At 67.4% G+C, this 108,916-nt stretch carries 129 protein-coding genes and 2 tRNA genes; 30 read left to right on the top strand and 101 right to left on the bottom strand.

Annotated elements, in window-relative coordinates; genetic code table 11:
* Positions 1–307 precede the first annotated feature (307 nt).
* Both AAEX60_RS03465 and AAEX60_RS03470 read left to right on the top strand, forming a co-directional pair.
* On the top strand, positions 308–1,384 hold the full coding sequence (locus tag AAEX60_RS03465) for a hypothetical protein (protein ID WP_342101264.1): 1,077 nt from the start codon (positions 308–310) through the stop codon (positions 1,382–1,384).
* 294 nt (positions 1,385–1,678) lie between these two features.
* A complete protein-coding gene (locus AAEX60_RS03470) occupies positions 1,679–3,082 on the top strand; it encodes a dicarboxylate/amino acid:cation symporter (protein ID WP_342101265.1) in 1,404 nt (467 codons plus the stop codon).
* A 79-nt stretch (positions 3,083–3,161) separates the two neighbouring features.
* Here the strand turns inward: AAEX60_RS03470 and AAEX60_RS03475 are convergent, their stop codons facing one another.
* On the bottom strand, positions 3,162–3,542 hold the full coding sequence (locus AAEX60_RS03475) for a WGxxGxxG family protein (protein WP_342101266.1): 381 nt from the start codon (positions 3,540–3,542) through the stop codon (positions 3,162–3,164).
* A gap of 227 nt (positions 3,543–3,769) precedes the next feature.
* Positions 3,770–4,858: a PfkB family carbohydrate kinase gene (locus AAEX60_RS03480; protein ID WP_342101268.1), complete on the bottom strand. Its 1,089-nt coding sequence runs from the start codon at positions 4,856–4,858 to the stop codon at positions 3,770–3,772.
* Between the two features lie 155 nt (positions 4,859–5,013).
* On the opposite strand from AAEX60_RS03480, the gene larE reads away from it, so the two are divergent.
* From larE to AAEX60_RS03495, 3 genes are all read left to right on the top strand, one after another.
* Complete coding sequence (gene larE, locus AAEX60_RS03485; RefSeq protein ID WP_342101270.1) at positions 5,014–5,982, top strand: ATP-dependent sacrificial sulfur transferase LarE; 969 nt, start codon at positions 5,014–5,016, stop codon at positions 5,980–5,982.
* The gene (gene larB / locus AAEX60_RS03490) at positions 5,975–6,715 is read left to right on the top strand and encodes a nickel pincer cofactor biosynthesis protein LarB (RefSeq protein WP_342101271.1); all 741 of its coding nucleotides are present in this window, start codon (positions 5,975–5,977) and stop codon (positions 6,713–6,715) included. The genes larE and larB overlap by 8 nt, the downstream gene beginning before the upstream one ends.
* Positions 6,716–6,814: 99 nt before the next feature.
* On the top strand, positions 6,815–7,927 hold the full coding sequence (locus tag AAEX60_RS03495; protein WP_342101272.1) for an alkene reductase: 1,113 nt from the start codon (positions 6,815–6,817) through the stop codon (positions 7,925–7,927).
* Positions 7,928–8,237: 310 nt separating this feature from the next.
* On the opposite strand, the gene AAEX60_RS03500 is transcribed toward AAEX60_RS03495, so the two are convergent.
* The 7 genes from AAEX60_RS03500 to uxaC all read right to left on the bottom strand — a co-directional run bounded on the left by AAEX60_RS03500 (position 8,238) and on the right by uxaC (position 16,096).
* On the bottom strand, positions 8,238–8,504 hold the full coding sequence (locus AAEX60_RS03500; protein ID WP_342101273.1) for a Txe/YoeB family addiction module toxin: 267 nt from the start codon (positions 8,502–8,504) through the stop codon (positions 8,238–8,240).
* Positions 8,501–8,743, bottom strand: a complete 243-nt coding sequence (locus tag AAEX60_RS03505) for a type II toxin-antitoxin system Phd/YefM family antitoxin (protein ID WP_342101275.1) — start codon at positions 8,741–8,743, stop codon at positions 8,501–8,503. Before AAEX60_RS03505 ends, AAEX60_RS03500 begins: the two co-directional genes overlap by 4 nt.
* A 113-nt stretch (positions 8,744–8,856) precedes the next feature.
* A complete protein-coding gene (larC, locus tag AAEX60_RS03510) occupies positions 8,857–10,194 on the bottom strand; it encodes a nickel pincer cofactor biosynthesis protein LarC (protein WP_342101277.1) in 1,338 nt (445 codons plus the stop codon).
* Positions 10,195–10,393: 199 nt separating this feature from the next.
* Positions 10,394–12,115: a glycoside hydrolase family 3 protein gene (locus tag AAEX60_RS03515; protein ID WP_342101279.1), complete on the bottom strand. Its 1,722-nt coding sequence runs from the start codon at positions 12,113–12,115 to the stop codon at positions 10,394–10,396.
* A gap of 58 nt (positions 12,116–12,173) precedes the next feature.
* Positions 12,174–13,115, bottom strand: a complete 942-nt coding sequence (locus tag AAEX60_RS03520) for an HAD family hydrolase (protein WP_342101280.1) — start codon at positions 13,113–13,115, stop codon at positions 12,174–12,176.
* A gap of 198 nt (positions 13,116–13,313) precedes the next feature.
* Positions 13,314–14,684: a mannitol dehydrogenase family protein gene (locus AAEX60_RS03525; RefSeq protein WP_342101282.1), complete on the bottom strand. Its 1,371-nt coding sequence runs from the start codon at positions 14,682–14,684 to the stop codon at positions 13,314–13,316.
* Positions 14,681–16,096 carry a glucuronate isomerase gene (gene uxaC / locus AAEX60_RS03530; RefSeq protein ID WP_446721248.1) on the bottom strand — a complete coding sequence of 472 codons (1,416 nt, stop codon included), beginning with the start codon at positions 16,094–16,096 and terminating at the stop codon, positions 14,681–14,683. The genes AAEX60_RS03525 and uxaC overlap by 4 nt, the downstream gene beginning before the upstream one ends.
* A 308-nt stretch (positions 16,097–16,404) precedes the next feature.
* On the opposite strand from uxaC, the gene AAEX60_RS03535 reads away from it, so the two are divergent.
* On the top strand, positions 16,405–17,697 hold the full coding sequence (locus AAEX60_RS03535) for a lactate racemase domain-containing protein (protein WP_342101285.1): 1,293 nt from the start codon (positions 16,405–16,407) through the stop codon (positions 17,695–17,697).
* A gap of 35 nt (positions 17,698–17,732) precedes the next feature.
* On the opposite strand, the gene AAEX60_RS03540 is transcribed toward AAEX60_RS03535, so the two are convergent.
* From AAEX60_RS03540 to AAEX60_RS03560, 5 genes are all read right to left on the bottom strand, one after another.
* Complete coding sequence (locus AAEX60_RS03540; protein ID WP_342101286.1) at positions 17,733–18,731, bottom strand: LacI family DNA-binding transcriptional regulator; 999 nt, start codon at positions 18,729–18,731, stop codon at positions 17,733–17,735.
* A 136-nt stretch (positions 18,732–18,867) separates the two neighbouring features.
* On the bottom strand, positions 18,868–19,716 hold the full coding sequence (locus AAEX60_RS03545; RefSeq protein WP_342101287.1) for a sugar phosphate isomerase/epimerase family protein: 849 nt from the start codon (positions 19,714–19,716) through the stop codon (positions 18,868–18,870).
* A 75-nt stretch (positions 19,717–19,791) separates the two neighbouring features.
* Positions 19,792–20,958 (bottom strand): Gfo/Idh/MocA family protein, encoded by a 1,167-nt coding sequence (locus AAEX60_RS03550; RefSeq protein ID WP_342101288.1) that lies wholly within the window; start codon positions 20,956–20,958, stop codon positions 19,792–19,794.
* A gap of 18 nt (positions 20,959–20,976) precedes the next feature.
* A complete protein-coding gene (locus AAEX60_RS03555) occupies positions 20,977–22,026 on the bottom strand; it encodes a Gfo/Idh/MocA family protein (protein ID WP_342101289.1) in 1,050 nt (349 codons plus the stop codon).
* A complete protein-coding gene (locus AAEX60_RS03560; protein ID WP_342101290.1) occupies positions 22,023–22,850 on the bottom strand; it encodes a sugar phosphate isomerase/epimerase family protein in 828 nt (275 codons plus the stop codon). The genes AAEX60_RS03555 and AAEX60_RS03560 overlap by 4 nt, the downstream gene beginning before the upstream one ends.
* Positions 22,851–23,102: 252 nt before the next feature.
* Between AAEX60_RS03560 and AAEX60_RS03565 the strand changes: the two genes are divergently transcribed.
* Both AAEX60_RS03565 and gndA read left to right on the top strand, forming a co-directional pair.
* A complete protein-coding gene (locus AAEX60_RS03565) occupies positions 23,103–24,440 on the top strand; it encodes an MFS transporter (protein WP_342101291.1) in 1,338 nt (445 codons plus the stop codon).
* Positions 24,441–24,489: 49 nt separating this feature from the next.
* Entirely contained in the window at positions 24,490–25,941 is a 1,452-nt protein-coding gene (gene gndA, locus AAEX60_RS03570; RefSeq protein ID WP_342101292.1) for an NADP-dependent phosphogluconate dehydrogenase, read from the top strand.
* Positions 25,942–26,208: 267 nt separating this feature from the next.
* Here gndA and AAEX60_RS03575 read toward each other — a convergent pair whose 3' ends face one another.
* A complete protein-coding gene (locus AAEX60_RS03575; RefSeq protein WP_342101293.1) occupies positions 26,209–28,191 on the bottom strand; it encodes an OPT family oligopeptide transporter in 1,983 nt (660 codons plus the stop codon).
* Between the two features lie 135 nt (positions 28,192–28,326).
* Between AAEX60_RS03575 and AAEX60_RS03580 the strand changes: the two genes are divergently transcribed.
* Together AAEX60_RS03580 and AAEX60_RS03585 are read left to right on the top strand one after the other, a co-directional pair.
* Positions 28,327–29,076, top strand: a complete 750-nt coding sequence (locus AAEX60_RS03580) for a trimeric intracellular cation channel family protein (protein WP_342101294.1) — start codon at positions 28,327–28,329, stop codon at positions 29,074–29,076.
* A gap of 15 nt (positions 29,077–29,091) precedes the next feature.
* A complete protein-coding gene (locus tag AAEX60_RS03585) occupies positions 29,092–30,813 on the top strand; it encodes a glycoside hydrolase family 13 protein (RefSeq protein ID WP_342101295.1) in 1,722 nt (573 codons plus the stop codon).
* 532 nt (positions 30,814–31,345) lie between these two features.
* Here AAEX60_RS03585 and AAEX60_RS03590 read toward each other — a convergent pair.
* The 5 genes from AAEX60_RS03590 to AAEX60_RS03610 all read right to left on the bottom strand — a co-directional run bounded on the left by AAEX60_RS03590 (position 31,346) and on the right by AAEX60_RS03610 (position 36,148).
* Positions 31,346–32,200, bottom strand: a complete 855-nt coding sequence (locus AAEX60_RS03590) for an acyl-CoA thioesterase (RefSeq protein WP_342101296.1) — start codon at positions 32,198–32,200, stop codon at positions 31,346–31,348.
* Positions 32,201–32,204: 4 nt separating this feature from the next.
* Entirely contained in the window at positions 32,205–34,097 is a 1,893-nt protein-coding gene (locus AAEX60_RS03595; RefSeq protein WP_342101297.1) for an AMP-dependent synthetase/ligase, read from the bottom strand.
* A 104-nt stretch (positions 34,098–34,201) separates the two neighbouring features.
* Positions 34,202–34,810 carry an energy-coupling factor transporter transmembrane component T family protein gene (locus AAEX60_RS03600; RefSeq protein ID WP_342101298.1) on the bottom strand — a complete coding sequence of 203 codons (609 nt, stop codon included), beginning with the start codon at positions 34,808–34,810 and terminating at the stop codon, positions 34,202–34,204.
* Entirely contained in the window at positions 34,810–35,502 is a 693-nt protein-coding gene (locus AAEX60_RS03605; protein ID WP_342101299.1) for an energy-coupling factor ABC transporter ATP-binding protein, read from the bottom strand. The genes AAEX60_RS03600 and AAEX60_RS03605 overlap by 1 nt, the downstream gene beginning before the upstream one ends.
* A gap of 79 nt (positions 35,503–35,581) precedes the next feature.
* On the bottom strand, positions 35,582–36,148 hold the full coding sequence (locus AAEX60_RS03610) for a biotin transporter BioY (protein WP_342101300.1): 567 nt from the start codon (positions 36,146–36,148) through the stop codon (positions 35,582–35,584).
* Positions 36,149–36,304: 156 nt separating this feature from the next.
* On the opposite strand from AAEX60_RS03610, the gene AAEX60_RS03615 reads away from it, so the two are divergent.
* From AAEX60_RS03615 to AAEX60_RS03625, 3 genes are read left to right on the top strand one after another with little or no spacing between them, the layout of a single operon-like run.
* On the top strand, positions 36,305–36,763 hold the full coding sequence (locus AAEX60_RS03615; protein ID WP_342101301.1) for a MarR family winged helix-turn-helix transcriptional regulator: 459 nt from the start codon (positions 36,305–36,307) through the stop codon (positions 36,761–36,763).
* A 37-nt stretch (positions 36,764–36,800) separates the two neighbouring features.
* Complete coding sequence (locus AAEX60_RS03620; protein ID WP_342101418.1) at positions 36,801–39,728, top strand: FAD-binding and (Fe-S)-binding domain-containing protein; 2,928 nt, start codon at positions 36,801–36,803, stop codon at positions 39,726–39,728.
* A gap of 41 nt (positions 39,729–39,769) precedes the next feature.
* On the top strand, positions 39,770–40,513 hold the full coding sequence (locus AAEX60_RS03625; RefSeq protein WP_342101302.1) for a DsbA family oxidoreductase: 744 nt from the start codon (positions 39,770–39,772) through the stop codon (positions 40,511–40,513).
* A gap of 116 nt (positions 40,514–40,629) precedes the next feature.
* On the opposite strand, the gene AAEX60_RS03630 is transcribed toward AAEX60_RS03625, so the two are convergent.
* Positions 40,630–41,796 carry an MFS transporter gene (locus tag AAEX60_RS03630; RefSeq protein ID WP_342101303.1) on the bottom strand — a complete coding sequence of 389 codons (1,167 nt, stop codon included), beginning with the start codon at positions 41,794–41,796 and terminating at the stop codon, positions 40,630–40,632.
* 153 nt (positions 41,797–41,949) lie between these two features.
* On the opposite strand from AAEX60_RS03630, the gene AAEX60_RS03635 reads away from it, so the two are divergent.
* A complete protein-coding gene (locus AAEX60_RS03635) occupies positions 41,950–42,282 on the top strand; it encodes a putative quinol monooxygenase (RefSeq protein WP_342101304.1) in 333 nt (110 codons plus the stop codon).
* Positions 42,283–42,450: 168 nt separating this feature from the next.
* Here the strand turns inward: AAEX60_RS03635 and AAEX60_RS03640 are convergent, their stop codons facing one another.
* Together AAEX60_RS03640 and AAEX60_RS03645 are read right to left on the bottom strand one after the other, a co-directional pair.
* Entirely contained in the window at positions 42,451–43,122 is a 672-nt protein-coding gene (locus tag AAEX60_RS03640; RefSeq protein WP_342101305.1) for a DUF3800 domain-containing protein, read from the bottom strand.
* Between the two features lie 310 nt (positions 43,123–43,432).
* Positions 43,433–44,725 (bottom strand): MFS transporter, encoded by a 1,293-nt coding sequence (locus AAEX60_RS03645; protein ID WP_342101306.1) that lies wholly within the window; start codon positions 44,723–44,725, stop codon positions 43,433–43,435.
* A gap of 26 nt (positions 44,726–44,751) precedes the next feature.
* Here AAEX60_RS03645 and AAEX60_RS03650 point away from each other — a divergent pair, with 26 nt between their 5' ends.
* From AAEX60_RS03650 to AAEX60_RS03685, 8 genes are all read left to right on the top strand, one after another.
* On the top strand, positions 44,752–45,123 hold the full coding sequence (locus AAEX60_RS03650) for a thiol-disulfide oxidoreductase DCC family protein (RefSeq protein ID WP_342101307.1): 372 nt from the start codon (positions 44,752–44,754) through the stop codon (positions 45,121–45,123).
* Positions 45,124–45,247: 124 nt separating this feature from the next.
* A complete protein-coding gene (locus AAEX60_RS03655; protein ID WP_342101308.1) occupies positions 45,248–45,964 on the top strand; it encodes a phosphotransferase enzyme family protein in 717 nt (238 codons plus the stop codon).
* Between the two features lie 46 nt (positions 45,965–46,010).
* Positions 46,011–46,463 carry a GNAT family N-acetyltransferase gene (locus AAEX60_RS03660; protein WP_342101309.1) on the top strand — a complete coding sequence of 151 codons (453 nt, stop codon included), beginning with the start codon at positions 46,011–46,013 and terminating at the stop codon, positions 46,461–46,463.
* A 62-nt stretch (positions 46,464–46,525) separates the two neighbouring features.
* Entirely contained in the window at positions 46,526–46,924 is a 399-nt protein-coding gene (locus AAEX60_RS03665) for a DUF6176 family protein (protein WP_342101310.1), read from the top strand.
* Between the two features lie 183 nt (positions 46,925–47,107).
* A complete protein-coding gene (locus tag AAEX60_RS03670) occupies positions 47,108–47,263 on the top strand; it encodes a hypothetical protein (protein WP_342101311.1) in 156 nt (51 codons plus the stop codon).
* Between the two features lie 234 nt (positions 47,264–47,497).
* Positions 47,498–47,734, top strand: coding sequence for a hypothetical protein (locus AAEX60_RS03675; RefSeq protein WP_342101312.1), 237 nt, complete (start codon positions 47,498–47,500; stop codon positions 47,732–47,734).
* A 508-nt stretch (positions 47,735–48,242) separates the two neighbouring features.
* Positions 48,243–48,488 carry an RNA polymerase subunit sigma-70 gene (locus tag AAEX60_RS03680; RefSeq protein ID WP_446721141.1) on the top strand — a complete coding sequence of 82 codons (246 nt, stop codon included), beginning with the start codon at positions 48,243–48,245 and terminating at the stop codon, positions 48,486–48,488.
* The gene (locus AAEX60_RS03685; RefSeq protein ID WP_342092278.1) at positions 48,485–49,495 is read left to right on the top strand and encodes an SRPBCC family protein; all 1,011 of its coding nucleotides are present in this window, start codon (positions 48,485–48,487) and stop codon (positions 49,493–49,495) included. The genes AAEX60_RS03680 and AAEX60_RS03685 overlap by 4 nt, the downstream gene beginning before the upstream one ends.
* Before the next feature lie 182 nt (positions 49,496–49,677).
* On the opposite strand, the gene AAEX60_RS03690 is transcribed toward AAEX60_RS03685, so the two are convergent.
* Positions 49,678–50,316: a TetR/AcrR family transcriptional regulator gene (locus AAEX60_RS03690; RefSeq protein ID WP_342101313.1), complete on the bottom strand. Its 639-nt coding sequence runs from the start codon at positions 50,314–50,316 to the stop codon at positions 49,678–49,680.
* A 61-nt stretch (positions 50,317–50,377) separates the two neighbouring features.
* Here AAEX60_RS03690 and AAEX60_RS03695 point away from each other — a divergent pair, with 61 nt between their 5' ends.
* On the top strand, positions 50,378–51,646 hold the full coding sequence (locus AAEX60_RS03695; protein WP_342101314.1) for an MFS transporter: 1,269 nt from the start codon (positions 50,378–50,380) through the stop codon (positions 51,644–51,646).
* Here the strand turns inward: AAEX60_RS03695 and AAEX60_RS03700 are convergent.
* From AAEX60_RS03700 to AAEX60_RS03710, 3 genes are all read right to left on the bottom strand, one after another.
* Positions 51,618–51,944 (bottom strand): hypothetical protein, encoded by a 327-nt coding sequence (locus tag AAEX60_RS03700; RefSeq protein WP_342101315.1) that lies wholly within the window; start codon positions 51,942–51,944, stop codon positions 51,618–51,620. The two genes, AAEX60_RS03695 and AAEX60_RS03700, sit on opposite strands and share 29 nt — an antisense overlap.
* Before the next feature lie 60 nt (positions 51,945–52,004).
* Complete coding sequence (locus AAEX60_RS03705; protein ID WP_342101316.1) at positions 52,005–52,256, bottom strand: hypothetical protein; 252 nt, start codon at positions 52,254–52,256, stop codon at positions 52,005–52,007.
* Positions 52,257–52,317: 61 nt separating this feature from the next.
* Positions 52,318–52,821: a GNAT family N-acetyltransferase gene (locus AAEX60_RS03710; RefSeq protein ID WP_342101317.1), complete on the bottom strand. Its 504-nt coding sequence runs from the start codon at positions 52,819–52,821 to the stop codon at positions 52,318–52,320.
* Positions 52,822–53,043: 222 nt separating this feature from the next.
* On the opposite strand from AAEX60_RS03710, the gene AAEX60_RS03715 reads away from it, so the two are divergent.
* A complete protein-coding gene (locus tag AAEX60_RS03715; protein ID WP_342101318.1) occupies positions 53,044–53,373 on the top strand; it encodes a VOC family protein in 330 nt (109 codons plus the stop codon).
* Positions 53,374–53,547: 174 nt separating this feature from the next.
* Here AAEX60_RS03715 and ettA read toward each other — a convergent pair whose 3' ends face one another.
* The 3 genes from ettA to AAEX60_RS03730 form a co-directional block, all read right to left on the bottom strand.
* A complete protein-coding gene (gene ettA / locus AAEX60_RS03720) occupies positions 53,548–55,230 on the bottom strand; it encodes an energy-dependent translational throttle protein EttA (RefSeq protein ID WP_342101319.1) in 1,683 nt (560 codons plus the stop codon).
* A gap of 131 nt (positions 55,231–55,361) precedes the next feature.
* Positions 55,362–55,898 carry a single-stranded DNA-binding protein gene (locus tag AAEX60_RS03725; RefSeq protein ID WP_342101320.1) on the bottom strand — a complete coding sequence of 179 codons (537 nt, stop codon included), beginning with the start codon at positions 55,896–55,898 and terminating at the stop codon, positions 55,362–55,364.
* Positions 55,899–56,141: 243 nt separating this feature from the next.
* On the bottom strand, positions 56,142–56,540 hold the full coding sequence (locus AAEX60_RS03730) for a hypothetical protein (RefSeq protein WP_342101321.1): 399 nt from the start codon (positions 56,538–56,540) through the stop codon (positions 56,142–56,144).
* Between the two features lie 76 nt (positions 56,541–56,616).
* Here AAEX60_RS03730 and AAEX60_RS03735 point away from each other — a divergent pair, with 76 nt between their 5' ends.
* Both AAEX60_RS03735 and AAEX60_RS03740 read left to right on the top strand, forming a co-directional pair.
* A complete protein-coding gene (locus AAEX60_RS03735) occupies positions 56,617–57,003 on the top strand; it encodes a M23 family metallopeptidase (RefSeq protein ID WP_342101322.1) in 387 nt (128 codons plus the stop codon).
* A gap of 25 nt (positions 57,004–57,028) precedes the next feature.
* Positions 57,029–57,892 carry a putative RNA methyltransferase gene (locus tag AAEX60_RS03740; protein ID WP_342101323.1) on the top strand — a complete coding sequence of 288 codons (864 nt, stop codon included), beginning with the start codon at positions 57,029–57,031 and terminating at the stop codon, positions 57,890–57,892.
* Positions 57,893–57,928: 36 nt separating this feature from the next.
* Here AAEX60_RS03740 and AAEX60_RS03745 read toward each other — a convergent pair whose 3' ends face one another.
* The 3 genes from AAEX60_RS03745 to AAEX60_RS03755 all read right to left on the bottom strand — a co-directional run bounded on the left by AAEX60_RS03745 (position 57,929) and on the right by AAEX60_RS03755 (position 63,013).
* Positions 57,929–59,569 (bottom strand): YfjP family GTPase, encoded by a 1,641-nt coding sequence (locus tag AAEX60_RS03745; protein ID WP_342101324.1) that lies wholly within the window; start codon positions 59,567–59,569, stop codon positions 57,929–57,931.
* The gene (locus AAEX60_RS03750) at positions 59,569–61,458 is read right to left on the bottom strand and encodes a dynamin family protein (RefSeq protein WP_342101325.1); all 1,890 of its coding nucleotides are present in this window, start codon (positions 61,456–61,458) and stop codon (positions 59,569–59,571) included. The genes AAEX60_RS03745 and AAEX60_RS03750 overlap by 1 nt, the downstream gene beginning before the upstream one ends.
* Before the next feature lie 121 nt (positions 61,459–61,579).
* Positions 61,580–63,013, bottom strand: coding sequence for a PrsW family intramembrane metalloprotease (locus AAEX60_RS03755; protein WP_342101326.1), 1,434 nt, complete (start codon positions 63,011–63,013; stop codon positions 61,580–61,582).
* A 170-nt stretch (positions 63,014–63,183) separates the two neighbouring features.
* On the opposite strand from AAEX60_RS03755, the gene AAEX60_RS03760 reads away from it, so the two are divergent.
* Positions 63,184–64,302 (top strand): tyrosine-type recombinase/integrase, encoded by a 1,119-nt coding sequence (locus AAEX60_RS03760; protein WP_342101327.1) that lies wholly within the window; start codon positions 63,184–63,186, stop codon positions 64,300–64,302.
* Between the two features lie 207 nt (positions 64,303–64,509).
* Here AAEX60_RS03760 and AAEX60_RS03765 read toward each other — a convergent pair whose 3' ends face one another.
* The 67 genes from AAEX60_RS03765 to AAEX60_RS04095 all read right to left on the bottom strand — a co-directional run bounded on the left by AAEX60_RS03765 (position 64,510) and on the right by AAEX60_RS04095 (position 105,870).
* Positions 64,510–64,770, bottom strand: coding sequence for a hypothetical protein (locus AAEX60_RS03765; protein ID WP_342101328.1), 261 nt, complete (start codon positions 64,768–64,770; stop codon positions 64,510–64,512).
* The gene (locus AAEX60_RS03770; RefSeq protein WP_342101329.1) at positions 64,770–65,846 is read right to left on the bottom strand and encodes a peptidoglycan-binding domain-containing protein; all 1,077 of its coding nucleotides are present in this window, start codon (positions 65,844–65,846) and stop codon (positions 64,770–64,772) included. Before AAEX60_RS03770 ends, AAEX60_RS03765 begins: the two co-directional genes overlap by 1 nt.
* Before the next feature lie 67 nt (positions 65,847–65,913).
* Positions 65,914–66,393, bottom strand: a complete 480-nt coding sequence (locus tag AAEX60_RS03775; RefSeq protein WP_342101330.1) for a hypothetical protein — start codon at positions 66,391–66,393, stop codon at positions 65,914–65,916.
* 17 nt (positions 66,394–66,410) lie between these two features.
* The gene (locus AAEX60_RS03780) at positions 66,411–66,782 is read right to left on the bottom strand and encodes a hypothetical protein (protein WP_342101331.1); all 372 of its coding nucleotides are present in this window, start codon (positions 66,780–66,782) and stop codon (positions 66,411–66,413) included.
* A complete protein-coding gene (locus AAEX60_RS03785) occupies positions 66,775–67,233 on the bottom strand; it encodes a hypothetical protein (RefSeq protein ID WP_342101332.1) in 459 nt (152 codons plus the stop codon). Before AAEX60_RS03785 ends, AAEX60_RS03780 begins: the two co-directional genes overlap by 8 nt.
* A gap of 32 nt (positions 67,234–67,265) precedes the next feature.
* On the bottom strand, positions 67,266–69,668 hold the full coding sequence (locus tag AAEX60_RS03790) for a glycosyl hydrolase family 28-related protein (protein WP_342101333.1): 2,403 nt from the start codon (positions 69,666–69,668) through the stop codon (positions 67,266–67,268).
* A gap of 38 nt (positions 69,669–69,706) precedes the next feature.
* Complete coding sequence (locus tag AAEX60_RS03795; RefSeq protein ID WP_342101334.1) at positions 69,707–70,801, bottom strand: hypothetical protein; 1,095 nt, start codon at positions 70,799–70,801, stop codon at positions 69,707–69,709.
* Complete coding sequence (locus AAEX60_RS03800; protein WP_342101335.1) at positions 70,801–71,949, bottom strand: hypothetical protein; 1,149 nt, start codon at positions 71,947–71,949, stop codon at positions 70,801–70,803. Before AAEX60_RS03800 ends, AAEX60_RS03795 begins: the two co-directional genes overlap by 1 nt.
* A complete protein-coding gene (locus AAEX60_RS03805; protein ID WP_342101336.1) occupies positions 71,925–72,749 on the bottom strand; it encodes a hypothetical protein in 825 nt (274 codons plus the stop codon). The genes AAEX60_RS03800 and AAEX60_RS03805 overlap by 25 nt, the downstream gene beginning before the upstream one ends.
* An 8-nt stretch (positions 72,750–72,757) precedes the next feature.
* On the bottom strand, positions 72,758–77,422 hold the full coding sequence (locus AAEX60_RS03810) for a phage tail tape measure protein (protein ID WP_342101337.1): 4,665 nt from the start codon (positions 77,420–77,422) through the stop codon (positions 72,758–72,760).
* Between the two features lie 24 nt (positions 77,423–77,446).
* A complete protein-coding gene (locus AAEX60_RS03815; protein ID WP_342101338.1) occupies positions 77,447–77,716 on the bottom strand; it encodes a hypothetical protein in 270 nt (89 codons plus the stop codon).
* A gap of 125 nt (positions 77,717–77,841) precedes the next feature.
* Positions 77,842–78,552, bottom strand: coding sequence for a hypothetical protein (locus AAEX60_RS03820; RefSeq protein ID WP_342101339.1), 711 nt, complete (start codon positions 78,550–78,552; stop codon positions 77,842–77,844).
* A gap of 32 nt (positions 78,553–78,584) precedes the next feature.
* A complete protein-coding gene (locus AAEX60_RS03825) occupies positions 78,585–78,827 on the bottom strand; it encodes a hypothetical protein (protein WP_342101340.1) in 243 nt (80 codons plus the stop codon).
* Positions 78,828–78,902: 75 nt separating this feature from the next.
* A tRNA-Trp gene (locus AAEX60_RS03830) sits at positions 78,903–78,970 on the bottom strand.
* A 69-nt stretch (positions 78,971–79,039) separates the two neighbouring features.
* Positions 79,040–79,564, bottom strand: coding sequence for a phage tail tube protein (locus tag AAEX60_RS03835; protein ID WP_342101341.1), 525 nt, complete (start codon positions 79,562–79,564; stop codon positions 79,040–79,042).
* A gap of 1 nt (position 79,565) precedes the next feature.
* Complete coding sequence (locus AAEX60_RS03840) at positions 79,566–79,778, bottom strand: hypothetical protein (protein WP_342101342.1); 213 nt, start codon at positions 79,776–79,778, stop codon at positions 79,566–79,568.
* A gap of 8 nt (positions 79,779–79,786) precedes the next feature.
* The gene (locus AAEX60_RS03845) at positions 79,787–80,149 is read right to left on the bottom strand and encodes a hypothetical protein (RefSeq protein ID WP_342101343.1); all 363 of its coding nucleotides are present in this window, start codon (positions 80,147–80,149) and stop codon (positions 79,787–79,789) included.
* Positions 80,146–80,502, bottom strand: coding sequence for an HK97-gp10 family putative phage morphogenesis protein (locus tag AAEX60_RS03850; protein ID WP_342101344.1), 357 nt, complete (start codon positions 80,500–80,502; stop codon positions 80,146–80,148). Before AAEX60_RS03850 ends, AAEX60_RS03845 begins: the two co-directional genes overlap by 4 nt.
* Entirely contained in the window at positions 80,502–80,909 is a 408-nt protein-coding gene (locus AAEX60_RS03855) for a DUF6093 family protein (protein WP_342101345.1), read from the bottom strand. Before AAEX60_RS03855 ends, AAEX60_RS03850 begins: the two co-directional genes overlap by 1 nt.
* A gap of 11 nt (positions 80,910–80,920) precedes the next feature.
* Entirely contained in the window at positions 80,921–81,316 is a 396-nt protein-coding gene (locus AAEX60_RS03860; RefSeq protein WP_342101346.1) for a hypothetical protein, read from the bottom strand.
* Positions 81,317–81,331: 15 nt separating this feature from the next.
* Positions 81,332–81,607 (bottom strand): hypothetical protein, encoded by a 276-nt coding sequence (locus AAEX60_RS03865; RefSeq protein ID WP_342101347.1) that lies wholly within the window; start codon positions 81,605–81,607, stop codon positions 81,332–81,334.
* Positions 81,607–82,632 carry a major capsid protein gene (locus AAEX60_RS03870; protein ID WP_342101348.1) on the bottom strand — a complete coding sequence of 342 codons (1,026 nt, stop codon included), beginning with the start codon at positions 82,630–82,632 and terminating at the stop codon, positions 81,607–81,609. The genes AAEX60_RS03865 and AAEX60_RS03870 overlap by 1 nt, the downstream gene beginning before the upstream one ends.
* 14 nt (positions 82,633–82,646) lie before the next feature.
* On the bottom strand, positions 82,647–83,015 hold the full coding sequence (locus tag AAEX60_RS03875) for a head decoration protein (protein ID WP_342101349.1): 369 nt from the start codon (positions 83,013–83,015) through the stop codon (positions 82,647–82,649).
* A 75-nt stretch (positions 83,016–83,090) separates the two neighbouring features.
* Positions 83,091–83,819, bottom strand: coding sequence for a hypothetical protein (locus AAEX60_RS03880; protein WP_342101350.1), 729 nt, complete (start codon positions 83,817–83,819; stop codon positions 83,091–83,093).
* Positions 83,820–83,829: 10 nt separating this feature from the next.
* Positions 83,830–84,876, bottom strand: coding sequence for a hypothetical protein (locus tag AAEX60_RS03885; RefSeq protein WP_342101351.1), 1,047 nt, complete (start codon positions 84,874–84,876; stop codon positions 83,830–83,832).
* On the bottom strand, positions 84,851–86,293 hold the full coding sequence (locus AAEX60_RS03890) for a hypothetical protein (protein WP_342101352.1): 1,443 nt from the start codon (positions 86,291–86,293) through the stop codon (positions 84,851–84,853). The genes AAEX60_RS03885 and AAEX60_RS03890 overlap by 26 nt, the downstream gene beginning before the upstream one ends.
* Positions 86,294–86,310: 17 nt before the next feature.
* Entirely contained in the window at positions 86,311–86,925 is a 615-nt protein-coding gene (locus AAEX60_RS03895; RefSeq protein ID WP_342101353.1) for a terminase, read from the bottom strand.
* On the bottom strand, positions 86,891–87,955 hold the full coding sequence (locus AAEX60_RS03900; protein WP_342101354.1) for a terminase: 1,065 nt from the start codon (positions 87,953–87,955) through the stop codon (positions 86,891–86,893). The genes AAEX60_RS03895 and AAEX60_RS03900 overlap by 35 nt, the downstream gene beginning before the upstream one ends.
* Before the next feature lie 34 nt (positions 87,956–87,989).
* Positions 87,990–88,412: a hypothetical protein gene (locus AAEX60_RS03905; protein ID WP_342101355.1), complete on the bottom strand. Its 423-nt coding sequence runs from the start codon at positions 88,410–88,412 to the stop codon at positions 87,990–87,992.
* A 576-nt stretch (positions 88,413–88,988) separates the two neighbouring features.
* Positions 88,989–89,147, bottom strand: coding sequence for a hypothetical protein (locus AAEX60_RS03910; RefSeq protein ID WP_342101356.1), 159 nt, complete (start codon positions 89,145–89,147; stop codon positions 88,989–88,991).
* Positions 89,144–89,362: a hypothetical protein gene (locus AAEX60_RS03915; RefSeq protein ID WP_342101357.1), complete on the bottom strand. Its 219-nt coding sequence runs from the start codon at positions 89,360–89,362 to the stop codon at positions 89,144–89,146. The genes AAEX60_RS03910 and AAEX60_RS03915 overlap by 4 nt, the downstream gene beginning before the upstream one ends.
* Positions 89,352–89,555, bottom strand: coding sequence for a hypothetical protein (locus AAEX60_RS03920; RefSeq protein WP_342101358.1), 204 nt, complete (start codon positions 89,553–89,555; stop codon positions 89,352–89,354). The genes AAEX60_RS03915 and AAEX60_RS03920 overlap by 11 nt, the downstream gene beginning before the upstream one ends.
* Before the next feature lie 13 nt (positions 89,556–89,568).
* Complete coding sequence (locus AAEX60_RS03925; RefSeq protein ID WP_342101359.1) at positions 89,569–89,706, bottom strand: hypothetical protein; 138 nt, start codon at positions 89,704–89,706, stop codon at positions 89,569–89,571.
* The gene (locus AAEX60_RS03930; RefSeq protein WP_342101360.1) at positions 89,706–90,002 is read right to left on the bottom strand and encodes a helix-turn-helix domain-containing protein; all 297 of its coding nucleotides are present in this window, start codon (positions 90,000–90,002) and stop codon (positions 89,706–89,708) included. The genes AAEX60_RS03925 and AAEX60_RS03930 overlap by 1 nt, the downstream gene beginning before the upstream one ends.
* Positions 90,003–90,075: 73 nt before the next feature.
* Positions 90,076–90,417 carry a hypothetical protein gene (locus AAEX60_RS03935; RefSeq protein WP_342101362.1) on the bottom strand — a complete coding sequence of 114 codons (342 nt, stop codon included), beginning with the start codon at positions 90,415–90,417 and terminating at the stop codon, positions 90,076–90,078.
* A 360-nt stretch (positions 90,418–90,777) separates the two neighbouring features.
* The gene (locus tag AAEX60_RS03940; protein ID WP_342101363.1) at positions 90,778–91,131 is read right to left on the bottom strand and encodes a hypothetical protein; all 354 of its coding nucleotides are present in this window, start codon (positions 91,129–91,131) and stop codon (positions 90,778–90,780) included.
* Positions 91,128–92,084: a hypothetical protein gene (locus tag AAEX60_RS03945; protein WP_342101364.1), complete on the bottom strand. Its 957-nt coding sequence runs from the start codon at positions 92,082–92,084 to the stop codon at positions 91,128–91,130. The genes AAEX60_RS03940 and AAEX60_RS03945 overlap by 4 nt, the downstream gene beginning before the upstream one ends.
* Complete coding sequence (locus AAEX60_RS03950) at positions 92,077–92,358, bottom strand: hypothetical protein (RefSeq protein ID WP_342101365.1); 282 nt, start codon at positions 92,356–92,358, stop codon at positions 92,077–92,079. Before AAEX60_RS03950 ends, AAEX60_RS03945 begins: the two co-directional genes overlap by 8 nt.
* A gap of 100 nt (positions 92,359–92,458) precedes the next feature.
* On the bottom strand, positions 92,459–92,680 hold the full coding sequence (locus tag AAEX60_RS03955; protein WP_342101366.1) for a hypothetical protein: 222 nt from the start codon (positions 92,678–92,680) through the stop codon (positions 92,459–92,461).
* Positions 92,677–92,883: a hypothetical protein gene (locus tag AAEX60_RS03960; protein WP_342101367.1), complete on the bottom strand. Its 207-nt coding sequence runs from the start codon at positions 92,881–92,883 to the stop codon at positions 92,677–92,679. The genes AAEX60_RS03955 and AAEX60_RS03960 overlap by 4 nt, the downstream gene beginning before the upstream one ends.
* A 205-nt stretch (positions 92,884–93,088) precedes the next feature.
* The gene (locus tag AAEX60_RS03965) at positions 93,089–93,295 is read right to left on the bottom strand and encodes a hypothetical protein (protein WP_342101368.1); all 207 of its coding nucleotides are present in this window, start codon (positions 93,293–93,295) and stop codon (positions 93,089–93,091) included.
* Complete coding sequence (locus tag AAEX60_RS03970; protein ID WP_342101369.1) at positions 93,292–93,672, bottom strand: hypothetical protein; 381 nt, start codon at positions 93,670–93,672, stop codon at positions 93,292–93,294. The genes AAEX60_RS03965 and AAEX60_RS03970 overlap by 4 nt, the downstream gene beginning before the upstream one ends.
* Positions 93,665–93,886 carry a hypothetical protein gene (locus AAEX60_RS03975; protein WP_342101370.1) on the bottom strand — a complete coding sequence of 74 codons (222 nt, stop codon included), beginning with the start codon at positions 93,884–93,886 and terminating at the stop codon, positions 93,665–93,667. Before AAEX60_RS03975 ends, AAEX60_RS03970 begins: the two co-directional genes overlap by 8 nt.
* Complete coding sequence (locus tag AAEX60_RS03980; protein ID WP_342101371.1) at positions 93,883–94,218, bottom strand: hypothetical protein; 336 nt, start codon at positions 94,216–94,218, stop codon at positions 93,883–93,885. Before AAEX60_RS03980 ends, AAEX60_RS03975 begins: the two co-directional genes overlap by 4 nt.
* On the bottom strand, positions 94,215–94,388 hold the full coding sequence (locus tag AAEX60_RS03985; protein WP_342101372.1) for a hypothetical protein: 174 nt from the start codon (positions 94,386–94,388) through the stop codon (positions 94,215–94,217). Before AAEX60_RS03985 ends, AAEX60_RS03980 begins: the two co-directional genes overlap by 4 nt.
* On the bottom strand, positions 94,385–94,945 hold the full coding sequence (locus tag AAEX60_RS03990; RefSeq protein ID WP_342101373.1) for a hypothetical protein: 561 nt from the start codon (positions 94,943–94,945) through the stop codon (positions 94,385–94,387). Before AAEX60_RS03990 ends, AAEX60_RS03985 begins: the two co-directional genes overlap by 4 nt.
* 2 nt (positions 94,946–94,947) lie before the next feature.
* Entirely contained in the window at positions 94,948–95,295 is a 348-nt protein-coding gene (locus AAEX60_RS03995; protein WP_342101375.1) for a hypothetical protein, read from the bottom strand.
* Positions 95,296–95,309: 14 nt separating this feature from the next.
* Positions 95,310–95,594 (bottom strand): hypothetical protein, encoded by a 285-nt coding sequence (locus AAEX60_RS04000; protein ID WP_342101376.1) that lies wholly within the window; start codon positions 95,592–95,594, stop codon positions 95,310–95,312.
* Positions 95,595–95,671: 77 nt separating this feature from the next.
* The gene (locus AAEX60_RS04005; RefSeq protein WP_342101378.1) at positions 95,672–96,079 is read right to left on the bottom strand and encodes a hypothetical protein; all 408 of its coding nucleotides are present in this window, start codon (positions 96,077–96,079) and stop codon (positions 95,672–95,674) included.
* Between the two features lie 201 nt (positions 96,080–96,280).
* Positions 96,281–96,733, bottom strand: coding sequence for a hypothetical protein (locus AAEX60_RS04010; RefSeq protein WP_342101380.1), 453 nt, complete (start codon positions 96,731–96,733; stop codon positions 96,281–96,283).
* Positions 96,730–97,605, bottom strand: coding sequence for a hypothetical protein (locus AAEX60_RS04015; protein WP_342101382.1), 876 nt, complete (start codon positions 97,603–97,605; stop codon positions 96,730–96,732). The genes AAEX60_RS04010 and AAEX60_RS04015 overlap by 4 nt, the downstream gene beginning before the upstream one ends.
* Entirely contained in the window at positions 97,586–97,789 is a 204-nt protein-coding gene (locus tag AAEX60_RS04020) for a hypothetical protein (protein WP_342101384.1), read from the bottom strand. Before AAEX60_RS04020 ends, AAEX60_RS04015 begins: the two co-directional genes overlap by 20 nt.
* A complete protein-coding gene (locus tag AAEX60_RS04025) occupies positions 97,786–98,214 on the bottom strand; it encodes a hypothetical protein (RefSeq protein WP_342101385.1) in 429 nt (142 codons plus the stop codon). The genes AAEX60_RS04020 and AAEX60_RS04025 overlap by 4 nt, the downstream gene beginning before the upstream one ends.
* Positions 98,211–98,540 (bottom strand): WhiB family transcriptional regulator, encoded by a 330-nt coding sequence (locus tag AAEX60_RS04030; protein ID WP_342101387.1) that lies wholly within the window; start codon positions 98,538–98,540, stop codon positions 98,211–98,213. Before AAEX60_RS04030 ends, AAEX60_RS04025 begins: the two co-directional genes overlap by 4 nt.
* On the bottom strand, positions 98,540–98,800 hold the full coding sequence (locus tag AAEX60_RS04035; RefSeq protein WP_342101389.1) for a hypothetical protein: 261 nt from the start codon (positions 98,798–98,800) through the stop codon (positions 98,540–98,542). The genes AAEX60_RS04030 and AAEX60_RS04035 overlap by 1 nt, the downstream gene beginning before the upstream one ends.
* A 34-nt stretch (positions 98,801–98,834) precedes the next feature.
* Entirely contained in the window at positions 98,835–99,110 is a 276-nt protein-coding gene (locus AAEX60_RS04040) for a hypothetical protein (protein ID WP_342101390.1), read from the bottom strand.
* A gap of 104 nt (positions 99,111–99,214) precedes the next feature.
* Positions 99,215–100,795 (bottom strand): DNA cytosine methyltransferase, encoded by a 1,581-nt coding sequence (locus tag AAEX60_RS04045; RefSeq protein WP_342101391.1) that lies wholly within the window; start codon positions 100,793–100,795, stop codon positions 99,215–99,217.
* Complete coding sequence (locus tag AAEX60_RS04050) at positions 100,792–101,133, bottom strand: hypothetical protein (RefSeq protein ID WP_342101392.1); 342 nt, start codon at positions 101,131–101,133, stop codon at positions 100,792–100,794. The genes AAEX60_RS04045 and AAEX60_RS04050 overlap by 4 nt, the downstream gene beginning before the upstream one ends.
* Before the next feature lie 216 nt (positions 101,134–101,349).
* Positions 101,350–102,162, bottom strand: coding sequence for a hypothetical protein (locus AAEX60_RS04055; protein ID WP_342101393.1), 813 nt, complete (start codon positions 102,160–102,162; stop codon positions 101,350–101,352).
* Positions 102,159–103,019: a PD-(D/E)XK nuclease-like domain-containing protein gene (locus AAEX60_RS04060; RefSeq protein WP_342101394.1), complete on the bottom strand. Its 861-nt coding sequence runs from the start codon at positions 103,017–103,019 to the stop codon at positions 102,159–102,161. The genes AAEX60_RS04055 and AAEX60_RS04060 overlap by 4 nt, the downstream gene beginning before the upstream one ends.
* 10 nt (positions 103,020–103,029) lie before the next feature.
* Positions 103,030–103,296, bottom strand: a complete 267-nt coding sequence (locus AAEX60_RS04065) for a hypothetical protein (RefSeq protein WP_342101395.1) — start codon at positions 103,294–103,296, stop codon at positions 103,030–103,032.
* A gap of 422 nt (positions 103,297–103,718) precedes the next feature.
* Positions 103,719–103,898 carry a hypothetical protein gene (locus tag AAEX60_RS04070; RefSeq protein WP_342101397.1) on the bottom strand — a complete coding sequence of 60 codons (180 nt, stop codon included), beginning with the start codon at positions 103,896–103,898 and terminating at the stop codon, positions 103,719–103,721.
* A gap of 1 nt (position 103,899) precedes the next feature.
* Positions 103,900–104,073, bottom strand: a complete 174-nt coding sequence (locus tag AAEX60_RS04075) for a hypothetical protein (protein ID WP_342101398.1) — start codon at positions 104,071–104,073, stop codon at positions 103,900–103,902.
* On the bottom strand, positions 104,070–104,270 hold the full coding sequence (locus AAEX60_RS04080; protein ID WP_342101399.1) for a hypothetical protein: 201 nt from the start codon (positions 104,268–104,270) through the stop codon (positions 104,070–104,072). The genes AAEX60_RS04075 and AAEX60_RS04080 overlap by 4 nt, the downstream gene beginning before the upstream one ends.
* Positions 104,264–104,533: a hypothetical protein gene (locus tag AAEX60_RS04085; protein ID WP_342101400.1), complete on the bottom strand. Its 270-nt coding sequence runs from the start codon at positions 104,531–104,533 to the stop codon at positions 104,264–104,266. The genes AAEX60_RS04080 and AAEX60_RS04085 overlap by 7 nt, the downstream gene beginning before the upstream one ends.
* Positions 104,530–105,390 carry a phage antirepressor KilAC domain-containing protein gene (locus AAEX60_RS04090; protein ID WP_342101401.1) on the bottom strand — a complete coding sequence of 287 codons (861 nt, stop codon included), beginning with the start codon at positions 105,388–105,390 and terminating at the stop codon, positions 104,530–104,532. The genes AAEX60_RS04085 and AAEX60_RS04090 overlap by 4 nt, the downstream gene beginning before the upstream one ends.
* Before the next feature lie 234 nt (positions 105,391–105,624).
* Complete coding sequence (locus tag AAEX60_RS04095) at positions 105,625–105,870, bottom strand: hypothetical protein (RefSeq protein ID WP_342101402.1); 246 nt, start codon at positions 105,868–105,870, stop codon at positions 105,625–105,627.
* A gap of 501 nt (positions 105,871–106,371) precedes the next feature.
* On the opposite strand from AAEX60_RS04095, the gene AAEX60_RS04100 reads away from it, so the two are divergent.
* The 3 genes from AAEX60_RS04100 (at position 106,372) to AAEX60_RS04110 (ending at position 107,577) form a co-directional block, all read left to right on the top strand.
* Positions 106,372–106,674: a helix-turn-helix domain-containing protein gene (locus tag AAEX60_RS04100; RefSeq protein WP_342101403.1), complete on the top strand. Its 303-nt coding sequence runs from the start codon at positions 106,372–106,374 to the stop codon at positions 106,672–106,674.
* 33 nt (positions 106,675–106,707) lie between these two features.
* A complete protein-coding gene (locus tag AAEX60_RS04105) occupies positions 106,708–106,974 on the top strand; it encodes a hypothetical protein (RefSeq protein ID WP_342101404.1) in 267 nt (88 codons plus the stop codon).
* Positions 106,975–107,103: 129 nt separating this feature from the next.
* Positions 107,104–107,577: a hypothetical protein gene (locus AAEX60_RS04110; protein ID WP_342101406.1), complete on the top strand. Its 474-nt coding sequence runs from the start codon at positions 107,104–107,106 to the stop codon at positions 107,575–107,577.
* A 264-nt stretch (positions 107,578–107,841) separates the two neighbouring features.
* On the opposite strand, the gene AAEX60_RS04115 is transcribed toward AAEX60_RS04110, so the two are convergent.
* Positions 107,842–107,914, bottom strand: a tRNA-Arg gene (locus AAEX60_RS04115).
* Between the last annotated feature and the right edge of the window lie 1,002 nt (positions 107,915–108,916).

Raw genomic sequence — 108,916 nt, forward strand, 5'->3', positions numbered from 1 at the left:
TCCTCTGTACGTTTCCCCCTCTCCCCCCTCTTCCCTCTCCCTCCCCCCCCCCCCCGCTGCCATAGCGTCGAGAGTGCTGACCATCCACCCGAACCAGGAAGCCTTGCTTGGCACGGGGGCAGCGCAGCTGGACTTGTTTCCGCGCTGAAGATTCCGAGGAGCTCCCACGCCGCAGAATTCGGATTTTGGCCGGAAGCGCCCTGACCGGGGAGTTCTCCCCATGGACGCCTGACCCGTTAGTCCACCATGATGAATTCGCAAGCCAGCTTCCTCGCGAGCTGACCACCACTGTCTGAAAGGACTCATCATGAGCCGCTCCCTCGCCCTGCGCACCAGCATCGCCGCCCTCGCCATCCTGCCGGCCTTCACCGCCTGCTCGATGCTGCCCGGCGGCGAGAAGACCGAGGCCACTCCGAACCAGGCCAGCGTCGCTCCTCAGGAGAGCAGCAACAACTCGAACGACAACGAGTCCAACAACCAGGGCAGTGACAACGAGTCCAGCGACTCCAACGACTCGAACAGCAACGACTCGAACGACAACTCGGACAACGAGTCCAACGACAACTCCGGCAACGACGACGACTCGAACAACAACTCGGACAACGCGCCCAGCGATGACTCGAACAATGGCTCGGGCAACAATGACGACTCGAACAGCAACGACGACTCGAACAACAGCTCGGGCGACGACTCCAACGACTCGAACTCCAACTCCGGCAGCTCGGATGACGACAGCTCCAGCAACAGCGGCTCCAACTCCGGCAGCTCCAATTCGGGCGGCTCGGGCTCCGGGCAGCAGATCTCCGTCCCTTCCGGCTCCGGCATCTCCAACCTTGAGCTGGTCAAGCTGCAGGGTGCCACCGCCCCCGGTGGGCAGCACGGCAAGATCGTCGGCGTCTTCAAGGCCACCACGGATCGTCCGATGATGCTCAACCTGCGGGTCAAGCTCTACGACGCCTCCGGCAAGATGATCGCCTCCAAGACCGGGCTCAACTCGGTCTACACCACGGGCGACCATGACCTGGTCACCAGCAATCTGGTCACCCTGCCGGCCGGCGCCAAGCCCAAGAGCTTCAAGGTCTCCCTGGAGGGCAAGACCGACATGAAGAATGGCTTCGAGATCACCGAGATGGGCAAGCCCAAGGTGGGTGACTACAAGCAGAACCGCGGCGTCCAGTCGCTGACGGGCCATGCCGTCTCCACCACCCCGGTGAAGGGCAGTGTGACCATCAAGGCCGCCTGCATCAAGGATGGAAAGGTCTACCAGGGCACCGACAGCCTGAGCAACAACACCCGCCAGGGCAACCAGATTGCCTACGACATCCCGATGTACGACGCCAAGGGCGATGATCTGTCCAATGCGAAGTGCTACGTGTCGGCCTGATCGGGTCGCTTTCCCCAGCAATTGACCAGCCAGATCGTCCCCGGCCCCAGACGGGTCCGGGGACGATCCCATTGCACGGGCAGGTGCCCGGGAACTGCCCACCGGGTCCGGAATGAAATCGGCCCGGCGCCCGTTGTAGCCTGCCGGAGGAAATCGGCGACGGCGGACAGGAGGGCGGCATGGGCATCAAGGCCATGTTCTGGGCACGCCTGACCATCGACCACGGCCGACGCCAGACCACCGGGTGTTGCGACGAGTCCACCTCGTCCCCATCAAATCCCGGAAGGTCCCACCATGCCCACCCCCACTCCCACTCCCGCCGCCGAGGCTGAGGCCGTCGCTGCCCGGCCCGCACCCACCCGACGCTCCATTCCCTTCTGGGCCAAGGTCTTCCTCGGTCTGGCCGTCGGCATCGTGCTCGGCTATCTGGCCCGCCGTTACCAGCTGGACTGGCTCACCGAGCTGTTGACCACGGTCGGCAGCGTCTTCGTCAGCCTGCTGAAGGCCGTCGTGGTGCCGCTGGTGCTGTTCGCGCTGGTGGTCAGCATCAGCAACCTGCGTCAGGTCAACAATGCCGCCAAACTGGCCGTCAACACCTTGGCCTGGTTCGGCATCACCGCCGCCGTCAGCGTGCTGATCGGCATCACCATCGGCCTGCTCACCGATCCCGGCGCCCACGCCAGCATCGGCACCGAGGGCGCGCAGGCCGTCGCCACCCAGGGCAGCTGGCTGGACTTCCTGAAGTCCCTGGTGCCCAGCAACATCCTCGGCCTGCAGGTGAACTCCTCCGTCGAGGGCGAGGGTGCCCAGATCGCCGTCAACTCGGCCCTGAGCTTCAACGTGCTGCAGGTGGTGGTAATCGGCATCGCGCTCGGCGCCGCGGCGCTGGCCGTCGGTGAACAGGTGGCCGCACCGTTCGTGGACTTCGCCAAGGCCGGGCTGGAGATCTTCCAGAAGCTCACCTGGTGGATCATCCTGCTGGCGCCGGTCGGCTCGGCCGGCCTGATCGGCAAGGCGGTCGCCAGCTATGGCTGGGACCTGGTGGCTCCGCTGGGCATCTTCACCCTCGACGTCTACCTGGGCTGCGCGCTGGTGATGTTCGTGATGTACCCCGTGCTGCTGGCCGTGCACGGCCTGAGCCCGGTCCGCTTCTTCAAGGGCGCCGGCCAAGCGATCCAGCTGGCCTTCGTGTCCCGCTCGTCGGTGGGCACCCTGCCGGTGACCCAGGCCAATGTGATCGACCGGCTGGGCGTCCCGCGGGAGTACGCCTCCTTCGCGGTGCCGATCGGGGCCACCACCAAGATGGACGGCTGCGCCTCGGTCTACCCGGCGCTGGCGGCGATCACCGTCGCGCAGCTGTTCAATGTGCCGCTGCACTTCGGTGACTACCTGCTGATCGCCTTCGTCTCGGTGGTCGGTTCCGCCGCGACGGCCGGACTCACCGGCGCCATCGTGATGCTCACCCTCACTCTGTCCACCCTGGGCCTCCCGCTGGAGGGCGTGGGCCTGCTGCTGGCGATCGACCCCATCCTGGACATGATGCGCACTGCCACCAATGTGGCCGGCCAGGCGGCCATCCCGGCGATCGTCGCCAAGCGGGCCGGGATCCTGGACGAGGCGGTCTACAACGGGCGACGTCCCGTGGCCGCTCCCCTCGGAGCGACCGCGCAGCATGAGGGGGCCGTCGCAGACGCCTGACCTTCACGCGCCATGAGAAGCCAACAGGGGCGCCCGGAGGATTCCTCCCCCGGGCGCCCCGTCGTTCGTGCTGTGGCGATCAGACGTCGCGACGACCGTCCCGGTTCAGGTCGCCGTCACGCACGTCACTGCGCAGGTTGCCGGTGCGCACGTCGGTGTCCTGACGCAGGGTGCTGGTGCGCTGCGGCTCACGGGTCTCGACGTGGGCCGGACGCACGGTGGTGTGCTGCTCGGGCTTCTTCTTCAGCCCGGCCAGCCCCGCCAGGCCGGCGAGGCCCAGCAGGCCCCACAGGCCGGTGCGATCCTTCTTCTCCACGGTCTTGGTGGTGTGCTCCACCGGGGCGGCGCTGGAGGTGCCGACCGGGGCCGGGGTGGGCGAGGTGGTCTCGGCCTGGGCGACGGCGGGGCCGCCGAGCAGGATGACGGTGCCGAGGGCCGAAGCGGCGAGGGTCTTGCGCATGGGAGTGCTCCTAGTGCTTGGGGGTGGATGACCTTGGGGAAGAGCGACCCGTACCGTCATCCGTGATGTCGGGCCACTCTTCGACGGTAAGTGCCACGGCCCCACAGCAACGACCCGATCCACCCTCAGCGAACGGAACACACCCCTAGGGGTGCGCCAGGACAAGCGAACCCACCCCAACGGCCATACCCCATGGGGTGGTTCCTACCCTGCCCTCACGGGCAGCGTCACCGCTGCACGCGAGCATTTCCCTCGACGATGGCCCAGACCTGGGCCTCGTCGGCCGGGGCCGCGTTGTCGGTGAGCGAGGTGGCCGCCATCGCACCCGTCGCCCACCCGAACTGGGCGCACTTCTCCACGTCCCAGCCCTGCAGCACGCCGTAGAGCACACCACCCACCGAACCGTCGCCGCCGCCGATGCGGTCCAGCACGTCGATGTCGCGCAGCGGCTGCACACAGAACTCGCCCTCCGGCTTGTCCGCGCAGCTCCACAGCACCATCCCCCACTTGTGGTGGTTGGCGCTGACCACCTCACGCAGGGAGGTGCCGATCATGCTGGCCTGCGGGTAGGCCTGCTTGATCCGGCCGATCATGTCCTTGAAGCCGTCGATCTTGGCGTCGATCCCCTCACCTCCGGCCTCGGGGCCCTGGATGCCCAGGCAGAGCTGGAAGTCCTCCTCATTGCCGTAGAGGATGTCGCAGTGCTCGGCGATGGCATGGAAGGCGGCGGACAGCTCATCCTCCCGGCCCTTCCAGAAGGAGGCGCGGTAGTTCATGTCCATGCTGACCAGGGTGCCGTGCTCCTTGGCCTTCTTGGCCAGCTGCACGCAGAACTCACTGGTCTTGGGCGACAGGGAGGCCACCAACCCGGACATGTGCAGGATCTTGACGCCCTCGCTGCTGAACAACCGGTCCAGGTCGAAGTCCTCGACGGTGAGCTCCCGGCCGACCTCTCCGGCGCGGTCATTCCACACCCGGGGCGCGCGGCCGCCGAAGCCGGAATCGGCGATGTTGAACTGGTGGCGGTAGCCCCAGGCGTCGCCCTGCGGAACCTCCGGCCCCTCGTAGGACATGCCGCGGGCGCGCAGCTGGGCCTTGATCAGGGCACTGATCGGGGATCCCTCGACGAAGGCGGTCAGCACCTTGGCGGGCTGGCCCAGGTAGGAGGAGACGGCCGCCACATTGGCCTCGGCCGACGTCGCCTGCATCAGGAAACGGTCCGCGACGTGCACACTCTGCCGATTCTCCGGGGTGATCCGGATTCCCATGCTGGTGGGCACGACGATGGCCCAGTCGGCGTCCTTGCGAAGCTCCATGGCTGCTCTCTCCCTTGTCGATAGCCTTGCGGACCAGCCTGCCCGCGAGGCCGCCTGGCGACAACAGGTTGGCCTCTGTTGCCTCGGTGAGCGCCACGGGCTTGGGTCGGGGCCAGCTTTCGGCCATGCTGACAGACGACGACAGGAGACAGTGCATGGTTGAGCAATCCCCGCCCGATGACCAGCAGACCGTCGAGGCCCTCGACTGGGCCGCCCTCGATCGGTTGCCCGAGCCGCTCATGGCCCGGGTGAGCGCCGCCCGAGCCGCCCTGCGTTGCGAACGGCTGGCGGTCGCCTTCTCCGGCGGGGTCGACTCCGCGGTGCTGCTTGCCCTGGCCGTGGCCACCCTGGGACCCGAGCGGGTGGTCGCGGTGCTGGGGGTCTCCGACTCCCTTGCCCCCGACGAGCGCACCGCCGCCCACGGGGTGGCCGTCCAGATCGGCGTGGTGCCGCAGGAGCTGGTCACCCGGGAGATGGACAATCCGGCCTACCGGAGCAACGGCCCGGACCGGTGCTACTTCTGCAAGGACGAGTTGTTCACCCGGATGCGGGATGAGGCCACCCGGTTGGGCGTCGACGCGCTGGCCTACGGCGAGAATGCTGACGACGCGCTGCGGCCCGACCGTCCCGGTTCCCGCGCAGCCACCGAACACCGGGTGCTCCGGCCGCTGGCCGAGGCGGGCATGACCAAGGCCGACGTACGCGAGGTTGCCCGGGCGCTGGGCCTGCGCTGTGCCGAGAAGCCCGCGGCGCCCTGCCTGGCGTCGCGGATCCCGCACTTCAGCGAGGTGCTCCCCGAGAAGTTGGCCGCCGTCGCCCGGGCCGAAGAGGCGGTCAGAGACCTTGGCTTCAGTGACTGCCGGGTCCGCCACCACGACGAGCTGGCCCGGATCGAATTGCCCGCCGACGAGCTGCAGCGCGCCCTGGAGGGCCCCGTCCGGGAGGAGCTGGTGGCCAGGATCAAGGCCTGCGGCTTCCACCACGTGAGCCTGGATCTGGAGGGCATCAAGTCCGGGACGTTCACGCTGACGGTCCTGGGTAACCCGGCTGTGCCGTCGGCGAGCTCCGCCACGGCCGCGGCCACTACGGCATCCAGCCTGGTTGACGGTGAATCCCATGACTGAGCGACACGACATCGACCCAGCACAACCGGTGGGCCCGGAGCCCGTGAACCTGGACGCCGTGAACCTGGAGGCCGTGAACCTGGACCTGGGCCGCACTGCCCGACGCGGCTACCCCGAGGCGATCTTCGGTGAGGGCAAGACACCGGACCAGTTAGCCGAGATCGCCCGTCGGATCCGGCTGGCGGTCCAGGATGGGAAGACCACCGGCGCCATGCTGTTCACCCGCGTCGACGAGGCCCGCGCCGCGGCCGTCCTGGCGGAATTGCCCGACGCCCGGCACGAGCCCGAGGCGCGGCTGGTGGTCTGGCCCCCGGAATCGCCGCGACCCGAAGGGGGCCTGGTGGTGGTCTGTGCCGCCGGCACCTCGGACCTGCCGGTGGCACGGGAGGCCCAACTGACCGCCCAGTACCTGGGCCGGCGAACCGAGCTGGTGATGGACGTCGGGGTCGCGGGCCTGCACCGGATCCTCGCCCGGCTGGGCCTGCTGGAACAGGCCGCCGCGATCGTCGTGGTGGCCGGGATGGACGGCGCCCTGCCCAGCGTCGTGGCCGGCCTGGTCAGCTGCCCAGTGGTGGCCTGCCCGACGTCGGTGGGCTACGGCGCCGCCTTCGACGGCCTCGCTCCCCTGCTGGCGATGCTCAATTCCTGCTCCCCTGGCGTCGGCGTCGTGAACATCGACAATGGCTACGGGGCCGGTCACCTCGCCGCCCAGATCGCCGTCCCGCGGGCCTGACCGGGCCCCGGTTCAACGCCACGGCCGGGAGTGCGGGAATGGATCGACCAAGCGGAAGGTTGTGCTCCCGGACGACAACCCCGATGGAAAGACGAGCCAGTGACCGACCTCTTCGCCCCCGCAACCGCTGGCGCCCTGCAGTTGAAGAACCGCGTGACGATGGCGGCGCTGACCCGCTCGCGTGCCGGTGAGGACGGCGTTCCCACCGACCTGCACGTCGAGTACTACGCCCAGCGCGCCACCGCCGGCCTGGTGGTGACCGAGGGCACTCGCACCAGCGAGGTGGGGCAGGCCTTCATCGGGCAGGCGGGCATCCACACCGACGAGCAGGTTGCCGGCTGGCGACGGGTCGCCGATGCGGTCCACGCCGCGGGCGGCACCATCGTCATGCAGATCATGCACGGCGGCCGCCTCACCCTGCCCAGCATCAACAATGGCGAGCCGGCGGAGGCGCCCAGCGCCATCGCCCCGGTCATGCGCGACGCCCAGGGCGGCGCGGTGCCCGTCACCCTGCACGGCCCCGACGGCAGGCAGGACGTCCCCGCGCCCCGCGCACTGGAGACCAGCGAGTTGCCCCGCATCGTGGACGAGTTCGTCACCGCGGCCCGCAATGCCGTCGCGGCGGGCCTGGACGGCGTCGAGCTCCACAGCGCCAACGGCTACCTGCTGCACGAGTTCCTCGCGTCCTCGGGCAACCAGCGCACCGACGAGTACGGCGGTTCGTCGGAGAACCGTGCCCGCCTGGGCATCGAGGTGGTCCGCGCCGTCGCCGCCGAGATCGGAACCGACCGGGTCGGTCTGCGCATCTCGCCCGAACACAATGTCCAGGGCCTGGTGGAGGACGACCGTGCCGACGTGCTGGCCACCTACGGTGCCCTGCTGGACGGCATCGCCGACCTGGACATCGCCTACCTGTCCATCCTGCACGCTGACATCGACGGCGACCTGGTGGCGGCCCTGCGCTCCCGGTTCGGCGGGTTCACCTTGCTGAACAGCGGTTTCGGCTCGGTCACCACCCGGGAGGAGGCCGCTCACATCGTCGAGGACGGCCTGGCGGATGCTGCCGTGGTGGGGCGCCAGCTGATCGCCAATCCCGACCTGGTGCGCCGTTGGCAGGAGGGCCTGGAGCTCAACACCCCAGACTTCTCGACCTTCTACACCCCCGGCGCGCACGGGTACACGGACTACCCCTTCGCGAGCCAGAACGCGTAGCCGACCGGCGCCTCGCCCACCGCTCCTGTTCGATCCCGCCAGCGGTGGGGCGCGGAAACCTCAGGCAATCCAGCAATCCGTATCAGCATGAGTGAGGAGAGAACCATGCGTGACCCACGCGAAGGGCTCGACTTGGCTGGGTTCATTGAGACGGGTGTTGCTCCGCAAAGGGTGTCAGCTCCCTTCCAACCCATCCTTGCCGCGATCAGCGAGGACACCACTTTGGTCCTTGAGGTCTCTGCACTCGATCGCACCCGTGAGAACGAGAGCGACGGAAGCCTCGGCAACGTCAAAGCGGCAGTTCAACGCGTCACTCGTAGTGGGTCCACATGCGCAGCACGTGCACGACATGCTCGTCCGGCAGTACCTCGTAGACGAGGCGGTGCTGGATGTTGATCCGGCGCGAATAGCATCCGGCCAGGTCGCCGACGAGCTTCTCGTAGCGCGGTGGTGTCGCGAAGGGGTCTTCGGCGATCACGTCGAGCAGCGCCTTCGCCTTCGGCTTCAGTCCGGACGTGGCGAGCTTCTTCGCGTCCTTCTGTGCCTGTCGTGAGTAGACGATCCGCCAGGTGCTCACCAGTCGAGCTCTTCCAAGCCGGCCTCGATACCCTCGTCGCGGGCCTCGCGAATGGAGGCCGCCAGACCGGGCACGGATGCAAGGTAGATCGTCTCCTGGATCGCCCGCCAGTCATCCTCGCCGATGAGCACGGCGTTGCCCCGCTGGCCGGTGATGGTCAGCGGTTCAGACTCCTCGTTGACCTGGTCGATGAGGCGGTAGAGGTTCGCTCGAGCGGTGGTGGCAGGAACAGCAGTCATGACTCAAGCGTACGCCAACACGTACGGATCCCAACCATCCCTGCGAACGACCGACTCTCGGCATGATGGTGCGCTCACACAGCCTTTCGCGGGCGCTGGGTCTCGAGTTCTTCCTAGGTTGCGTCCGCGAGTCCCTGGGCAGCGAGAAGGTTCACGCGTCGCAGCGCCTCGGCTTCGGGAATGTCCAGGGCGGCGGCCAGCGCCTGCACGTCGCGGAACTCAGGTTGTGAGGTCACCACCTCGCCATCCAGCAGCCCCTGCTTCACCTGCACCACGTGACCTTCGACGTCCACCGGCACCCAGCGACGCTCCAGGGCGGTGCGGTCGACGAGCACCTCCCGGATGCCGAGCGTCGTGGTGTGGCGGAAGACCAGCGGGCGCAGCCGCTCCGGATCATCGGTCAGCACATGCAGGGCATGCCCCGGGCGACCCTTCTTCATCAGGATCGGGGTCAGCCAGGCGTCCTTGGCTCCGGCGGCGAGCAGGGCATCAAGGATGCCAGGCCACAACCGCGGATCCAGGTCGTCCACATTGCACTCCAGCACCGACAGCCGCCCGGCACCGCCGCTCGACCGCTCCTGGCCGATGACGACGCGCACCACATTCGCATGACCGTCGAAGTCCTTGGTGCCGGCGCCGGCCCCCGTCGCGCGCACAGTCATCGCGGGCATCGCGCCCTGGTCCCGCCCCGCGACGAAGGCGACTCCGGTCGGCGTCGCGAGTTCGGTTCGGGCCGGGCCGGGCTGCACCACCAGGCCGACCGAGAGCTCGGCGACGGCCGGACCGGGCACCGCCAGCTCACCGTGCGCCATCCGAATCGTGCCGCTGCCCACCGAGAGGTCACCGACGACGATGCGCTCGACGCCCAGGCTGTGCAAGGCCGCGCAGCCTCCGACGATGTCGGCGATCGAGTCCCAGGCGCCCACCTCGTGGAAGTGCACCTCCGAGACCGGCACCCCGTGCGCCCGGGACTCCGCGACGGCGATCCGCTCGAAGACGGCCAGTGAGTGGTCGCGCACGGCCTGGGGCAGGCCCGCGGTGCGGATCATCCGTTCGATGTCGACCCAGGCTCGGTGTTCGTGCGCGTGGTCATGGTGGTGCCCCTCGACAAGCTCGGGGATCGGGTCATGGTGGTGCTCGGGGACCGAGTGGTGGTGCTCGGGGACCGAGTGGTGGTGCTCGGGGACCGAGTGGTGGTGCTCGGGGACGGGGTGGTGGTGACCCTCGACAGGCTCGGGGACCGCGTGCTGGGTTGGCCTGACGTACGCCTTTGTGGCGCGCATCCCGTGGCGTACCACCTGCTCAGTGCTGATGGTCACCTCGCCGGGGGCCACCGCCTCCACGGCCTCGCGCACGGCATCCAGACTGGCACCGGCGTCCAGCAGGGCGCCCAGCAGCATGTCGCCGGCAATCCCAGCACTCGCGTCGATCCAACAGGTCAGCCCAGCCATGCCTCCACCTTTCGTCTCCCCCACCATTCCATGCCCAGCCCTTGGACGTGGAAGGGGGGGGGGGGGGGGGGGGGAGGACACCCGAACCCCCCCCCCCCCCCCCCACCCACCCCCCCCCCCCCCCCCATCCCCCCCCCTCTTTGGGAGGGGGGGGGTTTTGGGGCCCCCCCCCCCCCCCCCCCCGTCCCTCACCTGCTCGTCAGAGCTTGGCCTGCCACTTGCCCGCCCAGACCAGGTCATTGGGCGTGCCCTTGAACTCGCTCTTGCCCTCCAGCTTGTCCAGGACGCCGGTGATGATGTCCGGATTGGAGTGGTAGGCGTTGACGAAGCACTTGACCATGGTCAGGTCGTGCAGGTGGGTGGTGAAGTTCAGGCTGACCGCGAAGGTGGGAACCTCGTGGACATACCACGGGATCTCATTGCTCATGGCCGCACTCCACTGGATGCGGTAGTTGTTCTGCGCACCGTAACCGATCACCTCGGCGATGAACAGCGCCGCGTCGGTCTCCGCCTTGTACTGCTCGATGGAACCCTTCACCCGACTGCCGCCGTCCATCACGGTCACCTCGTAGCCGCGCTCGGTGAGCTGCGCGACGAACATCTCCACCGTCTTGTCGTTGCCGGAGTAGATGCCGCCCTTCTCACCCGCGACGTAGTACAGCTTGATCCGGCGATGCTTCTCCGGGGTGAGCGGCAGCTCGTCGAGGGTGTTCTTCACCAGCGTGATGCCCTTGTCCGCGGCCTCCTTGCGCATGGCCAGGTGCTCCTCGCAGCCGACGACCTCGAGCTCCTTGGGGTCCTTCACCAGGGTGCCGTCGGCCTGCTTCTCGTGCAGGCGACGCTTGGCCTTCAGGCCCAGCACGCGACGCAGGGCGTCGGTCATCCGCTCCTCGGTGATGACGCCGGACTTGTAGCCGTCGAGCATGTAGCCGAAGTCCTCGTCGATCTGGTTGAAGAACAGGAACATGTCGCAACCCGCAGCAATCGCCTTCGGGACGTAGTCCTTGCGCTGCATGGCGGCGGTCATGCCGAGCATGTGGCTGGCGTCGGTGATCAGCATGCCGTTGAAGCCCAGCTCCTCCTTGAGCAGGCCGGTGGCCAGCTCGGTGGCGAGAGTGGCCGGCAGGATGTCCTTGTCCTCCAGCGACGGGTCCAGCTTCTTCTGCCAGGCCGGCTGGGCGATGTGGCCGGCCATGAACATCTCCACGCCGTTGTCGATGTGGTGGCGATAGACCTTGCCGAAGCTCGCGTCCCACTCGTCGGTGGACAGCTCGTTGACGCCCAGCACCAGGTGCTGGTCCCGCTCCTCGGTGCCGTCGCCCGGGAAGTGCTTGATGCAGACGTTGACGTCGCTCTCACGCATCCCGTCGATGTAGGCCTGCGTGTAGGTGATCACGTCGTCGGCATTGGTGCCGTAGGCGCGGGTGTTGACGATGGTGTTGCGCCAGTTGAACAGGATGTCGACGCACGGGTCGAAGTTGGTGTTGACGCCCAAGGCGCTCTCCTCGACGCCCGAGACGTAGCCGGCGTTGTAGGCCACCTGGGGGTCCCCCGAGGCCTCGCACTGGGCACCGGAGGCGATGTAGGTGCCGTCCTTGCAGGCGCCGTTGCCGCCCGCGTCGCAGTTGGCGGCCACCATCAGGGGGATCTTCGAATCGGTCTGCAGCTCGTTGATCAGCTGCTGCACCTGCTCCGCAGTGCCACCCTCGTAGCGCGCACCACCGATGTGGTAGCGCTCCAGGATCTGCTTGTTGGTGAGTTCATTGCCGCTGTAGGCGTCCTTGCCGAAGAAGAACAGGGTGGTGAACAGCTGGCCCACCTTCTCCTCGTCGGTCATGTCCTTGATGGTGTCCTCGACCCACTCGATCTGGGCTTCGTCGAGGTTGTAGGGGCTGGCGGTGAGGTCTACGAGCTTGGGCATCGATGCTCCTTCTGGGTGGTGGTGTGGCCCCTCGACAAGCTCAGGGACCGGGGTCTGGTCAGGCCCTAACCACGGGCTTGCTGACCGTGCGGTTGCCGGAGATGGTCGGCCACGGCAGCTCGCCGGGCAGGTAGCTCTCGAACTCGGAGATCAGGGCGGCCTGGTAGTCCCCCGCGTAACTGCCGTCGAGGAACTTCGGCAGGGCCTCGGCGACGAAGCGCGCCCAGCTCTCCTTCTCTCGGCCGGGATTGATCGGGTAGTACAGGCAGCCGGCCTTGGCGGCGGCGTCCCGGTCACCGGGGGCGTCGCCGATCAGCATGATCTTGTCGGCGTCGTACTTGCCCTTGGCCGCGTATTCGACGTGCTGCGCCTTGCCGCCCATCTCCTGCCCGGCGATCACCTTCATGTACTGGGCCAGACCGTGCTCGCCCCACTCCTTCTGCAGCGCGTGCAGCGGCGTGGCGGAGACGGTCATCTGGTCGACGCCGGCCTGGTCCATGGCCTGCATCGCCTCGCGGACACCCGGGAAGGGGCCGCACCCGTGCACCATGTCCGCGATGGCGACATTGACGCCATCGCCCCAGGCGATGCAGCGCTCGATCGTCGCCGACGGGTGCTCGGCAGCGTAGGCCGCGATCCCCTTGTCACTGAGCGGATGACCGGAATTGATGAAGTCGGTGAGCTCCGGGTACTCGGGGATCTCGACGCCGCGCTCGGCCACCTCGGTGCGGTCCCGCAGCAGGTCCAGCAGCTGACGCAGGGCCAGCCAGCGGTTCAGCCCGCGGGTCACTGAACCCAGGTTGACGAACAGGGCGGTCTGGCGGGCCAGGGTGGAGACCGGCTGCAGGTCGAAGTACTTGATGTAGCAGGGGGTGAAGCACTCCTGGTGCTTGATGTCCATGGCGTCCATCGCGCAACCGTCGGAGTCGATCCCGACGAAGAAATCCTTGGTCGGGGTGAAGTCCACCAGCACCTGTGCTGCCGCGGGCATCTCGGACATCTTGCTCCTCTTCTTCGTCGTCTTGACCACCAGCATTCCGGTAGGGCATCGGTTGAGGTCAGGGGTTGCCAGCAGTTGCCAGCCTGCGGTTGCAGGTCCGGGCCACCTGCGCACGAACCGGAGCACCCACCACAACCGGCCGTGGCCGCCGCCCGGAGGGACGACGGCCACGTGGCATGGCTTCGGCAGGGCGAGGGGTCAGGCGGCCCGCCCGCGCAGCTCGTCCATCTGGGACAGCACGGTCTCCAGCACCCGCGGCTCGTTGATCCCCAACCGGTCCAGCACCGCCACGGCGGAGCTGGTCTCGTCGCCGGTGACCAGCAGGGCCAGCTCGTCGGCTTGTGAGTCGGTGACCGGTGCGCCCATCCCCAGCAGGTGCAGAATCCAGGCCGCGACCGCGCGGGTGGCGCCGGTGGCCACCTCACCCCGCGCCAGGGCCGCCTTGATGGTGGGCACGTGCCGGATGGCCACCTTCTGTGACCCGTCGGCGGCGATCTGGGCCAGCAGGTGCCGGATCCGCGGGTTGCGGTACCGGGTGAGCAGGGCCTCGCGGTACTCGTCCAGCTCCGCCTGCGGCAGGGTGAGGTAGTACTTGGCGGCGTCGTCCCAGAACTCGTTCACCCAGCCCAGCAACACCTCATCGTTGATCGCGTCACAGACCGTCTCCCGGCCCAGGATGGGCCCGGCATAGGCCATCAGGGAGTGCGAGCCGTTCAACATGGTCAGCTTGCGCGCCTCGTGCGGCACCACGTCGTCGACGAAGCGGGCCCCCGCGTCCTCCCAGGCTGGGCGGCCGGCGACGAAGTCCCCACTGAGCACCCATTCGCTGAAGGGTTCGGTGACCACCAGGGCCGGGTCGTCGACGCCGGTCTGGGCCGCCACCCGCTCCCGGTCCTCGTCGGTTGTGCGCGGGGTGATCCGGTCCACCATGGTGGTGACCACGCCCACATTGGCCTCGATCCACTCCACCAGCGCCGGGTCCACCCGCTGTGCGGCCTGGCTGACCAGCCGCTTGATCATCGGGCCGTTCTCCGGGATGTTGTCGCATGGGCAGAAGGTCAGCTTGCCGCCCCCTGCCTGACGACGGGCCAACAGCCCCGCCACGAACTTCGCCGGTGCGGTGGCCACCTGGGCCTGTGGGTCCGCCTGCAGCGCGGCCAGGTCGGCGGCCAGCTGCTGGTGGGTCAGGTCCAGGTTTCCGTCCTTGTCCCGCAGATAGCCGGCCTCGGTGATGGTGGAAGTGACGATGGCCAGGTGCGGGTCGGCGAAGTAGCCGCGCCAGGCGGCCAGGTCGTCGGCGGCATGCACGGCGGACAGCGAGCCGATCACCTCCACCTCGTCACCGTCGGGGTCGGCGACGCACAGCTGGTAGAGACCCTCGGAGGGAGCCAGCGTCTCGGCGATGGCGGGCGAACGGCCGGTGAAGGCGGCGATCCCCCAGTCCGCGGCGTCGTGCGCGTGCTCGGTGTACCAGGCCTGATGGGCGCGGGTGAAGTTGCCGATCCCCAGGTGCAGGATCCGCACGGGGGCGGCCGGACGGCCGTGGTCGGTTCGGTTGAGCGTGGTCACAGCTTGAACACCTTCTTCGGGTTGTCGACGACGAGCTTGACCGCCGTCTCGGCCGCCTCGTCCTCGTCCAGCCGGTGCTGGGCGACGAGTCCGGCCAGGTGGGCGCAGTCCAGCCGGCGCGACATGTCGTGCCGGGCGGGGATGGAACAGAAGGCGCGGGTGTCGTCGATCATCCCGGACAGGCGGCTGAACCCGGCCATCTCGGTGGTGGCCTGCTTGAACCGCATGATCGACTCCGGGGCGTCGATGAACCACCACGGGACGCCGATGTACAGGCTGCGGTACCAGCCGGCCAGCGGAGCGATCTCCCGGCTGAAACTGTCCTCGTCCAGGGTGAACAGCACCAGGTTCAGGTTGGGGTGGTTTCCGAAGGCGTTGAGCACGGGTTGCAGCGCCCGGGTCACCTCCAGCCGCATCGGGATGTCATTGCCGACGTCGGCGCCGTAGGTGGCGGTGGCCTCCGCGTCGTGCCCGCGCACGACGGCCGGGTGCAGGGTCATGGTCAGGCCGTCCTCGGTGGCCATCCGGACCTGGTCGGTGAGCAGGTGGCGGCGCAGCTGGTCGCACTGCTCGGGGCTGGCCTCATTGCGTCGCGCCAGCTCGAACAGTTTGGTGGCCTCGACGGCGTCCGGGGTGACGGTGCCCAGATCGGCGTGCGAGTGGTCGGTGGACACCGCGCCGTGCTGTTTGAAGAAGGCGCGCCGGTTCTCCATCGCGGCGGTGTAGTCCGCCAGGTTGGAGATCTCCATCCCGGCCGCCTCACCAAGGGCATTGACCAGGTCATTCCAGTCCCGACGGCCGGGCTCCAGGTACTTGTCCGGGCGGAAGGTGGGCACCACGCGACGGGTGAAGGAGGAGTCCTGGGCGATCTGCTCGTGCTTGTCCAGGGAGTCACACGGGTCGTCGGTGGTGGCGATGAAGGTGATGTCGAACGAGTCCATCAGGGCCCGGGGGCGCATCTCCGGGGTGGCCAGCTTGGCATTGATGGCGTCGTAGATCTGGTCGGCGGTCTCGGCGCTGGGACGCACGTCGATGCCGAAGATGCCGACCAGCTGGTCCTGCATCCAGTAGCGCATCGCGGTGCCGTTGTAATCACTCCAGTGCTCGCAGAAGGTCCGCCACGCGGTGCGGGACTGCTCGTCGGTCAACTCGGTGCCCACCGGGACACCCAGGGTGGACAACTCCACCCCATTGGCGTGCATGATCCGGTTCACATAGTGGTCCGGAGTGATCAGCAACTCGGTCGCGTTCTTGAAGGGAATGTCGTCGGCGATCCAGGCCGGCGGCACGTGCCCGTGCGGCGAGAGGATCGGGAGGTCCTTGACCTCGTCATAGAGCCGGCGCGCGATGTCGCGGACGCCGGGCTCGGCGGGGAGCAGTCGGTCTGGGTGGAGCGTCATTGCCTGTGCCATGCCCCCCATGCAACTGCATGCCTCCGACACTTTCCACGGGTTGCCACCTGTTGCCGGTTCCCGTGCCGCGGTGCATGAGCCCACTCGCGGGCTCCACTGAGAACAGATGCAGGATGGGGGTCCAACGCAACTATTGCGTTGGGCCCCCATCCTGCATCTGTTCTCAGCAGACCGTCCCGGACCAGCCAGCGTGGACCGTGCCGTGGACTGATGTGAAACCGTCGCCCGAACGCGATCCTCCGCGGGCCTGACGCCGCAAACGGCGGCAACCGCTTGCTCACCCGCCCGGTGGCGGGTTGACTGACCCCATGAGCACCATGACCAGCCAGACCCTTCCCGTGCAGAGCATCGGCGGCGCCCACCAGCACGTCGACCAGACCGACTTCGAGGCCTTCGTCGAGGCCAACCTCGCCCGGGCAGACCTGGATGGCAAGAAGGTTGTCCTTGTGGTGCCGGACGGGACCCGTTCCATGCCGCTGCCGATGGTGCTCGGCATCGTGCACCGCTGCCTGGCACCCCGCGTCGCCGAACTGACCGCCGTCATCGCCCTGGGCACCCACTCCTACATGGAGCCCGACGAGATCGACCGCTGGTTCGGCGTCGGCGGCGAGGGCCAGCCCGCCACCCTGGCCGAGGCCTACCCCGGCATGCGGGTGGTCAACCACGAATGGCAGGACCCGGAGATGATCGTCAAGGTGGGCACGCTCAGCGCCGAGACCATCAAGGAGCTCAGTCAGGGCGCGCAGGACGTCGCCGTCGACGTGGAGATCAACCGGTACGTCGTCGAGGCCGACGTCAACATCGTGATCGGCCCGGTCTTCCCGCACGAGGTGGTGGGCATCTCCGGCGGCAACAAGTACTTCATCCCCGGCTGCGCCACCCACGACGCCATCGACCTGTCCCACTGGGTCGGCGCCCTGCTGGGCGTCGAGAAGGTGATCGGCACCACCGGCATCACCCCGATGCGCGCCATCATCAACGCCGGCACGGACCTGATCCCGGCCGAGAAGCTGGCGCTGTGCCTGGTGGTGGAGTCCGGCAGCGGTGAGCTGGAGGCCGCCGCCTTCGGCACCAGCGAGGACGCTTGGGCGGCGATGGCCGACGTGGCCGCCCAGAGCCACATCACCTGGGTGGACGAGCCCTTCCAGCGGGTGATCGCGTGCATGCCCACCCGCTACGACGACATCTGGACCGCCGCGAAGGGCTGCTACAAGGCGCAGCCGGCCATGGCCGACGGCGGTGAGGTGGTGATCTACGCCCCGCACGTCACCGAGGTCTCCGAGGTGCACCGCGAGATCTACGAGATCGGCTACCACTGCATCGAGTACTTCACCAAGCAGTGGGACCGCTTCAAGAATGTGCCGAAGGGCGTGCTGGCGCACTCGACGCATGTGCGCGGCGCGGGCAGCTATGACGCCGAGACTGGCGTCGAGACAAACCGGATCAAGGTGACCCTGGCCACCCAGATCCCGCGCGAAGTGTGTGAGCAGGTGAACCTGGGCTACCTGGACCCGGACAGTCTGGACCTGGCGGCGGAGGCGAAGGTGCCTGGAACCCTGGTGGTGCCCAATGCCGGCGAGATCCTGTTCAAGCTGACATAGGCCGCGGCTGCTGCCCGCGCGCCGACTCAGGCAACTCAGGCGCGGCGGGGCGGCGCCGTCGATTCGCGTTCCCGAAGCGCGACGGGCACCACGATCGGCTCCGTGCCGCGCCATTGCTTGCCGTCCACCATGGCGATCACGTTGGTGGTGGCCAACTCCCCCAGCCGGACCAGGGGCGCCGCGACGGTGGTCAGCCGCGGGGTGACCAGGTCGCTGCCGAAGGAGTCGTCAAAGCCGACGACGCTGATGTCCTCAGGCACCCTGACCCCGCGTGCCCGCAGGCGGCGCATCATGCCCAACGCCATCAGGTCATTGAAGGCCACCACCGCCGTGGCCTGACGCTCGACCAGTTCGTCGGCGGCCCGCACGCCACCGGCCAGGGTGGGCGGGAAGGGGCCGATCCGGTGTTCGGTGAAGACCAGCTCGTGCGACGCCTCCCGGAAGGCCCGGTAGCGGGCGCCATTGGCCCACGAGGCCTCCGGCCCGGCCGCGTACCAGATGTGCCGGTGCCCCAGGCTGGTCAGGTGTTCCACCGAGCGCCGCATCCCGCGGGCGCTGTCCGGGATGATCGACGGCAGCCCCTGCACCACCCGGTTCAGCATCATCACCGGCACCTCCTTGGCCAGTTGGCGCAGTCGGGTGTCGTCCAACCGGGAACTTGCCATCACCAGGGCGTCGATCAGCGGCAGGGTGCGGTCCAGCAGGGTGCGCTCCAGCGCCTCGGACTCCTGCGCGTCGATCAGCATCACGCTGTGGTCCAGCGCCGCCGCGCCCTTCTCCGCGCCCCGGATGATGCCGAAGTAGAAGGGATTGGTGATGTCCGAGACGGCCACCCCGATGGTCCGGGTGCGCTGGCGGCTCAGCGCCGGGGTGGAGACCAACGGTTCGGCCCGATAACCCAGCAGCTCCGCCACCTCACGGATGTGCTGCGCGGTGGCATTCTTCACCCGTCCCGGACGGGAGAAGGCGCGGGAGACGGTCGAGGCGGAGACACCGGCCTCACGGGCCACGTCATAGATGGTCACCTTCGACATGCACGAATCCTAGCGACCCGGACGTGCCGCCAGCAGGCAAGCCCACGACTTGCACCTCGCGACGCCGCCTAACGGTGCCCACCCAGCCGGTCAGCACCGTGGGACAGCCCTCGCGCCGTGTGCCAGGGCGGGTGGGTCAGTAGCCGATGCCCTTGAGGTACTCCCGGGAATCGGCCAGGCAGTCGAAGGGGTCACGCCCGTAGGTGTCGTCCTGCTCGATGAAGAACCACTCGGCACCGGCGTCCAGCGCGGCCGGCAGCAGTTCGGGCCAGTTCATGTTGCCCTGCCCCACCTCGGCAAACTGCGCGATGTTGGTGAAGGCCGCCATGAACTCGTCGCGCTTGCCCTGCTCCAGCAGCTCCATCGCGGATTCGGGCAGCGGCACCACCCGGAAGTCCTTGACGTGGATCAGCTTGCACACCCCGGCGTACTGCCGCAGCATCTCCAACGGGTTCATGCCGCCGCGCTGCACCCAGTGCAGGTCCACCTCGAAGTGCACGCTGGGCGCCACCCGCCGCACGATGTCGAAGATCCGTTCCCCGTCGAACTGCGCCAGGTCCACGTGGTGATTGTGGTAGCACAGCGTGATGCCCTCGGCGGCCAGCTGCTGGGCCGCCTGCTCGCACTCCGCGGCCCACTCCTCGCAGGCCTGCTTGGAGGCCATCGCGGTGAACGGCATCATCCCGATCCGGACATAGCGGCAGCCCAAGCGACGGCAGTCGTCGACGATCTTGCTGAAGTGCTCCGCCAGGTTGTCGCCGGTGGCCACCGGCCCCGGCTTCAGCGCCACCGAGAGGGCGCCGACCTGCAGGCCCAGCTCCCGGATGCCGCGCTCCAACGCGGCCACATTCTGTTCATCCATGGGGATCTGGCTGACCTCCAGGCCCACCAGATCCAGCTGGTTGATCCGCTCCAGCACCGGCCACATGCCCTGCTGGGCCACCTGGTCCTTGAGCATCATCATCTGTACACCGAGTGTTGCCATGTCTTCTCCTTGGTCCTTGTGGGTTCGACGGGCTCAGCCACCGTGAATGGGGCGGCCCCAGCCACCATTGGTCGGTCAGGCGCGCTGCTCGAACTGCCCCTCCTCGGCAATGCGCTTGTTCAGCTCGGCCAGGTAGCGCGGCTCGTCGAAGTCGCGGATGCTGACCTCCTCGCCGGTCCACGCCGACAGGTGGATGGCATTGGCCAGCCGGACCCCGTGGATGCCGTCGCCACCGGGGGCCAGCAGTTGCTCGCCGTCCAGCACGGCCGCGGCAAAGTTGCGCAGCACCTCCTGGTGCTGGGCCCCCCAGACCGATTCGTAGTCCCGGGTGTGGGAGCTCATCACGTCGGACAGGTCCAGCTCGCCCTTGAACAGCTTGCCGACCTCCTCCATGGACATGCCCTTGCTGAACTCCTGCTCGGGTTCGGTCAGCTTGGTGACGGTCAGAGTCCTGGAATTGTCGACGACGATCTTGCCCTTGTCACACAGGATCTCCAGCCGGTCGGTGCCGGCGATGTCATGGGTGGCGGTCATGAAGTGGCCGGTGGCGCCGTTGCCGAAGTCCACCAGGGCATTCACCTCGTCCTCCACCACGATGTCCCGCTTGAAACCGAAGGCGCACTTGGCGAAGACACTCTGCGGCACCCCGCACAGCCACTGCCACAGGTCCAGCTGGTGCGGAGCCTGGTTGACCAGCACGCCGCCACCCTCGCCGCCCCAGGTGGCCCGCCAGGCGGACTGCTCGTAGTAGCCCTGCGGGCGCCACCAGGTGGTGATGATCCACGACGTGTGCCGCAGCGCCCCCAGCTCCCCGGAGTCCAGGATCGCCTTGATGTCCTTGTACAGCGGGTTGGTGCGCTGGTTGAAGAAGACCCCGAAGACCAGCTCCGGCTTGCTGGCCGCGTAGTCGATCAGTTCCCGGGCCTGCTTGGTGTAGACGCCGACGGGCTTCTCCACCAGGGCGTGGATCCCGGCCTCCAGGGCGGCGATGCCCATCTCCGGGTGCAGGTAGTGCGGCACGGTGGTGACCGCGGCGTCCACCTGGCCGCTGGTCAACAGCTCGCGGTAGTCGGTGTGGAAGGGCACGCCCATCGCCTCGGCCGCGGCGCGCTTGGACTCGTCGATGTCACAGATGGCGCCGACGGTCATGCGGGGCACCGCGCCCTCATTGATGAACTTGGCGTACATGCCGCCCTCGGCGCCCAGGCCGATGATGCCCAGACGAAGCTGCTTGTCAGTCATGGTTTCTCCTTGGTGAGGTCACTGATGGTGGCCGGCTTGCGGCCAGGTGTCGGCGTAGACCGCCTTGAGCATCCGCAGCGAGGCCATGGCCTCTTGCGGGCCGATCCAGAAGGGCCGCGGGGAGCCCAGCTGGCGGTGGAAGTCGTCGATCAACAGCTGGTGGCTCATCCCCCAGTAGCTGCGGCCGGTGGTGGGCACCACCCGCTCGGCCACGTCCAGGGTGCGGCCGTCGGCGTAGCGCACGTGCAACCCATCGGCCATGGTGGCCGTGCCCAAGCTGCCGTAGATCTCCACCTCCACATTGCGATGCACGGCATTGGTGAGGCTGCCGACGAAGGTGCTGGTGACCTCCGGCTGGTCGCCGTGCGCCGGGTGGGTGAACAGGGCCTGGGCACTGTCCTCCACCTCGATCACCCCGCGGTACTTGAGGGTGCTGGCCGATCCCCGGACCTCGGTGGGATCGCCGAGGAACCACTGGAGCAGGTCCAGGGTGTGCAACGCCTGGTTGATCAGCAGGCCGCCACCGGCCTGGTCCCACCGGCCACGCCACGGCTTGGCCTGGTAGTAGTCCGGTGTTCGGGTCCACACCACGGAGGCGTAACCGCCCAGGATCTCCCCCAGCTCCCCGTCCTCCAGGATCTTCTTCAACGCCTGGTTGCCCGCGTTGTACCTGTTCTGGAAGCAGACCCCGAGCCGCCCCTCGGCGCTGGCTGCGGCCTCCACGAGCTGTTGGCCGGCAACCAGGGTGTTGGCCAACGGCTTCTCCTGGATCACGTTGAGCCCGGCGCCCAGCAGCGGCACGGTCACGGGGGCGTGCTGGTGGTGCGGGGTGGTGACGTGCACCACGTCCGGCCATGCGATACTGCCCGCGTCGATGGCGGCCAGCAGATCGTCGACGCTGCCCAGACCCGGGACCTGGAGCCCCAGCGTCTGGAGCCGTCCGGTGGTGCGGGCGAGCACCGCCGGATCGGTGTCGACGACGGCGAGCAGGCCGATGCCCAGTGCCTGGAGGGCCTCGAAGTGCACGCCCGCCACATCACCGCAGCCGACGATGACGGCCGTGGTCATCGGTGGTCGACCCCTTCGGCGTCCATCAGGGTGACCAGCGCGGTGTGCGCCTTGGTCCACAGCTCCGGGCCGCTCATCGCACCCCAGGCGGTGTAGTCACCCAGGTGCGGCTCGATCGAGAAGAAGCCGTCGAAGCCTGACTCGTGCAGTGCGTGCAGGATCTCGGGCACCTGCCCGTCGCCCTCCCCCACCGGGACCACCTGCGGGGTGCCCATCACGGCGTCCTTCATGTGCATGTAGACGGTGTGCTCGCGCATCAGCGGGTAGGCCTCGTCGAAGGGCCTGACGTCGCACTGCACATAGTTGGCGGGGTCGATGATCGCCTTGAAGTGCGGCGAATCGATGCTGGTCACCAGGTCCAGGCAGCGACGCGGGATGTCGCCGTAGATGTCCTTCTCGTTCTCGTGCAACAGCACCACGTCACCCGCCTCGGCAATCTCGACGAACAGCCGCATCCGGCGCAGCACCTCGTCGCGGTACTGGTCCGGATCCTCGCCCTCGGGCATGAAGAAGCTGAAGCCGCGGATGTAGCGGGCGCCGAAGTAGTGCGCCAGGTCAACCGCGTGCTTCATGCCGGCGACGTGCTCGTCCACCGGATCGGTGATCAGCTGCTTGCCGACGGGTGAACCGATGGAGCTGACCCCGATTCCGGCGTCGTCCAGCATCTGCTTGGCGGTGGCCAGCTGCTCCTGGTTGAGCAGCAGGATGTTCTGCCCCCAGGCCGACCGGAATTCCAGGTACTTCACGCCCAGCGTGTTCAGCAGGGCCAGCTGCTCGGCGAAGTCATCGCTGATCTCGTCGGCGAAACCGGTGAGGGTCCACATGGTGCGCTCCCATCGTCGTCGTTGGGCAGGAGGTCGGTTGCCCTTGCCTCGCTCCCCACCCTAACCAGCGGGCCGCGACGGGCCCGGTCGTTGCAGCCTGTTGCACCGGCCGCCCGGATCGGGCCGCGCGGCCCGCTGGACGGCCGGATGTCGGGAGACAACTTCCGGCAACATGCCCACCCCACCGGGCCTGTCCGGCAATGATCGAGCAATCACCAGTCCTCGCACCGTCGCGAGCCGAAAGGCAACAACATGACTTCCAGCCACGACCCAGCCGCCACGCCGGCCACCGGCGCCACCGCACCGTCCGGCCAGACCTTCGTGCCGCCCAAGGGGCGCGGCGGTGCAGCCGTCGCCCTGGCCACCGCCCAGTCCATCGACAACACCGAGGGCGGCGTCTCCAAGGTCTTCTTCCCGCAGATCATGAACGCCTTCGGCCTGGGCAACAGCGAACTGGGCTTCTTGAACTCGTTGTCCATGCTGGCCCGGATGGCCTTCGGCCCGGCCTGGGCGATCGCCGCCGACCGCTTCGGCCGCAAGAAGATCCTGTTCATCGTCACCGGCGTGTGGGGCCTGTGGACCCTGGCTACCGGCTTCGCGCAGACCTGGACCCAGCTGTGGATCCTCTACTTCATCGCCCTGGTGGGCACCGTGGCCAGCGAGCCGACCATGAATGGCCTGCTGGGTTCCCTCTACGCCAAGCACGAGCGGGGCAAGGCCTTCGGCACCGTGCGCGGCATCAGCGCCTTCATCGGGATGGCGCTCACCCCGGCCCTGGGCCAGTTCGGTGACAACCCGAATGGTTGGCGCTGGGCAATGTTCGTGATGGGCGCGCTGTCCATCATCTCCGGCATCCTGATCCTGATCTTCGTGAAGGAACCCGAGCGCACCGAGGCGCGGATCTCCGACGACCCGGACTCCGGCGTCTTCCGCTGGTCCGACGTGCCCAAGCTGTTCAAGATCCCCACCATCGTCGGCATGGCCCTGATGCTGCCCATGGTCACCTCCCTGATCATGTTCGGCTTCCAGGGCAAATTCTGGGCCAATGATCTGGGCTGGGGCGTGAAGTACGCCTCCTACCTGTACACGATCATGCAGCTGGGCATGCTGGCCTCCGCCTTCCTGGGCGGCTTCCTGGGCGACCTCTTCCAGAAGAAGTTCGGGGACCGCGGCCGGATCATGCTCTTCCAGATCTACTGCCTGCTGTTCGCCGCCGCCACCTACGCCGCCTTCCAGATCCGGTTCGACAAGGGCACCTACCTGGTGGTCGCCTTCCTGCTGGGGCTGGTCTTTTCGATCGGCTTCTCCGGCTGCGTGCTGCCGATGGTCTCCTCAGTCGCTCCGGTCCAGCTCTCCGCCACCGCCTTCGCGGTGCTCTTCAGCCTGATCCAGGGAGCGCTGACCGCCTTCATGAGTCTGATGACGGGTAGGCTGGCCGACCAGTTCGGCCTGCAGGACACCCTGCTCTACTTCGTCACCCTGCCCTACATTGCCAATGCCATCTTCTGGACCATCTTCTACAAGATCTACCCGAAGGACGTCGCGCTGCAGGCGGAGCGCACCGAGCTGATCGCCTCGGGCGCCTTCTGAGCGCCGACCCCCTGATCCCACGAACCACATCCCCAACCCGAGGAGAGAGATGACAACCACCCAGTTGGCCGACGCCGGAGTGATCGGAATGGCCGTGATGGGCTCGTCGCTGGCCCGCAACATGGCGCACAAGGGTTACACCGTCGCCCTCTACAACCGCACCTACGCCAAGACCCAGGACGTGATCGCCCAGCACGGCACCGAGGGCAATTTCATTGCATCGGAGAAGATCGAGGACTTCGTCGCCTCCCTGGAGCGGCCGCGCCGGATCATCATCATGGTGCAGGCCGGCAAGGGCACCGACGCGGTGATCGACCAGCTGATCCCGTTGCTGGAGGACGGAGACATCATCGTCGACGGCGGCAATGCCTTCTACGAGGACACCATCCGTCGCGAGGCCAAGGTGCGCGAGGCCGGGCTGCACTTCGTCGGCTGCGGCATCTCCGGTGGTGAGGTCGGGGCGCTCGAGGGCCCGTCGATGATGCCCGGCGGCCCCAAGGAGTCCTACGAGGCCCTGGGCCCCATCCTGGAGAAGATCGCCGCGCAGTACGAGGGCGAGCCCTGCTGCACCTACATCGGCACCGACGGCGCCGGCCACTTCGTGAAGATGGTGCACAACGGCATCGAATACGCGGACATGCAGTTCATCGGCGAGGCCTACACCCTGCTGAAGGCCGCCGGGCTGGACAACGCGCAGATGGCCGACATCTTCGCCGAGTGGAATACCGGTGACCTGGACTCCTACCTGATCGAGATCACCTCCGAGGTGCTGCGCCAGACCGATGCCAAGACCGGCAAGGCCCTGGTGGACGTGATCGTCGACGCCGCCGGGATGAAGGGCACCGGCACCTGGACCGTGCAGTCCGCCCTGAAGCTGGGCGTGCCGGTCAATGCCATCTCCGAGGCGGTTTTCGCCCGCGCCATCTCCTCGTCGCCCGAGCTGCGTGAGCACGCCCAGGCCGCACTGGAGGGCCCGGACGGTTCCCTGTCCGTGGCGGACGTGAAGGCCTTCACCGACGACATCCGGCAGGCGCTGTGGTCCGCGAAGGTGGTGGCCTACGCCCAGGGCCTGGACGAGATCCGCAATGCCGCCGCCGAGTACGGCTGGGAGATCGACGTGGCCGCGGTGGCCAAGATCTGGCGCGACGGCTGCATCATCCGCGCCAAGCTGCTGGACCGGATCAGCAATGAGTACGCCGCCAACAACCTGGTGACGCTGCTGGAGGCCCCGTCCATCAAGGCTGAGCTGGCCAAGGGACAGGAGGCCTGGCGTCGGGTGATCGCCACCGCGGTGACGGCCGGCGTGCCGGTGCCCGGCTTCAGCTCCGCCCTGGCCTACTACGACCAGGTGCGCGCTCCCCGGCTGAACGCGGCCCTGACCCAGGGCCTGCGGGACTACTTCGGGGCGCACACCTACAAGCGGACCGATACCGAGGGCTCCTTCCACACTCTGTGGTCGGGCGACAAGTCCGAGGTGGCGGGCGACGCCGGCAACCACTGACCCAGTCAGATCCGCGTAGGGCCCCGGCATCGAGTGGTGCCGGGGCCCTTCCCTGTCTGAGCGCCCCCACATTCGCTTGGACGGCTGTCCAGTTATCCCGATAGAGCGCTGACGGGGGTCCATTGCCTCTGTGGCGCTGGGGAACGGCATTCGCTCTATCGGGATAACTGGACAACTGACCACGATCTACCCGCCCCTCCCGACCACGCGAAACGGGGTGGGCACCGGCTGCTGCCGGCACCCACCCCGTTTCGGGTGAACCGTCGATCAGGCCTTGGCGGTGGCCTGCTTCCGGGTCCACACGTACAGCACCGCGACGACACCAGCGAAGACCGCGATGCCCACCAGCTGCGCGGGATTGGCCCAGGACTCGGCGGTGATCACGGCCATCGGCTCCTCCTCGCCGGTGGCGGCGACGATGCCGGCGTAGATCACGCCGAACAGGCTCTCACCGACGATCAGGCCGGTGGCCAGCAGGGTGCCCAGGCGCTTGGAGCGCTCGGGATTTGCGGTGCGGTTGGCCCACTTGTCGTAGAGCAGCCCCAGCAGGGCGCCGATCGGGATCATCAGGGTGAGGCTGATCGGCAGGTACATGCCCATGCCCACGGCCAGCGGCGGCAGGGCCAGCTTGCCCTTGCTGGTCTTGCCCAGGATCTCGTTGATCGCCACCACGACGCAGCCGATCAGGGCACCGAGGCCCAGCAGCTGCCAGTTCAGGCCCCCGCCGAGCACGCCCTTGGCCAGGGTGGAGATCAGCGACGCCTGCGGGGCGGCCAGCGCATTGGGGCCGGCGCCGGGGGCCCCGGCGAAGCCGAAGGAGGTGTTCATCACGGCGAGCACCGGCGGGATGATCGCGGAACCGAAGGCCACGCCGATGATCAGCGCCACCTGCTGCTTCCATGGGGTGGCGCCCACCAACTGGCCCGTCTTCAGGTCCTGCAGGTTGTCATTGCTGATGGTGGCGACACCGAAGACCACAGCGGTGGTGAACAGCGTGTAGGCCACCAGCGCCTCGGTCATGTCACCGCTCCCGGCCCCGTGCACGCCCTTGATCAGCAGCGCCGCGGCGATCGCGACGATGATGCCGACGCCGGAGATCGGCGAATTGGACGCGCCGATCAGACCGGCCATGTAGCCACAGACCGAGGCGACGAAGAGCCCGACCAGCAGCACGAAGAGCACCGAGGTGATGACCAGGCCGGTGGAATTGCCCTCCAGCGGGGTGCCGCGGGTGAACAACCACAGCAGCGCACCGATCGGCAGCATGGAGGCCAGGGTGGTGCCGATCACGACGGTCATCGACAGGTCGCGCTCCTCGATCGCCAGTTCGCTGCTGGCCTTCTGGTGCGCGGTCAGCGACTCGCTGATCCCCTTGATGATGGGGCCGATGATCTTGACCAGCGTCCACACGGCGGCAACCGCCATGGTTCCGGCGCCGATCAGGCGCACGTCGCTGGCGAAGACCGTCTGCACGGCCTTGGCCAGGGGCAGCGACTGGTCGAGCTTGCCCTGGGTCATGATCGGCAGGATCACGCCATAGCTGATCAACAGGCCAATCACCATGGCGATCCCGACGGTGATGCCCACCAGATGACCGACACCGATCAGGGCCAGGGACAGGCTGGTACCGACGATGGTGCCGCCGCTGCCAATCCGCAGCGCCTGCTGGACGCCCTCGGCGACCAGCTTCATCTTGGCGACCACGGTGAAGGCCGCAGCTGCCAGACCCGCGGTGATGATCACCCTCAGGCCGCGGGCATTCTCCTCGGATCCGCCCGCGGAATCACCGACGCGCAGCACCTCGGCCGCGGCGACGCCCTCCGGGTAGGGCAGGTCGGAGCCGGTGACCAGGGCGCGTCGCAGCGGGATGGAGTACATCACGCCCAGCACGCCGCCGAAGAAGCAGACGGCGGCAGTGGTCCAGTAGGGGAAGCCGGACCAGTAGCCCAGCATCACCAGGCCGGGCAGCACGAAGATGATCGCGCTCAGGGTGCCGGCGGCCGAGGCGATGGTCTGGACGATGTTGTTCTCGACGATGGTGTGGTCCTTGAAGAACCGCAGGATGGCCATCGAGATCACGGCGGCGGGGATCGACGTCGCGAAGGTCAGGCCCACCTTGAGGCCCAGGTAGACATTGGCGGCCGTGAAGACCAGCGTGATGATGCCGCCGATGATCACACCCCGCAGGGTGAGCTCACGCAGGCCCGTGCTGGCCGGACGGACCGGCGTCGGGGAAGTTGAAGTGGACAAGGGAAATCTCCTGTGGAAGGCGCACAATGTCGTGCGCGGCGCGCAAAACTTTAGTTGCTGGGCCATCCGGGCGCACCAGTGGGGGCGGGACGGACGACGTCGTCGCCCCTGCCGGGTCGGTGCCAGAATGGCCGCGTGTATCCCCTGGATGTGCCGCTGGACACCGACACCCTCAACCACGCCGTCCGCTTCATCGACCTCACCGGAGTGCTGTTCAACGCCATCCTGGGCGGGGTGATGGCCCGGGCCGAGAACATGGACCCGATCGGCTTCGGCACGCTGGCCATCTGCTCCGCGCTGGGCGGCGGCCTGATCCGCGACACCCTGATGCAGCGCGGCACCCCGGTGGCGCTGGTGGACGGGACCTATTTCACCGCCGCGCTGATCGGCGCCGCGATCGCGTTCATGATCCCGATCACCCACCAGTTCTGGGACCGGCTCTTCCCGGTGATCGACGCGTTGGCGTTGGGCGCGTGGGCCGCCGCCGGTTCCCAACGGGCCCTCGCCCATGGCTTCAGCCCGATGTCGGCCATCCTGCTGGGCACCGTGACCGCCGTCGGCGGTGGGATGCTGCGCGACATCCTGCTGCGTCGGATCCCGACGGTCTTCGGGGGCAACACGCTGTATGCCACCAGCGCCATGGCCGGCAGCCTGGTCACGGTGCTGTTGTGGCCGACGGGCAACCATGTGGCGGCCACCCTGACCAGCTTCGCCGTGGGCAGCGGCCTGACCCTGGGCGGGATCTGGCGCGGCTGGACCCTGCCGATGGCCTTCAACCTGCGCCCCCGCAGCACCTTCAGCAACATTCCCCGGCCGTCGTGGTGGCGTGGGGTGCAGCCGCCCGGCCGGCTCCCCCGGCCCCGGCAGAAGCGCCGTCGCGACTGACGGCATCCGCCACCAATGCGCGGAACTCACCACACGGTCAGTAGGGTTGGTGGGGTGACCTTCGATGACCCGAACTGGTGGCGTTCCGCCGTCACCTACCAGATCTATCCGCGCAGCTTCGCCGACGCGAACACTGACGGCACCGGCGACGTCCGGGGCATGATCGACAAGCTACCCCACCTGAAGAACCTGGGTGTCGACGCCATCTGGGTGTCGCCCTGGTACCCGTCGCCGCTGTGGGACGGCGGCTACGACGTGGCCGACTACTGCGACATCAACCCGGACTTCGGCAGCCTGGCCGATGCCGACGAGTTCGTCGCCAAGGCCCACGAGCTGGGCCTGCGCGTGCTGATCGACCTGGTGCCCAACCACTGCTCCATCGACCACCCACTCTTCCAGAAGGCGCTGGCCGCCGAGCCGGGCTCCCCGGAGCGGGACATGTTCATCTTCCGCGACGGGATTGGCCCCGACGGGGACCAGCCGCCCACCAACTGGGGAGCCCTGTTCGGTGGCTCGATGTGGGAACAGGTCTCCCCCGCCGTCGACGGCAGGCCGGCGCAGTTCTACCTGCACATGTTCGCCCCGGAGCAACCCGACTGGAACTGGGAGAACGAGGCGGTGCGCGCCGAGATCGACCGCGTGCTGCGCTTCTGGTTCGACCGCGGGGTGGACGGCTTCCGGGTGGACGTCGCCGATTCCCTGGTGAAGGCACCCGACTTCCAGGACACCCCCATCGACCCACTGACCGGGATGGGTTCCTGGCAGAAGGTTCCCGGCTCGCCGCTGTGGGACCAGCCCGGGTTGGCGGAGATCCAGCGTCGCTGGCGCGCGCTGGCCGAGACCTACGCCGGCACCGAGCTCGGCGCCCGGATCTTCGTCAGTGAGGCCTACCTGCCCCTGGATCGCCTCGTGGAATACGTGCGGAGCGACCGGCTGAACACCAGCTTCAACTTCGAGTTCCTGCAGTCCGAGTGGGCCGCGGACAGCATGCGGATCGTGATCGACGAGTCCATCCGCGCGCATGATTCCGTCGGCGCCCCGACGACGTGGGTGCTGGAGAACCACGACGTGCTGCGGGCGGTCACCCGCTACGGCAAGAGCCTGTCCGGCCGGCACTTCGGCACCATGGATACCGATGAGGATGGCCACTGGCAGGAGCACATGCAGGATCTGCCCACCGACGTGGAGCTGGGCCGTCGTCGCGCCCGCGCCGGGGCCGCGTTGATGCTGGCGCTGCCCGGCGGCGCCTACGTCTACCAAGGTCAGGAGCTGGGTCTGGAAGAGGTGGAGGACCTGCCCGACGAACTGCGTCAGGACCCGACGTGGATCCGCTCCAACCACACCGTCAAGGGTCGCGACGGCTGTCGGGTGCCGATCCCGTGGTCCGGCGCGGAGGCTCCGTTCGGTTTCGGTACCGACGCCGAGCCGTGGCTCCCCCAGCCCGCGGGCTGGGCGGAGTTGACCGCCATGGCCCAGGAATCCGACCCCAAGTCCACGCTGAACCTGTTCCGCATCCTGCTCGGGCTGCGGCACGAACTGGAGGCGCTGGGCGACGGGGCGATGAGCTGGGACGAGTCCGGCGATCAGGTACTGAGTTTCACCCGCGAGCCCGGCTTCCGGTGCGTGGTGAACTATGGCCCCGAGCCGGTGGCGCTCGACGGCGAGCTGCTGGTCTCCACCGTCGAGCTGGTGGACGGCAAGCTGCCCACCGACGCGACGGCCTGGCTCAAGGTCTGAACCGGAGGGGTGGCAGGCTCGCTTGGTCTACAAGATCGTGGGCGACGAGGTGCGAATTGCCGCCTGCCGCTACCACTACGGCTGAGCACCTGCGGCGAGGCTCACCACTCGACGTAACGCGCTGCGGAGGCGGCGTCGTGGACATCACCTTGGCGGCTCATGTCGGAAGACGACTGAAAGGCGGGGCCTCCCCCGAACTCACACTGGTGAACCACCAGCGCAAGCCCTCCGATCGTGTGGGTCGAGAGGTCCCGTCGACACCACCACAACAAATGCGGCAGGTCAGTTGTCCAAGTGCCCTTCAAGGGGCCTGGACAACTGACCTGCCGCATTTGTTGTGGCCAGTCCGGATTGCCCCCCCCGGCTGGCGGGTGCTCGAGTAGGGTCCAGACCCGGCAGTCACGCTGGTGCGACACGATCCCAGCAGGGCCGATCGCGACACATTGGTCCCCCTACTGGCGGGCAATCACTGGCCTTCAACCCCACACCCATTCGGTGGGATGACTTCCCTGACGAATCCCGCCACGACGAGTCAGCTGACCAGCAGTGAGCCCAGACCTTCACGGGTGGAATCCGGGAGCTCACGCTTGGCGCCCGCGGCGTCGGTGCAGACCTGGACGGTACGAGCCCGGGCCAGCACCTGGCCGTCGGCCTGGGGGTCGACGATCTCCGCAGCGAGCGTGTACGAGGTCCGGCCGATCGCCGTCACCGCGGTGTGCACCGCATAGGGTTCCATCCGGTGGCTGATCTGGTGCAGGTAGTCGACGTCCTGCCGGGCCACCACCCAGCGCACCTCACCCCCGTCCCGGGACATCCCGGGGTCGGCCGCGGTGGTGGCCGCAATCCGGGCCTCCTGCACATAGTCGAAGTGGCGCACATTGTTCACGTGGCCGTAGCGGTCAACGTCGCCCCAACGGACCAGGAACTCGTGCACATGCCCGCGTCCCTCCAGGGCGGGCGCGGTCAAGGGCCGCATCTCGGGCGCCTCGTCGGCCACTTCCCGGAACCAGCCACGTTCCTGGTCGGTCAGCCGTCGGGGCGCCTGCCGCTCGAAGTCGAAGGGGCACAGCCGGGTGCTGGCGCGCGCACAGATCTGGCCCTCCTGCAGCAACTCGTAGCGGGCATGGAAGAGCGAAGCACCAACCCCGTAGACCCCCACCTCGGCCAGCAGCGGCCCGGCGCCGAAGTGGATCGAGCGCCGGTACTCCACCGAGTGGCCGGCCACCAGGATCCCGCCGCCCAGCATGTGGGCATTGGGGCCACCGGCCAACAGCGCGGTGCGGGCCTCCTGGAGGTATTCGGCCACCAGGGTGTTGTTCACGTGCCCCTGCAGGTCCAGATCCGTCCAGCGGATCGGCACCTCCAGCGTCGCCACGGGATGCTGCACGCGCTCAGTCCTCCTTGTCGTACAGGGAGTCGACGATGTGCGCGTACTTGCGGGCAATCACGTCGCGACGCACCTTCTGGGTGGGAGTGACACCCCCGTCGTCCACCTTGAACTCGTGGTCCAGGATGGCGAAGCGCTTGATGGTCTCCCAGCGTTCCAGCTTGGCATTGGCCTTGGCCATGAACCGCTCGATGGAGGCCTTGACCTCCGGCAGTTGGGTGAGCTCCTCGTAACTGGCGTGGGCGTGGCCATGGTTGCGGCCCCACCTCAGCAGCGCCTCCCGCTCCATGGTGACCAGGGCCACCATGTACTTGCGGTTCTCCCCCAGCGCGACGGCCTGGCTGACATAGGGGATGTTCGCGGTGATGGCATTCTCCACCTTCTGCGGGGCGACGTACTTGCCGCCGGAGCTCTTGATCAGGTCCCGCTTGCGATCGGTGATGAAGATGTAGCCGTCCTCATCCAGCTCGGCGACGTCACCGGTGTGGAACCAGCCGTCGGCATCCAACACTTCGGCGGTCTTCTCCGGCCGGTTGTGGTAGCCGCGGAAAACCAGGGGCCCGCGCAGCAGCATCTCCCCGTCGTCGGCAAAGCTGACCTCCATGCCGGGCACCACCGGCCCGATGCTGCCGAACTTGGCCGCCTCCGGCGGGTTGAGGATGCTGACGGTGGTCTCGGTGGAGCCGTAGCCCTCGATGATGTGAATGCCCGCGGAGTAGAACCACTCGGTGACCTGGCTGGAAAGCTTCGCCGAGCCGGAGATCAGGAAGCGCATCTCGCCGCCCATGGTCTTCTTGAGCTTGTCGAAGACCAGCTTGTCGGCCACTCCGTAACGCATCTTCAGTCCGACGGGCATCGGCTGGCCCTCGTAGCGGTAGGCACGCGACTCGCGCCCCACGGCGAAGGCCCACCGGGCGATCCGGCCCTTGGCGCCGCCCTTGGGGCTGGCGGTCAGCACGGCGGCGCGGATCTTCTCGTAGATCCGCGGCACGCCGCACATCACCGTCGGATGGGTCTCGGCCAGGCCCTGCACGATCCGGTCGGGTCGCCCGTCGATGGCGGTGGCGAAGCCATAGGCCCACTGGGCGGACAGCAAACAGTTGCCGAAGACATGAGACAGGGGCAGCCACAGATAGTGCCGGTCCTCCTCCGAGAGGAAGCCCATCCGCTTGAAGGCCTGCCCGACGTAGACCATGGAGAGGTGGGTCAGCTCGACGCCCTTGGGGCGGCCGGTGGTCCCGGAGGTGTAGATCAGGGTGGCGAGGCTCTCGGGGCCGATCCGCTCGATACTGCGGCGCACCAGCTCCGCGTCGCCGGCCAGCGCCTCCCGGCCGCGGGCCCGCAGCTCGTCGAGGGTGATGACCCGCTGGTCCACCCGGTCGACCGCCTCCCGATCGTCGTCGATGATGATGATGTGACGCAGCTGGTCGTACAGCTCGTCGTCATGCGCCTGCACCTTGGACACCTGCTGCTGGTTCTCCGCAAACATCATCGTGGTGCCGGAGTCCTTGAGGATGTAGAGCTCGTCGTGGTCGGTGCAGTTCGGGTAGATGGCGGTCAGGGCGGCGCCGGAGCAGGCGATGGCCATGTCCGCCAGCACCCACTCGTAGCGGGTGACCGCGGCGATGGCGACCCGATCCTCCGGCTGCACGCCCAGGGTGAGCAGGCCGGCCGCCAGCTCGTGCACCTCGTCGCGGAAGGTGCGGTAGTCCACCTCGCGCCAGGTCTCGGCATCCTTGGTGGCCTTCCGGCTGGGGACTAGGAAGGCAAGGCGGTCACCGGACTGCTCGACGCGGGCATCCAGCGCGTGCGTCAGCGACGCAGGACACTGGCTCAGGACCTGCTCGCGCAGCTCCAGCGGGTTGGGCTCAGGCGTGTCACCAAACGTTTCGTTCACCATGCGACCCTATCGGTCCGTCCCTGAGAGCCTCCGGAGGCGCAGTGCGTGCCCGCGCCATCGTGGCCGGAGTCTGCCGGACAACAACGACGGCGGCGGCGCCGTCAGTCGTCGATACCGCGGGCCGCGAGGGCTTCCCCCAGGGCATCGGCGTCGCGCAAGGAGCGCACCACCAGTGGGACGGCGAAGGCGCGCAGGCTGAACTGGCCCAGGCGTGCCATCTGCGCCTCCTTCACCTCCGCGGCGATCGCGGCCACCAACGGCACGCAGCGGATCCCCAGGTTCAGCATCAGACCGACGCGCTCCGGGTCCACCCCGAAGCGGCGCAGCGGCCCGCAACAGCGCACCACCACGTCGATCAGTGCCGTGGTGCGGGTGGTCAGGGTGACCAGCGCGGCGGCCAGCACCAGCACCACGATCATCCCGGTGATGGCCACGGCCTGTCGCCAGCCCAGGCTCCAGGTCTGGAAGACGGCGGTGAAGGCCAGCAGCAAGAGCATCGGGCGGGCCTGCTGCCACGCCACCTTCGGCCCGAAGCCGCCCAGGGGGTAGAGCGCCAGCACAGCGGCCAGGCAGCCGAGGACCACGTACCACCAGCCCTGCAACCAGACCGACGCGGCCCCCAGCACCACCAGCGCCAACAGCTTGGCTCCGGCCGGCATCCGATGGATGACACTGTCGCCCGGCCGGTACAGCCCCAACGTGGAGCGCATCAGGCCTCCATCAGTCGTCGGTAGTGGGCCACGGAGCTGGCCGGATCGCCGTCGGCCACCAACCGACCCTGGTCGAAGACCAGCACCCGCTCGAAGTCGTCAAGCAGGTGCAGGTGGTGGGTGGCCAACACCACGGTGGCCTCGACGGTGTCGATGATCCGGCCGATCTGGTTGGCATTGCGGATGTCCAGCAACGTGGTGGGCTCATCCATCACGATCAGCTCCGGCTCGGTGATCAGCACCGCGGCCAGGGCCTCCAACTGCTTCTGCCCGCCGGAGAGCAACTGGGCAGGATGGTCCCGGTGGCCCAGCAGCCCAAACCTGTCCAGCAACCCGTCCACCCGCCGGTCGACCTCGTCGGCGGGCAGGCCCGACTTCCGCAGACCGAAGGCGACGTCCTCCGCGACGGTGGGCATGATGATCTGGTTGTCCGGGTCGGTGAACAGAAAGCCGACCAGCTTGCGGATGGCCTTCGCGTCCTTGGCGGTGTCCAGCCCGTTGACCAGCAGCCGCCCCTCACTGGGCAGCACCAGCCCGTTGAGCATCCGCAGGAAGGTGGACTTGCCGGAGCCGTTGTGCCCGATCACGCCGATCCGACGCTCGGTCAGGGTGACGTCGACGCCCTGGAGCACCACCCGACGGGTGCTGCCCTCGCCGTAGGCGTGTCCGACGCCCCGCGCCTCGATCTTCATCCGGATTCTCCTGTCAGCTGGCGATCAGCACGACGGTTGCCCCACCACCCATGGGCCGATGGCGGGCGGGGTCCATCACTCAGCGCTGGCGCAGCAGGCCGGGGTAGGCGCGGTGGACGCCGGCGGCCACCAGGGCGGTGAGCACTGCCTTGATCGAATCGCCGATCAGGAAGGGGGCATTGGCCACCGCTACGGCCTTGAGCGACATCTGAAGGCGCAGGTACATGCCGATGATTCCGAAGAAGTACATCACGACGATACCGCCGATCACGTTGAACAGAATGCCCAGCGGCACCGAATAGGGGGCTCCGCGCCGTTCGGTCAGCTTGCCGATGACCCACGGGGAGACCACGTAGCCGATCAGGAAACCGACGGTCGGCCCGGCGAAGACCCCGAGTCCGCCCCGTCCACCGGCCAGGAAGGGCAGGCCCACCGCCACCAGCACCATCAGCAGCAGTTGGGAAAGCATGCCGCGGCGGGCTCCCAGGATGGCGCCGGCCAACATGACGCCCAGCGACTGGGCGGTGATCGGCACTGGGGACAGGCCCGTGTGGATCGGCGGCAGGAAGCCGAGCACTGCCGTGATGCCGGCGAAGACGGCGATCAGGGCGAGGTCACGCGAGGTGGAACGACTGGTGGTGGCCATGGGTGGTTCTCCCGGGGAAATCGCAAACGATTGAACAGCGTTCAAATCATGCACCCTTCCCCGAGGAAGTCCAAGCCAGCCCGCCATTCGGGAATATGGGTGACGATATAGCGGGGGTCTTGGGGAAGTGAAGTCCTGGCCCGGTAGGGTGATCCCATGGCCAACTCCGAGGAACCCCAGTGGCTGGACGCCGAGCAGCAGCGGATCTGGCGGAGCTGGCTGCTGGCAGTCGCCCGGGTGGACAACTACCTTGACCAGGACCTGCGGCGCCACGGGCTGGACCTGGCCGAGTACGAGATCCTCGTCGTGCTGTCCGAGGCGGAGAAACGTCAGTTGCGGATGAGCGAGCTGGCCGAGCTGGTGCACCAGTCCCGTTCCCGCCTGACCCACGCCATCGCCCGGATGGAGAAGTCACACTGGGTGGAGCGGTGTTCCGCCCCCGAGGATCGGCGTGGCGTGATTGCCAAGCTCACCAACCGTGGCTACAAGCTGCTGGAGGAAGCGGCCCCCAGCCACGTCGCCGCGGTCCGGCGGATCCTGGTTGACGCCGCGGACCCGGAGGATTTCAAGGCTCTGGGACGGGTGATGCAGGCGGTGCTGGCGGTGGAAGACTGAGGGGGTGACCCAGCTCAGTTCCCCCCTCGACGACTTCCTGGCCCAGCCCGGCATCGCTGACTGCACCGACGCCAGCACCCTGACCCGGGCCCTCTATTCCACCGACGCCTCGATCTACCGCGTCGTGCCACAGGCCGTCGCCCGGCCGCGCACCGTCGACGAGCTGACCCGGGTGGTCCAGGCCGCCCTGCAGGTGGGCCTGCCGATCGTGCCCCGCGGCGCCGGTACTTCCTGCGCCGGCAATGCCGTCGGCGAGGGGCTGGTGATCGACGTCGCCCGCCACCTGAACGCCATTGGGCGGATCGACCCCCAGGCCCGCACCGCCGTGGTGCAGCCAGGCGTCGTGCAGCAGGCCCTGCAGGTGGCTGCCCGGCCCCATGGCCTGCGCTTCGGGCCCGATCCGTCGACGGCGACCCGCTGCACCATCGGCGGGATGATCGGCAACAATGCCTGCGGCCCGCGCGCGCTGGGCTATGGCCGCAGCGCGGACAATGTCGTGGCCCTCGACGTGATCACCGGAACCGGCGAGCTGGTCCGGCTGGGTGAGGGCGGCAGGGATGCCGCTCCCCTGCCCGCCCTGCGGGACCTCGTCGCCGCCAACCTGGGCACGATCCGCACCGAGTTCGGCCACTTCTCGCGCCAGGTCTCCGGCTACTCGCTGGAGCACCTCCTGCCGGAAAAGGGTTTTGACGTCGCCAGGTTCTTCGCCGGCACCGAGGGGACCTTGGGCTTGATCACCTCCGCCACGGTCCGACTGGTTGCCGACGCCCCGGTCAGCATGATGGTGGCGCTGGGTTACGCGTCCATGCCGGAGGCGGCCGACGACATGCCGACCATCCTGCAGCACTCCCCCGTGGCCTGCGAGGGCATGGACCGGCGGATCTACGACGTGGTCGAGCGTCAACACGGTGCGGCCGCCCTGCCAGACCTGCCGCGGGGCGACGGCTGGGTCTTCGTCGAGTTGGTCGGCGACGACGAGGCCAGCGTGCGGGAACGCTGCCACGCTCTGGTGTCTGACTGCCACGCCCTGGAGGGCTGGGTGGTGGACGACGCCGCGCTGGCCGGCCAGCTGTGGAAGATCCGCGCCGACGGCGCCGGCCTGGCCGGGGTCAGCCTGGACAACCCGGCCTATGCCGGCTGGGAGGATGCCGCCGTGCCGCCCGCAAGGCTGGGTGACTACCTGCGCGAGTTCGACGCGCTGCTGGGCGAGCACGGCCTGCAGGGGCTCCCCTATGGCCACTTCGGCGACGGTTGCGTGCACTGCCGGATCGACTTCCCACTGGACCAGGCCGACGGGCCCCGTCGCTACCGGGAGTTCGTGGAGCAGGCGGCGGCGCTGGCCGCCCGGCACGGCGGCTCGATGAGCGGTGAGCACGGCGACGGCCGGGCCCGCTCCGCGCTGCTTCCCGCGATGTACTCGCCGGAGGCCCTGTCGTTGTTCGGGCAGGTCAAGCAGCTCTTCGACCCGAACAACCTGCTCAACCCGGGCGTCCTGACCGACCCCGTGCCGGTGGAGGCGGACATCCGGGTGGCGGCGACGGTGAACTCGCCACTGCGGCTGGAGGACCCGGACTTCGTCACCGCCGTGCACCAGTGCACCGGCGTCGGCAAGTGCCTGGCCGATTCCACCTCCGGCGGCGGCGTGATGTGCCCGAGCTTCCAGGCCACCCGGGAGGAGAAGGACTCCACCCGCGGCCGAGCCCGGGTGCTGCAGGAGATGGTCAACGGTTCGTTGGTGGCGCAGGGTTGGCGCTCGCCCGAGGTGCACGAGGCGCTGGATCTTTGCCTGAGCTGCAAGGGCTGCTCGTCGGACTGCCCGACGGGCATCGACATGCCCTCCTACAAGTCCCGGGTGCTGTACGAGAGCTACCGGGGCCGGCTTCGCCCGATGAGCCACTACGCGCTCGGCTGGTTGCCGCGCTGGGGCCGCCTGGTGACCAAGGTTCCCGGGGTGGGTGGCATCGCAAACCTGGGCACCCAGTTGCCCGGCACCAAGCACCTGATCCGTTGGGCCGCCGGGGTGGACCAGCGTCGCCCGATGCCCGAGTTCCGGGTCGACGGCAGCGCCCGCAAGGCGGGCGCCGCGCTGGCGTCGGGATCGGTGGCCGAGCTTCTCTCCACGACGACCGAGCCTGTCGAGGCCTCGTCGTCAGAGCCTGTCGAGGCCACCCAGCACACCGACGACACGACGCCCAGCCCGTATGAGCCCACGGCGGCCGAGTCCAACCCCAGCACGATGGCCGAGCCTGTCGAGGCCCCTGCGTCGAAGCCCGTAGTCATCTGGGTGGACTCCTTCACCGATGCCTTCGTCGGCAACCAGCTCGCCGGCCTGGTGCAGACCCTGGTCCGCACCGGTTTCGAGCCGCGGGTGCTGCAGGAGAATGCCTGCTGCGGTCTGACCTGGATCACCACCGGCCAGCTCGACGGCGCGCGCAAGCAGCTCCGCAATGCGCTGGACATCCTCCATCCGATCGTCGAGGCGGGGATCCCGATCGTCGGGCTGGAGCCCAGCTGCATGGCCGTGTGGCGCAGCGACGCCAAGGAGCTGCTGCACGGCGACGAGCGGGTGCAGCCGGTGGCCGATGGGATCCACACTCTGGCGGAGCTGCTGTCCACCGTCGAGGACCTGGAGCTGCCGGACCTGTCGGGGCACACCGTCATCGCGCAGCCGCACTGCCACCACTCCTCCGTCCTCGGGTGGGCCGCCGATGCGGCCATCCTGGAGCGGACCGGCGCCGAGGTCATCACGCTGGGCGGCTGCTGTGGTCTGGCCGGCAACTTCGGCGTCGAGAAGGGTCACTACGAGGTGAGCGTGAAGGTGGCCGAGCACGACCTGCTGCCCGCCCTGCACAAGCACCCCGATGCGATCGTGCTGGCCGACGGTTTCAGCTGCCGCAAGCAGGTGAAGGACCTGGAAGCTCGCGACGCGATGACCCTGGGCGAGCTGCTGGCGGCTCACCGCTGAGCAATCCGGAACAACCACGCCGCCCGCTGGGTTGAGCGGGCATGGAGATTGACATCTGGTCCGACATTGCCTGCCCGTGGTGCTTCATCGGGCTCACCCGTTTCCAGCGGGTGCTCGACGGATTCGAGCATCGCGGCGAGGTGAGCGTGCGGCTGCACAGCTACCAGCTGGATCCGGCGCTCCCGGAGAGTTTCGACGGCACGGAGGCCGACTACCTGGCCGCCAGCAAGCAGATGCCGAAGGAACAGGTGGAGCACATGGTCGAGCAGGTCCGCGCCGCCGGCGCCACGGAGGGCCTGGTACTGGACTTCGACGCGCTGCGGGTGGCCAACAGCCGTCGCGCGCACCGGCTGCTGCACGCCGCGCGCATCGAGGACCAGCACGGCCACAGCGTGCACCGGCTCAAGATAGCCTTGCTCAAGGCCCACTTCACCGACGGGGAGTCGATCGCGGATCACGAGGTGCTGGTCCGGCTCGCCGTCGATTCCGGTCTGGCAGAGGAGGCGGCCCGGCAGGCCGTCGGCGACGGACCGATTGCCGAGAAGCTGGACCAGGCGGTGCAGAACGACATGAACCTTGCCGGACAGCTGGGCATCCAGGGCGTCCCCTTCTTCGTGCTCGCCAACAAGTACGGCATTTCCGGCGCCCAACCCGCCGAGGTCTTCGAGCAGGCCCTGGCCCAGGTGTGGGGCGAGCTGCACCCGCGGGTCCAGCCGCTGGCCGTCGCCGGGCTGGAGGGTCTGGACGCCTCGGGCCCCGCCTGCGGCCCTGACGGGTGTGCCTGAGCCGGGGTCGCGATCTCCCCGGCCCCCACTGCGCAGCCGCAAAGTGCTGGGGCAGCCGCTGCATCGGCTGCCCCTGACACCAACGGCTGCGCGGTGGTATCAGACCCGACGGGCGTTCAGACCGCGGGAGCCGGCGCCAGGGCCCGTCGCATCCAGTGCGCGATCCCGGCCGCGGCGACGCCGGCCACCAGCGGCACCACCAGCGCGGTGCGCAGCCCAGCCTGGTCGGAGACCAAGCCGATGATCGGCGAGGTGCACAGGAAGCCCAGCCGCATCAGCCACCCCATCACGGCCACGCCGGTGCCGTGCGGCAGGCCGGGCACGCGGGCGGCGGCGGCGAAGGCGGCGGGCACCAGCGTGGCGCAGCCGAAGCCCATCAGCGCCAGGCCCATCAGCGCGACGACGGCCGAGGGGGCGATGATGGACACCAGGGCACCGACGGCGATCACCACGCCGCCCAGCCGGGCCACCCGCTCTCGGCCCCAGCGGTCGGTCATGGGGTCCCCCGCCATCCGGCCGATGAACTGGGCGCCCAACATTGTGGTGAAGCCCAGCCCGGCCAGACCGGCCGAGGCGCTCAGTTCGGTGCGCATGAACAGCGCGGACCAGCTGTTGGCCACTTCCTCGATCAGGGTGCCACAGATGGCCAGCACCACCAGCGGGGCAAGCAGCTTCCATGCCCGGGTACGCGCGCCGGCGGCCCCTGGCTCGTGCCCGTCGTCGTCGGTGGCCACCACACCCGACGGGGTCGCGAAGAAGGCCGAAGCGCTCCAGATCACGCCATTGACCAGCAGCATCCAGAACAGCGGGATGTGCTGCGCGGCACACCAGGAGCCCGCCAGGCCACCAAGAGTCGCGCCCAGGCTCCACAGCGCGTGCAACGAGTTGATCACCGACTTGCCCATCCACTGCTCCACCAGCACGCCCTGGACGTTCTGGGCGGCATCCACGATGGAGTCCACGAAGCCCGCCACCAGCAGCGCCCCGGCAAAGACCCAGACGGTGTGACTGGTGCCGGCCAGGAAGACCATCAACGCCACCAGGGCCGTGCCGGCGGTCATCACGGCGCGAGTGCCGAGCCTGCGCATCAGCGGCGCGGACAGGGCGGCGGCCAGGATGGCGCCCATCGGCATGGCGATCACGGCCAGGCCGAAGGCGGTATTGCTCAGGCTCAGGGCGGACTTGAGCTCGGGATAGCGCGGCAGCAGCACCGAGAACAGGATGCCGTTGGTGAAGAACATCAGGCTGATGCCCTGCCGGGCACGGGTGGGCGAAGAAGGCACGTACTTACCTTACGGTCAGACTTCCCCGGGTGTACTCCGGGCGCCCCAATCGCACGTCGCGATGGTTCTTGCACGTGTCTGACCTCCCACGGTCAGCAACGTCACACCACCATCTCGACGTACCTTCCGGGCTGGTTCTGGCAGGCTTGGGTCATGATCACCATCACCGTCAAGTGGGACGTCAAGCCCGAGTACGCCGACGATTTCATGTCGCTGACCAAGGAGTTCACCGAGGCCTGCCGCGCCGAGCCCGGCTGCCTGTGGTTCGACTGGTCGCGCAGCGTCGACAACCCCAACGAGTACATCCTGATCGAGGCCTACCGAGACGGCGAGGCAGGCGCGGCGCACGTCAACAGCGAGCACTTCAAGAAGGCGATGAAGGAACAGGGCCAGTACGCCGCCACCCGCCCGAAGGTGATCTCCTATGAGATCCCGCAGGACGGCTGGAGCGATCTGGGCGAGATCGAGATGCCCGGCGAGCAGTAGTCTCCGCGGCCGCCGGGTGGCCGTCCGGGGTACACACTTGGACGGCCACCCGGGCAATTGCGCTTGCTGCCCGGCGGGGCAGCGTCGTACCATGAACATGCGGACCCGTCCTGCGCATGCAGGGAAACGGGTCCAGCTTCTTTTCCGGCCGCGTGTTCCCGGCCGGAATCACACCTGCCAGGGGCCGCCGAACACGTCGCAGGGCCGCAGCCGGGGATACCAACTGTGGGCATAGGTCTTGGACGGCAGCGCCAGCACCTCCTGATAGGCCGAATAGGCCACCATGTCAGCCATTTGCAGCCAATGGCTCCGGTCGGAGTGTTGGAAGAGCGGGTCCTCCAGCACATGACGGGTGCTCCGCCGAAGCGCGCGGTGAGCACTCAGGTAGCCGGTGTCGGTGCCGTCGCCGTCCATCACCACCAGCGCACGCTCCCCCGTGCCGCGCAGCCGCTCGTCGAGCAGCCGGACCATCGCCTGGTAGACCCGCATCCGCTCGTGCCGGTAGTCGGCTCCCCGGCCTCGGGTCCGGCCGAAGACTGTGCCCACCTGCACCGCAGCGTCGTCTGCCAGCATCTCGATCCCGCGCTGGAAGGCCGCCCGGCGCCGGGCCTTGGATGCGTTGAACTCTTCATTGGTGGAGGGCCGCCCCCGGCCATTGGTGAAGCTGGTCGAATGGATCTCGACGGCCTTGCCCACTCCGTGGTGACGCCACAGCAGATCCCGGTAGTCGAGCCAGCTGCCCAGCACCCGCGCCCAGTGCTCCTCCGGCACTTCGACCCAGCTGAAGCTGGCGATGCCGGAACGCTCGGCACCCGAGTCGTCCACATAGACCAGCCTCATTGCGCTTCCCCACTCATGGCAGCCATTCCATCAGCTGCCACTGACACTTCCGCCACTCACCGGTGGGCTTGAGCGCACTCGCAGGGATCGGCTGACGCCGGTGACGGTACGGCCACATGCGAGTGCACGAGCACGGCGGATCAGGGCCAGCAAGATCAACACTGCGAGCGTTGCGTCTGTCCGCTCGTTTAGGGCCCGCTGGTCAGCCCGGCACGCTCAGCGCCGCCAGCCGGGATGGTTGATCCGCAACCCTCGCAGGGTTCGATCGCGCAGGCCGCCCTGGCAGGCGGCCGCGCTGACTCGCGCTGGTTCAGGCGGTGGCGTCGTAGCGGTGGAAGACCGGCACCAGGCGAATCAGCACACTGACCAGGGCAATGATCAGGGCGCCACCCACCAGCGCCGGCGCCCACACCGCGCCCAGCGCGGCCAGCCCGACGAACAGGTCGCCGAGCCGGGGGCCGCCGGTCACCACCATGATGTAGATCCCCTGCATCCGGCCGCGGATCCGGTCCGGGACCGCCTGCTGCAGGATGGTGTTGCGGAAGATGGCCGAGACATTGTCGCTGGCGCCCATCCCGAACAGCATCGCCATCGCCGCGGCCATCGCCGTCGGATTGAGCTGCTCGGGGCTTCCGGCGCCGCCCGGCCAGTGCCCGGTACGCACCAGCAACGCGACGACGCCCAGCCCGACGGTGAACAGGCCGTAGGCGATCACCGAGAGGTTCACCGCCCGGCCGTGCCGCTTCCAGCACACGATCCGCCCGCTGACCAGACTGCACAGCACCGCCCCGATGGCCGACGAGGCAGCCAGCAGCCCGGCGGTGACCGCTCCCCCGCCGATCACCACCGCCCCCAGCGCCGGGAACAGGGACCGGGGGTTGCCGAAGGTCATCGCGACAATGTCCACGATGAAACTCATCGCCACCACCGGTGTGGCGCGGATGTAGGCGAAGGACTCACGGATGGCCGCCCAGGTCTTGTGTTCCGCACCGGGCTCGGGCGGCATCGGCGGAAGGGCACCCAGCCCCGCGAAGGCGCCGCAGAAGAGCAGCAGGTCCAGCCCGTAGGTGATGGCGAAGCCGAAGCGAGCCACCAACAGCCCGGCCAGGCTGGGGCCAAGGGTCACCACGAGGCCCATGCTCATCCCGTTCAACGCTCCGGCCGCGGGCAGCAGGTCGGCGGGCAGCAGGTTGGGAATGATCGCCTGCCGGGTGGCGCTGACCAGGGTGGCCCCGATTGTGTTCACCGCCGACAGCAGGTAGAGGCTCCAGATGGTCTCCCGGCCCAGCAGGGCCAGGGCGAAGATCCCGGCGGTGGACAGCCAGGCCAGCACCGCGGCGGCCAGCGCCACCCGTCGCCGGTCGAAGCGGTCCACGATGGTGCCGCCGTAGAGCCCCGCGAACAGCGTGGGCACCAGGGCGACGACGCCCACCATCGAGACGGCGAAGGTGGAATGGGTGAGCTCGTAGACGTGCAGGCCGACGGCGACCGCCGTGAGAGCATTGCCGACGCCGGTGACCAGCGCGCCGAACCACATCCAGGTGAAGTGCCGCGACGCCCGGAAGGGACGGATGTCCAACAGGATGCCGCTCTTGTCCCTCACCCGGGGCATCCTGCCACACTGGCAGCATGGCTGGCCGACTGCTCTACGACCCGGACTGCGGTTTCTGCACCCGATGCGCCGGTTGGCTCGAGAGACGGGGCCTGCGCGCCAGCGTCGAGCCCATGACGCCGGGGTTGCTGCGGGCGTTGGGAATCGACGAAGAACGCGCCCTTCGCGAGATCCCCTTCGTGGCCGACGACGGCACTGTCACCCACGGAGCTGCGGCGATCGGGCGGGCGCTGGCCACCGGTCGGCAGCCGCTACGCGTCGTCGGGCTGCTCCTCTCCCACGCCCCGGTGGTCTGGCTCGCGAACCCCGTCTATCGATGGGTTGCTGCGCACCGCCACGAGCTGCCGGGCGGCACGGCGGCCTGTCGGATGCCCGGGCCCAGGCCGTGATCGCGGCCTGAGATGCTGGGCAGCATGCCCCATTCGTTGCTCAAGGGCTCAATCTGGAGTTGGCGCGTGCCCGGGTCCTGGATCACGCCAGCGAGCGAACCGGACTGGGCCGTAGTGTCGGAGCGTGGGTGATGATCGAGGCGCCGTGGTGGTGATGGGTGACGTGGTTCGTCGCCCCGCGGGGCCATGGTCCCCGACGGTCCATAGTCTTCTGCGCCATCTCGTGGGCAAGGGCGCACCTGTGCCGGAGCCCTTGGAACTTCATTCGAACCACGAACTGTTGCGGGTCGTTCCAGGTGATGGAGGAACGATGGCTTGGCCGCACCAGACAACGATCGCGTCGGTGAGATCCGCGGGACGTCTGTTGCGCAGCATCCATGACGCCACCCTGGATTGGACTCCGCCCGCGAATGCCCAGTGGAGTGTGACGGTCGAAGGCGGACCAGTGATCTGCCACGGCGATCCAAAGCCTCCGAACATGACGTGGCGAGATGGTCGCGCCATCGGTCTGTTTGACTGGGACACAGCTCGACCAGCCGAGCGCATCAGTGATGTCGCCTATGCGCTCTACTGGATCGCGCCGTTCGACGTCGACGCTGCCGAGCTTGACCGTCGAGGGCTGCACCACACCATCGATGCCTGGCGGCGTATCGACGCCTTCCTCGATGGTTACGCCTGGGATGAGACCATCGACATCATGGCAGAGGTCACCGCCCGCCGGCGGCTGGCCGTCCGCGAGGTGGTGGAAGCAGCCCGCGCCGGTATCGAGCCACAGGCCGGCTGGTTGGCGGACGGGATCCCCAGCGCTTGGATTGAGGCCCCACGCCTGCCCACGACCTGATCCCGCCGCGGCGAATGATCGCGTCTGCACATGGTTCGATACGATCATGAACTCCGTCGTCGTAGAGGTGGTCCATAGTTCCCCGGAAGTGCGACAGCTGGTGGCCCGGATCCATGAGGAATCCGCGGTGGATGCGTACGCGCACATCTTCACCGATCCGTTCCCTCACGAGGAAACGCAACAGAGGTGGAACTTGTACACGGGCAGCCTTGCCCTAGCCTCGGTCGAGGACATGGCGGTGGGGTTCGTGGCGTGGCAGGACGAGGTCGAGGCCCTTTACGTGCTCCCATCAGCAGCCGGGTGCGGAGTAGGAGGGCGTCTCCTGGATGCAGCAGTCGGTGCAACGCGGCTCTGGGTTCTCGAGGACAACAGGCACGCGCGCAGGTTCTATGAGCGGCGCGGGTGGTCACCATCCGGTCATCTCCGCCAGCAGTACGGGCCCGTCCGTGAGCTCGAGTACGTGCGCTCCAGCCTGATTGGATCATCAAGACAGTCCTGACAGCGGCAGAAGAGCGAGACGCCCTACGCAGACGACAGTGTGTGTCTTGAGATGATGGGCTCATGAGTGACATGCCTCCATCTGTGCCGCGGGACTTGCGCCTGGAACTGGCGCGTGCCCGGGTCTTGAAGGGGAAAGAGATGCTGGCCCGGGAGTGGATGCAAATGCTCAATTCCCGCTACGACGAGTGCGTCGAAACTCTGGCAGCGGCGCGGTCCGCGTTCGAGGCGTGGTTCCTGCACACCGAGGTGGACGGGCAAACGTGGATCTATCACGTCGGGTTGACCGGTGTGGACGGAGAACCGCTGGACGTTGACTCCCAGCTCGATGCTGATCATCTCGACTATGCGATGCAGGTCAAGGAGAAGGGTTGGGAACCCCTCGAACCCATGTTCCTGCTGGCCCCCACCCACGTCATACAAGCGATGACCACGTGGGGCAGGACAGGGCGATCCAGCTAGGAGGGTTGAGTCAGCAGACGGCATTTCGGCTTGGTTGGAAGCTCGCCGCAGCCTTGCGCCGGGCGAGTTGCGGTAGACCTGCCCCAAGCCGACAGGGCCCGCCACCTACGGCTGTCATCGGCAAAATCACCCACCTATCGGCCCGGTGGGTTGGTCTCCCCGGCGCTGGCCACGCGGCAAGTGGTGTTGGACTTCACCAAGGTGCAGGAGGTCAAGCACAGCAAGATCCCGACGGTGCCGCCGCGGTGGTGGTTCATTTTCATGGCCGAGGGCGGGCGCCAGTGCCGTCTGGCGTACGTGTACGAGAACCGCGGCCTGCTCAGCATCGATGCGGAATAGAACCAGCGGGTCTTCGACCTAGTCCCCAGTGATCTTGTGTCGGCCTTGCAGGGCCAGTTGGTGATCGAGTGGTCGAAGGATGCGGTGAACTGGGCGAAGTCTGGGTCGTTGGCCGCTCAGTTCGAGGTGGTCTGCAGCAGATCGTCGTGGAGCCCCGCTATGCGGACTGGCGGGTCGCGTTGTCGTCGGTGGAGGCCATCTACCTGATCACCGAAACCCGGGACGGGAGGCAGTATGTCGGCAAGGCTGACGGTGCGGACGGTGCGGTGGGTGGCCTACGCGGCGGACGGGCATGGCGGCAATGTCGCGATGCAGGAGTTGGCCAAGCTCGACAAGCAGCATCCGCAGCGGTACCAGTTCAGCCTGCTGCGGGTCTTTGGGCCGGCCACGTCGGCCCTGGAGATCCTCGCAGCCGAATCCCACTTCAAGCGGGCACTGCGCAGCGTCGAATTTCGCATGAACGAGAACTAGCTCCAGAGGTCACTGAGTCGGTAGCGCCTGTTCCGGGGTGCCGTTCCGTGGTCATCGCAGCGGCGATTGCCGGGCTGCCCCAAACGTCAGGGCGTAATGCCACAAGTCAGTTGTCAACCAAGCTCACGGCAGACCCTTGCTCCACTGTCTGAACCTGAGTCCATCGTTGGGCCCATGGACGACGCTTGCGCTGAACCTCGAAGACCTCGGTCCAGTCATCGAAAACGTCAACCCCCTCAGCAACCCACAGGCCCTTGACGTGACGGGCCGAGCGGCAGGACAGCCCCTGCTCCCCACAGGCTGCAGCGAGACGCTTCGAACAGTCAGCCAATTCCGAGCTCCAAGACACCATGACTCGATTGTCGCCCTCCACTGAGCCTTAGACCACCAACGGATACCGGCACGCCCACACTCGGAGTCGCACTTCACCGCATCAGAGCTGCACGAGAAGAGCCCGGTTTTGGCAACTTTGGCTGCCTGCAGCCCCTTAGCAATGTAAGTTGACATCATGAAGTCATCACAGCTCGCCGGAGTTGCTGCCGACACCAGCGATCCACGCACAGGACTACGCGCCGTGGCATCACTCCGACGGCTTTCCGACCAATTGGAGTTGGCTCAGGTCGAGGCAGGTTTGCGCGCCGGCATGTCGTGGCAGGACATCGCAGACGCCCTCGGGGTGAGCCGCCAAGCGGTGCACAAGAAGTACTCGAAGAAGATCGACCCGACCATTCCGGTTCCCAGGAGGAACAAATGAGCAAGTACACCGACGCCCTGGCCACGGTCCAGAACCTCTCGGTCGTCGCCATGGAGGAGGCTTCCCGCTACGGGCAACGCGAGGCGGACATCGACCACCTCTTCACGGCCCTGACGGTAAGCGAACAGGTCGCGGGGAAGGTGCTCCGTGACCTGGGCATCACCTTGGATACGGCGCGTGACGCCGTCGAAGCCTTGCACGAGCACAACATCGCCTCACTCGGCGTCACTGTCGAGTCTCCCGAGCCCGGACCCATCGTCTTCCACCAGACCGGCGGCTACGACTGGAGCGAGCGGGCTTGGGCGGTCCTCACCCTCGCTCGTGAGCGTGGGAAGGGTGACGCCGCCGACGTCCTTCGTCAGTTGGTGGGTGAACCCTCCGGATTCATTGACGAGCTACTCCACCGTCTGGGTACCTCCTCCCGGGAGGTGCTTGCCCGATTGGATGAGGCTGAGCGCTCGGAAGAGAAGGCACCCGCATGCGCTCCAAGGTTAGGGAGCCTGTCTCGTACGCAGGAGGTGTTCGTTCCTGCGTCGATCGGTGATGTGTGGGCGTTGGTTGCCGACCCGAAGCGGCTACCAGAATGGGAGCCGTGGATCGGCCAGGTCGAGGACGCTGCAGGCTCCGAGGTGCGCACCGGTGCGTCGTGGGTGGCCGCCGCCGTGATGCAACGCGCCGATGGTACGCCACTCAAGGTGAAGCCGGAGCTCCGGAGGTTGCACGTCGAGCTGCACGAGCTCGTACCCCCGACCACGGTCGAGTGGCGCTTCGCTCTGCCTGACGCCCCGGGGTCGAACACGCGCATCATCCGCATCGAACTTGCCCCTGCTGAGGGCGGCACCCAGGCAAAGGTGGCCTTCTCCTGGCAGAACCTCCAGGCGGCGCGGGCACCGCGACTGGGGCTGCGTGCGGCCGTCACTATCCCCTTCCATCGGTACATCGTGTGGCTTCAGACCAACCAGGTCGCCACTGGCATCAGCAGGGTCTTCCGCGGAGCACAAAGCTGACCACCTCGCTGCATCGGCTTCGCCGGAACCCACATGTCGAGATGCAGCGAAGATCGCACACCGGCCCGCTCCGTGCTTTGAACAACGGCCCCCGGCGGGGACGCCGTTCAAAGTAGAAACCTCGAGAGAACCTACGGGTTGGGATCCCTCGAGGCCCTAGAGCAACCTTGCCGACGCCTCGACTAGCGGCAAAGTAGCGCTTCACAGCAGGCGGCGTTGATCAATGCAGCCACTCCATGGCGGAAGTGGTCGAGGTCGACTGCGGGACCGGAGGGTATGCCTTCGGCTAAGGCCGCGCACAGTGCCGGATGAGCTTCAGGGTCGGGCGCGGGGGTCTGTCGACGGGGCAGGGCGTACTCATTGAGGGCGTGGGCCATGGTGAACATGCTGAGCGTGTTCACGACGTCCACCGCTGACGCGTACGACAGGCCCCGCTGGTGGAGGCTGGCGACGACGCGGTCGATGACGGTCATGGACTCCGGCGTGCTGACGTGCCGACCGAGCATGATCGGCAGCGCGTTGGGATGTTGCAGCAACTGGCCGTGGAGCTGGTCGGCGAAGGCGCTCGCATAGTCCTGCCAAGACGCTTGTGTGGACAGGGCATCGGGGTCGAGCTGGCAGACGATCTCGTCCCAGGCGGCGGCGAGCAGTGCGTCCTTGTTCGGGTACCAGTGGTAGATGCTCATGGCCTCCACTCCGAGATGGCGCGCGACGTTGCGGACGCTCACCGCGTCCAGGCCGTCGGTGTCGGCTACCTCGAGCACCGCCTGTCGGAGGACTTCTGCGTTCAGCCCTGCCGGTGTTCCGCGTCCACGCCCCATCACGCCTCCTTGAACTTATTGTGTAAGAATAACGTATTCATACATCGTAAGAAGGATGGTCATGGAGGCGTCGACCCTGAGCCACAACCGGGACTTCACCCTCTTGTTGTGGGGTCGGACATGTCAGATCACTGGTGGGGCCATGACCGCGTTGGCCCTGATGCTCTACACCGTCGATCTGACCGGCAGCAGCCAGTGGGGTGCTGTGGTGATGGCCGCCAGCACGGTCGGCAGCCTCGTGATGAGCCTCCCGGCGGGCGTGCTGGCTGACCGGTGGGACAGGCGTCGCACCATGGTTCGCTCCTCGCTGCTGCTGGCGGCTGTTCTCGTGTCCGTGCCGGCGGCCGTCGCGGTCGGGGTGCTCCATCCGCTGCATCTGGTGGTCGCGTCGTTCCTTGTCGCGGTGTTGGGGGCCTTCTTCGGACCGGCCGAGCAGGCGAGTCTGTCGACCTTGGTGCGCAGCGAGGATCTGGCGCCCGCGGCGTCGCTGAACCAGGCGCGCTCGGCGGTCGCGAACCTGGTTGGTCCCAGTCTTGCTGGCGCGCTCTACACGTTGGGGCATGCCCTCCCGCTGCTCGGTGATGCGCTGCTCAACCTGGTTTCCGCCCTGGTGGTGGGACGGATCCGAACACCCCTACCAGCCCCGGCCGACGGCGGGGCGCCGCATCATCCAGGCCGTGACCTGCGTGACGGGCTGCGGTTCATCGTCATCACACCGCCGATCCGGGTCGTGGTGGGGATGACCGCGACCGCGTCGTTCGGCTTCGGCGGCCTGTTGGCGCTGATCACGCTCACGTTCAAGACCCGGGGCCAGTCCGATGCCCTCCTCGGCGGGATGCAGACCGCTTACGGTCTCGCCGGTCTCGCCGGCGCCCTGGCTGGACCGTGGTTGCTGCGCCGAGTCCGAACCTCGACCCTGTTGATCGGCGGAATCCTGACCAACTGCGCCTGCGCCGCTGCCATGGCGGCGTGGCCGCAGCCCCACGCGATCATCGGCCTGTTGTGCCTGGCATGCCTGACACTGCCACCCGGCATGGCCGGCGTGCAGGCCTATCAGCTCACCATCACGCCGCCCGAACTCCAAGGACGCGTCGCGGGAGCCAGCGGGTTCCTCACCCTCGCACTCGCGCCCGCGGCGACACTGCTCGCGGGAACACTCGCCAACCGCGCATGGACCTTGGCAATCAGCCCATTCCTCGGCGCCATCGGTCTCACCGCGGTGATCGCCATCGCAAACCCGCACATCCGCACCATCGGTGTACCCGGCAGAGCTTCCGAGGAACCCTCGAGGCATGACCGTGCTACCGGCTCGCCAACATCCCTTCGATGACATCGAGTTCTCCGGCTTCGTGCCAGGCAAGCCGACGCAGGAGCTTGGTGCTGGTCCATTCCTCGTCGTGACACCGCACGTCGATGTCACGGGCCATGACTTCCAGCACGTCGGGCATGTGGCGGCCGGACTCCTCGAGTTCTTGCTCCAGACTGACGGCCCGTTCGCGGGCCGGCAGCCCGCACCTGGGCAGGTAGTAGCGCGACTCGGTATCGCAGATGTGCCAGAACATGTCGCGAATCGAGCGCCACGTCGCCCACTCGGGCAGATCCCGCCCGGGGTCCTGCTCGTCGAGCATCGTCTTCGACGTTGTAGCGAGCAGCCGAATTGCCCTGGCTCGCTGTCGAGTCAGGATCTGCTACGTGAGCGCGAGTTCTTGATCGGTGGCGGGACGGCGATCGCGGGTGAAAGCCTGCTCGTCTCCGCTCATCGTCTCGAAGATCTTTACCGGGCCATAGCTTCGCGTGAAGTTCTCCAGGGCCACGTCGACCGTCAAGCCCTGGGTGCAGGTTCCCCACAGGTCCGGGTCGAAGCACCAGACGGCGCAGCCGGAGTCGTGGGCCATGCCAACACCGGTCTCGACATGCACTTCACGACGATGAACGGTCACCCTCCCAGCCAAGCACATGTCTGTTCGCACCGAGGCTCAGCGCGGCAAGAGCGAGTGTTGATCAGTGCTTGCGCAGCTCCATCTCGATGAAGTCGTAGGTGCTGCCGTTCGTGGGCTGCGCGTACGTCCGGACCATGGTGAAGCCGGCTGCTTCGTAGACCTTGATGGCTCGCTGATTGAACGCGGCCACGCTGAGCATGACCGGTCGCTGAGTGAGCCCTTCGGTCTCCAAGAGGGCCAAAGCAGCGTGCAGGAAGCTGAGGCCGTGGCCGCCTCCGGTCAGATCGGGGCGGAGGCCGAGACTGATCTCGCAGCGATCGTCGTCGCCTGAGTCTGCCGTGAAGAAGCCCACGAGGTCTTCGCCGTGGCGGACCTGCCAGAACCGGTCGGGCCATTGGGTGGGTGTGATGAACTCCTTGTAGTCCTCCATGTCGGCCGTAGCGTCGTAGAAGTCATAGGGCGCCGGGTACTTCCAGTCGTCAGCGATGACCTGGGCCACCTCGAGGGTCATTGGGGTGAAGGTCAGGGACTGGTGCCAGCCGTTGCGGTCTGCGGTGTTCGACATGCGACGAGTTTCGCGGCTCACCGGGGTCGCAGCAACGCAAATCTCGTCAAGCTGCAACGTCCGCCTCTCGGCAAAATAGTGCTGTCACGCACGCCATCGGGGGGCATGGAGGATGTCGGGGCCTGGCCCGACTCGAGCCGAGCCAGCTCCGTTTTCGCAGACTTAATGGGCGCCTTCGTGAGCTCCTCGCCGCCAGGGAGCGACGGTCCGTAGGGTGAGGCCATGCTCAGCATCGGCGCCATCGTCCTGCACACAGATCCGGAGACAGCCGGAACGTTCTGGAGGCACGCACTATGCCAAGACCGGGGACGAAGCCCGGACTTCCTGGTCCCTCGCCAGAAGGGGGCACCGGAACTGCATCTGGATTTGACCGACAGCACGCACCTGGATCTATGGACGGACAGCCCGGAGGAACAGCGGGCTGAGGTTGAGCGGTTGCTTGCGTTGGGTGCGTCGAAGGTGGAGTGGGACTACCCTCCGGATGCCGACTTCGTTGTTCTCGCTGACCCGGCGGGGGCGCTGTTCTGTGTGGTCAACCGCGGCACACAGTGAATGTGGGCGTCGGCGCCGTGCAGCAGAGGCAAACCACTCTGACAGAGTGTGCCCGTGATCGCCTTGCATGGCTCGGGAACACACGCGACGGCCGAGCCTGTCGAGGCCCCAAAGGGACCCCGGAAGACCCGGCCGTCGTGGCCTCAGCCAGCGGCTGTGGGCTCAGCCGTGTGATCAGTCGCGGGTCAGGCGACGGTGCTTGCTGGCGTGCGGTCGGGCGGCCTCGACGCCCAGCCGCTCGATCTTGTTCTTCTCGTAGTCGGCGAAGTTGCCCTCGAACCAGAACCACTTGGTCTCGTCCTCGTCGTCACCCTCCCAGGCCAGGATGTGGGTGGCGATCCGGTCCAGGAACCAACGGTCATGGGAGATCACGACGGCGCAGCCGGGGAATTCCAGCAGGGCATCCTCCAGACTGGACAGGGTCTCAACGTCCAGGTCGTTGGTGGGCTCGTCGAGCAGCAACACGTTGCCGCCCTGCTTGAGGGTCAGCGCCAGGTTGAGGCGGTTGCGCTCACCACCCGACAGCACGCCGGCCAGCTTCTGCTGGTCCGGGCCCTTGAAACCGAAGCTCGCCACGTAGGCGCGCGAGTTCATCTCGAAGTTGCCGACCTTGAGGAAGTCCAGGCCGTCGGAGACGACCTCCCAGACATTCTTGTTCGGGTCGATGCCGGAACGGTTCTGGTCGACGTAGCTGAACTTGACCGTCTCCCCCACCTTGACGGTACCGGCGTCGGGCTGCTCGAAGCCGACGATGGTCTTGAACAGGGTGGTCTTGCCGACGCCGTTGGGGCCGATGATGCCCACGATGCCGTTGCGGGGCAGACTGAAGGACAGGTCGTTGATCAGCACCCGGTCCCCGAAGCCCTTCTTGAGCTTGTCCGCCTCGATCACGGTGCTGCCCAGGCGGGGGCCGGCCGGGATGTTGATCTCGGAGGTGTCGATCTTACGATTGCGCTCCGCCTCGGCCGCCATCTCCTCGTAGCGGGCCAGACGGGCCTTGCTCTTGGCCTGGCGGGCCTTGGGGCTGGAACGAACCCACTCCAACTCCTTCTCCAGGATCTTGGCGCGCTTGGCGTCCTTCTGACCCTCGATCTGCAGGCGCTGACGCTTGGTCTCCAGGTAGGTGGAGTAGTTGCCCTCGTAGGGGTGCAGCCGGCCGCGGTCCACCTCGCAGATCCACTCGGCGACGTTGTCCAGGAAGTAGCGGTCGTGGGTGACGGCCAGGACGGCGCCGGGGTAGCTCTTGAGGTGGCCCTCCAACCAGTTCACGCTCTCGGCGTCCAGATGGTTGGTGGGCTCGTCGAGCAGCAACAGGTCGGGCTGCTCCAGCAGCAACTTGCACAGTGCCACGCGGCGCCGCTCACCACCGGACAGGACGTTCACCGGGGTGTCACCGGGCGGGCACTGCAGCGCCTCCATCGCCTGGGCCAGCTGCGCGTCGATGTCCCACGCATTGGCATTGTCCAGGTCGGTCTGCAGCTCGCCCATCTCGGCCATCAGGGCATCGAAGTCGGCGTCAGGCTCGGCCATCTCCATCCCGATGGCGTTGAACCGGTCCAGCTTGGTCTTGATCTCGCCGACGGCCTCCTCCACGTTTTCCAGGACGGTCTTGTCTTCGGTGAGCGGGGGCTCCTGCAGCAGGATCCCGACGGTGGCGCCCTTCATCAGCTGGGCGTCGCCGTTGTTGGCCTTGTCCATACCAGCCATCAGCTTCAGCATGGTGGACTTGCCGGCGCCGTTGGGGCCGACGACGCCGATCTTGGCGCCGGGGAAGAAGGAGAGGGTGACGTTGTCCAGGATCAGCTTGTCGCCGATGGTCTTGCGCACGTTGTGCATGGTGTAGATGAACTCGGCCATAGCAGGCGTGATGTCCTTCGCGTCGATGGATGTGGGAAGCCGCCCCGGCTGGGGCCGCAAACGGGTCCCAGTATGCCAGCCTTCGCCGACATCACGGTGACAGTGATCGCGTCCGGCCCCGGCCGAGTGGATCAGGCGTGCGTGAGATGTTCCTCCCGGCTGGGTTCCGGGGGCAGGTCCTCCGGTGTGGCGTCGTCGGGCGGGCAGTCACCCTCCTCAACCGGCGGCTCCTGCGTCGCGACCGCCTGCTCGGGCGGCAGCACCATCCCGGTGAAGGTGTCGATCCGGTTGCCCTGCTCGTCGACGATGATCCGCTTCTGGTTGCGGGTGAACTCGCTGCGCCCCCGGGTCAGGTCGTGGCCCAGCGCCGTGGCCTCCACCACCAGCCGCTCGTGCCGGATCCCCTCCTTGTCGATCCACGCATTGGTGCGCAGCTTGCCGGTGACCAACACCGGGTCCCCCTTGCTCAGGGACGTCTTCATGTTCTCCGCCGTCCGGCCCCACGCCGTGATGCCGATCCACGTGGTTTCGGTGTCCACCCACGCCCCCTCGCGCAGCCGTCGGGGGGTGCAGGCGAGCCGGAACCGGGCCAACTGCCACCCCTCTCCCTGCGTGAACTCGACGTCGGTCCCCACATTTCCCGTGAGGGTGATCAAGGCGTCTTGCATGGTATTCCCCTTCTCCCGAGTACCGCTCTGTCTGCTGAGTCGTGATCGGCGCCACCGCGGCGCTCACCAAGGAGTATGTGCAAGCCGAACGTTTTCGCGTCACGCCAGACGACGCCTGTGGACAAGTCCTCGGCAACCAAGAACTGTGGACAAGTGCCGGTCTGCTCGTAATACCAGTGGGCCCGTGGGGGCGGTTCGGCCCGGCGTGACCCTCGCCCATGGGGGCAGGGAATGTCACACTGGTCAGGTGTCCGCACACTCGATGCCACGCCGTTCCCTGACTGCGCTGATCACGACGCTCGCCACCGCGGCGCTGACCGCTGCTGCCTCCGGGTGCGGAACGTCCCCAACCCCCGGCACCCCCACAATCACACCGGCACCCCCGACGGCCACGGCCTCCCCGTCGAGCTCCGCCGTGACCACGGCCACACCGGCACCCCCGACGGCCACGGCCTCCCCGTCGAGCTCCGCCGTGACCACGGCCACACCGGCACCCCCGACGGCCACGGCCTCCCCGTCGAGCTCTGCCGTGACCACGGCCTCCCCCACATCGTCCCCGACGGGGGGCGTCACCCGGACCGAGTACGGCGCCGTCCTTGACCCGTCGAAGTGCAGCGCCTCCAGCGAGTACTGGAAGGGCAACCGCCGGTTCTATCTGACGCGTCCCCAGGAGCACGGTTGTTTCACCAGCCCGTGGTTCGACGGCCCGCATCCCGTGATGTTGTCCTTCGGCCACAGCGAAGCCCCGTGGTACGAGACCACCGGGAGCCATCACGGCATCGACATCGATCTCCCCGTGGACACCCCCGTCCGCAGCGCACTGTCCGGCACGGTCCGGGTGCGCCCCGCATCGCTGGGCTCGGTCTACGGCAGGAATGCCCTGCTGTTGCGCTCCGGCGGGCATGACATCGTGCTGGGACACCTGTCCTCGGTGGCGGTGCAGGACGGGCAGCGGGTTGCACCCGGGGATCTGCTGGGGCGCTCCGGCATGAGCGGGGTGGAGGACATGGACGGCCCGCACCTGCACTTCGAGGTGCGTCCCGCCGGCGAGAACTATCGCAGCGCCGTCAACCCGTGGACGTACCTGCAGGCTCGGCGGCTCTGACGGGGTGTTGGTCTAGGCTCTGGGGGTGAGCACTTGCCTTCCCCCCGTGCCCGCCGCTGGGATAGCCGCCTGCCCCGTCTGCCGCTCCCCGCTGGGCGTCGCGGAACGGGAACTGTGGTGTGACAACGGACATCGGTTCGACAAGGCACGGGAGGGCTTCGTCAACTTGCTCCGCCCGGGCAAGGCCCGCAAGGCGGTGATCGGTGACGACGCGGACATGGTGGCCAGCCGTCGGCGCTTCCTGGACCGTGGGCACTACCGGGCCCTGTCCCACGGGTTGACCGAGCTGGTGCGCGATCTGGACGCGGACGCTCGGATCTCGAGCCTGCTGGACGTCGGCTGCGGTGAGGGGACGTTCACCGCGGCCATGCTGGCGGCACTGCCGGCCGATGACTCCCCCGCCCCCACCCGGATGGCCTTCGACATCTCCCGCCCGGCCATGAAAGTGACCGCCCGCCGGACGCCGCAGGCGCTGACCTGCGTCGCGTCGGTGATCGAGATGCCGGTGCTGGACCAGAGCGTCGACGTGCTGACCAGCATCATGGCGCCGCTGCACGAGGCCGAGTTCAACCGTGTGGCGCGTCCCGGTGGGCGGATCGTCGTGGTCTCCCCCGGCGACTCCCACCTGGCCGAACTGCGCCAGGTGCTCTACCCGCACTACCGCCCGCATGACGAGCAGGTTGCCCTGACCGAATCCCTTGCGGTACTGGAACAGCGCCGGTTCACCGACACCATCCACCTGGCCAGCGCCCAGGAGCTGCACGAGGTCTGGGGCATGACCCCTTACCGCTGGAACACCCCGCTGGACGGTCAGGAACGCTTCGCGGAACTGACCGAACTGACGATCAACGTGCACTTCGTCGCGACGGTCTTCGCCGTCCCCGCCTGAGACCCGAACACCGATCAGGCTCGGAGACCTCGCTCGCTACAGTGCCCGGGCCACGGAGTCCCGGGCCTGCTCGTAACGACGCAGCTCCGCATTGATCGGGTCGATGATCCGTTGACGCGAGACCTGCCCGATCGCCTTCTCCAGCACGTGCGTGGCACGGGCTGCCTTGCGCTTGGCGGCGAGCTCTACGAAGACCCGGCTGACCAGTGCCAACAGGAGTCCGGCAACCACACCGCCGGCCACCAGCCAGGTGGGGATCGGCAGCCGGTGCCAGGTCGGGCCCAGGGACAGGTCCATGACGCCGAAGTAGATCAACGCCATCCGCGCCGCCAGCCAACCCAGGCCCACCACGACGCAGGCGATCAGCAGCCACTGCAGCACCTGGAAGATCTTCCACCAGCCAGTCCCTCGGTCCATCGCCAGATCGGTGGTGGCGATCGCCCGGTCCAACTCGTCGGCCAGCAGCGAGTCGTCCCGCTTGGACGCCTTGCGCACGGCATCCTGCCAACCGCGCGGCAGGCCCACCGACGCCTCGTCGGCCACGGCCCGCACCGCGGAATCCACCCGCGCCTGCTGCACCCCGTTGAAGCTGAGTCCATTCTTGTTGATCCCGGTGCGCTGCACCCGGGCCGGCTCCAGCTCGGTCTTCTTGCCGATCTTGACCGCGTCCAGATGGAGCCGCTTCAACGGATCCGGCTTGAACCGCTTGATCCAGGTGATCGCGGGCCACCCGGTGGCCAGGGTGCCGCGCCGACGGGTGGCCTTGAGCACCGCCTCGCTCACCACGCCGACGCCCGCAGCCTCGCCCAGGGCCTTGTTCAGTTGTGCCTCGCGGACCTTGCTGACCTCGTCGGGTTCGGCATGGCCGATCTCGGTGGACAGCTTGCGGGCCACCTGGGTGACGTCGGCCTCCAGCCGCTTGGCGGCCATCTGCTTGTTCTGGATGGCGGTGGCCAGCTGGGCGCGCAGCTGGTCCACGCCCATCCCGGTCATCGCGCTGATCGCGCACACCTGCGCCTTGCCCAGCCCCTCGGAGTCAAGCAGGGCGCGGAGGTCCCGCATGGTGGGTTCCAGCTGCCCCTCCGGCAGGCGGTCGGCCTGGTTGAGCACCACCATCATCACCTCGGCGTGCTGTGCGAGGGGCTTGAGGTAGCGGTCGTGCAGGGCGGCGTCGGCATACTTCTGCGGATCCACCACCCAGATGAACATGTCCACCAGCTGCACCAACCGGTCCACCTCGTCGCGGTGGGCCCGTTCGGTGGAGTCGTGGTCGGGCAGGTCCAGCAGCACCAGCCCCTGCAACGCCGGGTCCCCACCGGTCACGACGTGCCGGGTGGGCACCTCCAACCAGTCCAGCAGGTCATTGGGCACCTCGCTGCCCCAGTAGGCGGCCATTGCCTTGCTGGTGGTGGGACGGGTCACCCCGGGCACGGCCAGCTGGGTGCCGGACAGCGCGTTGAAGGTGGAGGACTTGCCGGAACCGGTGGCCCCGGCCAGCGCGACGACGGTGATGTCCCCACTGAAGGCCAGCCGCTTGTCGGTGTGACCGACGACATTGCGCGCCTCGGCCACCAGCGTGGCCTCGGTGCGGCCGTCGGCCAGCTCGATGGTCTCGGACAGCGCCTTGACCTTGTCGGCGACGCCGCGCCGGTCCGGGTTGGTGCGGGTGCGGGCCATCAGCGCTTCTCCTCGATGTTCTCGTCCACCAGTTCGGCCTCCACCAGCTCGGCGTCGCGATGATCGGCGACGGTGTTCAGCTGGACGGTCTGGCGCTCGGGCTGCGGCGCCTCCAGGGCCTGCTGCTGGGCCTGCGGGGCGTCCAGCGCGGGGACGTCGGCCCGGCCGACGGTCAGCGCGTCGTCGTCATAGCCCTCGTGCCGGGCAAAGTTGACCTCCTCCGCGGCCTGGCGGATCCGCTCGGCCTGGTCCCGGTCACCACCCAGAGCAGCCAGGGCTTCGTCGTAGCGCTGCAGTTCGGTGGCCATCACGGCCTCCACCCGCGCGTCCAGGTCCGACTTGGCCTTGGCGGCCAGCCGGCGCACCGCGTCGTCGCCGAAGACGGCCTCCAGCAGCCGTTGGGCCAGCACGACGGAGCCGCCGGCGATGCCTACCTCGGCACCGGTCAGGCCACCGGTGTGGGCAAAGACCACCACCATCAGCGCGGCGGAAACGCCATTGACGCCCAGCGCCAGGTAGCGCGCCTGGGTGCGCTTGCCCATGCCTTCGCTGGAGACGATCTCCATCACATCGCCCTGCCAGTCCCGGATGGCTCGCGCCACCTCGTCCTGGAAACCGGAGGAGGCGCGGGACAGGTCCTCCCCGCGCCAGTTGCGCAGCACGTCGCGGCCGAAGGGGGTGGCCTGCCAGGCGGCCTCGGCGCGCTCGGCGGCGGCCTCGCCCTGCTCCCGCACCAGCGCCTCCAACCCGGACTCGACGGCCACCTTCACCCCGTCGGCCTCCGGCGGGGTGCCCTTCACGGAGGCGAAGACCCGGTCACGCAGCCAGCCGATCTTCTGCTCCACCACCTTCATGAACTCGCCGGTCCCGACGAATTCCTGCCAGCGGGCCAGCACCTCGCCGCGCATCAGGGTGCCGTCGGCGGACTGGACGGAGACCTGGCGGACGGCCTCCTGGTAGCTCTTGGCGGCGTCGCTGCGCAGGCTCTCCAGGGCGTCGGCCTGGGCCTCGACGGCATCGGCCACGGGCGGCGCCTTGGTGACCAGCGCCCCCACCGCCCCGTCCAGGGTCTGCAGCACGACGCGCTGCCGGCTGGCGGCATCGGCGGCCAGGGTGGCCAGCCAGGTGCGGATCGGGGAGACCGCGGCGTCGGGCAGCAGACCCTCGGCGTCGGTCTCGGTCTCCGGCACGGCAAACAGCGGCGAATCGGCCAGGCCGCGTTCGGTCATCAGCTGGCCCAGATGCGGAGGCACCTGGTTCATGGCGGCCGGGGGCACCCGGTCCAGCACCACGGCGACGGCGGCGGAGCGGTCGACGGCGGCCTTGAGGAAGTCCCACGGGACGGCATCGGCATAACGGGCGGCGGAGGTGACGAAGACCCACAGGTCAGCCGCCTGCAGCAACTGCGCGGCCAGTTTGCGGTTCTGTTCCACCACCGAGTCCACGTCGGGGGCGTCCAGGATTGCCAGCCCGCGGGGAATGGTGGGCTCCTCCACGATCTGCAAGGTGTTGGAGTCATGCGAGCTGGAGCGGGAACGCACCAGGCCGGGCAGGATCCGGTCCGTGTTGAACCACTTCACGTCGTCGGGGTGGCAGATCAGCACCGGGGACTTGGTGGTAGGCCGGATCACGCCGGGCGTGCTGACCACGCGCCCCACCAGGGAGTTGACCAGGGTGGACTTCCCGGCACCGGTGGACCCGCCCACCACGGCCAGCAGCGGCGCGTCGATGGTGGCCAGCCGCGGCAGGATGTAGTCGTCGAGCTGATGCTGCATCTCGCGGGCATTGCGGGTCTGCTCCATCGCCTGCGGCAGGGGCAGGGGAAGCCGGACGGGTGCCAGCGATTCGCGCAGTTCGGTCAGTGCCTGCGTCAGCCGTGTGCTGCTCACACGTTTCCTTTCGACGGCGCGGGCGGCCAGCACCCGCGGAATTCCTCCACCACTGTGGCACGAACCGCCGCATTTGGCGCGTCGAAGGTTGAGGGTTTGGCAAACCTCAAGCGCCCGGCCCTCAAGCGCCCGGTGGACGCCAGTTCTGCTGCGCCGGCTGGTGGATCACCCGGGCAGGTGCCAGCTGAGGCTGGCGGGCGCCGCCCCGCAGATGCTTCCAGAAGGCCAACCGGGCCCAGTTGATCCGGATCTTCAGACCCTGGGTCTCGTGCAGGGCGGTGGCGCGCAGCCCCTTCAGCTCGGCCAGCAGTTCCTTCTCACGCTCGTGCCCGGCGACGTCGATCAGCCCGCGCACCATGGCGTCGCGCAGGTAGGCCAGTTCCGTCGCGGCCCGGATGATCGCGACGGTGTCCCGCAGGGTGCGCCAGCCTCGGGTCAGGGCAACCAGGATCAGCCGGCTGCGGGCCCGTGCGGTGCCGAAGTTGTGCACGTCACGCGCCGGCAACCAGCCGATCTGGACGTAGTCGGTCAACCGGCTGCGGATCCGCTTGAGCTCCTTGAACTGGTGGCGGACCAGAAAGCTCAGCATCAGGAACAGGATGATGCCGAACTGGATGACCAGCCAGGTGGGGCTCTGCTGCCCCACCGTCGCCATCCCGTTGAAGGCCATGTGGCCCAGCGCGGCCAGGCAGAATCCGGTCAGCGGGGCCAGCACCCGGACCAGCTTGCTGCGCGTGCGCAGGCCCACCAGGAGGCCGATCCCGGTGAACATGGTGAACATCGGGTGGCCGTAGCTGGTGATCACCCCGCGCAGGAAGACCAGCTGCTTGACGGCCTCCTCGACGTCACCGGCCCCGATGGTGACCGAGCCGTAGACCATCGCGCGGGCGTAGTAGACGATGTTCTCGGTGAAGGCGAAGCCGATGGCCGACAACCCCGCCAGCCCGACGCTCTGCAGCACCGACACGATCCGGTAGCGGATCAGGATGGCCAGCAGGAACAGGATGGTGGCCTTGGAGGCCTCCTCCACGAAGGGGGCGACGAAGACCGCCGGACGCGCCTGAGCCGCCGGGTCACCGGCGCTGGCGGAGACATTCAGCATCTCCGCGGCCCACGAGTTGATGTTCAGGCTCAGCCAGATGCTCATGCACGAGCCCCAGCCGAAGGCCAGCAGCCACAGCAGTGGCTTCATCGGCCGCAACCGGTCGAACAGGATGAAGCCCAGGGACCAGACCAGGGCGGTGGGCGCAGCGTAGCGGGCGCACTGCTGCACGGTCTGCCAGTCCAACCCGGGGATGGTGCCCTCGGGCAGCACCTTGTCCGCGGACAGCTGCCGCCAGACCAGCCACAGCACCAGTGCGTAGAGCGGGAAGAGCACCGCGCTCAGCCAGGTCCACGGGCTGGTCAGGATCCGGATGGCCCAGTGCCGGCCGGGCCGGGGCTTGGGCGGCAGTCCGGACAGGGAGCGGGCGCGACGCTCGGGCTTCACGGCGCTGGCGGCGTCCAGGCTGCCGCCCAGGGTCCATGCCGTGCCGGTCCGGGTCTGCGTGTCCATCCGCTGGTCCTGTCGTCGGGAACGGGCGTGGCGCCCCAGGCAGGAATCGAACCTGCGACCGACAGATTAGAAGAATGCTGTCAATTGTCGGTGACAAGGTGCGATACTGGCTGTGGGCACATGGTGGGCACGGGAGTGTGCCCACACCGATCCGTGAAGGGGATCAGCACATGCAATTGTACGACCGCAGCAAGGAGGCCGGCTGGTCTCCAAATCAGAAACGCTGGCTCGTCCGGTGGCGCGACGGCGACTGCCGCCAGCGCAAACAAGCCTTCGCCTACAAGACCGAAGCCACCGGCTTCATGGAGCAACTGGCTGGCAAGACCAAGCTCCGCGACCAGAACCGCACCGTCGAAGACCAATGGAAGACGTGGCGGGCGATCCGCAACACCCGCTCCCCCGGCCATCAGGCCAATCTGGACTCCACGTGGGCGCTGCACGTCGAACCTGAGTGGGGTGCGGTGCGGCTCACGGACCTACGACACAGCGTCGTCGCGGAATGGGCCACCCAATTGGAGATCGACCAGTCCCCCGGCGTCGCATCCAGATCCCTCGACATGCTCAGCTCCCTGTGCGCCATCGCCATCCGCGACAACGTGATCGACCGGAACCCGTGCGACGACATCTCTGTCACCATGCCGGAGGGCCGAGAGCAGATCATCCTCACCCGCGAACAACTCGACCAGGTGGCCGACGCCATGAACCCCTACAGCCTCGCCATCCGCACCCTGGGGCTGACCGGGATGCGGTGGGGTGAGCTGGCCGGGCTGCAGGTCCGTGACCTCGATGTGAAGCGGCGGCGGATCCACATCAGACGGCACGTCACGGAGGTGGGTGGAGTGCTGGACACAGTTGAGGGCACGAAGACTGGCCCACGGCGCACGATCACCGCGCCCAAGACGCTGCTGGACGAGCTGGCAGAGAAGGCGAAGGGGCGGATGCCGACCGATCCACTCGTGCCCGCAACCCGTGGCGGAACCCTGCGACATTCGGCCGTCTACCGGCACTGGCGCAAGCACGTCAACGCGAAACCAGCACCGCCGAAGCCCAAGGGGAAGACTGGGCCGCAGAAGGTTGGCGGGTTGGGGCTGGACGTGCATATCCACGATCTGCGGCACACGGCCGCGTCTCTGTTAATCCAGGCCGGCGCCGACGTCAAGGTGCTGCAGCGGCAGCTCGGGCACAAGTCCGCGACCTTAACGTTGGACCTTTATGGTCATCTGATGGAGGACTCGATGGATGGATTGTCGGATGCGATGGACAGATTGAGCCCGGCGGAACCCGCGTAGCTAGTTTGGAAGACTAGCTACGCTGAGCTGTTGCATGGCTTGTGGACGCGGATTTGAACGCTGTTCAAGTTGGCTTGGTCGGGCGATTGTCGGGCGATGTTTGATTACGGCGAAAGGCCTCGACCGGTCGCCTCGCAGCGAGCCCCCCTCCTTGAACGCAAAGAAGCGCCCCACCCCCATGAAGGGGTGGGGCGCTTCGTGCTTCGGTCAGGATTCGGGCAGCGCCCGCTCTGGCGAGACGGGCGGCTCCTGCTGTCGCAGCTCGTCCTCATAGTCGAGCTGCGAGCTCGTCTTGGCGTTGGGGATCGCCCACACGCCGGCGAGGACGGTCAGGGCGGCCACCAGGATGGACAGCGCCTCCGAGGGGGTGAGGCCGTCGTCCACCAGCGGGATGGCGCAGGTGGCGGCAGCCAGCAGACCACCGAGGATGGCCTTGGCGTAGGTCGCCGGGCGGTTCAGGTCGGCCATCACTGCACCGCCTTAAAGCTGCTGCGCCAGTTGCCGAGGCTGGCCAGCGTGGTCGCGCCCGGGATCCCGTCAGCATCCGCGCCCTTGTAGCCCTTGAGCCTCTGGTAGTTGGCGTAGGCGTACCGGGTGCGCTTAGTCCAGATGCCGTCGAGTGGGATCGGATCGTAGCCCGCAGCCCGGGTATTTCCGGACCGGTTGAGGGTGTCCTGGACCTTGCGGACGTCGGTCGAGGGCTTGCCGGTGGCGATGCTGTCGAGGATCGCCTTGAGGCTCACCGCGTCAACGGGCGCGGCGACGGTGGTGGCCTTGACGAGATTCGGCGCGCCGACCTTGATCTTGCCCTCACGGACCCATGCGGCCACAGCCACGTCCATGTCGACCCAGCCGCGGATGAACGACCCCGAGCGGTAGCGGATGTAGCATCCATCGCCGTTCGTCTGACTGCCGGCGTTGCTGGCCGAGGTGTTGCCCTCAATCGTGCGGTACCCGCTCCAGTTGCCCTCGCCGGGGTAGCTGATGCCGACGTGGGTGGCCAAACTCCGGCCGAACAGGATCAAGTCACCGAGCTTGGGCGTGTAGCCGGAGCCGTTGGCGCGCCACGCGCCGACGCGCTTGGCCTCCCGCTCCAGATAGGGGCAGTAGTACGGGTTGTCCATGACCCTGCGCAGATCAACGCCGGCGCGACCCCACCAGGAGGTGATGGCGGAGGCGCACCAGGGCTGACGCTGCCAGGCGGGCTTGCAGTCTTCCCACGCCCAGATGATGTTGCTGTAGGGCGGGCTCTCCTTGGTGCCGACCTGCGAGCGGGCGCGGGCGGCGACGGATGCGCGGAGGGCCTTCATGTCGAGGCCAGCCAGCGCGGGGACAGCCATGAGGCTGGCCACGCCGGAGAGGGTCAACTCGTCGCCTCCAAACTCACGGTCGGAGTCCAGCTTTCCGCCGTCGGGGTCGGTGGCCATATCGGTGTCGAGGTCGGCCATCGCCTGCGCCTGCAAGGCTCCGAGCTCCAGCATGTCGTCGTCGGTCAGGGTGTCCTCGACGGGCGCGAGGACCATTTCGTCGGTGGTCATGGTCACGATTGCCTCCTTGGGGCATGAGTGAGGCCCGCACCCGGGAGTGGGTGCGAGCCTCGGTGGCTGTGGGTCAGGAGAAGGGGACGCCGGCGATCTGCTTGCCGGTGGCGGTGTCAATTGCCCGCCACGTCCCGGCATCGGGCGGGAAGCTGTCGAGAAACGCTTTGAGCGTCTCCCAGCCGTAGGTGGAGTACGGCTCGGTCGGCATCTGCCACGCGCCCAGCACGGTGTCGTAGTAGGCGACCACCGGGCCACCGTTCTTCGTCCACGTCATGACGGCGGTCTCCGGCATGTCGGGGATGTCTCCCCACAGGACGACCGTGGCGGCTACAGTCACCTCCGCGACTGCGGCGTGCTCGAAGATGTTGACCCAGCAGTCGTCAACACCGGCCGTGATCGTGCCGTTGACCGCATAGGTGACGGGCGCCGAAATGTCGATCCCATCGCCGGTCACGTGGACCGCTGCGGCTGGCGATTGGGCGGCGTCCATGGTCTGCGCCCAAGTTGCGGCGGTGCCGTCTGGCCGCCAAGTCACGGTGATGTCTGCCATGTGATTTGCTCCTTCGGTTAGGGGTTGTCGGTGGGCCACAGGGACATGTCAACCGCCTCAGCCAGCACCCCGTCCGGGCGTGGCAGCGGCCTGCCATAGGAAACGGCCAGCGCCACCCGGTCGATGAAGTTGACGGCCTTGCGCGCGAGCTTCGTGGTCACGTCCAGCTTTGTGTCGAGGGCTGCGACGTGCTCCCGCAACGCCGCCACCTCCATCCGGTAGTTTCCGACCTCCTCCTGGAGCTGATCCAAGGTGTCCTGCAGCGCCTTCTGCCCGATGGACTCCTTGGTGGTCTTCGCGCCAGTCCTGGCGGTGTAGCGCACCCCCATGAGGGTCATCAGACCCACGATGACGGTGGACAGTGCGGAGATGATCCACTGGTCACTCATCGTCTGCCCTGCCGATCATGTCCACCCACCTGCTGTCGCGCATCATGCCGGGCGGGATCATGGATCCCCAGCGCACCACGATCACCATCCACAGGTAGATCGCGCCATACCACCAGCCGTCTGGGTACTCCCCCGCCTGATAGCCGGGGGCGAGGGCCAACAGCGACCCCCACCAGTAGGAGGTGAATCGCAGCATCGGCATGGCCATGAGGGCCGCCAGCGCCCTGGTGGTGCCGCGAGACAGCACTCCGGAGACGAAACCCCATGCCCCAGTCAGGATCCACGCCAATCCCCTGATCCATGCGGGGACCTTGGCGAAGACCAGCCCGTCCGGCGGATTGGAGACACCCAGCAGGACGCCCGCGCCGAACAGGATCCACACCCCGCCGGCGAGGGTGAGTAGTTCGCAGCGCAGCCCCAGGCGGGGGAGCGTGACACGGCGGGGCTCCATGAGCCACAGCCACGCCCGCATCAGATGCCGCATTATGCGATCCTCCACCACGTCCGCGACGGCCCCACGGCGCCATCTGTGACTACCGTGATCACCTGCCCCTTGGTCAGAGTCACCCCCAAGCCATCTACGCCCTGGGGAATCGTCACCGCCCCCGCTCCTGCATTTTTCACTGTGAAGGTCCTCCCATAGATTGCCGTGGTGGACGGCGGGAGGTTGACGGTCACCGGATCGGCAGAGTTGATGATCACCAGATCCGGGTCGGTGTCGGACAGGGTGTAGGGGCCTGTCGTGACGATCTTCAGCGGGCGAGTGCGGCCGACAACCTCCACCGACCCATTGACGAGCAGCTTCGCCGGGATGGAGGCTGCAGGGTCACAGTCCACGATCCGCACGCCCTTGCGGCCGGTGTAGGTGGGAGTACCAGACAGGGCCTTGATGTCGTAGACGGAGGCCCCCAGAGTGGCGGCATTCCCGGCGACGATCCGGTAGCTGCGGCGAATCTCACCCCAGCAGAAGTTCTGCTGCACGCCGTAGGCCGAGAAGTTGAAGATGTCGCCCGTGTAGGTGGGCATCAGTGCCGCGTCAGTATCCCACTCGGGGCAGGACTCGATCACGAAGTCAGCCGCCCCGGCCAGGTGGATCAGGCCACCGGCACAGTGCTCTCCGGTTACATGGTCGAAGACGTTGTGCCACAAGAGTCCGCCGTTGGTGCAGGCGACGTAGATGGCTGGCCTGGCGCTGTAGCGGGCCTCCACCACGCAATCCTTGTATGTGTTGGAATTCCACAGGTTGCCGGCATCCACCACCACATCGATCAGCGGGTGAGCTGCCCTATTGGTGGGCGACGATGCGCGATTCTCGAAGAAGCACCGATCAAAGCTCCCCCAGATCATTTGCGCGGTGCCGCGGTGCCGCCACACAGGGGCATTTACGGTGGAGGTCCAGAAGCGGCAATTGACGAAACTGGGCCGCGAAAGGCCATCATAGAATCCGCCCTGAATGTCCCACGCGGGGCCGGTTTCACACTCGAAACTGATGCTCTCGGCGCGGAATGCCGTGACGGTCTTCTGCGCCGAGACGGTGCCGCCCACGGGGGTGGCCATCAGGCGCGTGCCCTTGCCCATCAGACGGCTACTATCCGGCGACGCCCCGGCCAGGGTGACCCGGGAGCGTGGCTCCAGGGTGCCCTCCACGCGATAGCTGCCCGTCGCCCACACCTTGGCGGCGGGGATGCCGGGGCTGACTGCGGCCATGAGCCACTGGCCGGCCGCATCCATTGCGGCCTGGATGGCTTGGGTGGAGTCGAGCTGGCCAGTGGGGTCAGCGCCGTAGGCCTCCACCACGAATCCGCCCAGCAAGGGGTTATAGCCGGGCTGCGCAGCGATGGTCTTGGCGGCGGTCTGGACTGCGACGAACTTGGCGTCGGCGTCCGCGGGGCGCAGATAGCGGGCGTCGGCGGCCTTCTGTGTCTCGGTCGGGGTTGGTGAGTTGATCATGCCAGCGACCTGCGGATCGGTGACGGCGGTCCCCCCGGCTGGTCCTTCGGGGCCGCGGACGAGTCGCCAGTCGAGCACCCGCTCCCCGTTGACCTGACGCATGGTGACGGCGGGGGCTCCGTCTGTGGCGACGGTTGTAGTGCCCATAGTGATGGGCATCACGGTCTGGTCGCCGTCGATACGGCGCCAGTCTCGCCACACGCCATCGGACATGATGCGCTGCCACACGCCGGGGTGGTCGGGGCTGATGGAGGTCCAGCGCTGGACGCGGGACTTGCCATTGCCGAGCACCTCGACCTCTGCTGCGGTCTGTGAGGGCAGCGGGCCGCCAGCGGATCGCAGCGTCTGGGCGCGCTCGTCGGTGGAGACGCGATGCAGCCCCTCGGGGAGGGTGTCGAGGCTGGACTGGACGGCAATCTCACCCTTGCTCCACGGGGTCGCGGCGGGCGGGACGGTGATAGTAATGGGCGCGATGCCGCCCTTCGGCTCTCCGGCCGTCGCCCCCCATGCGCCGCCCTCCACGACGGTGACGGCAATGCCGGTCAGGGCGTACTTCCAGTCCTTGGGCTTCTTCAGGGCGCGCACCTCGGGGATCTCTGCGAGGCTGATCGGCCCATCGCCTGCGGGGACGCGGATCGGGTAGGCGCGGGGCGCCCAGGACTTGTGGACGTAGATCATCCAGTCGTCGTTGGCGATCGCATCCGGCGCCCAGCAGGGAAGCCGAATCTCGCCCTTGCCGTCAGCGAGGGTGAGGGTCTCGGATCCGGCCTGGATGATCTTGCGGTCACCGGGCACGTACAGGTCACACGGAAGGGTGAGGGTTACCCGACCGTCAGCTGGCGCGCCCTCGGTCATCTCCGTGACGTCGATGGTGACGATGCGGGAGGGGACGGAGGGCACCAGGTCGGCGGCGGGGATGAGGGTGGAGACGGCCATGCGTCCTCCTTTTTGATGGTCTTTCAGGGGGGGGTGAATCAGAGGGAGTTTGATCCCGCTGTCTTCTCAAGGCTCGCCACGCGAGCCTTGAGGTTGGATATCTCCGTATTGGCAATTCCGATCGAGATCCACACCTGGGCGTTTGCTGTGTCGGTGTAGCGCTTGGAGTTCGTTTCGGCTGTGGCTGCGACGGTGTTCGCATGACCCTTCGCCTGGGCTAGCGCGTCGCCGGAGGACCAGTTCGTGTAGGCCTTGGAGTCCGCCACCGCACTGGCTCTGGCGGAAGAGGCGGCAGAGTCGGCATGAGAATTGGCGCTCGCCAGCGTGCTCGAATCACCGGCCGCTCGCTTGCTTGCCTCGTCCCCCACTGACCAGTTCGTGTAGGCCTTGGAGTCCGCCACCGCGTCGGTCTTTGCTTGGTTCGCCTTGCTGGTGGCGTCAGCTTTCGCCTGGGCTAGCGCGTCGCTGGAGGACCAGTTCGTGTAGGCCTTGGAGTCCGCCACCGCGTCGGTCTTTGCTTGGTTCGCCGCCCCAGTAGCGAAGGCCTTGGCCCGAGACTCGGCCTGTCCCGCTTCATAGACTGCCGTCTCGGCTGCGTGCTTCGCTGCCTGGCTCTGCACGGCCGCATCTGCGGCTATCCGCTCGGCCTTTTCGCTCGCCACTGCCTTGGTGGCAGCATCCCCAGCCGCCCAGTCGGCATACTGCTTCCCAGACTCCAGGGTTGTATTGTCGGCCGCCACGCGCTCAGCCTTCTCCGTGGCCACAGCCTTGGCGGCGGCATCACCTGCGGTCCAGTCCGCGTACTTCTTGCCGGCCTCCAGCGTCGTGCTGTCGCCGGTGATCCGCTCGTTACGCTCCGTCGTCACAGCCGTGTCGACGTAGGTCGTCGCGGCCTTGGACTCCAGCAGCGGCGACAGCGACGCCAGCGCCCCATTGTGCGGCACCTGCACATCGGTCGGGGACATGGAGATCAACACCCGCCCGGACGCGGGATCGACAAAGGCCAGGGAGCTGTCCGGGTCGTCCACTGTCATCGGCCCCATCGGGGCGGTCCCAAATCGCGCCAGATACCGCTCGTGGCGCTCTAGCCCGCCCGCGAAGGACGCGGACGCCAGGGGTTCCATGCGGGCCATCAGATCACCTCCACAGTCAAGGTCAGCGTCTCCACTCGACCGGGCTGGGGCTGCTCCCAGCTCCAGCCCAAAACTCGAACATCAGCCTGCAGGCCGTGCGGCATCGACAGGGACGGCTCGATAATGAGGGGTGAGACTCGCCCCATCGTCGGGATACTGATGCGCGAGGCCAGCACCTCCACCGTGTGCTGCCGCTGCTCCGGCGACACAGTGCCGATCAGCCGCTCTGCCTCCTGGTCGAGCTGCCCCTTGCGTACAATGTCCGGCAGAGACACGCTCCGGGACAGTCGAGGGATTCCCGCGGCCCGCGGACGGGTCGCCACCGATGTCAGCTGAGAGGGGCCAGATCCGCCACCGAACAGCCACAGCTCCGAGCACAGATCGTCCACAGAGCTGATGGTCAGCCAGTCCGCAGCCGTGGCGGGGGTCTGCCATGGCTTGCCCAGCGACGAGGCCACCTCGATCGGCACCTCACCCGCGGCCGCCGGCGGCATCCCGGCCACCATCCGCACATCACGCACGACAGACGGAATCCCGCCCGGCTCGGCATAGCTGTGCAAGACCTGGAACATCCACAGCCGGTCACCCTGCAGGTCGCGCAGGATGTCCATGTAGCTGCGGGTTCCCCTGCGATAGCTGACAGGGATCGTAGTGCCACAGGTGACGACGCCGGTGCGGACGTGCGCCCAGCCCTGCAGGCCCTCGTCCAGGACGCGCAGCGCCAAGGCAAGGGGGTCCATCGTGGTCTCGCGCTGGTTGGCGTGGATCACGTCGCGGCCCAGGTATCCGCCGATCTCCTCGCCGCGGATGGTGATGACGGGAGACCCATGCTGGGTCTCGACCTCGGTAATCCACCACTCGCCCATGACGACGTTGATGGGCATGCCGTCCGCGCCCGTGGTGACCCCTTCGCGGATGGCCACAAAGCTGGTCGCGCCTGGGCGGATCAGGCCCATGACGCGCTGGGCGTCGCGCAGCGAATCCTCGGGGTCCACGATCCGGGCGAGGTCCAGGCTGGCCTCCATGGTGCCGCTGTGGTCGATCTTGCGGTGCAGCTTGACGTCGGAGAACATGAGCTCGCGCTGGTTGAGGGCACCCGTCAGCCAGTCGGCGGTGTAGTACCTCAGCTCCACGCCGACCACCACCACAGGTCCACATATCCAGCGCCCTGACCGGTCAGCGTGTAGCTGTGACTGCCGGGCTGGGCGTAGGGCCAGTCACCCGCCACCGCCAACCGCGAGTTCGCCGTCGTGGCGGGATTGCGCACATTGCGGTCCCAGAAGGTCACGGTGCGCTTCTCTCCGGCGGGGATACTGGCGCGGTAGGTCCAGCTACCGCCGGGCCATGACAGCTGGGGATTGGTCAGTGGCCCCACCAGCTCGGCGTTCATCTGCCCGGGATAGTCGCCCTGATTCTCCACAGGGAAGGCCTGCCCCGAGTAGAAGCGCTGGTAGTGCTTGGCGGGGCTGAGCTTCTCCCATCGGGCGGACTGCACCTCCAGAGTGAAGTCCGCAGCGCGGCGCGACCCCCGGGGGGTGATCATGGGCTTGCGCGTGCGGCAGACTCGCATCATCCGCTCCAACCCCAGCTGATCCTCTGTCACCACCATCGGAGCCCACCGGCCAATCGCAAGGATGCGGCCCAGCGCGTCAGAGGCCTCCCATAGCTCCTGCCCGGTGCGGGCCACGATGACCCCCTCCAGGGTGATGGTGCGGCCAGAGCCGTACAGGGGGGTCTCGTAGCCGCCGTCGCGCAGCTCGTAGGGCGCTGGCCCACCAGTAGCCTCGGCGCCGTCGATCCACCCGGACCAGCCAGTGATGCCATACCCGAAGCCCTGCGGTGCGGAGCCGGTGAACTCGATGCCGTCGAGGGTGATCGTCAGACACGGGTCCGGCGGCTGCAGACAGCCGAAGGGGGCCAGCTCGCCCCATCCATAGTCACCGCTCATGGCCACTCTCACTCTCCGGGGAATCGGGCTGCCATCGAGCGGGACTCGTGGCGCATCATGGACATGGCTCGGGTGGCGACCTCGTGGGCGTCGGGTCCGCTGATCTGCATCTGCGGCGCCCAGGTGAGCTGAGTGGCCTGCTGCGCCATCCTCTGCTGCGGCGCGTACCGCGGCACAGACTGGGAGAAGCCGCCCACCTGCCCACCAATGGCGAAGCGCGGCGCCCTGCCGCCCAGCACCGCGGCGCGGAGGCGCAGCATGGCGTCATGCCCGCCCAGCGCGTCCACCTCGCGGGCCGTCCAGACGTGCTCACCATTGGAGAGCCACGCCGGGATCGAGTCGCTGGTGGCCGTGCCGGCACCGATCACCGGACCGCCGTAGGCGCGGCCGATGGCCGTGATCCGCCCCATACGATCGGCCGCCCACTGCAGTCCCGCTGCGGCCCTGTTGAGCTGCTCCACGGAGTCTCGCCCGCCCGTGACGATCTCCTGGGCGATGTTCGCCCCAGCCTGCGGGCCGGCTGCGCTTACCTGCTGGACCAGGGACTCAGACAGCCCCATCGCCCGCAGGCGCTCCAGCTGGAGGCTGAAGCGGTAGACGTCATTGCCGCCTTCGCGCAGGGTCGCCAGCCAGTCGGAGACGGACCCGGCCATGCCGTAGCTGGAGGCCACTGACTCGCTGACGGCCCGTGCCGTCTCGCTGACGCGCTGCTGCGCCTGGGCGAGCGCTTCGGCTGCGGATCGGTATGTCTCGTAGCTGCGTGCGGCCGCTTCGCTTGCTGCCGTCGCCCTGGCTGTGGCAGCGGCACGGTCCCGCTCGGCTGCGGTCACCTTGGCGGTAGCTGCTGCCATCTGCTTGGCCTGCTGGAGGTCACTGGCCTTCTTCGAGGCCTGCAGCTTCTGCACGGCGGTGGCAGACTTCGGAGCCTTGGCGAGAGCCGCCAGCTCCTGCGCCTGCCGCTTGTCCAGCGCGGCCTTGGCCTGCTGGAGGCGGCGCACCTCAGCCTGAGCGGCCGCCTTGCGGGCCGCGAGCTGCGACGCACTGGCCTGCTGCGACTGGCGCGCCTCCGCGATCTGCCGGTCATAGGACAGGTCCGCGGCCTTGCGCTGCTGCTGCAGGGCTGCCACGGTCTTGGCCTGATGGGCACGCTCGGCAGCGGCGATCCGTGCCCGGTAGTCCAGGTCGACGCGCTGCGCCTTGGCCTGCAGGGCCGCGACGGCCGAAGCCGAGGCCTTGCCGGTTGCTGCCCGTGCCCGTGCCGCGGCGATCTGCTCCGCAAGGGCGGCGTCCTGCGCTCGGTGTAGGGCGGTGAGCTGCTGGCGGGCTGTCGAGCCCCCACCCGCAGCGCGGGCCTTGGCGATCTGGGCATCCCACGCGGCATCCTCCGTGCGATGCCTGGCCGTCAGCGCCACCTTGCCCTGCTGCGCCTGGGTGAGACGAGCCGCGGCGGCCTTCGCGGGAGCGCTGGCCTTGGTGGAGGCCTGCACCGCTGCCCGGTTGCGCTCCAGGGCCGCGGCGAGCTGGGCCGCGGCCGTGCCGACGCGCTGCATGTCGGTGGTGCGGTCGATCACCGGCTGATAGGTGATGGTGATCCCGTTGCCGGTCTGCACCATCCCACCCGTGGCGTACCGCTGCGGGCTGCCGACGAGACCACCCGTGGCGAAGGCGGGCAGCTTCCCGGTGCGGTTGATGTAGTCCATCCGGGCCACACCCAGCGCCCGCACAGCCCGCTCACGCATCACGAACTCGCCATTGGAGAGCTTCGCGTCAATGCTGTCGCTGGTGCCCGTGCCGGGGCCGCGCACATACCCCTGGGCGTAGCCACCCGTGGCGAAGCCGATCTTCTGCATGATCTGCCGGAAGATCGTGGTGATGGTCGAGGTGCGGGACGGCGGGATGCTGTTCGCGGCATTGGCGACTCCACGCAGCTGGCCCGTCGCGCCAGGGGCGCCAGGGGCGGATGCCCTCGTTGTTGCCGCCTTGGGCACCGCGCTGGCGGCTGACGCCTGTCCCCTCAGCTGGCTCGTAGCACCCGTGGCTCCGGGGGCGGATGCCTTGGTGGTAGCCGACTTCGGGACGGCCTTCGCTGCCCCCCCTTGGGATCGCAGATCCCCCGCTGCACCCTTCGCCCCCGGCGCGGAGGCCTTGGTGCTGGCCGACTTCGGCACTGCCTTCGCGGCGGCAGTCTGCCCCTTCAGGTCGCCTGCTGCATTCTTCGCGCCCGGAGCGGATGCCTTCGTGGACACCGACTTGGGCACCGACTTGACGGAAGCGGCCAGCCGGTCAAGCTCCTTCTTGGCGGCGTCCAAACCCTTGGATTCGGCCACCATGCGCACGCGCTTGGTGATCTCCGGGGAGGCCTCGAAAGAGGCCATGAAGGCGTCGATCTCCATCTTGTTGACGGTGACCTTGACCTGCTTGTCTTTGACCTCAGCAAGCTTGGCCTTGGCCGCGTCCAAGCTCTCCGTCTCGGCGGTAGCCTTCAGCTTGGCGATCGTCTCCGGCGGTAGGCCCTGCAGGCTGGACACGAAGCCCGCGACAGTGGTCTGGGCCATTGCGGCGTCGGTGATGATCTGGACGCGCTGAGTCGCAGGCAGGGACTCGATGGAGGCCGAGAGGGTTCCCGCGGCACCGGCGGCCGCCAGCATCGAAGCGGACGTGCCCGCGTTGGCGTCCTTGGCGCGGATCGACGCCGCGGCGGCCGCAGCGACGGACGCGGGCAGCTTCCCACCCATCCACTCGGCGTAATCGGCAGCCGAGAGCTTCGCGGCGTCGAAGCTGGGCACGGTGGAGGCCAGGGCGTTCGCCATGCCCTGCAGCTGGCCGCGATAGGCCGAGAAGTGGCCGGCGGCCTCCTTGACTCCGATTCCCTGCTTGGACAGGGACTCCGTGATGGAGTTGAACGCGGTGGCGGCCTGCTCCGGCTTCATGGCTGCCAAGGAAGCGTCGAGTTTGCCGATCTCTTCTCGGTAGCTGGTCGTGGCCGTCTTCATCCCAAAGACGCTCGGGATGGCCTTGCCCATTGAGTTTCCGACGCGCTCACCAAAGTCGCCCTTGCCATCGAGGTAGTTGAAGGCGTCCCCGAGGCTCTTGGCGTTGGTGTCCAGCTTGGTGATGTTCTGGTCGAGCTGCTGCATGCCCGTGGCGCTGCCCTTGGACAGCGACAGGGCGGACGTGAGCACCTGATCCTGGGTGGCCTTCAGGCCGTCGAGATGGCGCTGGTAGGCGCCACCGGCGACGGTGGCGACGGTCAGGCCCGCAGCGACCACCGTCCCAGTGGCGGCCAGCTTGGACATTCCCCCAGCTGCGCCGCGCGCCTTGCCGTCAAGCCCGTAGGCAGCCCCAGCAACGTCACTCACCGCCAAGGCGGTCTTGCCGATCCCCGTGATGGCCTTCAGCGCGCCCGCGAAGGCCTGCACGCCCTGCACGGTCTTCACAAGACCGGCGCCAGCGAGGCCAAGCCCAGCCAGCGAGGCGGCAGCAATGCCGATCTGCTGTGCCGCCTGCGGATGGCGGGAGGCCAGCTCAATGAAGCTGGTCAGCTTGTCGACGGCACCCTTGAGCGGACCATCGGAGCCGTTCATCATCTTGATGGAGAAGGTCTCCCACGCGCCGCCCAGGTTGGCGACAGCACCCTTCAGGGTGTCGTTCTTCCGAGCCGCGTCGTCCGTTGCAGAGCCAAAGGCCTTCATCTCGCCCTGCATGGAGGCGTAGCCCTTCACCCCCTCGTTCAGGGCGATATTGGCACCCTGCAGAGCCTCCCGGCCAAAGATGGTGGCGAGCGTGGCCTGCTTCTGCTCGTCCGACCAGCCCTTGGTCCCCTCCTGCATCTGCTGCATGAGGGACTTCATGCCAACGAACTTGCCCTGCGAATCGAAGGCCTCCAGGCCCATCTTCTTGATGCCTTCGGCGGCCTGCTCGGACGGCTTCGCCAGAGAGGCGATCATGGACCGGAGCAGCGTGCCACCCTCGGCCCCGCGGACGCCGTTCTTGGCGAAGACAGCCAGGGTGGTCACGGTGTCGTCCATCGACATGCCGAAGCTCTTGGCGATGGGGCCGACGTTGCCAAGGCCCTGCGCCAGCTCTTCCGCGGACCCGACAGCCGCGCCAGCGCCCTGGGCGAAGAGGTTGGCGGCGTGCTCCGCCTTGTTGCCCTCCATCCCGAACTGGGCCAGCGCCACGGCGGTGACCTCGGATGCTCGGGCCACGGACATGCCATCGGAGGCAGCCAAGGCCATGGTGCCGCGCAGGGCACCAATGGACTCGTCAGTGGACAGGCCAGCCTTGCCCAGCTCGGTCAGGCCTTCGGCGGCATCCGAGGCGGAGAACTTGCCGAACTCGGCGCCGGCGTCCATCGCGGCCTGGCGCAGGCGCCCAAGATCGCTGCCGGTGGCCTTGGTTGCCACCTGCGCGTTCTTCATGGACTGGTCAAAGTCGGCGTAGCTCTTCAGCATCGAGCCGCCGACGACGGCGACGGCAGCGCCTGCCTTGGCCGCGCCACCAGCGAGCGTCGACCAACCCTCGGAGGCGGTCTGGCCGGAGCGCTGCGACGCCTTCCCGGCCTTCTCGGCAGCCGACGCCACCTTGTCTGTGGCAGAAGCGGCCTGCCCCATCTTGGAGGTGTAGTCGCTGACCTCGGCAGAGAGCCGGACGCGGACGCTGCGATCAGCCATGGAAGACCTCCAGATGTTGAGTTGTCAGTAGCGGGGCCTGCCCTCGCGGTCGGTGTACGCCAGCCATGTGCGCGCACGCTCGGGGTCGCGGCCCGCCTTGCGCTCCGCATCGTCGGCGGCCTTCAGCTCAGCGGGCGGGTCCGCCTGGAAGGCATCGAGAGCCAGTACGGCGGTGCATTCCCTCACCGCGGGGTGGTAGTCGCTGGGCTTGTCGTTCTCGTGGATCGCCAGCGGCCGGCCGCACATGCTGCACAGCTCGCTGTTGAGCTTCCACCACGCCTTCAGCAGTGCCACGTCAATCCAGTCCAGCTCGGGCTCTGTCTCGGTGACCTGCCAGCCGTCCTTGCCGGCGCGACTGCGAGTGCGGGGGGACCAGCCCTGCAGGCGGCGCAGGGACTGGCCCGTCCGGCTGGCCCAGGTCAGCTCTGCGTGGCAGGACCAGAGCTGACCGGGCGAAAATCCACGGTGGCTCCCACTCGGTTGATGTTCACGCAGTGCTGGCGGATCTCGTCCAGCTCGGCGTGGTTGATGAAGTCGCGAAGAACCTCGTCCCACGTCATGCCGAGGTCGTGCTTCAGGTCAGGCTTGGAGACGCTGTGGTAGCACAGGGCGGGCAGGTGGGCCTTGACGCGCTCCTCCAGCCGCTCACGCATGGGCGTCAGGGCGTCCTCGTCGGCGTGCTCGCGCAGGTAGGCGTCGGCCTCGTCCACCACAGCCTGATAGTCAGCGGGGGGGAGGCGGTGGAAGTTCACGCAGACCACGACATTGGCGGCGATGGCGTCAGCCTCCAGCTTGGCGCGCTTGGCCTCCGCAGCCTCGCGCTGCTCCTTGATGCTGGCGAGCTGCTCCGTGCGGACCTTCTCGTGGTCGACGGGCTCCGGGGCCTCCCCGAGGTAGCCGGGGTCGGTCGGTGCGTCGCCCTCGTCGCCCTCGTCGGGCTCGTCGTCGGCGGTCTCGATGGCGACCTTGGCGAGGTCCAGCGCGTACAGCAGGCTGTTGACCTCCTGCAGCTGGTCGCGCAGCTCGTCGTCCAGCACGATGTACACGGGCTTGGGCTGCATGCCGCGGGCGGAGGCGAGGGCGCGCAGGGCGGTCACATCGTCGACGGTGGTGCTCATGGTGGTGCTCATGGTGGTGCTCCTTGGTGAGAGAGGTGGTGAGATCAGAGGCTGGTGGGCTTGCGGTACTCGATGTCATCGAGCGCGAGCGTGATGGTCAGTCGCGGACGCTGAATCCCGTATCTGCCCCCGGACCCCCCGGCTTCGATGGCGATGAGCACTTCGGAGACAACGTTGGAGTAGTTCACATTGCCGATGATGAGGCCGTGCGATCCGTCCTCCTTGCGCCAGACGAGTGCGCCAGCATTCGGCTCGCGGTCCTCGACAATTTCAATGGGCTCGGACATGAGAACTCCTTGGGCGAGAGGTGATATGAGCTGACGGCCAAGTGCGCTTGCCATGGAGAGGCGAGGCCGTCGCAGCACGCCGTGAGGGTGTCGAACCCTCGATGCCCGCTTTGGAGGCGGGCGCCCGACCAGTCGGACGACGCTCGGTGAGAGAGGTGGTGCAGCCCTGCCCGCGTGCTCTCACCAGTCACGCGGGCAGGGGATCGGGGGGGTCAGGCCGTGATGGTGACGTTGGTCTTCTGGCCCTTGACGGCCAGCTTGACCATCCACTCGGCCTTCTTGCCTTCGTCGTTGGCCTCGGGGTCGACCCAGCCAGCGAACGTGACCTCCGCCTTGGTGAGGCGGTTCATGATCTGGTCGGCGGCGAAGTCGGTGGCGGACTTGATGCCGTAGCGCTCGCCCAGGATGATGGTCTGCCCGCGCACCAGCGACGTGAGGAACGGGTCGAGGTTCTGCGGGTCGCCCGCCTGCAGGATCAGGTCGTCGGCGCTATACTCGATGGCGCCGGCGAACTCCACCTTGTTCTCGTCGCACAAGAACTGGTCCTGGCTGTTCTTGACGTCGGGGGTGATCTTCAGGCCACGGATGGCGCAGTCGATCCGCGTCCCGGCCTCCACCTCGGCGAGGGTCAGGGTGGGGATGTCGAAGCCCGCCACGGCGGGGATGGCGACGACGGTGGTGTACCCGGCGACGTTGGTGGCCGTGGTGCGGCCGTCGAAAAACTTCACGGATGCCATGTCAGGCCTCCTTGGTCTTGGTGGTGGCGGCGGCGGTCTTGGCGACGGCCTCCTTGGTGGTGGTGAGCGGCTTGGACGGCAGCGGGAGCCCCGCCTTGTGTCCGGACTCGTAGGCGGCGGGCTTGTCGAGGATGGTCAGCTTGTCCCGCTCGGCAAGCTCCTTGGTGGTGGTGTACTCGGTGGTCGGGCCCTTGACCCGGACGAGATCAGCCATGTCAGCTCCTAGGTGTGATGCGTGATTTCGAGCGTGGACGTCCACCACACGGCGCTCGAGTCCGTGCGGTCATCGACGGGGGGTGACACGTTGGTCACCATCAGCAGGTGGCCGTCAGACGGGATGCCATCGACGGCGCGCGTGACGGCATCGGCCAAGATGGCCGCGCCTCGACTGTTGTTGCTCACGACAATCAGGCGATGGATGGTCGCCCGATTCGCTGGAAGCCCGTCAAGCTGACGGGCATTTGGGGTGTACGGCGCGGAGTGGAGCACCGCATACGGGGCCTGCTGTCCGGTTGGCACCTTGCCCGCGTGGAATGCAGGGCAGACCGTCTTTGCAGCGGCGAGGATGTCGTCGGCGGCACTCACAGCGTCGCCTCCCTCATCGCCTCGGCTAGCTCCTGCTGGAATCCGGGCGCGACCTCAAGGACGGCAGGCCACATGAACGGCTGGGGTGCCATCTTCGAGGTGCCGTACTCGTGGAACCATCCGTAGCGGATGCCGGCCTCGATGGTGGCGGACGTAGAATCGCCGTTACCTTGGCCTTCGACGGTGATACTCCCCTGCAGCGCGCCAGTCCTCCGACGCGCCTTCGCCTTGGCCGAATCCCGCACCTTGTCAGCGTGAGACCGAACCACCTTGCGAACCTCGGGGGTGATCTTCTTGGGCGCTGCAGCAAGATCCTTCGCCAGCCCTGCAACCTCGCTGGCGTCGGCGCCCATCAGGACACCTCCACCAGGTCAGCCGGGCAGCGATGGAGCACCGCATGGCCCTCACGCGGAACGCCGTTGATGTGCCACGAGAGGCCCACCATCGACGGATCATGCGAAGCGGTCACCTCGGCCATGTCCCCCACCTGCACCGGGCAGGTAATGGGGAGCTTTACCGTGTAGGCCAGCGAGTCGGCCACTTGCCCAGCGGCCAGTACGACGTCCCGCAAGCTCTCACTCTTGGTGTCCTTGACCAGCGCCGGGCCAGTCCACACGACCACGCGCCCCACCGTCTCCGTCCCGAGGTCATCCACCGTGACCGCCCCACCACGCCAGAGCGCAACGGTGTCCGTCAGCAGCGATTCAGCCTCGGCTCGGAGCCTGGGAAGCGCGCCGGCAATGGCATCGCCAATGAGCATGCGCGTACCCATCACAGCCCACCGCCATAGCCGATCGACCCAGACCAGCCGGGGTCGCCACCAGAGAGGCCAAGCCGGGACCACCAGTCATCGGAGATCCAGACATCGCCCACTCCAGTGGAGTAGCGGCGGTCAGTACGCCATGATGCGTCGTCCACGCCGACCGACTCGGACACCTGCACGGCAGCGTCCGGTGGTCGCGAGATTCGACGCACTACGGCGTAGATGACCACCTCGTCCAGCGCGTCAGGATCGATGGAGCCAAGGGGCACACCGAGGCTCGTGGCCCGAGCCTCGATAGCGGCCATTGCCCGCTTGATCCACGACTCCCACTGCTTCGCCTCGATGCTCTCGGCCTCCGGGGTGGTGCGGCCAAGCTCGACCGCGATGTCCTCGATGGTGATCATGGGCCGCACCTCCCGTCAGTCGTTGATGGCGGCCAGCATGTCGGCCTTGGTCTTCGCCTCGCCCAGATCGATGCCGTGACTCTCGGCGTAGGCCTTGATGTCGTCGTTCTTCCACGACTCGTCGGGCTTGGTGTCGGTGACGGGCTCGTCTGCCGCCTCGGGCTTGGTGTCGGTGACGGGCTCCGACCACCACGGGCCAGTGGGGACGTCCTGCGCATCGGCGCGGGCCGTGCCGGCGGCGTAGATCACGCCACCGTGCACAACCTGCTCGATCAGCTTCGCGCCGGCCATCAGAAGATGCCCTTCACGACGGTAATCTGGTCGATGTCGCGGATGACCGGCATGCCGATGGCGGCGGCCTTGACGGCCCGCTGGACCGGATCGTCCTTGCCCAGGGTGACGATGGTGACGCCGGGCGCCTCGCTGGGCATCAGCGCGGCCGCGCCATTGAGCTGGAGGCGCTGCGTCTGCTGCACGGCCTCCTGGGTGATGCCCAGCTCCGTGTTGCCGATGGTGTCGGTCGCGGACGGCAGGAAGGTCATGTGACCCTCGGGGTAGACGCGCTGCTTCGTGCCGTCGTAGGCGGTGAAGGTGCGGTCGTAGGTCATGATCTGCGGCAGATCATTGGCCGTCAGGTACGCATTCAGCGTGTTCAGATCGACGGGCTGCTGCGGGTAGGCGGCACCCAGAGCGGCCAGCAGGGCGCCCTTCACGCGGCTGGTGGTCAGCACCACACCGGCGGACATGCCCGCAATGTCGAGGTGCTTGGCCGCGGCGGCGCGGAAGTCGGCCAGGGCGTTGCCGCCGGCAGTCCACGGAGTGGTGACCGTGGTGGTCTGCTCAGCCGTGGCGCCGAAGTTCACCTCGTGAGTCAGGCCATCCTCGGAGGTGAGCGCGATGCCCATGGTGGACAGCGCCTGGCCGCGGAGAGCCTCGAAGGTATTGTCGACGGTGAGCGCCGCCTGACCAGCGGCGTTGATGACGGCGGGCATCCAGTCCACGGTCTGGCCGTTGAGCTGCTGCGCCACCATCATCTCGTTGGTCAGATCCTGCTCGGACAGATCCACGCGGGGCGTGATGGCCGGCAGGTCGCCCTTGACGACGTTGACGCCGGGCAGCCGGATCGGGATGGAAGGGGCGTCGATGGCGCGGATCGGCACGGTCTGGTCGGCGCGCTGACGGCGACCCAGGCGGTAGCTGACCGTCTGGCGCTCGGCATAGGGCAGGAAGGTCGCCAGCGAGTTGCGCGCATCGCGCATCTCACGGGCGGCGAGGATGACCGGACGCAGGTCCGGGACAAGATCGATGATCTGCATGGTGGTGGCTCCGATCAGTTGATGAAGTTGATGGCGGTCAGGTCAGCCTCAGCGGCCGCATCGTGACCTGCGGGCAGGTAGCGGCGATCCACAGGGCCACCGCCGGAAGCGACGGCCACCAGGTGCTTACCCGGAGCTGCCACCCAGTCGTTGACCAGCAGGCCAACCGACTTCTCGGTGCCGTCCGTGGCGGCGGGGTCGTACTTGGCATACAACTTGGTCGCGGTGATGCGACCGATGTGAGTGCCGGACGGGATGGTCTGGCCGGCGGTGAACTTGGCGCCATCCAGCGTGACGCCATTGGTGTCCAGTGCGAGGAAGTTGCGTGCCCAGCGGCGGTCGCCACTGGTGTAGTTGGTGCGCTCAGGCGCGAAGTTGCTCATGCTTGTCTCCTCCTAGAGACTCGATGGGTTTTGGTGCAGGTGCTCTGCATCGCGCCGGGCACCGGTTCTTGGGTGTTACTGCAGGGCGACCTTGGCGCCAGTAGCGGCGACCATCTTGGCGAGAGAGGCCTTGATGACCTCGGACTCGTTGGCCTGCTTGGCCGTGCCACCCCCGACGAAACCGCCGGGAGTCGCGAAACGGCGCGTGTCGGCCTGCTTCGCCAGATACGGCTTGGTCTTGACCAGCCCCTCCAGCGCCGACTTGATGCGGGCAGCGTCGGGCCGCCCGTCGCTGTCGGTGAGCTGTTCGGCGGGAATCTGCGCCAGGGCATCGCTCGGATCGTGCAGCAGATCGCCCGCTGCGCTGGTGACCGCATCTCGGAGCTCGCGGCTGGCGCGCTCCTGTTGCATGGGAGCGATGGCGTCAGCAACCGCCTGCTGCACCAGGGCCGCGATGTCCGGCTGATCCGCGGCGGACTCCTTCGCCTGCGGCTCGGGGGCCTGCTGCTTCGGCGGCGCGGGCTTCGGGTTGGCCTGCGAACGGAGGGCCTGCAGCTCGCGCTCGGCCTTGGCGGCGCGCTCACGCTCACGGACGATGGCACGCTTGCCGGGATCCCCCAGCGCGGACCACTCATCGTCGGTCACACCTTCGGGCTTCTCGGTCAGATCGCCTCCGTCAACCGGATCGGCGTTCATCTGCGCGTCGCCAAAGATCTGGCGGTTCAGCTCGATCAGCTCGACGGGGCTCAGCGCCCCGGCGAGGTATGCGGCCTTGATCTGGTCACGGGTGAGATTGGTGGACATCGCGTCTCCTTCATGTGGTGATGGTCTTGTTCCGCCGAAGCTCGGCGGCGGTCATGGTGTAGATCGATCCCGGATCACGAACTCCGGTGATGCGGGCTTGCTCGACGGCATGACGGGCACCCACGCGGGTGCCGCCGCGCCCGTACTGGCCATAGCCCTCGAAGTCCTTGCCGCGCCCGAGGCCCTCCATGTAGCCGTTCTCGGTGAGCAGTCGCACGGCATCGTCTTGGCTTTTGGCCTGCGCCAAGATGGCGTCTGGGGTCATTCGCCGGCCCTTGCCGTGGTGCATCCCGCGGCGTGTGGTCGACTCGGTTGTCCAGCGGCCCGCCTTGCTTGGTCCGCGCTGGGAGTTGACGACCTGAGACAGGTCAGCGCCGGATTCGAGCGCCAATCGTTCGCCGTCTGTCAGGTCATGGATCTGTGACGTCGGCACGTCGTCCGCATGTCCCCGCGGAACACTCCCGCCAGCTACCGCGACATGCACGCAGTCGCAGCCCGGATGGCGCTGAAAGCCAGCGTTCCACCGGAAGAATCGGCCGGCCTGCAAAGCGCAGTCCTTGCAGCATGGCGGGTTGACCATGCGCGTATACCCAGCACCAGGACGAGCAGCGATAGCGACCTGAGATGCAGAGCGGCCGGCATTGCCGACCTGCTCGCGACTCAGCACCACCAAGCGCTGGAAACCAATCTTCAACCTCTCGTCCAGCGACCCCGCATCGGTGGTGCGCATCTGCACCACCGAGTTGTACAGCAGGCGGTCGATGGGCAGACCCTCGTCAGACCAACCAGCCCACGCCCCAGGGATGATGACCGCGGAAGGCTCAATCGCCGCTCCGCCCTCGACTAGCTGGCGATGCATGGACAGCGCGCCATCATAGGCGGCACCAGTCTGGGCAGCGGAGACAAGGGCCATGATTCGCGGGCCAACCTCGGCCCATGATGAGTCGAAGTCTCCCCCGAAGTTCCGCCACTCTCGCGCCAGCAGGATCGCCAACTTCGCGTAACGAGCCTGCTGCGCGTTGTACAGCGCCTCAGCTGACCTCAGCATCCAGACCACTCGCCATCAGCGGCTTCATGCCTGCCACCACGGCTTGCGCGTCGGCGCCAGCCTTGGCGGCTGCAATGTCGGCCGCCTCACGAATGCCGGTTTCAGCCTCAATCGGGGACCATCCGAGCACCTTCTGCGCGACGACGGACGCCCCGAGGTGAGGTGCCAGCTTCGAGAAGGTGTCGGCGTCCTGCGTCTCAATGCGAGTCGCGGGCGACTCCCACCGGGGCTTGACGTGGACCTTGCCAGCCATGGCCGGATCCTCAATCGCGAGGATCGTCTGCATCACACGGCGCCACACCTGACCGAACGATCCACTCTTGGCCATGCGGTTCACGCGGCGCACCATCGGCGCCTCGTCCGTCTTCAGCAGCTCGGCCGACATATGGCTCTTGAGGTCCAGTGACAGATAGGTGGATGCGACGCCAGTCCGCTCGCGGATCCGCGCTGAAGCGTGCTCGGCCCACGAGGTGAAGCCATCGAGCGTGGCCGGAGTGAACTGACCGAACTGTGTCTTGTCGCTCGTGCTCACCCATAGTTTGTCGGCGCGGGCATCGAAGCCGATCAGGGGCTTGCCCTTTGCGTCCAGCAAGACCTTGGTCTTGTCCTTCGGGTCACGCGGCACCTCGAGGCCAGTCGCCCAGCGAATCGGGACGGCGCCGAAGTGCCCGGCGAAGACCATCAGGGCCTCGATCAGGTCCACGATGTCCACCATCGTGTCAATCGACTCGATGACCGACGTCGGCTGAGCCAGCAAACGGGGCTGGGACTGCGCCTCCCAGACCGGCACCCACGGCAGGCCGGACGGCTCGTCCTTGACGATGCGCCAGCGCGACCACTCCCCGGTACCCTCAAGGCTCGGGTACTTGCTGGCCTCGTACGCCAGGTCAATGTTGCGGCCGGGCAGCCACAGGCGGGCCATCCGCTGGCCCGTCCACTCGTCCACGGCGATCTTGAGCGCGGCGTCGACGTCGTAGGGTGGCGCCGACATGCGGTGCACGGCCACCTGCTCGGCAGAGTCGATTCCGACGATGGCGCGACCATCAGTAGAACGCGATACCTGCACGAAGCTGCGGGCCTTGATCATGGCCTCGCGGTGCAACTCTCCGTGCATCACATCAAGGTCATTCTCAGCCCAAGCGCGCTCCACGAGCTCGGCGGCACTTCCGCCGCCGTCGTCGGTGGCGCCAATAACGCTCATGCGCTCCGCCAGGGCATCCACGACCACGGCGGCCGTGCCAGTGCGGGGCGGGCGAATCGCCATCAGGGCGTCCACCTTGGATGAGCCGTAGACCTCTCGGTATTCCCGCTGTACGAAGGGGATCACGTACCTGTTCTGATAGCGCGTCTCCCACGGATTCGCGTAGGCGGCCTGCGCGGCAATCTGCGACTCGAGGTGGCGCACCCACTGGATGACGGTTGGCATCGCACCTCCTGGCGTGACTAGCGGATTCCGAACATGAGCGGTGGCAGTTCTTCCTCGCTGCCCCATCCGGAGGCACGCGAGTCCGCGGCGGCCTCATGGGCCAGCACGCTGGTAACGGCCGCGTCGATCTTGCGGGCAACATCCGGCTTCCCCAGCACGTAGCGCCCATCCCTGCGGTAGAGCATCCGAGCGTTTCGCACATGCTCGGTAGTGATCGGGCAGCCGTCATGCTTGATGCGGCCGGATCCGAGGTCGATCACGAAGCGCTCCAGTGAGGCGTGCATCTGCTGTGCTCGATAGGTGGGCCACCGAATCACCCGATCCTCGCCATGGCGAAGTGCCCACTGATCCACTTCGGTTTCCCAGTAGGGCGGGTCGCAGTACATGCGCTGCACGTCGTAGGCGTCGAACAGCCAGTCCACTGCGGCGTCCACCTCATGGCGAGGCATCCGACCGCCATAGTCGGCGGGGTTCCAGATTGTCGGGCGACCCATCCACCGCGGAGTGAACAGTAGCCCGCCCGAAGTCTCGGCCTTGATGGCCGTGTAGTCGCTGACCTCCGAGCCGTCCAGGCCGAGGCAGATGGACGTTCCCGGCTCAGGATTCGGCAGCCATTCCCGCGTAGCTGCCATCCCATACCTCCGAGCTGATCCATGCGTCCTTGACCTCCACGATGCGGTTCCCGAAGAACCGCTCGGCGGCCGCGCCATCGCCACGCTTGATCATGGCGACGGCCTCAGCCTCGATGGAGTCGACCTTGACGTGCGGGCTCCCTGAGTAGTTGAACTCGAGGATCTTGCGGCGGTCGACATCGTCATGGAAGTCGAGATCCTTGGGCGGCGGAGCGTAGAAGGTAAAGACGTCCGGATCGTCGGCCTCGTAGTCCTTCTGGGCAACGCTCTGCTGGGTGGGATCCCAGCAGTTCGTCGTAGTGAAGCCGCGCCCGTTCATGCCGGCCGCGCCCTGGCGCTGCTTGCGGTCTACGTCAGCCATGCCGTTGCGCTCAGTGTGCGTGCCGGTCTCATCCTGCACATAGCCCGAGATCGGGTTACCCAGACGGGATTGCGCCGAGCTCGTCACGGCGTCAATGCGGTCCATCTCGAGGTCTTCATCCTCGCCACCATTACGGATGCGAATAAACTCCTCGCGGGGGGCCAGCAGCTTACCGAGTCGCGAGCCGCCAAAGCGAATCATGGCCGACAGTGGGCGCCAAATGTTCGCCACCTGCTCTTGCGATGTCGCCAGGGCTTGGATCAGCGGCGAAGGGTGACGCATACCCATCGGCTCACCGGGCAGGTAGGGGTAGACCCAACCGCACGGACAGCCATGATCTGCGCACCGATAGGCGTCACCCTCCTCGGCCCATCCTGCAAACTCACTGGGTCCAGCGGCCATGAGCGCCAGCAGGCACGCAGCCCACGGACCCTTGCCGACCTTCTGGGCGGCCACCACGTCGGTCCGGCGATAGACGAACGCCTGATTCAGTGGCGGGTCTTCGGGGTCGAACTCGGCATCATCGCGAACCTGCAGGTGGTTCGCGGTGCACCAGAATTGCCAGTCATACTGGACGAAAGCCTGGCGGCGCTTGAAGCCATCGGGGATTAGGCAGTGCCGGGTGATCCACGCATCAGCAAGGTCGCCGAGCGTGGGAAAGTCGATCAAGCCGACAGAAGACGAGCGCATTCACCCCACCACCTCAGGACGGGACCGCCCGCATCCTCCTCTGGGCAACCACCGGCGATGCGGTGGACTGCTCCTTCTCGGCCGCCTTGTCGGCCAGCTCGTCATGGACGATCTTCCAGCCGTTCTCACGGAGACCAGCAGGAGTCATGCCGATTTGATCGGCAAACCTATGGAGGCTCGACTTATCTGCGGACGTAGCCCAGCTCGATTCGCAGATCACGTAGATCCGAACCCACATGGCGATGGTCAGTAGGCGCCATGACTCGGACGGCATCGACCAGGCGCAGGCCTGCGGGGTGGACCAAGCCCAAGCCCAGACCTCAAGTTCTCGCTCGTTCGCCTGCTCAGTCTCGTGTTCGTCGTAGATCATTGCCGTCTTGCCGTCAACAGCCTGCGGCGTCTGCACGATGCGGCGATTCAGGGGCCACTCAGGCACTGGACCGTCATAGCCATGCGACGGGAGCGCTGTGAGGCTGTAGCCGCGGCGCTCGGACCTCTCGGAGTTCGGGTCTGGCGGGGGTCCAGATCGATTGCGGGCGCCACCTCGAGCCATGGTGATCACCTCATTCGCCTTGTCTAGTACCAGTCCTAGAGTTCTTTGAACCCTCCGCACATCGGAAGGCCCTCACCGGCGCTGGTGGAGCGCCCCCCCTGGGCGGGGGTCACCCCCCCCATGTGTCTCACCTGAGTCGGTATCGGCGGGCGCTGTTCGCGCTTCGGCAGAGGATTGTCAGCCTGGAGTTAATGCCGCCGTATTCCACTGGTGTGGTGTGTTCGGCGGTGAGGTCGTTGGATGGGTGTTGATTGTGGGCTTCGTCGCCTGGGCACCAGTTGCCATGCTCAGCCCTCCACGCATCGACGGCGGCTTTGCGTCTCATGCGCTCGGCATGGTCGCGCTCGGTATAGGTGGGCGACTGTTTGCGATGCTTGGGGCATCGTCCGGCTTTGGGTAGGAGCGTTGGGCATCCGGGCTCGGCGCAGATGTTGAGTGCCACGACCCACCCCCCTCGTGTCAGATCCTCGCAGTGATGTGCACAGCTACGCCTGCTTGCTTGACGTCGAGGACTTCCGTGTCATACACCTCGTTCATGTAGCCGTCCTCGTACTCGATGAGCACCTCGGCATCCTGCGGCATGTCCTGCAGCTTGGCGATCAGCTCAGCGACGGTCATGCTCTCACCCCCTTGTTCGCGCGGTTGAGAATGTCAGCAACCTCCCGAAGCTGCGCGGCGGTGAGAGACAGCCCGTCACGAGGGGTGAACCGGAGCCCTTCGCTAAACTCCTCCAGCTCGCCGATCAGTTCACATTCCGCAAAGGGATCTTCCGATGTCGACCAGAGAACATCCCTGCCTGAAAGGCACGCGTTCTTCATGCCCTCACCGGTCATTGATCGCCTCCAGCAGCTTCGGCATCACCTTTCCGCAGTAGGCACAGAAGCACCTCACTGGACCGAGCATCATGCGCTCTTCGATGACGCTCTGGTGCTCGCACGGCTGGGGTGCTCGGTGCTCCAGGTCCCAGTCGATCTCAGCCTGTCGCTCGGCGGCGGCGATCACGTCCTCAATGGGCGTCATGGTCATGGCGGACATCCTCTCACTTCAGGTCTCGCCGCGCACGTGCGAGGTGGGCGATTGCCTCAGCCTCGTGCGTCGCGTAGCTCGGGTCGAGCTGCTTCTCGATCTGCCGGATGCGCTTGAGCAGCTTGCGCCTCAGCGCCTTGCGCTTGCCCATCATTCAGCCTTCGCTTTCAGGGTGAGCCACGCCCTGACCGCATAGGCATAGGAGGGGATCATCCACGCGCCGGACGCAAACCCTCGCTCGCTCTCGAACCTCGAAACAGTGCTATTGCTGCAACCGATGATCTGGGCAACATCGCGCTGGCTCATGTGCCGCTCCTCACGGATGGCAACGAGCTGCTCAACGAGATGGCCCAACCGGGAGCGCTCGGTTCCATAGTCGAGCAGGTCGGCGGTGGGGACATCCAGATCCTTGAGGTTGGCTACTGTCATGCGCCTGCGGTCGGCCATCGCGCCTCCTGTCGGTCGGTATGTGTCGCACCATCCGCACAGCCCTGGCTCGCACCAGGTTGTCGGGCGATAGTCAGTCACGCCGCTTCTCTACCTCGGTAGCGGCCCATGTGGTGATGTGCTCGACATAGTAGGAGCGGATCTCGTCGGTGCGATGCTCCTCGCCTACGTACTCGAAGGCGTAGTCCACGAGGTGTACGGCTTCGTGTGCAATGACTCCGGCGACGATGGGCCAAGGCGCGGCCGTGACTCCGACGTTGAGCCAGAGGCAGAGGTTGCCGTGCTCACCTTGGATGGTGCGTCCGTCGATGCGGTCGGGTGGCGTTTCGAGTCCGAGCCTTTCGGCTTCGCCTCCGATGGCGAGGGTGATGGTGCTGGGCAGTGGGGTGAGTTTACAGGTGGGCAGCTTCGCCATGCCGCGCCTCCCGTGTGTAGCCGGTGGTCAGCAGGGAGCGCTTCGCACACTCGCGATCCCCATCGCGTCGCGCCTGCGTCGGCGGTGTTTGTTGTGTGTCGCTCGAACCTGCTGACCACCGGGTCTGTGGCCCCGATCCGCTCGGGGTGGGCGTCGGCCGTGCGGGCGGGTTCATGCAAGCTCCCCAGCCAACACCCGCTGCCGCTATTCAGTTGTGGCTCAACGAGAAAAGGCCCGCCGCACCGAAGTGCGACGGGCCTCCTCTCGAAGTCTCTAGTTGGTCTGGCGACCAACCTACATGCAGGGTACCCGCATGCATGCCGAATGTCTAGTCGAAGATGTCCACGGGCATCTTCGGCGTTACGACAGAAGTGACCGCCATTCGTCTGCCAGTGGTTTCAGTGCTTGATTCAGCGCCATTTGAGCACCCTTGTCGCTGTGCCCTCCGTGGCGTAGGCGGTGAAGTGCAGCAGCGGCGGATACTTCTTCGGCGGTGCAATCGTTTCCATAACCGCCGATGTGACAGTCATTGCAGTGCCATTGCCACTGGGTGCCGTTGATGGCTGGGGTGGTCGTCATGACGACGGCATGACTCCGTGCGGCTTCTTCGCGGGCGCGGCGGGCTTTGCGCTCGTCTTGTAGCTGCTTGCGGCGGCGGGCTGCGCGTCGTTCGTACCCGTTTGGCGACTGGGCAATGCCCTGGCTGCTCCTCATGATGTCTCCCGTTCTTCGAGGACCGTCAGCAGGTCCGTCGCTTGATAGGTCCTCCAGCCATCCGACGAGACTCCGGACGGTGCGATGCGGCCACGTCGAGCCATGTCCTCGACGACCTTCTTGCGCACGGTGTAGCCCATGGTGCGAGCGATGGTGACCAGCCCCGAGATAGTGTACAGCTCACCCTCGAAGCGGGCCATCATCCCGGCGCGCACGTCGGCCACTTGGTGTCGCTTGGCGCAGGTGTCGCACCAGACCGTGGGCGAGCCCCTGAAGGCCATCAGCCTGGACCCGCACGTCGGGCATGGGCCAGCCAGCACGCGCTCTGGCATCGTGTCGATGGCTCGCAGGGCCTTGCGCATCGCGGCCTGCACCTGGTGCGCGATCTGGTCACCCTCGGGGTGCAGCGCCACCGACGCAGAGTTGCGACCCAGCCAGTCGGCCACGGCAGCGGGCGAGTCGTCGCCCACCCACTGCTTGCCTAGTCGCACGAGCACGGCCTGAGCGCCCGTGACCAATGCCCATCGCAGCTCATCGCGGGCAGCGGACGCGGCCACGCTGTACGGCATCGGCTCACTAGCCTCGGCATCCGGTGGTGGAGCTGGACGATAGACCCTGTCCAACCGCGTGACGGTCACCTCCAGCTGATCCAGCAGCATTGGCGCGTTGGCGCAATCCACCTCCAGTTGCTCCACGCATCGCGGACAGATGAAAGCATCCCCAGCCATCGCCCCGCACTTGGCGCACGGCTGACCCCAGCCCGGCATGGTCACATCGGCCGGCGCGAACAACCGCCCCGAGTCCAGCTCCCGACCCACCGGGCGACCCTTGCGCAGGTCCGGCGAGCCAGCGAGCCCCGCCAAGGCTTGGTCGCCATAGCGGGGCTCGGTTGCGCCGGTGCAATGCGCGCACGTCTCGGTCGGGAGGTCCGAGTACTCGCAGCGGTCACTCACGCGGACCTCCGATGCGGGCATGGGTAGCGCCCACGAACACCAGCAGGACGAGCAAGAAGCCCGTCCATCCGACGAACCACCACGCGAGCACGAGCATCACCGTGTGATGGTCGCCCCACAGTGCCCACGCCGTGATGGCCGACAGGACCATGGCCCACAGGAGCGACCCCGTGGTGCGCGGCTTCCGGTTGCCAATGAGGACGAGCAGCAGATACCCGAGCGCGGCGCAGGCCTCGCAGGCCGCGGCGAGCTGGAGCGTTGGCAGATGGTTCATGCGCCCTCCCTGGACTTGTGGCTGGTGGCACAGCGCTTCATCAGCGGCTTGCCTGCGATGGGGTCGCCGCACTCTGGGCAGCGGTCAGGGGCGACGGTGCTCATGCGCGGTCCGCCAGCTGGTGGGTAGTCACCTCGTGAATGGAGACCTTCACCACGCCGGGGCGCGCCGTCATTTCCTCGGCCTCGGCGGCTGCCGTGTCTTCGCTGGTGATGCCATGGCGACTCTGCATCACCACATCGTCGGCGTCATAGGCGAGCACGGTCCACGTGGTGCTGGCGCTGGCGATCCGCACGGAGGGCCACGGTTTGATGGTGATCATGAGTTCTCCCTGATGGTGCGTCGAAGTCGGGACATGGATGCGTGGATGGCCAGGTGCGCGGCCCGCTCGCGCTCCTCGGCTTTTCGGTCAGCCAGCAGGCTGAATGCCCGTCGATACTCCTCTTGGGCTGCGGCCCCCTCGCGGAAGGCGGCCATCGCCTCGCGCACTGCGTCGAGGATGGGCTCGGGGATTGGCTCGGTCACAGCGTGACCCCCTGTCGTGACATGCGGTGGGCGTGGGCGTACGCCTCGGACCATGAGCGGAAGTGCCCGTCGAGGTGCTGGCCCGCTGAAAGGGTTGGGCTGATTGCGTGCCAGATCCCATTTGAGTCACACACGACACGCCAGACGGGATGATTCATCAGCCACCGGATTCGACCATCGGGATAGCGGGGGATTCGTCGGGTGCTCATGCTCGGTCCTTTCGCTGGATCCAGACGGACGGACACCGCGGGCAGTGGCGCACGGTCTCGTCATCGGGCAGTGGCCTGCCCATGCGCCCGCACTCGGGGCACAGGGCGGGGTCATGGCTGCTGCGGCCGACGAGCGCGGCCATGAGCGCGAGGTAAGCCAGGGTGACGCCGACGAGGACGGCGGCGATTGCGATGGTGCTCACAACTCCACCCCCAGCGCTGCCTCGAGGGCTAGTCGTGCAGCTTCCTGGGTGCAGGTGCAGGGTTCTGGGTAGCGAGCCCCGTCGAAGCAGCGCCATGAGTGCCAACCGCCCTCGCTGTCAGCACCCTCGTCGCTCAGGACCTTCGCTGCCCGCTCGACCATCACCTCATCCACGGTGGTGAGCGCTCGCAGGCGAGCGTTCTCGGCGCAGACCTTGGCGTAGTCGCTGTTGCTAATGAGCGACCAGTGCCACATGGCTGCCTCGGGTGGCTTCTGGGTGGTGTCACGGAGGTGGAGCGCAGCCCGCAGTCGGTTAACCTCGTCTGCAAGCGCGTGATAGGCGTGGATCCCCCGCGCACGGGTCGCGGCGTCACTCATCGGACCCACCGCCCTTCGCGCACCGCGGACGCAGGTCATGCGCCTTCGGGTCCGCGCTGGCCTTGGTTGGGTGCATCCCGCCAGCCAGCATTGCCACGCGCCACCCGTACTTGGTGGCCGACTTGCGCGCCCCGGGAACGGTGGTGCAGTTCGTGACGAGCACCCGGGGGCAACGGTTGCACTGGAGGGTGACAGCACCCTTGAAGGCGGTCATCGCTCGCCACCACCCATCAGCTCGGGCAGGGCAGCGAGCACGGCCCCAGCCCACTGCTGAGCCTGTCGTAGATAGGCACGCACAGCTAGGTCACCCAGCCCACTCAGCTCCCCGGCATCTTCCAGCTCACTGCCGCAGAAGATCTTGTGTAGTCGCTCGGCCAGCTTGTCGCGGTCGATGCGCTTGACCCACTCCTCGGCGGTATCCAGCGGCGTCCATGGGCCAAGCCCCTCGGGGCTGATTGTGTCAGGGAGCGACCAGTCGGCGTAGGATTCGTCGTTGTAGTTCAGCCACGCGGGGTGGGCATTGAAGTCCGGCAACTCGGTGCTCATGCCTCCCCCTCCAGGTCTCGCACGGACTCCACGTCGCCTTCCATGACGTGAGAAGAAAGCGGCTCGACATCACTCCAAATCCGGCGCGCCTCCTCCTCGGACTCGGCCTCGACGTAGTACACCTCACGCACGGTGCCGATGTAGACGACCTCAAACTCTCGGGTGCTCATGCCCGCCCCTCCAGTTCGGCGCGCTTGGCGTCAGCGGCGGCAAGAGCAGCGCGCATGGCCTCGTGGTCAGACCCGGTGGTCTGCCGCCACTCATGCACCGCCGCCTCCACCACCTGGTCGAAGGCGCGCTCGGGCTCGGGCTTGGGTGCGCGCTCGATGATCCGCAGGGCGTCGACACAGGTGCCGACTTCGCCTCCGCTCAGGCGGACGTAGAGGCTCCACAGGGCCAGACCGCCCCCGCTCGTTGAATGCAACTTGCCGGTTGCCGTGCGGCCCTTGCGCTCCACCTCCACCACGTCGCCAGCCTTGAGCGTGGGCATGATCGCCTCCAGCTCGTCGCCGGTCAGCCACGGGCCGGGCTCGGGCTTGTCGGCCTCCAGCTCAGCGCGCTTGGCTTCTGCGGAGGCGAGCGCGGCGCGGAGAACCTCCCTCGGGCTCTGCTCGAAGCAGTACGGCGTGAGTTCGGCGTCCAGATCCTGCCATGCTGCCTCCACCACCTCGTCGGGGACGGCGGTCGGGGGGGTGGGCTCGGGAATGGGGGTCGGGTTGGTGATCATTGTCAGCTCTCCTTGTCTTCGTCATCGTTCTCGATGGGCTCAGCGACCCAGTAGGTGTCCTGCCAGCGCCGCCCGTCCTCCGGGTAGTAGGTGAACTTCACCGGCTCGCCGTCGATCAGCGCGATGAAGTCCCAGGTGTGGTCGTCGCACAGGTTGGTAGTCAGCTTGTCGTCGGCGTACTTCTCCAGCACCGTCTGGGTGGAGTTGCCCCAGACCTGAATGGCGGTGGCGTGGGAGTCGATGTAGTCGTCATAGTCGATCAATCTCAGAGACTTGCCGTAGGCGTCGTTGAACTCGTCGTTGGTCTTGTTGAGCTGGTCGAGGATCCCGTCGGCGGTGATGTCGGCCATGGGCCCTGGGCGGGTCACGACGCCACCGCCTCGCGGGCGGCAGCGAGCCGAGCCGCCGAGGCCGCCCGCTGCTCGTCAGTCATGGGCCGCGACGACTTGGCCGCTCGCACCGGGTTGAAGCCATCCGAGGGACAGGTGAACTCACCCCATTCGGTGCCGTCCTTGTAGGTGCCGCCAGCGATCTGCGCCCACCGCTTGTCGCGCTTGAACTTGCGCAAGTCACGCGGGAGGCAGGTGAAGGCCTTGACCAGCTCGTCATCGGCTGCGTAGGTGATGGTGGTCTCTTGCTCGCTTCGCATCATGATTTCTCGACCTTTCAGGTCTCTAGGGTTGACGAGTACGCGACCGGGCATGTTCGGTCGCGTTTCTTCGTGGATTAAGCGGGTAAAACGGCAGGAATGGGATGTTTCGGCGTTGGCGTCAGACTGAGCGTGACCCAGTACAGGCCGCGCACGTCGAGGTTTGGGCCGCGAGCGAACAGCTCATAGGCGACGAACTGGGGCGAGTCGTCGGTCAGGATTCCGGCGGCGACACAGGAGTCGAGCAGGATCTTGGTCGTCGGAGCCACGTTGACCGGATCCGCTTTCGGCGTCGTGCCCTTGCCGTATCGGATCGTCCAGTGGGCGGCGACCGTCTCGAAGCAGGGCTCGGGGATCGCAGGCAACTGCCGGTCAGCCAAGGCCCGGATCTGCTTCTTGCGGGCGTCGAGCGCGTGCCGGTCGCGGGGGAGCCGGTTGAGCGTGAGCACCTGGGCGGCGGGGATCTCCCACGTGATCGCGGTCACCGGAGGCACGGCCCGCTGTGGCCTCGCTGCAGGCAGCACGGGCCACGGTCGCAGTAGCCCGCCCCACTGCCGAATGTCGCCATCAGCGTGGCCGACCAGTGTGGCCGGTTATCACGCTCCAACCGGGCCAGGTAGACGTCCCGCTCGGCTGCCCGCTTCGCCTGCCGGTTGACCCGCTGCTGCCAGCGGTTCCGCCTCGGGTCACGCCACATCGCGCACCGCCCTCGGGTGGGCGGCAGCGATCAGGCCACGGATCGCCTCGCGCATCGACCCGCGCTCGGGCGCGAACGGGACCGCCTCGATCTGCGAAAGCTGGCGACCATCGGCCATGAGCTCCCGCGCCCGGTTGATCCGGTCCTGGTATTCGCGGACCGTCAGGCCGGGCGGCATGTCGATCATCGAGGCGTCGAAGGACTCCACGCGCTTGGCGCGGATCCGCTTAACCTCGTCAATGATGTTCGCCGGCAAGATCGGCGGGACCGTCTTCGGGTAGGCGATGGGCCGCACACCCAAGTTGGCGACGGCCTGCAGGGCGTCCTCGAGGCGGACCGTTGCGAGCGCTTCGGCCCAGGCTCGTGGCGCGTTGTCGTCGGTCCACTGCCCGGTGTAGGCGACGGCCTTAGTCAGGACCGCAGCGGCTTCCTGTGGGTTCACGTGAGTTCTCCTCTGATGATGTCGAGGGGTGGCGCCGGATTCATGCCCGGCGGGGTGATGCCTGCTGCGGCAATCTGCCGCTGTAGGCGATTGGGGGTCGGCTGGGATTGCTGGCGCTGACGGGGTGGGTTTCGCTCGCCAGCTCGGCGCATCCAGTTGCGCCAGGTCGCATCCCAGTCGAGCTTCACGCCCTTCTGGCCGGGGGTGGCGGTCCAGTGGTCCACGAACTTTCGGTGCTCGTAGGCGAGGTCCACATGCGGATGCTCGCCGCGGATCATGTCGCGGACCTTCTCGGATGGGACGAAATCGGGTGGCAACCGCGTGCCCCGTTTTCCGCGTTCGAGGGCCTCAGCGGACGCTGTGCGCCCCACAGGAGACGTAGTCTCCTGTTCTTTAGTAGGACGGGACGGGACGGGACGGGACGGGGCTTCGTTTTGCTTCGGTTTTGCTTCACCGTTTGCTTCACTGTTTGCTTCGGTTTTGCTTCCCCGCGAATCTTCGGCATTACGCCTAGTCAGACCTGACTTGACGCCGCCCCTTCGACCTGCCTCGGCGCGTTTGCGGGACACTTCGGCGCGTTTGCTTCGCACTTCAGCGGCGGATGGCTGATACTCGGACCAGTCGTGGAAGACGTACGAGGAGCCGTCATCGCTCTCGTTCCATAGGCCTGCTTGAAGCAAACGCGAAGCAATTGCTTCAGCGTTTGCTTCGCCCATGGCCATGGCTGCAACTACGGGCTTCGGGATCACCCCATCCGACAACTGTGAGGCGCACCAGGAACCAGCTCGAACCCATAGCCCGACTGCCTCGTTTCCCGCCTGAAGTACCTTCGCGTTGAAGGCCAGGGTGTCGTCAATCTTGAACCAGGCCAACGCCTCCGCCTCCTGGTTCGTGCTCGCGGTTGGTGCCGGTGAGCTGTCGTGCGTCGATCCACTCGCGGATCGCGGGGTGCTCGGAGGTGAATGCGACGCCGGACGGGATGCTCGCGTGGATGACGGCGAGGAGGTCGCGCTGGTCCGACTCGGCGGCGGACTTGGCGGGGATGGCGGCGGTCATGCGTCACTCCGCCCTGCGTCCGGGTGTGGCTCCGGCTTGACCATCGACTCGCCCACCAGGCGCTCCAGCTTGCGGTAGTCGTCGGCGATGACCCGCACCTGCGCCCGCACGTCAGCCGATGGGTGGTCGAGGTAGAGGGTGGCGACCTCGACGGGCACGCGGTCATCCTTGGCGGGCGTCGGCTTGCTCTGGCCAGGTCGCGCGTCGGGATCCCAGCCGCTCGCCAGTCGCCCAGCGCGTTCGGCGGATGCGTGCAGGGCCTCCAGCGACGGCCAGCCGGCATCCACGGCCACCCGCTTGGCGCGAGGCGCTTGGATGCCGCACTTGGCGGCGATCTTGACCACCTCGTCCGGCGTGCGTGCGCCACCACGAGCCACGGCGCGGGCAAGTAGCTCCACGAGGTATGCGTCACCAATCTTGCTCATGCCTTGCCTCCTTCGAGGTATTCGATAGCGCGGCGGATCTTGGCCTCGTCGCGGTACCAGTGGCCGGTCATGTAGATGCCGCCCCAGATGCTGTGCGGCGGTTGCAGGTCCAGCGCGGCCTTGAGGCAGGCGAGGCGAGCTGGGCAGCGGTAGCGGCACATGGAGCGCGCCGTCTCCTTGACATCGGTGTCGGATGAGTTCGGGAACCACCCCTCGGGGTCGCTGTGGCATGGGATCTCCATATCGCGCAGCGGGTCTTCGCTGGTAAGTCCAGGGCGGTCATGGGGGATCAGCGCGAGCAGTCCGCGCCGTGCTTGCATGGCCATCAGGCAGTCCTTCGTTCGTGGTTGACGGCGGCACACAGGCCGCTCGGTGTGGTGTCGATGCCCTGTCGCCTCACGCGGGCTTCAAGGGCGGTAACGGTGAGCCCGAACCGGGCGGCGATGGCTGGCCACGACTCGCCCCGCTCGTGCAGCCACATGGCGTCCTCGGCCAGGGCTTGACGGCGGGCCTTGCTGTGGCGGCAGCGGCGGATGTCACTGGTCCAGTGCCCGCACTCGGGGCAGGTGCCACGGATGGGAGCCATGGGCATGTCCTCTCTTGAGTTGTCGGGCCGCTGGTCAGAGCGGCAGGGGTTGGGCCAGGTCTTCGAGTCCGCTCTGCTGGCCGGGATGCTCGGTGCGGCAGTGCGGGCAGGTCTGGCGCGGGAACAGCGGTTCGTCCAGCTCCTCGGCGCGGGCGATGACGCGCTGGAGGTCTGAGACGAGCTGTCGTGCACCGTCGATGGACATGCCCTTAGGTTCAGGTGGTCCGACGATGGTGATTGCCAGCTGATCGCTGTGCAGGTTGGCGGTGTCGAGCACTATGCAGCCGAACACCTCATAGCTGCCATCCATGGAGTTGCGAGCGAATTCCTGACAGTCGCACAGGTCACACTCGGCTGGACCCGCTGGGGTCTGCTGGTGGTCGGCGTGCGGGTGGGTGCAGATGCAGGAGGGGGTCATTCCGCCACCTCGATCAGCTCGCCCGTGATCGACTCGGCCACGACCATCACCAGGTCACGCGCCGCGGGAGGTGTGACGGCATTGCCAGCCAGACGCACGCGCTCCCGCTTTGTGCCCTGCCAGCGGTAGTCACCCGGGAAGCTCATGCCCAGGGCGATTTCATGTGGCTCCAGCATGCGGAAGCGGCAGGCGAGCACGTCCTCCTCGCTCACGTCCAGCAGGCCGTGGTGATTGCCGGAGGCGGTGACGGTGGTCATCGACCCCGTGAGTTGGCGAGCCTCGCCGTGGTTGCGGAGCGTGACCAGCGCGTAGCGGTCCACGCAGGTCAGCGTCCCGACTGGCTGCGAGGTGGGCTTGGCCGTCTCGCTGGCGCTGTAGTAGGGCACCAGCAGGCCGGTTTCGTTGCGGCAGGTCTGCGTCCGCAGCGGGTCGCCGGTGCTCATGGCCTGCTTGCCGTTGCGCCCCTCGACGGGGATCAGCAGGCCGCGGGTGTAGGCGGTTGTCTGGGTGCGCAGCGGCTCGTCGGTGGAGCTGATGATCGGGGCCGACCGGATCGAGTCGAGCACGACACCGCGGGGTGTCACGAGGCCGTGATTCGCGCCGTCAGCCACGACGGTCGGCAGTACATCCCGTCGCGGGTCAATGGTGCGTGTCCGCTCCCTGAACTGCGTCAGGTGCGGGTCAGCCACTCCGTAGCGGCGCAGGCCCTCGCGGATCCGCGCCATGGTCTTCTCGGACAGCGGTCGCCTGCGGTCTCCGATTCGCTCGGCTGGGAGGCTCCAGTCAATCGCGGCAGCAGCCGGGAGCCAGCCCGGCTCCACCTGGTGCCCACAGATCGGGCAGGCGTAGACGTACTGGGCGCGGTAGCGGCCCACCTCGCGGCCCTGCTTCCATGCCTGCTGGGCTCGCACCTCGCGGTCGCAGCGACCGCACCACGCGGCCGGGGACAGCGCCCGGTCGATGTCTGGTGCTCGCTCGCCAGTGGGCCACGCGACGATGTACAGCCGGTCGCGGGACTGGGGAGCGGGCAGGCCACCCAACTGCGCGTGCATGCTGTTGAGGCTCACGACGCGGAAGTCGTAGCCCAGTCGGGCCAGTCCCTTGCGCCATGCCGTCCATGCCGCGGAGTACTTCGTCTGGGTGGCGATGTCCACGACGTTCTCCACGATGACGGCGCGGTAGTGGTGGTGTTCGATGAAGCGGAGCACGTCGAACATCAGCAGGCGGCTCCGGGTGATCTCGTCCTCTTCGCCGGACTCCAGCTCGACGGGCACGTCGTCGAACAGGGTCGGGTCACCGCCCATCTCGACAGACAAGGCCTTGGCCTTCTGATTGGCGATGCTCCACTTCGTGCACTCGGGGCTAGCCCACAGAATGTCGGTGCGGGGGAAGTTGCGAGGATCCTCCATGTGCAGATCCACGCAGGCGTGGTTCGTGCTCTGGTGGTTGTCCTGGTGGACGTCCACAGCGAGCTGCCAGTGATTGGCTGCAATGGCGACGTCCACGCCGGGGATGGATGCTGCCCCGGTGGAGCTCCCGCCCGCCCCCGCGAAGATGTCAGTGAGAGTGAGGCTCATTCCGCCACCGCCTTGCGTCGCAACAGGCACTCAAGGCCCTGGTGTGCGACGGCTGCGAACTGGGTCCACTCCTCGATTTGGCGGTCGAGGTCAACCTCGGCGCAGGCTTCGTTGACCTCCTCCATGGAGAGGCTGAAGAAGCTGTGGAGGTTCAAGCGCTCCAAGGTCTCGTTTGCTGCGCGCCAGCCACTAGCCTCCAACTCGTGCCAATCTCGAAAATATCTGGCCAGCGGCAGATTCTGCTCTCCGTGCTCGGCGTGCTGGCGGTAGCGCTCGGCGTAGATCAGCTCGGTGGCCGCTCGCATCGCGGCATCCTGCTCGTGGGTCATTCTGGGCATGACGGTTTCCTCTATCCAGTTGGGCGTGAAGGGGTCGGGCTGCCCCTCGTGCGGCCCGACCCTTGGTGTGGGGTCCCGCGAGCGCCATCCGCGCCCGCACTCCCCCGCTCTAGACCCCCGCCTAGTCGTGCATCGTGGCGATCAGCCACGCGCACAAGAACAGGGCAACGGCGACCATCGCCACGGCCGCACCAACAAGCACGGTCGGCAGAACGGTCACTGCGGCGGCTCCTGAACCTCGCCAGTCAGCTCATCCACCGACACCGTTTCGGGCGGGAACACCTCGTCCCGGCGAATCTCCTTCGCTGCGAGGGACTGGAACACCACCCCCAAATCGGCAACGTCACGCTCCGTCCACGCCGCAATCTCCCGGCCCTGGTGGGTTTCGAGCTGCTTCACGGACACCCCGCCGCGGCCGAACGCGGCCACCAGCTCAGAGACTCGCTCAGCCAGCGGCTTCCCGTCGCCGCGCTGCAGCGTCTCCCGGCATGTTTCGGCTGCCTGCTCCACGAACCAGCGCGGCAACACCTTGAAGATGCACTCACGCATCTGCCGGCTGGCGGCGTTGTTGTTGCTGTTGGCGATGTCCCGAAGATCGGTGATCTTCTTCCGGCCCTGCCTCGTGTCGCGGGCGTGCTTGACGATGAACGTCCTCGTCACCCGCGAATTGGACTGCATGTCCCACGCCCAGACGGTCATCTCCGACTCCCCCAGCTCGTCATCGCGCCTCAGCTCGGACAGGCCGTAGTCGATGTTCCCGAACACCCTGGCGAGTTCTTCCGCGAGCCGGATGCTGTTGCCGTGGACCGTCTGCCCACCCTGCGGATAGGCGAAGAAGGCGCCCTGAGCGACGGCCAGCGTTCCGCATGATTCGCGCATCTCCGCGACGGCCTGCGGAATCGACCGCTGGCACGACTGGGCCACCTTCACCCGGGCCAGCACCTCGGCGGTGCGGGACGCCTGCTCGATCTGCGTCGCCCGGGAAACGTCCTGCGGCTGGCTGATCTGCTCCAAACTCTGCTGAGTCACTGATCTTCCTCGTCTTCTTGGTCGATGATGGTTTCGGCGTTGATCCGCCACCACGCGGGCAGGCCGATGGTGACGACCTGCTCCGGGTAGCCGGGCCAGACGCCCGATTCGCGGCACTGCTTGAAGAGCCACAGGGCTCGGTCGTTCAGGTGATGCGCGAGGCTCATGTCGTCTGGGGTGATCTGCGTGATCGACACCAGATAGGGGGCCTCGGTCTCCTGTGTGACGAACACGAACGCCGGATCCTTCTCAATCCCCAGTGCCTTCAACCCGCGCATGTAGAAATCGGCCTGCTGGGCATAGCCGAACGTGGCGGCGGACCGGGCAAACTCGGACGGCTCCGCGGACTTGGACGTCTTGTAGTCCACGACCACGAGACGCTTCCCCTCGGCGCGGTTCGGCATCCAGTCGATCCGTGCCCGACACGGCACGCCATAGCGCGAGTCGGTCCAGAACAGCGACTGCTCAGGCTTCCCGCGGTCGGCATCGAAAAGGCGACCGATGGTCGGATGGGAGTGCAGCACGTCGCGCATCGCCACGAACTCCGCATACTCGGCGGTGGTGAGCGCGATATGCCCGGCAGCCTCAGACTCGTCCCGCAGCTCACGCGCGGCCTTCGTCTTCCAGTCGCGCACGTCATGCACGTCGATCTGCTGCCCCGCGCCCAGGATGATGCGGTGCGCCGCGGTTCCGCGCTTCATCGCGTCAGTGGGTGGCTTGGGATGGTCGATCCAGTGGCGGTACTTGGCGGGGCAGTTTGGGGGCATTAGTTGCCGTGCCCCAGTGGATGAGAGTGCCGGATGCGAGTGGTACTCGGCATCCGGCATGGCGTCCATCACTCCCGTGGGAGTATCCATGGGTATCTCCTCAATAGGTAGGCTCGCCGGTATCGGGGTCGATCGCGGGCGGAGTGCCGTTGTTGCGCCAATGCCGGCGGCGACGAGGGCGGGGATTGTTCGGGCCATAGCCCACAAACGGGGCTGGATGGTCATGGTCGGTGACGTAGCAATTCGCGCCCGTGCAGCGGGCGAACAGGCCCGGTGATCCGTCGTGACGATGCGGAAACTGGTCCGCAATCCCAAGCGACAGGCCATGGGTGACGGTGCATTCCTGCACCGGATCGTCCGGGTCCATCACTCGTCCCGGTAGTCGCGGCCGGTGCCACCACATACGGGACACGGATCCGTCCACGAGCCGTAACCGGCCTCAATCTCGGATGGGGTGAGCAGATGGTGGGGCCATTGCGGGACCAGACCGTCACCGTCACAGCGCCAACAGGCTTCTGCGCTGGCGGTCCGCTTGCTGTAGGCGAGCGACTGGGGATCCAGCCGGCTCGTCATGCCGCCCTCCGGGCGGCTCGGCGGTAGGCGTCAAGCTGGACCACATTGGGCGGGGTGCTACGGTCGGGCACCATCCGGGCGGCGGCAAAGACGCCAGCCCAGCCGAGACACCACAGGGCGATAGCTGCCAGGGCGAGCACAGCCATCAGGACACCTCGCAGTGGAGGAACAGCGCCACCTCGACCATGAGGACGGCGATCAGCAGGACGCAGGTAGTCACTTCGCCACCCGCTCAATCGTTTCCCGCAGCCGGTCAATCGCCCCGAACAGCTCGGTGTCCGCGGCCTCGCGTTCCTCTGTGCTGGCCTTGGAGACCTTGCACATCGCGACGTACTTCGCGCACGCCACCACATGATCAATCTGGGCCGTCACAAGCCCCTGCTCTGCTTCCGTCATTTCAGTCTCCTGGTCTCATGAGTCGGCGCATCTCGCGCTCGTGCAGCCACTGCTTGAGAGCGGCTTGGGTTTCTGTCTTGCTGGCGACGGGCTGTTGCCGGGGCTCGATGGTGGGGATTTCCACGTCGAGGGTTTCCGCGACCAGCGCGTCAAGGTCAATCGGCTGGTCGGTCATCCAGTGATCCGCTCGTAGTGCGCCAGCCCAGCGGGAGTGATTCGGTACTGGGGGCGTTTCGCGTCCGGGTTGACGATGCGCCAGCCCTTCCCGCGAGGGCCGAACTTTCCCGCGTGGAGCAGGTTCAGGCAGGTCCAGTACGCGATGCCGTAGCGCGTGGCGGCTTCCCTGGGGCTGATCGTCTCGCCTGTCACCACGGAATGTCCTCGTAGTACTCGTGCTCGATGCGCTCAGCCAGTGCCGTGAGGTCACCCAGCAGTGCCACCAGGTCCGTGACGCGCCAGTCACGGCCACCGAAGCGCACCCGACGGAAGGCGGGAATGGAGCCCTTCTGTTCACTCAGGATGTGCGGCGGGCGGCTCATGAGGGTGGCGACGCGGCCATCGGGGTGGATCAGGTAGTTCGGGTGGTTCGGGATGGGCTGGAACTCGGCCAGCTCCTTGGCTGTCAGGGGCTTCATGCTGCGCGCTCCTCGTGGTTGAGTTCGGCGGCGACGCTCTCAGGGAGGACGCCGAAGTGGGCAGCCAGCCACGCGGCGCCCTTGGCGGTGATGCGGACGGTCGAGGTGGACTCCATCTCGCCGGTCTTGCTGTTCTCGAAGCGCCCGAGCTTGACCGCCAGACGCCCCAGTTCGACCTGGGCTTGCATGGGGCGGTGACCCCGCGCCACGGGGTAGGTCCAGCCGATGCCGCCCTGGTCCTTGGGCTTGGCCATGTAGGCGTGGAGGCGATTGCGTCCCGTGGCCACGCCGAGCGCGTGCAGGGCCTTGGCGACCTCATCCACGCTGTAGTCCGGGTTACTGGACAGCCAGCGGTCGAAGGCGTGCGCCTTGGGCTCGACAATGGCGAGCGTGGCGCGCTGTGTCTCGACGGTGGCGGTCAGTGCCTCGACTCGCTTGACCGTGATCTGCAGCGCCTGGGCAACGATCTCGTCGGCGGTGAGTTCGCGGGGTTGCGCTGGGGCAACCTCGGCTTCGCGGGTGCGGACAGCGAAGTACGCCTGAGCAGCGGCCACCTGCGCCATGTTGGGATCACCGTTCATGGCGACGAGGTAGGCCGAGAAGCGGGTCAGCCGGTAGTCCTCGCGTGGGCGCCCACCGCCGGGTAGTTTTTCGGTGATCGCCGAAAAACCATCAGCCTGCCCGCTATTGGCGGCTGAGGCCATCGCTCGCTCGGTGACCTTCTTGAAGTCCTCCCAGCGGGCGTAGCCCATGAGATGTTGCAGGTCGCGGGCTGACCAGTACTCGTTGCCGAACTCGTCCGTTCGGCGTGCGTCATCGAACGGGGACTGCCCCGCCCGGGTGATTTCCTGTGTCATCGCCAGTCCACCCGTCCGCGATCGGGAGTGCCGTCTGCTGCCAGCAGCGGGGGCTGGGCCGGGTAGTCGCTTGCTGTGCTGAGCGCCGCCCCGATACCGAGGAAAGCGAGGATGGCGAGGATGGTGGCCAGGGAGATAAGCACTGGCTGTGATACGTGAGACACTTGGGTGTCCTTTCGTGAGTTGTGAGCCCCGGCGTGTCCGCGCCGGGGTTTTCTTCGTCCGGTCAGCGTGCTAATTAGCACGCATGAGGCCAGCGGAACGCTCCGCGGCCGCCAGCAGGGCCGACACGCTCTCATAGCCCAGAGCGTGCGACACCCCCTCCAATTCGTGCGCCTTCCACGGGGTCACCCCATACAGGCGCGATTCGAGCTTCGGCAGCGGCATCGACTCACTGGTGAGGTCCGTGCGCTTCATGTCCTTCTTGCGCGCCAGGTCGGCGCGGATCTGAGCGTTGATCAGATCGTCGGTTTCGCTCATGTGACCCTCCTTTCGGTGGTGGTTTGGGTCGTTCCGCTGGCCCGACTCGCACGGGCGGTACTGCGCGACGTGGGATCGTCTCTCGGTCGTGGCATCGGTCGCTGACCCTCACGGGTGGCGCGCACGCGGTGGCCGTCGTTAGCAGCGGGCCGAGTTGCCGGCACCTGTCCAGGGCGTCGGCGCCGCTCGGCGCGGCATCTAGTGGTTGTGCAGTCCAGCCCTTGCCGCGTCCCTGTGTCTCAGGGCGGGAGGGTTCTCGCCTCCGCGTTGTCCACCGCTCGCCGTGCTATTGGGTCGTGGCTGGTGTGCCGGGTTGGCTGGGGTCTGCTGTCACTCTGTGGAGTTCTCAGGTTTCGGGGCCGAGTGAGTTGCATTGCTGTCGTTCACTGGCTGATAGACCTAAACATAGCGTGGTATTTACCACGCCGTCAAGTGGGAAACCTGAAGATATCCGGGGTGGTTGCGTGCCAAGTGACACGGACTCGTGGCAGACTCGCCCATATGGGACGTGCATCAAAGGTCAACACCGACTCCATCGACAGCCATGCATGGCAGATCATCTGGGAACTTGCCCAGCAGCAGGGAATCGACACCAAGGCCGAGCTAGCGAGACGCGCGCACAACGAGCGCAGCCAAGTGAGTCGCTACATCAGCGGCGAGAAAATCGCCAGCCTGGACGAGACGAGCAAGGCCGCGGCCGCGATCGGGATGAGTCTCCCGAATCTGATCGCTATGGCCGAGCGCCAACGCGACCGGGGATCTCGCTTCGTTGCGGACGACGAGGATGGCCGATACCGCGAATGAGTGAAATTTCAACCGATGAGGCACTATGAAGGGGTGCAGATTCTCCCTCTAGGCCCAGACTGGCCGGACTGGGCTGTCGTCATCAAGGACACCACCCCGGCCGAGGCGATCCTCCCCCGCGTCCAGATCGTCGTCATGCGCGCCCCCATCACCCCCCAATGGGCCGTTGCCCACGCCCGCGCGCACCTCGAACTGGGACACCATCTCCAATCCGGCCCGATCACCGACGATCAAGAGCAATGGGCGCGGATGCTCGCGTGGACGATCCGCGACGACGAGCCGCCACTCGCAGTTGCCTAGCTGTTCTTGCAGTGACCCGAGCGCCTGAACGGCAGCTGAAGATCGGACTCCACTGGCCCGCCCTTGGCTGTTCGTGCGGGATCCTAGACCGGCTCGGGGGAGCCACCTACCCCGTCATTGGAGCTCCCTGTGAAGCGCCGCGCGATCCTTGCTCTCTACCCAGTCATCGCCCTGGCCGCGTGCCAGAAGGACAAGCCCTCGCCAGCGGCGTCGGCTGCGTCACAGGCCAAGACTGAGCTGCTACCCGTGGGCGAGTCCGCAGATCTGGGAGAAATGAAGCTGGCCGTGACCGAGGTCAAATCCGGTACGGACGAGCATGGCCCATGGATCGCGGTCCATGCAAAGTTCACCAACCGTTGGCGCCACAAGGCGGCGCTTTCGGAGGTCCACTGGACGCTGTACGACGCCAAGGACAATGCGCTGCAGCCTCGGCGCAGGGACCAGCCAGGCGGGCCGGATCCTCGCTACCCGGCCGCAGAGAAGGTTCCCCCGAACACCTTCACGGATGGGTGGCTCGTGTACGGCGTCGAGAAGGGCGCCAAGCCGGTGGAGATCGTCTACAGGAATACACGCGGCGACTTCGCATCGTGGAAGCTCAGCTAGCTGACAACCGTGTCTATCGTGTTGGTGGTCGCTGAGTTGAGGCCGAGTTCGCTGCCCGCCGGGTCTCGGTGGTGTTGCTGATGGTTTGCTGTGACCGCTCTCGGGGGTCTAGCCGTGGGCACATCGTGGGCACAAGAGCCCCAATTTGAACGTGCAAATGTGCCCTGTGGGCACAAGATGAACCCAACCCAGCCGAACATTTCCTAACCAAGAATCAGAGCCCCACCCGCCTTTGACTAGGGCGAATGGGGCTCTGACTAGGTGCGCCCCAGGCAGGAATCGAACCTGCGACCGACAGATTAGAAGGCTGCTGCTCTATCCGCTGAGCTACTGGGGCTGGTCGTCGTCCATGGTAGCGGGGGCTGCGGCACTGGCCGTCCACACCGGCAGCAGCCAGGGCAAGTCGGCCGGGTCCAGCAGGACCAGGTCCGCCCGGGCACCGACGCGGATCTCCCCCCCGGTCATCCAGGCCGGCCGCCCGGGCCGGTTCCGCGCTGGCCAGCCGGACCGCCTCGGGCCAGGCCATTCCCCGCGCCACCAGGGCCCCGACCGCGGGCCACAGCGTGGCGGGGGCATAGTCGGCCACCAGGATGTCGGCCAGACCGGCCGACATCAGCTCGGCGGCCGAGACATTGCCGCAGTGGGAACCGCCACGCACCAGGTTGGGGGCACCAACGGCGATCCGCAGCCCCAGCTCCCGGGAGCGCCGGGCGGCAGCAACCGTGGTGGGGAATTCCACGATCCGGGCGCCCAGCCGGGCCGCCCGTTCCACCTGTTCCGGGCCGTCCGGGTCATGGCAAACCCCCACCAGGCCCGGCCGGGAGCGCAGCGCGTCGGCGACCCCCCGTTCGGCCAGCCGCCGGGTCTCGTCGGCCCGGGCCCCGTGCTCGCGCAGCTGACGGATCCTGTGCTGGGCGGCCGGCGGGCTGAGCCCCTCGTCCTGCTGCAGCCGCTTGGCCAAGGCTGCGAGGTCGCGGTACTGCCCCTGCCCCGGAGTGTGGTCCTCCAGTGAGACCAGCAGGGGCGCGGGCAGCCCCGGCAGCGCCTGACGCAGCTGGGGCCAGCCCTGCGGGTCGGTGATGTCCAGCCGGCAGAGCACCCGGTGGTCGATCCGGCCGTCCGTGGGGTGGGCCAGCAGCCCGGTCAGCGTCGGGGTCAGGTGGGCTGGCCGCGGGCTCCCGATGGCCGAACGCCGCCGGAAGCCGATGGCGTGGAAACTGGTGGTGATGCCGTGGGCCCGGCTGACCGCACCATGCCCGCGCAGCACCTGCTCGGGCGGCAAGCCGGCACCGGCACGCGGCAGCAACGCGCGCTCCAGCCCGTCGTCGTGCAGGTCCAC

This window comes from Luteococcus sp. H101, assembly GCF_038433155.1.
Taxonomy (GTDB): Bacteria; Actinomycetota; Actinomycetes; order Propionibacteriales; family Propionibacteriaceae; genus Luteococcus.

Coding starts and splice junctions, on each gene's coding strand:
- AAEX60_RS03465 (WP_342101264.1), top strand. CDS start 308: ATGAGCCGCTCCCTCGCCCTGCGCACCAGCATCGCCGCCCTCGCCATC.
- AAEX60_RS03470 (WP_342101265.1), top strand. CDS start 1,679: ATGCCCACCCCCACTCCCACTCCCGCCGCCGAGGCTGAGGCCGTCGCT.
- AAEX60_RS03475 (WP_342101266.1), bottom strand. CDS start 3,542: ATGCGCAAGACCCTCGCCGCTTCGGCCCTCGGCACCGTCATCCTGCTC.
- AAEX60_RS03480 (WP_342101268.1), bottom strand. CDS start 4,858: ATGGAGCTTCGCAAGGACGCCGACTGGGCCATCGTCGTGCCCACCAGC.
- larE (WP_342101270.1), top strand. CDS start 5,014: ATGGTTGAGCAATCCCCGCCCGATGACCAGCAGACCGTCGAGGCCCTC.
- larB (WP_342101271.1), top strand. CDS start 5,975: ATGACTGAGCGACACGACATCGACCCAGCACAACCGGTGGGCCCGGAG.
- AAEX60_RS03505 (WP_342101275.1), bottom strand. CDS start 8,743: ATGACTGCTGTTCCTGCCACCACCGCTCGAGCGAACCTCTACCGCCTC.
- larC (WP_342101277.1), bottom strand. CDS start 10,194: ATGGCTGGGCTGACCTGTTGGATCGACGCGAGTGCTGGGATTGCCGGC.
- AAEX60_RS03515 (WP_342101279.1), bottom strand. CDS start 12,115: ATGCCCAAGCTCGTAGACCTCACCGCCAGCCCCTACAACCTCGACGAA.
- AAEX60_RS03520 (WP_342101280.1), bottom strand. CDS start 13,115: ATGTCCGAGATGCCCGCGGCAGCACAGGTGCTGGTGGACTTCACCCCG.
- uxaC (WP_446721248.1), bottom strand. CDS start 16,096: ATGGCACAGGCAATGACGCTCCACCCAGACCGACTGCTCCCCGCCGAG.
- AAEX60_RS03535 (WP_342101285.1), top strand. CDS start 16,405: ATGAGCACCATGACCAGCCAGACCCTTCCCGTGCAGAGCATCGGCGGC.
- AAEX60_RS03540 (WP_342101286.1), bottom strand. CDS start 18,731: ATGTCGAAGGTGACCATCTATGACGTGGCCCGTGAGGCCGGTGTCTCC.
- AAEX60_RS03545 (WP_342101287.1), bottom strand. CDS start 19,716: ATGGCAACACTCGGTGTACAGATGATGATGCTCAAGGACCAGGTGGCC.
- AAEX60_RS03550 (WP_342101288.1), bottom strand. CDS start 20,958: ATGACTGACAAGCAGCTTCGTCTGGGCATCATCGGCCTGGGCGCCGAG.
- AAEX60_RS03555 (WP_342101289.1), bottom strand. CDS start 22,026: ATGACCACGGCCGTCATCGTCGGCTGCGGTGATGTGGCGGGCGTGCAC.
- AAEX60_RS03560 (WP_342101290.1), bottom strand. CDS start 22,850: ATGTGGACCCTCACCGGTTTCGCCGACGAGATCAGCGATGACTTCGCC.
- AAEX60_RS03565 (WP_342101291.1), top strand. CDS start 23,103: ATGACTTCCAGCCACGACCCAGCCGCCACGCCGGCCACCGGCGCCACC.
- gndA (WP_342101292.1), top strand. CDS start 24,490: ATGACAACCACCCAGTTGGCCGACGCCGGAGTGATCGGAATGGCCGTG.
- AAEX60_RS03585 (WP_342101295.1), top strand. CDS start 29,092: ATGCGCGGAACTCACCACACGGTCAGTAGGGTTGGTGGGGTGACCTTC.
- AAEX60_RS03600 (WP_342101298.1), bottom strand. CDS start 34,810: ATGCGCTCCACGTTGGGGCTGTACCGGCCGGGCGACAGTGTCATCCAT.
- AAEX60_RS03605 (WP_342101299.1), bottom strand. CDS start 35,502: ATGAAGATCGAGGCGCGGGGCGTCGGACACGCCTACGGCGAGGGCAGC.
- AAEX60_RS03610 (WP_342101300.1), bottom strand. CDS start 36,148: ATGGCCACCACCAGTCGTTCCACCTCGCGTGACCTCGCCCTGATCGCC.
- AAEX60_RS03615 (WP_342101301.1), top strand. CDS start 36,305: ATGGCCAACTCCGAGGAACCCCAGTGGCTGGACGCCGAGCAGCAGCGG.
- AAEX60_RS03625 (WP_342101302.1), top strand. CDS start 39,770: ATGGAGATTGACATCTGGTCCGACATTGCCTGCCCGTGGTGCTTCATC.
- AAEX60_RS03635 (WP_342101304.1), top strand. CDS start 41,950: ATGATCACCATCACCGTCAAGTGGGACGTCAAGCCCGAGTACGCCGAC.
- AAEX60_RS03640 (WP_342101305.1), bottom strand. CDS start 43,122: ATGAGGCTGGTCTATGTGGACGACTCGGGTGCCGAGCGTTCCGGCATC.
- AAEX60_RS03650 (WP_342101307.1), top strand. CDS start 44,752: ATGGCTGGCCGACTGCTCTACGACCCGGACTGCGGTTTCTGCACCCGA.
- AAEX60_RS03660 (WP_342101309.1), top strand. CDS start 46,011: ATGAACTCCGTCGTCGTAGAGGTGGTCCATAGTTCCCCGGAAGTGCGA.
- AAEX60_RS03665 (WP_342101310.1), top strand. CDS start 46,526: ATGAGTGACATGCCTCCATCTGTGCCGCGGGACTTGCGCCTGGAACTG.
- AAEX60_RS03675 (WP_342101312.1), top strand. CDS start 47,498: ATGTCGGCAAGGCTGACGGTGCGGACGGTGCGGTGGGTGGCCTACGCG.
- AAEX60_RS03680 (WP_446721141.1), top strand. CDS start 48,243: ATGAAGTCATCACAGCTCGCCGGAGTTGCTGCCGACACCAGCGATCCA.
- AAEX60_RS03685 (WP_342092278.1), top strand. CDS start 48,485: ATGAGCAAGTACACCGACGCCCTGGCCACGGTCCAGAACCTCTCGGTC.
- AAEX60_RS03690 (WP_342101313.1), bottom strand. CDS start 50,316: ATGGGGCGTGGACGCGGAACACCGGCAGGGCTGAACGCAGAAGTCCTC.
- AAEX60_RS03695 (WP_342101314.1), top strand. CDS start 50,378: ATGGAGGCGTCGACCCTGAGCCACAACCGGGACTTCACCCTCTTGTTG.
- AAEX60_RS03700 (WP_342101315.1), bottom strand. CDS start 51,944: ATGCTCGACGAGCAGGACCCCGGGCGGGATCTGCCCGAGTGGGCGACG.
- AAEX60_RS03710 (WP_342101317.1), bottom strand. CDS start 52,821: ATGTCGAACACCGCAGACCGCAACGGCTGGCACCAGTCCCTGACCTTC.
- AAEX60_RS03715 (WP_342101318.1), top strand. CDS start 53,044: ATGCTCAGCATCGGCGCCATCGTCCTGCACACAGATCCGGAGACAGCC.
- ettA (WP_342101319.1), bottom strand. CDS start 55,230: ATGGCCGAGTTCATCTACACCATGCACAACGTGCGCAAGACCATCGGC.
- AAEX60_RS03725 (WP_342101320.1), bottom strand. CDS start 55,898: ATGCAAGACGCCTTGATCACCCTCACGGGAAATGTGGGGACCGACGTC.
- AAEX60_RS03735 (WP_342101322.1), top strand. CDS start 56,617: ATGTTGTCCTTCGGCCACAGCGAAGCCCCGTGGTACGAGACCACCGGG.
- AAEX60_RS03745 (WP_342101324.1), bottom strand. CDS start 59,569: ATGGCCCGCACCCGCACCAACCCGGACCGGCGCGGCGTCGCCGACAAG.
- AAEX60_RS03755 (WP_342101326.1), bottom strand. CDS start 63,013: ATGGACACGCAGACCCGGACCGGCACGGCATGGACCCTGGGCGGCAGC.
- AAEX60_RS03760 (WP_342101327.1), top strand. CDS start 63,184: ATGCAATTGTACGACCGCAGCAAGGAGGCCGGCTGGTCTCCAAATCAG.
- AAEX60_RS03765 (WP_342101328.1), bottom strand. CDS start 64,770: ATGGCCGACCTGAACCGCCCGGCGACCTACGCCAAGGCCATCCTCGGT.
- AAEX60_RS03775 (WP_342101330.1), bottom strand. CDS start 66,393: ATGGCAGACATCACCGTGACTTGGCGGCCAGACGGCACCGCCGCAACT.
- AAEX60_RS03780 (WP_342101331.1), bottom strand. CDS start 66,782: ATGAGTGACCAGTGGATCATCTCCGCACTGTCCACCGTCATCGTGGGT.
- AAEX60_RS03785 (WP_342101332.1), bottom strand. CDS start 67,233: ATGGAGCCCCGCCGTGTCACGCTCCCCCGCCTGGGGCTGCGCTGCGAA.
- AAEX60_RS03790 (WP_342101333.1), bottom strand. CDS start 69,668: ATGGCCGTCTCCACCCTCATCCCCGCCGCCGACCTGGTGCCCTCCGTC.
- AAEX60_RS03795 (WP_342101334.1), bottom strand. CDS start 70,801: ATGGCCCGCATGGAACCCCTGGCGTCCGCGTCCTTCGCGGGCGGGCTA.
- AAEX60_RS03805 (WP_342101336.1), bottom strand. CDS start 72,749: ATGAGCGGTGACTATGGATGGGGCGAGCTGGCCCCCTTCGGCTGTCTG.
- AAEX60_RS03810 (WP_342101337.1), bottom strand. CDS start 77,422: ATGGCTGATCGCAGCGTCCGCGTCCGGCTCTCTGCCGAGGTCAGCGAC.
- AAEX60_RS03820 (WP_342101339.1), bottom strand. CDS start 78,552: ATGAGCACCACCATGAGCACCACCGTCGACGATGTGACCGCCCTGCGC.
- AAEX60_RS03825 (WP_342101340.1), bottom strand. CDS start 78,827: ATGTCCGAGCCCATTGAAATTGTCGAGGACCGCGAGCCGAATGCTGGC.
- AAEX60_RS03835 (WP_342101341.1), bottom strand. CDS start 79,564: ATGGCATCCGTGAAGTTTTTCGACGGCCGCACCACGGCCACCAACGTC.
- AAEX60_RS03840 (WP_342101342.1), bottom strand. CDS start 79,778: ATGGCTGATCTCGTCCGGGTCAAGGGCCCGACCACCGAGTACACCACC.
- AAEX60_RS03850 (WP_342101344.1), bottom strand. CDS start 80,502: ATGGGCGCCGACGCCAGCGAGGTTGCAGGGCTGGCGAAGGATCTTGCT.
- AAEX60_RS03855 (WP_342101345.1), bottom strand. CDS start 80,909: ATGCTCATTGGCGATGCCATTGCCGGCGCGCTTCCCAGGCTCCGAGCC.
- AAEX60_RS03860 (WP_342101346.1), bottom strand. CDS start 81,316: ATGATCACCATCGAGGACATCGCGGTCGAGCTTGGCCGCACCACCCCG.
- AAEX60_RS03865 (WP_342101347.1), bottom strand. CDS start 81,607: ATGGCCGGCGCGAAGCTGATCGAGCAGGTTGTGCACGGTGGCGTGATC.
- AAEX60_RS03870 (WP_342101348.1), bottom strand. CDS start 82,632: ATGCAGATCATCGATCTTGTCCCGGACCTGCGTCCGGTCATCCTCGCC.
- AAEX60_RS03875 (WP_342101349.1), bottom strand. CDS start 83,015: ATGAGCAACTTCGCGCCTGAGCGCACCAACTACACCAGTGGCGACCGC.
- AAEX60_RS03880 (WP_342101350.1), bottom strand. CDS start 83,819: ATGTCCACCAATCTCACCCGTGACCAGATCAAGGCCGCATACCTCGCC.
- AAEX60_RS03890 (WP_342101352.1), bottom strand. CDS start 86,293: ATGCCAACCGTCATCCAGTGGGTGCGCCACCTCGAGTCGCAGATTGCC.
- AAEX60_RS03895 (WP_342101353.1), bottom strand. CDS start 86,925: ATGGCAGCTACGCGGGAATGGCTGCCGAATCCTGAGCCGGGAACGTCC.
- AAEX60_RS03910 (WP_342101356.1), bottom strand. CDS start 89,147: ATGACCGTCGCTGAGCTGATCGCCAAGCTGCAGGACATGCCGCAGGAT.
- AAEX60_RS03915 (WP_342101357.1), bottom strand. CDS start 89,362: ATGACCGGTGAGGGCATGAAGAACGCGTGCCTTTCAGGCAGGGATGTT.
- AAEX60_RS03920 (WP_342101358.1), bottom strand. CDS start 89,555: ATGACCATGACGCCCATTGAGGACGTGATCGCCGCCGCCGAGCGACAG.
- AAEX60_RS03925 (WP_342101359.1), bottom strand. CDS start 89,706: ATGGGCAAGCGCAAGGCGCTGAGGCGCAAGCTGCTCAAGCGCATCCGG.
- AAEX60_RS03930 (WP_342101360.1), bottom strand. CDS start 90,002: ATGGCCGACCGCAGGCGCATGACAGTAGCCAACCTCAAGGATCTGGAT.
- AAEX60_RS03935 (WP_342101362.1), bottom strand. CDS start 90,417: ATGGCGAAGCTGCCCACCTGTAAACTCACCCCACTGCCCAGCACCATC.
- AAEX60_RS03940 (WP_342101363.1), bottom strand. CDS start 91,131: ATGAGGAGCAGCCAGGGCATTGCCCAGTCGCCAAACGGGTACGAACGA.
- AAEX60_RS03950 (WP_342101365.1), bottom strand. CDS start 92,358: ATGAACCATCTGCCAACGCTCCAGCTCGCCGCGGCCTGCGAGGCCTGC.
- AAEX60_RS03955 (WP_342101366.1), bottom strand. CDS start 92,680: ATGATCACCATCAAACCGTGGCCCTCCGTGCGGATCGCCAGCGCCAGC.
- AAEX60_RS03970 (WP_342101369.1), bottom strand. CDS start 93,672: ATGAGTGACGCCGCGACCCGTGCGCGGGGGATCCACGCCTATCACGCG.
- AAEX60_RS03975 (WP_342101370.1), bottom strand. CDS start 93,886: ATGACCGCCTTCAAGGGTGCTGTCACCCTCCAGTGCAACCGTTGCCCC.
- AAEX60_RS03980 (WP_342101371.1), bottom strand. CDS start 94,218: ATGAGCACCGAGTTGCCGGACTTCAATGCCCACCCCGCGTGGCTGAAC.
- AAEX60_RS03985 (WP_342101372.1), bottom strand. CDS start 94,388: ATGAGCACCCGAGAGTTTGAGGTCGTCTACATCGGCACCGTGCGTGAG.
- AAEX60_RS03990 (WP_342101373.1), bottom strand. CDS start 94,945: ATGATCACCAACCCGACCCCCATTCCCGAGCCCACCCCCCCGACCGCC.
- AAEX60_RS03995 (WP_342101375.1), bottom strand. CDS start 95,295: ATGGCCGACATCACCGCCGACGGGATCCTCGACCAGCTCAACAAGACC.
- AAEX60_RS04000 (WP_342101376.1), bottom strand. CDS start 95,594: ATGCGAAGCGAGCAAGAGACCACCATCACCTACGCAGCCGATGACGAG.
- AAEX60_RS04020 (WP_342101384.1), bottom strand. CDS start 97,789: ATGACCGCCGCCATCCCCGCCAAGTCCGCCGCCGAGTCGGACCAGCGC.
- AAEX60_RS04025 (WP_342101385.1), bottom strand. CDS start 98,214: ATGAGCAAGATTGGTGACGCATACCTCGTGGAGCTACTTGCCCGCGCC.
- AAEX60_RS04030 (WP_342101387.1), bottom strand. CDS start 98,540: ATGGCCATGCAAGCACGGCGCGGACTGCTCGCGCTGATCCCCCATGAC.
- AAEX60_RS04035 (WP_342101389.1), bottom strand. CDS start 98,800: ATGGCTCCCATCCGTGGCACCTGCCCCGAGTGCGGGCACTGGACCAGT.
- AAEX60_RS04040 (WP_342101390.1), bottom strand. CDS start 99,110: ATGGATGGCAGCTATGAGGTGTTCGGCTGCATAGTGCTCGACACCGCC.
- AAEX60_RS04045 (WP_342101391.1), bottom strand. CDS start 100,795: ATGAGCCTCACTCTCACTGACATCTTCGCGGGGGCGGGCGGGAGCTCC.
- AAEX60_RS04050 (WP_342101392.1), bottom strand. CDS start 101,133: ATGCCCAGAATGACCCACGAGCAGGATGCCGCGATGCGAGCGGCCACC.
- AAEX60_RS04060 (WP_342101394.1), bottom strand. CDS start 103,019: ATGGATACTCCCACGGGAGTGATGGACGCCATGCCGGATGCCGAGTAC.
- AAEX60_RS04065 (WP_342101395.1), bottom strand. CDS start 103,296: ATGGACCCGGACGATCCGGTGCAGGAATGCACCGTCACCCATGGCCTG.
- AAEX60_RS04070 (WP_342101397.1), bottom strand. CDS start 103,898: ATGACGGAAGCAGAGCAGGGGCTTGTGACGGCCCAGATTGATCATGTG.
- AAEX60_RS04075 (WP_342101398.1), bottom strand. CDS start 104,073: ATGACCGACCAGCCGATTGACCTTGACGCGCTGGTCGCGGAAACCCTC.
- AAEX60_RS04085 (WP_342101400.1), bottom strand. CDS start 104,533: ATGAAGCCCCTGACAGCCAAGGAGCTGGCCGAGTTCCAGCCCATCCCG.
- AAEX60_RS04090 (WP_342101401.1), bottom strand. CDS start 105,390: ATGACACAGGAAATCACCCGGGCGGGGCAGTCCCCGTTCGATGACGCA.
- AAEX60_RS04095 (WP_342101402.1), bottom strand. CDS start 105,870: ATGAGCGAAACCGACGATCTGATCAACGCTCAGATCCGCGCCGACCTG.
- AAEX60_RS04100 (WP_342101403.1), top strand. CDS start 106,372: ATGGGACGTGCATCAAAGGTCAACACCGACTCCATCGACAGCCATGCA.